Genomic DNA, 115,343 nt, shown 5'->3' with positions numbered 1-115,343 from the left:
GGAATTCCAGAGAATCCGGAGACAGACGGATGCCGAACAATCCCTTGTAAAAACAGCCCAGCATGCCGGCAATACTCCAGAGCTGGCTATCCGAACTGAGCAGCAGCCCCTCATCCAGCCCCGTTTCCAGAAGGACATTTTCCTTGTTCGTGCCGCACAACAGGGCGGCACGGACCATGCAGGCGACCGCCAGCGCCAGGGCAGATTCATTCTCCACCGCCGCCGCGGCCTGCGCATAATAGCCCTCCAGGAAAGGCCACATGGCGCGGTTATGGTAGGCGGGCACGCTATCAGGCATCTGGGGATGGATGCAGGGAATGCCATAAACGCCATGAGGAAGGGAGGCAACCATCCCGGCGGCATGGGAACCGCCAGCCTGCCCCAGAAGGACGCAAAGCAGATTGCCCAGGGAATCCACCTTCTCCGACAGTACGGGATACCCGCGTCCGTACAGGTACTGCCCGTACAGGACATGTTCCGGAATCCTGAAAAAACGCTCAATAACCGCGGCCAGGGAAACGCTCTTCTCCTCCCACTCCCGGGCCTTCTCCTCCAGCCCCAGCTCCCGGAACATCCGCGCCAGAATCTTGCGGGCCTCCGCATGCAGGAGCATGGTGGACAGGCTGCAAGAATCCCCAATATCGGCAGAAGTCATCCACGCAGGGTAGCTCTGCTCCCTCCAGTCCAGCACGGACGATTCCCCCTTCATCAAGCCGCCCGTGGCCGCAAGCACCTGTTCATCCCTCATGCATGTCTTTTCCATCACTCGGCAGGAAAGGGACAGCCAGTCGGCATCCCCCGTCAGGCAGTAAACTTCCCACGCAGCCATCCCCCACACCACACGGTCGGAAGAAATGGGCCAGGAACCGCCCGTGCCGGTATCCTGCTCCACCTCCCCGTTCCGGACCCGTGCATTCAGACTGTTCATACAGGCACGGACATTCCACAACCCCAATCCCAGATGGGTGGAATAGGAAATATCCCGGGTCCACACAGTAGGCCAGTTGGCTCCCGTCCGGAACATCCCTTCTTCATTAAGCAGGGCTCCAGCCTCATGCAACGCCAGGCCGTAAGCCTGATTAAGCACTTCAAAATTTCCCCGGTAATGCGGGGCGTTCCCGGCTTCCGGAAAGATGCGCCACTCGGAATAGCGGCCGTTTTTCATGGTTTTCACCTGACCGTCCGGCTGTACCTCCGCCCAATGCGCGGCATCCTGGCGCAAGGAATTTCCGGTCAGCGTAAAAGCCTCTCCCCTGTATAATATGCGGTCCTGATCCATAAACTAGCGGATGCTGCATCCATCGTTTTTTTTAACACGGAAGAAAACTTCTGTCCCGCAGAAAATGAGGTTTATGGAATCTTCAGGACATAAAAAACCGGGCTTCCCGAAAACGGGAAACCCGGCGCAAGAGCAAATCAACATTAATGCTTCAACAAAGAGGAAACAGCGTCACGTTCTTCCTTCAGTTCATTAACGGTAGCGTCAATTTTTTCACGGGAGAACGCATCAACCGGCAGCCCCTGCACGATTTCCCAGCCGCCATCCTTGGTGGTGCGGACCGGGAAGGAGCAGATAAGACCTTTTTCAATGCCGTAGGAACCGTCGGAGCAAACGGCCACGGAATACCAGTCGCCTTCCGGAGTCTGGGTAGCCAGGCTGCGGACGGTATCCACGGCTGCGGAAGCGGCGGAAGCGGCGGAAGAAGCGCCGCGTGCCTTGATAATGGCGGCACCGCGCTGCTGCACGGTGGTAATGAAATCGCCCTTAAGCCATTCCGTATCCTTGATGACTTCCGTCACAGGCTTTCCGCCAATCCTGGCGTTGGTGAAATCAGGGTACTGGGTGGAGGAATGATTGCCCCAGATGGCCATGTTGGTCACTTCCGTCACATGGACGCCGGCCTTTTCCGCAAGCTGGCTCTTGGCACGGTTTTCATCCAGGCGAGTCATGGCAAAAAAGCGGTCGGAGGGAACGCCGCTCGCATTGTGCATGGCAATAAGGGCATTCGTATTGCAGGGGTTGCCGACCACCAGCACACGCACATCCTTGGCGGCGCTGCGGGCAATGGCCTGCCCCTGGCCGATGAACACCTTGCCGTTGATATCCAGCAGGTCCTTGCGTTCCATACCGGCCTTGCGGGGAACGGAGCCTACCAGCAGGCACCAGTTGGCGCCGGCGAACGCTTCATCAGGATCGCTGGTCGGGACAATTTCATTAACCAGCGGGAACGCGGCGTCACGCAACTCCATCACCACCCCTTCCAGAGCATTCATGGCCGGGGGAATTTCCAGCAGGCGCAGGTTGATCGGCTGATCCGGCCCCAGCATGCTGCCGGAGGCAATACGGAACAGAAGGGAATAGGCAATTTGGCCGGCGGCTCCTGTAACGGTAACGGTGATAGGTGTTTTCATAACGTTCAAATTAAAATAAACAGATATTTTCCTGTCTGGTCACGGTTATACCACAAGGAAAGGAGGCGCTCAATCAGGAACTTTTTATTTTGACAGAAAAAATTCCCTATCCCATAATGCTCAGGGGTTGACTGCTCTTACTTTTCCATACAGTTAAGTTTTTACCAATATTTACGCTAACACTATGAATTTAACAATTATCGGCAGTGGTTACGTGGGGCTGACCACAGGCACCTGTTTTGCCGAAATGGGCCATCACGTCATTTGCGTGGATAATAATACGGAAAAAATACGTACTCTTCAATCCGGGGCCATCCCCATTTACGAGCCCAAGCTGGAAGAGCTCGTGAAAAAAAACGTAGCCGTGGGGCGGCTGGAATTTTCCCCTTCCATCGCCGCTTCCATTGCGGAAAGCGAAGTCATCTTCATCGCCGTGCCCACGCCGCCCAATACGGATGGTTCCGTGGACCTGACCTACATTGAAAAAGTGGCCAGGGAAATCGCCCAGGCGCTCCAACCAGAAATGGGATACAAGGTCATTGTGGACAAATCCACCGTACCCGTCAAAACCGGGGAAAAAGTCAGCCAGACCATCAAGCACTATGCGGGGCCGAATGTTCAGTTCGACATTGTCTCCAATCCAGAATTCCTGAGGGAAGGATGCGCCGTGGACGACCTGCTGCACCCTGACCGCATTGTCATTGGAGCCAACTCGGAACAGGCCATGAACGTCATCAAGCGCGTTTACCAGCCCATTCATGCCCCCATTCTGGAAACGGACGTCAACTCCGCGGAACTCATCAAGCACGCAGCCAACTCCTTCTTGGCTCTGAAAATTTCCTACATTAACGCTGTCGCCAAGGTCTGTGAAAAAACGGGCGCAGACGTGGAACTGGTGGCGGAAGGCATCGGCATGGACAAACGCATCTCACGCCACTTTCTCAACGCGGGGCTGGGCTACGGCGGGTCCTGCTTCCCGAAAGACGTCAAAGCCTTCATCAACATCAGCCGCACGCTGGGCATTCCCTTCACCCTGTTGGAGGAAGTGGAACACATCAATGATACCCAGCATATCCACTTCCTGGACAGAATTCGGGACCGCCTGTGGGTCCTCAAGGACAAAAAGATAGCCGTTTGGGGCCTTGCCTTCAAACAGAACACGGACGACGTCCGGGAATCCATCGCCCTGAAACTATGTGAAAAACTCTGCGGGGAAGGAGCCATTGTCACCGCTACGGACCCCAAAGCCATGCACACGGCGGCCCCCATTCTGAACCCTATGGGGGTCAAACTGGTGGAAGACATGTACGAATGCGCCCGGGATGCGGAAGTTCTGGTCATCGCCACGGAATGGAGCGAATATGCGAATGCGGATCTGCAGAAACTCGCCGGAGTCATGCGCAACCGCATCATCTTTGACGGAAGAAACATCCTCTCCCCGGCAAACCTCCGGGCCGTAGGATTTGAATACCACTCCGTGGGCAGACCCTCCGTTGAAGAAGCCTGACTGCCTCCGGGAACCGTCCCGGCTTCAAACGTCCCCATATGTAAAAGGCCTCCGGCACATTCAACGCACCGGAGGCCTTTGTCATGTATTCGCTAATCCTGTTGGCCGGTCAAAACTCAAATAGCAGCCCCGCACGCAAATAAAAACCGGGGTCATAATGGTATTTTTCCAAATCATGGCTTCCGTTGCTTGTCTTGATAGTGCCGGAATTCCCGAAGGAAAAACCGACATCCGCCACCAGCCTGGGGCGCACGCTGCCCCAGTGACCCAACCCCACATCGGCGCCTATGCCGGCGACGCCGGAAATCCATGCAAACTGGCGGACGCGGCGGTCATGGTGAATCGTCCATGTGCCGGACACCACGGAAACGAAGGGTCCCCACTTCAACCCATCGCTCACCTTGTTGATATAGGAAAGGCGGGCCCCTTCCAGCTGAAGCGTCCAATTGCGGGAAGCTTCCCATTTAAACTGGATAAGGGGCAGGAAAGGATAATCCCCAAGCTGCGGATAACAGCCGATGCCGATTCCATAGCTGAACCGGTCGTTCAAGGGGCCTGCCAGAAGAACATGGCCTCCCAAGAAAATATTATGGCTCGTCCATGTATCGAAATCCGTGGAAATCTGGGGCGTCACACCGAAAACCAGGCGCGTCTTCCCCGTGATGGCATAGGAGGCGTTCACATTCAGCCAAATCGTGTACAGCCGGTCCACATCCATCTCATCCGCTCCTTTTCCATTAAACCAGCTCAGACGCAAGGCCGCCGTAGAAGAAAAATTCCAGGAACCGCTGGACATCCTGCACAAATTCAAATCCGTCATCCAATTCTGGATATCCACGCTTCCGCGCCCGTTTCTGGAATCCATGGGGCCAAGCAATTCAAAATAGGACTGCGTGGGGAAAACAGGCTTGGAGGCGGATTCCCCCGCCGGAGCCGGAGCGCTGTCGTAGCCGCCGGAATAAGCCTCTGCATAAAAACCGGTATCGTATCCATCAGAAGAATCGGAATCCGGATAAGGCTGGGTATTCGCCTGAGCGGTCAAAACAATGCCGGACGCAAAAAAGAGACTCGATAAGAATCGAAGGAGCATGACCGGAAAGTATACATACGCGCGCACGCGGTCAATCAAAAGATATACAAATGACTAATTAACCGCCTCCATTCCCAAACAGAACCGCAACCATAATCATCACGAGGACAAGAAGCAAGTACCACCGGGCAATCTTGCTGCCCCGGAAACACGCTCCCGCACAAACAAGAGAGGCGGCAAAACAAACCGCCGCGGCCAAAAGCATCACCTGCGCCAGCAAGGGAAAATCCAGCGCCCCCGCACCCGCCGCCAGAAGTGTTCCCGTTACATACCCGCCAAACGACCACCTCAACCCCGCCAGCCAGGAAACGGAAAATGTCTTTTGTCGGACGGGCCTCATCAAGCCACTCTGCAAGCCTTCTTCCTAATCTCAAGCAAAAAATCCAGCCTTCTCGGCAATATCTGCAAAGAGAGGGCTTCCCCAGACACTCGGCTCCCCTCAAAAAAAACAACATCTTCGCAAAACGGACTACAAAACACTCCATCCCGGTTAGAAAACTCTTCTTCCGGCAAAGTTGAATAAAAACGGGATAAATTACTTAATCCGGCATTCATCAATACTCGCGGGCTCCATGAAAAGAAAATATCTTGCCCCTTCCATAGACTTTCATCATATTACGGCAAAACCGGAAAAACAGGAAACGAACGTACTCCCTTCCCTGCCCCATTGGATCAAGCATCGCACGTCACAAACCACCAGCTGAAAAAAACTTGTCATGAAAATAAATTTTTTATGGACCGCATGTTTAATTGCCATAACCGGCTGTGATTCCCCCCAAAATCATCATTCTCGAATTGAGAGCGGCGAAACAAAAACAGAAAAACAGTTGGAGAATTTAAATTTTTACGGCACTTATGAAGGAATTCTTCCTGCTGCCGATTGTGAAGGAATCAGGACGGCGTTAACATTAAACAACGATAACACTTATGTGTTGAGAAGCGAATACATAGGAGAAAAAGACGCTATTTTCGAATCAAAAGGCTCTTATCATTTCATCAATGGCCGCCTGATGGAACTGGCCCAATCCTCTTCCAATGAAAAATCTTATTATAAAATACTTGATGGAAGCAAAGTAATGCTGTCAGACAAAGAAGGCACAGTCAATCAGGGCGTCCTGGCCGAATATTATATACTAAAAAAGAAATAAAACTATTTCTATCATCTATCATTTTCTCCATTCCGCCGCACCTCCCACCCCGCGGCGGTTTTCTTTACACCGTTTTTCAGCCCGGCACATTAACAAATCTTATTCATCCGCCCCGCCGTCAGAAAAAATCCGGGCCGCCGGGACCAGGCTTTCGTCAGCACACGGGTGTTACAAGAACTTTGCATCGCCTTTCTGTCCGCGTTGTTTCGGACACAAAAGATTTCCGGCTTTTTTAACTGGCTGCAGGTTCGGCCGCCCCGCCGCAACAGGGGTGTTTTTCATCTTTCCAGGCATACCCCGCTTCCACTCCATCTATTTTACGGACAACCACCAGGGAACAGCTCAAAAAACAAAACCCGTAAATCATTTGATCCACAGGCTTTAAAATGGTCGGGAAGACAGGATTCGAACCTGCGACATCCTGCTCCCAAAGCAGGCGCTCCACCAGGCTGAGCTACTTCCCGTATAAAAAGGAGGGATTAGAAATTGGGAGAAAAAATGGTGGCTCGGGACGGGATCGAACCGCCGACACGGGGATTTTCAATCCCCTGCTCTACCGACTGAGCTACCGAGCCACTTGCCTGCACGCAGAATGTGCTTGCGGGGCAGAATCTATCATCCTCTTCCCAATATTGCAACCACAAAATATTATTTTTTCAACTTCCCTGTATTTTGCCGCGCTCCATAGCAGGAATCCGCCCAGCCAATCAGGAGGAAGCCTGCGCCAGAATACCGCTCAACAGCAATGGGAAAATCAGTGCCGCCCAGGATAGCGTGTGCAGGAGGAGGGGAGGCATGTTCATCTTCAGCCTGTCCAGCACAAACATGAATGCCCCCGCCATTGCCAGCCCATAATAAATCCACGCATCCCCGGTATATTCCCTGGCGGCGGCGGCCAGACAGAATACAACGTAAATGACTATCACCCCCATCCATACCAGGGATACCATGTCGCGGTCGGCGGAATCCTGCCCGTCCTCATCCTCTTCTTCGCTCCACCGTTTGCGGCTGAACATGCAGAGGATGACCAGCGCTACCAGATACCAGGTGGGTTCGGAAAGCTGGCCTCCCCAGCCGCCGCCTACCGTCCCGTAAAAGTAGGCCGGTATTCCGGCACCCGTAGCGAAGGAAACGGCGGCAAAAAACGCCCCCATGACGAATCCGGAAGACAGGCTCCCTTTCTGATGAGGGTTGGAAGAGAAATAGAGAAAGAGCAGACTGCAGACGCCAGGCAGAAAGGCAAATTGAAAAATAACCACACCCAATTGGAAAAACATGATCCAAAGCCCCGTCACGGCCGCCACCATAATGAGCAGGGAGATAACGAAACAATGCTTTTTGGCAAAAAGCAGGCATTCATCCGTGTAGACAGCGGAACCGCCCCGGAATATTTTCAGCACCCGGTCCAGCATATTGACGCACCAGACAGCCACAAACAGGAATTGATACAGCCAGGGGGAGGAAACTACCACCAGATGGGACTGGCTGACGGCAAAAGCCCAGGCAATGGCGGCAGAAGGGATTTCCAATCCCATCAGGGAAAACCACGCCCACCAGGGGGGCCTCTTCAACACCTGCTCCATTTTTCCGTCATATCATCTCCACAACCGTTCCTTCCGCAAGCTCCCGAACCGTCATCCACAAACTTCCTTATTTTTACGCGGGGATGCTTGACATGCAATGAAACATATTTATACTTGCGTTCCCCTTGCGTCGGAAACGCAATACATCACCATGAAGAAAGATATTCACCCCCAGTATAATCCGGTCGTTTTTGTTGACATCACCACCGGACGCCGCTTCATCACCCGTTCCACTGTTCGTTCTCCCAAGACGGAAGTTATTGACGGGGTTGAACATTTCGTGGTTTCCTGCGGTATCACCTCTGATTCCCACCCGTTCTTCACCGGCAAGAACCAGTTTGTGGACACGGAAGGCCGCATCGACAAATTCCAGAAGCGCTTCGGCACCGTCCGCCGCAGCGGAGGCAAGCCCAAGCTCAACAAGTAAGAACTGCCTTCAGCAATTTTCCAACCCCGTTTCCTTCCCGGAAAACGGGGTTTTTATTTGCAGGCTTCCTTTGATCTCTTTTTCCTGATTCACTCGCAGCAGCACCATGTTGACACCGGACCATTTTGACAGCCAGTCCGCGGAACTCCTCCGCTCCGGCCGCCCCGTCCTTGCCGGAATCAGCGGGGGGAGGGACTCCATGGCTTTGCTTTCCCTGCTGTCCGGCATGCCGGGATGCAATCTGGTTGCATGCCATGTAAATCACCAGCTGCGTCCGGAAGCGGAGGAAGAGGAAATGTTTGTGCTCCGTTACGCCGCCTCCCTGGGTATTCCCTGTGTCCGGGAACGCGTCAATGTCCGCAGTATGGCCCATACCCGCGGAATAGCCATTGAAGAAGCGGCCAGGGAAGCCAGGCAGGCCTCGTTTCTGAAATGGGCCGCCGGTTACCCGGGGGCTCTCGTGGCTCTGGCCCACCACCGGAACGACCAGCAGGAAACGGCCCTTCTTCACCTCTGCCGCGGTGCCTCCGGCATTCACGGTATGTTCCCCGTCTCCACCTGGGCCAACGGATTGACCGTCGTACGCCCCATGCTGGATTTTTCCCGGGAGGATATCACCTCCTATCTGGAGCATCGCCATATTCCATGGAGGGAAGATTCCAGCAACCAGTCTGCCGAATATACCAGGAACGCCCTGCGCCATGAGATTATTCCCAAATTGAATGCGCTGTTCCAAAGGGACACCAGCCTTCCCTTTTCACGTGCCTGCCACCTGGAAAATCAAATCCGCACGGCGCTTTCCCAGGCGCTGGACTCCATGAACCTGACAGATCCCCAGGGGCGCCTGTTCTTGCCGAAAATCAACCTGCTTCCTGCGGAGCTGAGACAATGCGCCGTGCATGATTACCTGCGCCGGCAACATATTCCGGACCTGACGGAAGACGCCGTACTCCGGGTAATGGACATCCTGAATACGGACGGCCCTTCCCGAACTTCCCTGCCCGGCGGAAAACTGGCCGTACGCAAGGAAAAGCGCCTGCTGGTCACGGACACGCCGCGCCCGGTCAATAAAGCGGAGCAACCCCCTGCGGATACAACAGGTGGAATTTAATGGCTTCATTCCCCACCACCAGCGCAGTACCGAACATCCTGTCTTCATCTGTCAGCCGCGGCAGCTGGGCAATCGGGAAGAGCAGACCGCCCAGAATAAGGCCATAGTTGTATACGGACGGCATCATGCACAACAGTTTTTTGGAGATATCCGCAGCATCCAGAGTCGGGAAGACCCAAACCTCACTTGGCTGAAGCATGGAGTTGCGGTGCACGCGCACGCTGTAGGAATCTGACGACAGAGCGGCATCAATCTGGATTTCCCCCTCTATGGAGATTTCATTGTTCAGGCAATCCTTCTGCACCATGCTCTTCGCCAGCGCCGCAGCGGCCCTGGTGCGGTCCGCAGCCAGTTCCGGAACGGAGCCCGAAGTGGACGCGCTCAGCATGGCGACGCGAACGCTTTTACCCAGCATGTGGCGGGCCATTTTGGCCGTCTCTACGGCAAAATAGGCCATATTTTCCACCGTGGGTTCAGGGTTTACCCCGGTATCCGCCAGAAAATAGACGCCGCGGCCGCCGAATTTCTTGGAAAATTCGGGAACGAGCACAATGGAAATGGCAAACAGGGGCTTGGTGGGAACGGGATCCTGCCTGTACTTGTTTACTGCGCGGAAAACGGAAGCCACCCTTTTCATGTTCCCGGCCACAATGGCGTCCGCCTGGCCGTAGAGCACCATCATGGCGGCAAAATGAACCGGTTCGGAAACAATTTCACGGGTATTCATAGGCAACCCGTTGCCGAACATCTGCTCCGCCCGTTCATAACGGTCGCAGAACATCTGAAGATCCGAGCTTTTTTCCGGTTCAATGATACGGACGAATTTCAGGGAAATTCCGTTCATTTCCGCCATTCTCGTGATGACTTCCCTCCTCCCCAGCAGGATAGGCGCGCCGGCCTGCTCTTCCACAAAGCGCTGGGACACGCGCAGCACGCGGACATCCTCCCCTTCCGGAAAAACAATGCGCTTGGGGTGGCGCTTCAGGTTATCCAGGAGCGGCCCAGTAAAATCATTCAGCGGGGAAAAGCCTTGCCAGTCACTCATATGTCACGTGTCCTATTTAACGCAACTCTAAAAAATCCTGTCCATAAAATCAACTCATAAAGTCAAAGACGGCAAATAATGAACAAAGACATCCCTCCGGGTTGAACCGTCCGCTCCGCCATGCTAGCATGGGCATTCCCCTCCATGTACTGCGATTACCATACCCATACCCCCCTGTGCCTGCACGCCTCCGGCACTCCGCAGGAATATGTGCAGGCAGCCGTCCGAGCCGGACTCCGGGAATACGGCATTTCAGACCATGCCCCGATGCCTGGGGAACCTTTTGACGACTGGCGCATGAAGCAGGCGGACATGCCGGCCTACCTGGACTGGCTCACGGAAGCCCGTGAATGCGCCGCGCTGCACGGACTGACGGTCCGTTCCGCTCTGGAATGCGACTGGTTTCCCGGCATCGAACCATGGATAGAGCACCTGCAGGGCCTGCACGCATGGGATTACCTGATCGGTTCCGTCCATTATCTGGGGGAAAAGGAGGAATTCGACAATCCCCACAGAATGGATTTCTGGCACCGGACGGATGTGGAGGACGCATGGGAACAGTATTGGGAACGCTTCCGGAACATGGCCGCCTCCGGAATGTTCCACATCATGGGGCACGCGGACCTGATTAAAAAATTCGGCTTCCGCCCTTCTGGAGACCTGCGCCGTTATTATGAACCGTCGCTGGAAGCCATGCGGGAAACCGGAGCCTGCCTGGAACTTAACACAGCCGGTTGGCACAACAAGTGCGGGGAACAATATCCGGACGGGCAATTCCTGAAAATGGCGGCGGAGGCGGGAATTCCCCTCACCATCAGTTCAGACGCCCACAGGCCGGAGGATGTAGGGCGGGATTTCAAGCGGGCCGGGGAACTGGCCCGGCAGGCAGGATTCAGGCATCTGGCCTCCTTCCAGGGGGGCCGCATGAAACTGTTCCCCCTGCCCGGAATCTGATGCTTTCCCTCCGCGGCAAAGGAATGTTCCGGCAGGCCTTGGCGGCAGCCGCACGGGCGGCCTGTTCCCCGTATTCCCATCCGTCCGTCCCTTTTTCCAGTAAACGGCACAGGCCCATGGACAGAAAAGGGAACGCTCCGGAGCATCTTTAACTTCTGTACAAACTCGGCTTTACGGGCAAAGGTATCGGACTCGGAGGCACGGGACGGGGAGGGGGCGGCTGGGGCCGGATAATGACAGGCGGCGGCGGGTAATTCCACGTCCTGATAATCGGAGGGACAATGATGCGTTCCGTTCTCGGCTGGCTGGCCACCTCCCTCACTTCCCCCTGCAATTGGGAAACCTGCTTATTCAAATCTGCAATCTTCTTCTGGGTACCGTCTTTCAAGGCCAGGTATTTCTTCTCCAAATCCTGCCAATACTGTTCTGCGGTTTCCCTTTTTTTACGGATGGCGTTTATCTGCTCCTGATAGGCTGCCGCCCTTGCGCGGAAAACGCGGGCGTCTTCCGGCAAACCCACACGGTCCGCTTCCAGGGCATTCCACTGCAGAGCCATAACCTCCGCCTCCACCTTGGTAAGTTCCCCCATCAGCAAAAACATGCGGGAAATATCCGCCCCTTCCAGATAGCGGGGATGCCGCTCCGCCTCAGACAGGGACTCCCGGATCTTCCTGGCTTCTTCATCGGCCGCCTTCCTGGCTTCTTCCGCCTTCTTTCTGCGCGCCGCTTCCTCCATCCTTCGCTGGTCCAGCCTGGCCTTCACTTCATCCGGCGTCATCCTGTAATCCCTTTGCTGGGCATCCGTCAAATCTTTATAGGAAACCTTGGCCACCCCGTCCGTGTACTGGATATTGACAAAATCATCTCCGGAAGACACCACAACGGCGTCTTTCAGCACCCTGCCGGACCGCAGGGACATATTTTCCGCCAGGGCGGCAGGAGCCAGGAGGCATAAGATCAACAAACGGGTTCCTGTTTTCATATGATTAACCTCTTCTACGTTGGTAAGAGGCGCAAGGAAAGGAATTTATTCAAAAAAATAGGACCAGAGGTTAATACTGGCGCAGCCGCCGGTTTTTAGCTAGTATATGGCGAGTCATTTACACGTATTATGAGCCGCTATTCTTCATCCTGGACACCTTTACCCGCCCTTCCCGATCCGGAAGGCTTCGCCGGCATGTACGCAGGGACCTGCGGAGAAATAATGATTTGTGCAGGAGGTACCAATTTCCCGGAAAAGCCCATGCTTGAAGGAGGAGCCAAAACGTGGACGGACCGTATCTTTACGCTCTCTCCGGGGGAAAACGAATGGAAAGAGGCCGGAACATTGCCCGTGCCTTATGCATACGGCGCCTCCGCCGGCATCAGGGAAGGCCTGCTGTGCATCGGCGGCTGCGGCAAGGAAGGGCACCGGAAAGACGTTTACCTGCTGAACCTCGCGGAGGGAACTGTCACCACGCATCCTTTCCCTTCCCTCCCTATCGCCCTGGCATATACGGCGGCTGCCGTCCTGGACGGGAAAGTCTATCTTACAGGAGGGTGCGAACGCCCCGGCGAGCAGGACTGCACCAACCGGGTCTTCATGCTGGACACACGCCGGACGGAACAGGGATGGCTGGAACAGGCCCCGCTGCCGGGCCGCGGCCGCTTCCTGCATCAGATGGCCGCAACAGACGGAGCCCTGTACGTGCTCGGCGGCATCGGCCTGCGGGAACAGGACGGCCAACAGGTCCGGGAACTGCTGAAGGAAGCCTGGAGCTATACTCCGGAACACGGATGGACGCGCCTGCCGGACATGCCTTACGCCATCGCCGCAGCCCCCACCCCGGCCCCGGTTTCCGGAAACGGCGTCATTTACCTGCTTGGGGGGGATGACGGCTCCGGAAAAAAATACACTCCCCAAACTAATCCCGGCTTCAATAACCAATCCCTGTGCCTGGACACGGCAGACATGACATGGCACGACGCAGGCCCCATCGCCGCGCCCAGGGCTGTCCTTCCGTGTTGCGCGTGGCAGGACCGTTTCGCGGCCGTGAACGGAGAGCTCAAACCCGGCAGGCGCTCTCCTGAAGTGTGGAGCATCTCCCTCCCCTGATTTGACCGGAATCCAATTAAACCTCTCAACATATGCACATGACACGCTCCCTTACCCGAATTTCCAAGGCTTGCGGCTCCGCTCTGGCAGCCCTGCTTCTCATCGCGGCTCCGGCCGCTGACGCCTCCTTTTCCGTGGATGTCCGGACGTCCGGAACTGTTCCCGACCTTCCGGACCCGGCAGGCCGCGCCGGCATGGTTGCCGGAACCGTCACGGAAGACGACGGCAGCCAGTCCGTCATCGCCGCAGGGGGCGCCAACTTCCCCCAGGCTGCGCCGGGCGCCTCAACTCCGGAGGAACGCGGCCCCAAAACCTACTACCAGGATATTTTCAAGCTTCGCAACGGCCAGTGGAGCAAGGCGGGAACATTGCCCGTCCCGCTGGGTTACGCCGCCTTTGCCAGCGTGGGCAAGGGGCTGGCTGTGGCCGGAGGCCACAATGCTCAGGGCATCCTGAAAGATGCCCTGCTGATTAAAACGGACGGCTCCGTAGAAAAGCTTCCTCCCCTTCCCGTCCCCGTAACGGAAGCCTCCTGCGCCGCCCACGGGAACAAATTGTTCGTCATCGGCGGCAGAGACCGGGAGCAGCCGGAAACCGCACTCAATACCATCTACATGCTGGACACCACGCCGGACACGGATAAAATGAAATGGGTTTCCCTTCCCCCTTTTCCCGGAGAGGGGCGCATTCTCTCCACCGCTGCCGTCTGCGACAGCACCCTGTTCATCATAGGCGGCTGTTCCCTGTCCAGGGATAACTCCGGAGAAACCTCCAGGACGTATCTTTCCGACATGATCGGCTACGACATGACGTCCAAGGACCCTTCCAAATGGGGCTCCTCCGGCAGGCAGCAGCTTGCCGGACCGGGAATGCCCGTAGCCGCCGCCGCGGGTCCCGCCCCGGTGCGGGAAAACTCCATTCTCCTGATCGGCGGAGACAAGCGCGGCAACTCGCCGGACCCGTCCAGGCCTGTGGCGCAGTCCCGGGATATCCTGGTCTATGACGTCATCGGAAACACATGGACGCGCCAGGGGGAATGGCCCGTGGGCATCGCCACGGTTCCCGCCGTTGTCAGGGGCTCTGAAATCATGACCATCAGCGGGGAAACGGCCCCGGGCGTCCGGACCCCGGCAAACGCCTCCGCCTCCGCAGGTTACCACTTTGAAATGAGCACGGTTGATTACGCCGTTCTCATTCTGACCATCATCGTCCTGGCGATCATCATCGTCTCCGCCGTGCGCAACGGCGTTAAAAATGTTGCCTCCGTCACGGACCCGAACACCAAACCGGGCCTGTGGGCCTGGGTAGCCGTCATTGTCCTGTGGTTTGTGGTCATGCTGAACTATTTTGACCGCCAGCTCCTTTCCGCCCTGCATGAACCCATCGTACGGGACATTCCGCAGACGGAAGCCCAGTTCGGCATGGTCACCTCCGTTTTCCTGCTGATTTACGCCCTGCTCAGCCCGGTGGGCGGCTTTCTGGCGGACCGCTACAGCCGCCGGCTGATGATCCTCTGCTCTCTCGTCGTCTGGTCCGTGGTCACATGGTGGACCGGCCATGCGGAAGATTACACTTCCCTGCTCATTGCGCGCGGAGCAATGGGCATCAGCGAGGCATTCTACATCCCCGCCGCCCTGGCCCTGATTACGGACTACCACCGCGGCAGCACGCGCTCCATCGCTACGGGCCTGCACATGAGCGGCATCTATGTAGGCATGGCCGTCGCCGGCTTCGGTGCCACCATGGCTTCATGGACGGGATGGCGCATGACGTTCGCCCTGTTCGGCCTCATCGGCGTGGCGTACGCCGTCATCCTCATCCTGTTCCTGAAAGATCCGGCCAAGGCCCCGGCGGATACGGCCCAGGCAAAAAAACCGTCCGTACCGGAGGAAAAAACGGTGCTGCTCAATGTGGACAATGACGAACAGGCCATCAAGGAACCCTCTTCCAAACTTTCCACCGGAGCCGTCCTTTCCAGCCTGCTGAGCGGACGCCCCATGTGGATGCTGCTGGCCGTAGTGGCCTTTGCCGGAGCCGGAAACTGGTTCCTTCTCACCTGGTATCCCACCCTGCTTCAGGACAAATACCAGCTCTCCTCCGCGGAAGCGGGCCCCGCCGCCACCCTGTGGAGCTCCGTGGCCAAATACGTCGCCGTGCTGGGAGGCGCCATCCTGGCGGATATGTGGTACAGGCGCAACGCCCGCGCCCGCGCCCTGGTGCCGGGCATCACCTTCACCATATCCGGCCCATTAGTGGTTCTGGCGCTGCTGCCCGGCATCTTCGGCTGGGACATCACCGTTCCGCTCGTGCTCATGCTGGGTCTGGTCGCCACGCAGGGGCTGGCGCAGGGATCACTGGACGCCACCCTCATGCCTGTGCTACGCTCCCATATCGACGAGCGTTATTCCGCAACCGGCTATGGCCTCCTCAACCTCACATCCGCCGGCGTGGGCGCCCTCATCTCCTTCTTTGGGGGATGGTTCAAGGATCAGGGCGTTCCGCTGACCACCACCCTGGCGGCGGCAGGATGCCTGATGCTGTTCTGCGGGCTGCTGCTCCTGATGCTGCCGCGTCCCAAACATTAAACGCAATTATGTTCATGCCTCCCGTCTTACCCCTGATGAAAAAGCCCGCACGCCTCTGCCTGGCGGCGGGAACTCTGTTCACCCTTTTCCTTACCCCCCTTGCACAGGGGCGCACCTGGACCAACCTCCAAGGGAAAAAACTGGAAGCAGAATTCATCAGGCTGGACGGCCAGAAAGCCGTGCTGAAACGTTCCGGCGGCCAAACCGTCTCCATTCCCCTCACCCAGCTCTCCCGGGAAGACAGGGATTTCATCGCGGAACAGGAAAAAGGAGGGGCACTCCCCTCCAATACGGCGGACAATTACCACCTGCCGTGGCCCAGGAGCGTCAAATGCCCGGACAATTTCAAGGTGGAAACCATCAAGGAGGAACCGGGAGAATATATTTATGAAACACCCCATTTCCGCTTCATCTGCGACGCCAAGCTGGGCACCGGCATGATCAAGCGCCTGGGCCTCCTCTTTGAGGCCACCCACTTGGCCAACAAAACCCTTCCTATAGGAAACTCCCCTGCCCATGACGATTCCGCCAAATTCCCCGCCTACCTGTATGAAAAATTCAGCACCTATCTGGAAAACGGCGGACGCGAAGGCACGGCGGGCATCTTCCTGGGGACAACGCGGCCAGGGGACCGCGGAAGAATTCTGGTTCCGTTCGATTCCCTGGGAGTCAAAACCATGGGAAGCACATACGTCATTGACCGTGACAAGGACGCTTCCACCCTCATCCATGAACTGACGCACCAGCTCATGTCTTCGCAGGCCAAGCAGGCCAGCTGGTTTTGTGAAGGCTCCGCGGAATACATGGGCATGACGCCCTATGCCGGAGGCCGCTTCAACTTTGGAGCCAACCGATCCCACATTGTCTCCCGCGTGACGGAATACGGCAAAAAAAATACGGGGGGACGGGCCCTTGGGGATGACTTTGAGGCGCCCGGCCTGGAAGCTTACATGAACATGCCCTATTCCCAGTTCACGGGAGAAAACGCCAACCTGAACTACGGCCTGGCCGCCCTGATGGCCTACTATTTTTACCACATGGACGGCAAGGGCGATGCCCGGCGCATCAAGAATTACATGAAAGCCATTCAATCCGGAACCAGTGAAAAGGAAGCTCAGAAACTCCTCCTTGACGGACGGAGCTATGAAGAACTGGCCAAAGAAATTGAACAGAAATGGCGCAAGGCCGGCGTTAAAATCCGCTTCCGTTCCTCTTCCTGAACTGTGCCGCGCGTTCCGTGGAAACAGTCCCCCGACGGAAAACGAAGGGCGGTTTGTGCCCTGAAAAACCGTTGACACGGGAGGGAAAGGCGGCACACTTCCCTCAACAGGGATTCACAGACACGCATGGCAGAAGAAGCTTCCATATCCGCCCTGATGGACAGGGTAGCCCGTACCGCCCCCTTTCACCGGGAACTGGCGAAACTGGGCACGGAGGAACAGGCGGTTTTCGACCATACTTCCCTGCCCGGGGTGCCGTTTGTAGCGGCCCTGTGTATCAGAACCCTTCCGAATACCGCCCGGGCCTGGGTGGTCGCGCCCCATTTGCGGGCTCAGGAAGCCCTTGCAGCCCAACTGGAAACCTGGGGAGTGCGCCACCTCCTCTTCATTCCGGAAAAAGAGGTGGCCCTAGGGGAGGAAATGGGGGACCCGGAGCTCGCCGCGGAACGTCTGAATATCCTTCACCGCATCTCTTCCAGCCGCACGGGCGGCCAAACCATCATTTTGACGGAAGGCAGCCTGAACGATGAGGTTCCGTCCCCCGACGGCATGCAAAACCAGGGGATCACCCTGAAAACGGGGGAGACGCACGCACCGGACGACTTGATACGGCAGTTTGGGGAAGCGGGATTTGAAGGTGTTCCACAGGTCATTTCCCGCGGGCAATGGTCCCGACGCGGCGGCATCCTGGATGTCTTTCCTCTCCAGTCCTCCCACCCCGTGCGCCTGGAGTTTTTTGACGATGAAATTGAATCCATCCGGGAATTTGATGTGGATTCCCAGATTTCCTTCCGCAAGGCGGAACACGTCAACCTCATACTGACGGAAGCCGAGGGCGCGGAAACCCTGCGGGACTGGATCAAACCGGGCGACCTGGTTATTACCGCCCCTTTCTGCAAGGAACGGGGGAACGTATGCATCCTCACCTCCCCCCCGGAAAATGCGGCGGGGGAAGAAGACTTCTCCCTTGCCATCCATGACAATCCCCTGGGCAGCTTTGAGGCGGGGGACTTCGTGATGCAGGAAATGCGCCGTGAACTGGCGGAACGCCAAATCCGGGAATGGCTGGACCGGAAATGGAATGTCAGCATGTTCTTCCCCAATGAAGGGGAGGAAGAACGCTTCCGGGACATCTGCGCCGGAACGCCCTCTCTGCTGTCCATCACCCCCCTTCGCGGAGAACTTCCGGCAGGGTTCAGCATCCCGGAAGCGAAAACGGCCGTCCTCTCTTCCTCGGAACTGTTCGGCAGGTACCAGTCCGCTACGGCGCGCCGCCGCGCCAGCCGGGAAGACAAGGCGCGCAAGGCACGCGCGCAGGCATCCCTGAAAGACATCAATCCCGGTGATCTGGTGGTGCATACCAGCTACGGCATCGGCAAATTCATCAACATTTCCGCCGCCCCTGACTCCGGAGACGAGGAAATGAACATCCTCTACCGGGACAACACGATCCTGCACGTCCCCCTCAGCCAGGCGCACCTGGTCTCACGATACATAGGCCTGGGAAGCAAAACGCCGGAACTCAACAAACTGGGGGACTCCAAATGGCAGCGCGCCAAAAAATCCGCAGAACGATCCGTGGCGGATTACGCCGCCCAGCTCCTCAACGTCCAGGCGGAACGCCAGACAGGAAAAGGCTACAGCCACCCCCCGGACAGCAAATGGATGTGGGAATTTGAAAGCTCCTTTCCCTTCCGGGAAACCCAGGACCAGCTCCGCGCCATCGCCCAGACGAAAGCGGACATGGAATCCACCCGCCCCATGGACCGCCTGATCTGCGGAGACGTGGGCTTCGGAAAAACGGAAGTTGCCATCCGCGCCGCCTTCAAATGCGTGACGGGAGGCCGCCAGGCGGCCGTGCTGGTCCCCACCACCGTATTGGCGGAACAGCATTTCCGCACGTTCAAGGAACGCATGAGCGAATACCCCGTACGTATTGAAATGCTCAGCCGCTTCAGTAGCGCGGCGAACATCCGCTCCACGCTGGAAGGGCTCAGAACGGGAGCCGTGGACATCGTCATAGGCACGCACCGGCTCATTTCCGATGACGTATCCATGAAAAATCTGGGCCTGGTAGTCATTGACGAGGAACAGCGCTTCGGCGTCAGACACAAGGAAAAATTCAAGGAACGCTTCAAGGGAATTGACGTGCTGACGCTGTCCGCCACGCCCATTCCCCGCACCCTGTACATTGCCCTGATGGGAGCACGTGACATGAGCTCCATTGAAACCCCTCCCGTCAACCGGCAGCCCGTCCAGACAAGCGTGTGCCCTTACGACGAACGCATCATGAAAAAGGCCATGGAACGCGAGCTGGAGCGCGGAGGACAGATTTTCCTGCTGCACAACCGCGTGAAAACCATCGAACTGTTCCGGGACCGCATCCAGGCCCTGGTGCCCAAGGCCCGCATCGTCATCGGCCACGGCCAAATGCCTAAAGAAGAACTGGAAAAGGTCATGCGCACCTTCGTGCAGGGAAAAGCGGACATCCTGCTGGCCACCACCATCATCGAATCCGGCATCGACATTCCGAACGCCAACACCATCATCATTGACCGCGCGGACCGCTTCGGCCTGGCGGACCTTTACCAGCTCCGCGGCCGCGTGGGCCGTGCGGGTCACCGGGCCTACGCCTACCTCATGCTCCCCAGATCCGCCACCACCACGGGAGACGCCCGCAAACGCGTCTCCGCCATCAAACAGTATACGGAACTGGGTTCCCGGCTTCAAAATTGCCATGAGGGACCTGGAAATACGCGGTGCGGGCAACCTGTTGGGAACCCAGCAGAGCGGCCACATCGCCGCCATAGGCTTTGACCTGTATTGCCAGCTTCTCCAGCAATCCATCGCCCAGATGCAGGGCAAACGCACGGCCCCCCGTCCGGATGCGGCTCTAAGAACGGACTTCATCATCAACAGCGAAACGCAGTTCGCCGCAAAATCCCGCAAGGACTATCTGGGAGCCTTCCTTCCCAGGGAATACATCAGTGACGCGGCCCTGCGCATCTCCGCCTACAAGGATCTGGCCGCCGTCCGGACCCTTAAGGAAGCGGACAATCTGCTCCGCGCCTGGGAAGACCGCTTCGGCCCCGCGCCGGAAACGGTGCGCCACCTGCTGGACTCCCACAAAATCAAAATCCTGGCATCCCATGCCAACATCTCCATGGTGGAAATCAGCGGACAGCGCCTGATGCTCACCAGAAACGGGGATTTTATCCTGTTGTCCAACAAATTCCCGCGGCTGGCAAGCGCCGCTCCCGCGGACAAACTCCGGGAAACGCTGGACATGCTGAAAAACATTTAAATCCGCTGCGGTCATCCCGTGGCTGAATTCACCCATGGGAAAACATGAAAACCCGGAAAACAGTTCTTGCCCCTTGCCATGCCGGAACGGGTTTACGGCAGGAATACGAAACCGCGTATCCGCCAGACCGCTCCGGCAGCTTTCCATCAAATCCGCTTCTCTTTATCGTTGGAAAGCTCCTTTTTTTCCATCATTTCCATGATGCCGCATGTGTTGGCCGAAGCCATGATCACTTCTATTGACCACTCGAAATTCTCCACATTCTCTGCGTAATCCTCCATATTCATGGACACCTCCAGAACGGGAGATTCCTGGGTAAGAGCCGAACGGAAAGAACGGGACATAACTTCCTGCCCGTCCCTGAACAGAATTACCTTGTCAATAAAAAGACTTCCCCCCTCTTTGGAAGTCCGCACCAGACGAACACCTGAAAATTGCTTCATCTTCCTGTCCGGAATGGAACAGCACATCCGCGTATAAGCGCCATCCTGCTGCCCCAGAAGCTCCCAATGGGCTAAAATGGGGGCGGACAAAGTGAGCCGCGACAAATCATAACCGGAACCGGCCAACAGTTTGGACAGCCTCATGACCATCTCTGCGGAATAATCCACCCCCCACCCCTGGGAATACAAAATGCCCAGCATGTACAGGGCGGAAGGATCCTGCGCCGTAAAAGACATCAACAGCAAATCAACCGCCTGGGAATAGTTCTGGGACAGGCTGACCGGACACTGAAGAATATCCGGGAAAAACTCCTTGCCGCCTACAAGAAGAAACGCCAAATCCCTCTGGGCGACAATAAAGCCGCCCATGGCCGCCTTATAAAGCCAGGCGCCACCTTCTTCCCCGTATCTTCCATCCCGTTCGAAAATAAGACGGGCTATTTTATACTGCGCGGAAGGATACCCCGCCCTGGCGAATTTCCGCAACTGAACCTTCTCCCGCTCCGTCAGCACGATGGAATCAATTTCCGTACGGTTCCTTTTCCGGGAAGCGATAAGCAGTTCCCGGAGTTTGCTGTTCTCCGGGCTGTCCAGAGAAGCTTTCACACCGGGATCATACGCCGCGCAGATGAATTTGAAATGGGGCTTCAGGACTTTCCCGCTCTCCAACGTCGTAATTTGGGAAGAAACCACCTTCAAAGGATGGGGAACATTATCCTTGGTCTCAAAACTGAATCTGTAAGGGGCATCTACTTTCAGAGCAGGAAGATCCACAAAACGGAATCCTGTAAGCACCGGACTTTCAATCAAGGTGAAGGAAAAACCGTTAAATGACCGGGAAACCAGCTTCCCCTGCTCATCACGTATGGTCAGATACAGGGGCGGGCACATCTTGTCTTCCTGAAGCACCCTTAAATGAACGCATGCAAGTGAAAAACGGTCGGGCAGCACGGACGGCAGAGCATGACGCGATAAAGACGGGCTATCCAGCCTGACGTCAAAATGATCCATGGAACTTAACAATGACACATCCCTTGAATCTGAAATAATCTGGGGAATGGGAGTGGACATCACACTGGGAAAACGCAGCCCTAACGCATCTTCATTCTCCGTTCTGTTCCCCCCGTGAATAGAATATCCCAGAAGCGCGCCTATAATTCCCAGGACAATAATCATCCCAAACGCTATCTTCCGACTCGTCCTCAAATGTTCCTGTCCTTCCGACATAAGGCGGGAAGAGGATAAGGCAAACAAATTGAAAAAACGCTTACGGGCTGATTTGAACTCCTCGGGGGAGAACTGAATGGTTGAAACGGCGCCTCCCTCAACCCTCAGATCCTTCATCCACGCTTCTGCGGAAGCATAACGGTCTTCCACACGCGGAGAAAGGGCCTTGTCGATGGTTTTCAGAAAATTTTTCGAATAATGGGAAGACAACGAAGAGGATGCGGCCAGCGGCTGTATGGTGTCGTTGATCAGCCGTTCCTCCCCTCTGGGCGGCGCAAAGCCCTTCAGCAGGGAATAAAATGTAGCACCCAGGGAATAAAGGTCGCTCCAGGGCCCCATATCTTTTCTGCCCAGCGCCTGCTCCGGAGAAGAAAAACCACGTGTCGCCAGAACGGTCTGGGTGTGGTTGCTCTCGATACGGCGCGACGCGCCGAAATCAATGAGGACGGGAGCCCCTTCCTGCGTAAGCAGGATATTTCCCGGTTTGATATCCCTGTGGCAGATGCCTTTTTTATGAAGGTAATCCAAAATCTGGAGGATGTGCACCAGCAGCCCCTTCAACTTGGCCTCGGAATAACAGTTCCCCGCAAGAAGCTGCTGCTCTCCCAGATAATCCATGGGAAGACCCTGAACGTAATCCATGGAAAAATAAGCCGTTCCGTTACACTCAAACACGGAAAGAACCCGCACGATACCGGGCGAATCCAGTTGTGCAAGAACACGGGCCTCATTTAAAAAGTTGGAAAGGGTCCACTGGAAAGACTCGGCATCGTGTTCATTGTTGGGTATCACGCACCCTGTAAACGGATCCCGGTAAGCATAAGAAGAAGGAAAGTTTTCTTTAAGAACTACTTTTCTCTTCAGCATGGTGTCCCGCACCAGGTAGGTAATGCCAAACCCTCCGCTGCCCAGCACCTTCAGGATTTTATAATGTTCCAAAGTTGCTCCCGCCGGGAGTTCCTTGGAATAAACGGAAGACTCGTTCCAGGACGGGGGAGGAAGTAATTTGGAAGAGCTGCGTACAGAAACATTATCTGAATGCTCATCCTGTTCCAAAGAAACAGGATCACTATTAAAACCGCTACGCTCCATCCTTACATTTGCAATGCGCCTTATTTTATTGCTTCCTATTATTTTGTAAAGATTATTCTTTTGCTCCCTGCCAATCCGGTATTTTCCTGCAACTATCTGCACAGGAACATAAGATATCTATTATTTCTTCTTCATAAAGAATCTCCGGCCTTCACGAAAAAAACGGTATACCTCTACAAATTCATGTGGGAAGAAAAAAAGGCTTTCCCTCTTTATTCCGGAAATTGCCCGGATGCCTCCAATGGAACGGCATTTTCCCTCCTTCGGAACATGGATGTTCCAATTTCCGCTTCGCTGTTTTGCAATAAATGAACAAAGACGGACGTATTCTGATAAAGATATGCTTGTAAAATCACTCATTATGCTCAGCAGTACGGCAGGATGCCTCCTGACCGGCGCCGGACAGGCGGAGGAAACGCACGCATCCCTGCAATCTCCGGACGGGCGGCTGTCCTGGAGGCTCCACGCGGGCAGCCAGGCCGCCCATTCTCTGAAAAAAGGCGGCAAAACGATTCTGGAACCATCCGGGCTGGGCGTCGTCGTGAATGGAAAAAACCTCGCCGGAGGCATCACGGGATGGAATGTGGAAAAAGTGAAGGATAACGTTCGCGACACCTTCGAGACGCGGGGCAAATACCCCACCTCTTCCGTCTGCTTCAATGAATACGTGGTTTCCGGGAAGAACTCCTCCCTCCGGCTCCGGGCCCGTGTCTTCAACAACGGGGTCGCCTTCCGCTATGAGTGGACGGAAGAGGTGAAGAAAGTGCCCTCGCTGAATATCAGTGAAGAAAAAACCTCCTTCGCCTTTCCGGAAAAAACCGTTCTGTGGACCCAGGACGCCTCCTCCGCCCTGGGCCCCTGCGAGGGGGTCTGGTCTCCTTCCAGAATAACGGATTTCAAAAAAGATCCCGGCAATCCCCGCAGCTGTGTCCGCACCATGCCGATTACGGCGGAACTGCCGGACGGAGGCGTCGCGCTCATACAGGAAGCAGCCAACTTCAACAGGAAATGGAGCGGCATTAAATTTTCCCTCCAGGATGGCGCATGCCATACGGTATATTTTCAGGATCCCGGCGGCTTTTCCGCCCCCTCATCCTCGGAAATGCCCTGGCGTGTCATCCTAGTGAATGACGACCTGAACGGACTGGTCCGGAATGACGTCATCCCTTCCCTGGCTCCGGAACCGGACAGGAAGCTTTTTCCGGAAGGTTCCAAAGCCTCCTGGATCAGGCCGGGCCGCTCTACCTGGACCTGGTGGGACCGCGGGAATGTCCTGGAAAACGACCAATACGCTTTTGCCGATATGGCTGCCGAATTCGGCTGGGAATACCACCTCGTTGACGAAGGGTGGAAAAAATGGGGGCCATCCCTACCAGAAAGCATGGGCAAGCTGGCCAAACTGGCCAGCTACGCCGCTGGCAAAAATGTAGGCATCTGGGTATGGGTGCGATGGTCAGACGTCAACAACCCCGCCAATGACTGGGAAAATATGCGCAGCTTTTTCGGCTCACTCTCCAAAACGGGAATCAGGGGAATCAAGATAGACTTTATGGACTCCGCCTCTCAGGAACGCTTGGCCTTCTACGACGCCGTAGCGGAAAATCTGGCGAAAAACAAGCTTATGGTCAACTTCCACGGAGCCAATACCCCCACGGGGGAGGAACGTTCCTGGCCGCACGAAATGAGCCGGGAAGGCATTTACGGCGGAGAACAGAACATCTGGGCCGCCATTGGCGGGCAGCACTACTGCGCGCTGCCTTTCACCCGCCTGATATCCGGCCACGCCGATTTCACGGGAGGCTACTTTGGCCACGGCCCCAAGCTGCGCGGCTCTTCCTGGACCCTCCAAATGGCTGCCAATATCATTTACACGTCCTCCATGCTTCACTGGGTCTCCAACCCTGCGGACATGGAAGCTGCTTTCCCGAAGGATTCCCCTGAACGGGAAGTTGTCCGGAACATCCCTTCCGTATGGGAGGAAACCATCGTCCTTCCGCCGTCTGCCATTGGGGAATGCGCTGCCTTCGCCCGGCGGTCAGGAAACCAGTGGTACATTGCTCTGATGAACGGAGACGGCAGGGAACGCACCGTTTCCATTCCTTTGAATTTCCTGGACAAAAACACGGCATACCAGGCCACCATTCTCCGGGATCTGGCGGAAAAAAATGACGGATGGAGCGTGGAAACCCGGAAAGTCACTTCCGGAAATGCCCTTTCCTTCACCATGCGCATCAAAGGCGGAGGTATCGTCCGCATGGTTCCCTCCGGAACGCGGCATCCTGCCCCCTAAAGAACGGCATCCTGCCCCAGGCAGGGAAAAAGCCCCCCCTCTTCTTCCCTCTTCAAAGGCGGAGCGGCGGAAAACCATGTTCATCCGCCGCTACACCGCCTGTCCTGGAAAAACCGGGGAAAAATTAACAAAACTCAACCCTCCCCGCGCTGCCCGTCCGCACCCTGCTCCCTGGTGCTCCACGCCGGAAGCCAGCGCACCTCCCGAAGACGGTAGCCGCGTTCCAAAAGAGCGCCGTGCAGGCCGGGAAGATGCGCCGCTCCGTAAAAGACGCCTATCCTGCGCACGCCCTTGCCGCTCCAACGGTCAAACACTTCCATGCACTTGGCGTTCCGGCCTTCCAGAATCACGGTATTCTCCAGACCATTAGGAGCATTGGCCATCATGCCCATCAGCTTATTCTTCAACCCCGTTTTATTGCCGGCCAGGAAATCCGCCATCAATCCAAATTCACCGGCCCGGTTCGTTCCGGTTTTCTCAACCAGGGAGGACAAGACGGATTTAAGCATCAGGCCGGCAATGCTTTCACCCTTTCTGGCCTGCGCCTCGCGGAATTCATCCAGCGTCATGTCCGCATGGACGAAATGGGCTGCGGAATAATCAATGCCCTGATGCTGGGTCTGGAGTCCCAGCATATTGCTCAACTCCTTGTAGGCGCCCCCCAGCAGCCCCATTAAAAAAGACTTTTCCTCCTGCCCGCATTTCTTCCTCCATTCCACTATCCGGTTCCATTCCCGCGCCTCTTCCAGAGTCAGCCCCCCCAGCGGCTTGCTGCGGTCTATCTTGCGGCGCAATTCCTCTTCCCGCCGGAGGCCCTCTCCGCCAATCATTTCAAAAAGCAGCACATCGTACCTGCGGAACAGCTTATTCAGCCGGTCGTAATATTCCGGTTCCGCCACATGAACAGCACCAATGAGAGCTACTTCCATCCCATTGTCATGGACATAGGCAGCTACGGGAGTGGACAGGCTCTGCCGGTCGGGTTGAGGAGAATCAAGAAGGATGTACCGCCCGGGATACCCGCCATATTCCGCCTTCTCCGCATCGGGAATATCCGCAGCCGGTACAGGAGAACACCACCAAAGGACAGCCAGAAAACAATGCAGCAGTTTCATCATGCTCAGACTACCGGGGAGCATATTAAGAGCAAGCCCAAAAAAAGACTGCCTTCCTTTCCGGAATGGAAAGACGGCATGAGCATGGATTCCCACCTTATTCAAAAAGCCGGAATCGCAAAACTCCCGCGCTTTTTCAACGGAAGCCGGCAAATCAAAAATCCCGCACCCGAAAACGGGTGCGGGGAATGAAAAAGCCCATTCTGAACGCCAGGCGAAAACAATCCGCCCGGCCATGAACGGTTACTTGCCGCAGCAGCACTTGTCGGTCAAGGCCCCCACACCGGGAAGAACCTTGCCTTCCAGCAGTTCCAGGGAAGCGCCGCCGCCCGTGGAACAGAAGGAAAGCTTATCCTGCACCTTGAATTTCTTGGCTGCCGTCACGGAATCACCGCCGCCTACAATGGAAATGGCGGTGGAATCCGCCAGGGCTTCCGCGACTTCCTTGGTTCCCTTGGCGAAGCAGTCCATTTCAAATACGCCCATCGGGCCGTTCCACAGAACGGTCTTGGCATCCTTGATGATGGCGGAGAACTCTTCAATGGCTTTGTCGCCGATGTCGATGGCCATGCCGCCTTCCGGCACCTTGCCGCCTTCAGCGAAAGGAGCCGTGCAGAAGGTTTCGGCACCGTCTTCAAATTTCATGGCTACGCGCACATCTGCAGGAAGCAGGAATTTCACGCCCTTGGCCTTGGCCGCCGCCAGAATTTCCCGGGCCAGATCCAGCTTGTCTCCTTCAATCTTGGAAGCGCCCAGGTCATACCCTTCAGCCGCCAGAAACGTATTGGCCATGGCGCCGCCAATCAGGAACGTATCAGCTTTCTCCATCAGTTTGGAAAGCACTTCAATCTTGTCGGACACCTTGGCGCCGCCCATAATCACCACAAAGGGTTTTTCCGGGTTTTCCAGCTTGCCTTCCAGGTATTCCAGTTCACGTTCAATCAGGAAGCCCATGGCGCTCTTTTCCGCAAAATGCGTCACGCCTTCCGTGGAAGCGTGAGCACGGTGGGCCGTGCCGAATGCGTCGTTCACGAACAGCGTGGCATTGCCCAGCAGGGACTTGGCGAACTCCGGATCGTTCTTCTTTTCACCAGGATAAAAACGGACATTTTCCAGCAGAACCACATCACCGTCCTTCATGGCGGCGCGGGCGGCTTCCGCTTCCGGGCCAATGGCGGCGGAAACGAATTTCACGTCCTTGCCGAGCAATTCGGAAAGGCGGGCGGCAACGGGTTTCAGGGAAAAAGCGGGATCGGGTTCGTTTTTGGGACGGCCCAAATGAGAGGTAAGGACGAGGCGTGCGCCCTGGTCCAGCAGGAACTTGATGGTGGGGAGAGCAGCCACAATGCGGGCGTCATTGGTAATTTCCCCATCCTTGAGAGGGACGTTGAAATCCACGCGCATGAGGACTTCCTTTCCCTTGGCGTCAAGGTCGCGAACAGTAAGTTTAGCCATATCGGTTTATATTGTCTGGTTCAATGAATAAAAAAGGGAGGGCATTTCTGCCCTCCCGGATAAATCCCCGCCCGCCCGGCAAAACCGGCCAGGAAAGCCGGAAAATTGAAACAGGCGGACGGCAAGACTTGTCGTGCAACTGAAGAGCAAGCGTTGTCCGAAAGAACTTACTTGCCGCAGGAGCATCCGCAGCCCAGGCTGTCGCCCAGCTTCTTCATGGCCTGGGCGGCGCGGTTGGAGTAACCCCATTCGTTGTCGTACCAGCCGCAGACCTTCACCAGGTTGCCGCCGACCACATACGTGAAGCCGGAGTCAAAGATGCAGGAGTGGGGGTCGGAAACGATGTCCTGAAGAACGAGCGCTTCTTCGGAGTAAGCCAGAATGCCCTTCAGCGGGCCTTCAGCGGCTTCCTTCATGGCGGCGTTTACTTCTTCCACGGTCACATCCTTCTTGAGCACGGCCACAAAGTCGGTCAGGGAACCGGTCGGAGTCGGAACGCGGAAGGAAGCGCCGTTCAGGGAACCCTTCAGGTTCGGCATTACTTCACCAATGGCCTTGGCGGCGCCGGTGGTCGTCGGAATGATGTTGATCGCGGCGGCGCGGGCACGGCGGGGATCCTTGTGCGGAAGGTCCAGAATGCGCTGGTCGTTCGTGTAGGAGTGAATCGTGCTCATCATGCCCTTTTCAACGCCGAACTTGTCGTCCAGCACCTTCACCATCGGAGCAAGGCAGTTGGTGGTGCAGGAAGCGTTGGAAACGATATCGTGCTTGGCAGGATCGTATTCGCTGTCGTTGATGCCCAGAACGAAAGTCAGGTCCGGATCCGGGGAGGGAGCGGAAATAAGAACCTTCTTGGCGCCGGCGTCAAGGTGCTTCTTGGCGGCGTCGCGCTTGGTGAACAGGCCGGTGGATTCCAGAACGACGTCCACGCCCAGATCCTTCCAGGGAAGGTTGGCGGGATCACGTTCCACGGTGATGAGGATCTTGTGACCGTCAACGACCAGATAATCACCCTCGATGGAAATTTCACCGTCAAACTTGCCCTGCGTGGAGTCATACTTGAGCAGGTGGGCGATCGTTTCGATAGGAGTCAGGTCATTGATGGCAACAACCTTGTTGCGTTCTTCCTTGGACATGGCGCGCAGTACGTTGCGACCAATGCGTCCAAAACCGTTAATAGCGTATTTGGCCATAAGATTGAGGGCTTCAGATTTGATTAATTACTAGTCCCGGACTTATTCAAGTACCATGGACGCTGCAAGTTTAAAAACGTTTCAACCAGCCGTCAACACTATTGTTCCCCCATCATGGCAGTATGTTCCCCCAGCTTCCGCAAACAGGGAACACTCCGCCAGGCGGACATGTTCCCTCATGAAAATCAAAAACTTGCAAAAACACCTTCCTTCCTCCGGAAGCTCCTTCAATTCATGGAACGCAAAGCGGCGCGTATGAGCTCGTCCACGTCTGCATCCGGATGGTCCTTCAGATGGGCGGCTATCGCCTTGCGGGATTCCACCTGCTTGAACCCGAGCGCAATCAGCGCCAATTCCGCGTCCCCGGCGGCCTGGGAAGTAGCGCCCTGGGCCTGGGCTTCCCACGTGGCGGCCAGGCCCACTTTATCCTTCAGTTCCAGGACGATGCGTTCCGCCGTCTTCTTGCCCACCCCCTTGGCCCGAGCAATGCCGGAAACATCTCCGCCCACAACCGCCTGCTTGAACTGCTCCACGGACAGGGAACCCAAAATGGCAATCGCCGTTGCCGGGCCGATTCCGGAAACACGTTCAATCAGCAGCAGGAAAATATCCCTTTCCGCATCCGTGGCAAAACCGTACAGCACCTGCATGTTCTCCCGGACATGCAGGTAGGTTTTCAGCGTCAGCTCTCTGCCGGGAAGGGGATTCAGCCTGTCAAACGTGGACAGGGGCACAATCACTTCATACCCCACCCCATGAACATCCAGGATCAACCGCTGGGGATATGATTCCGCCACCGTGCCGCGCAGAAAAGCTATCATACCCTTAACGTGACACAATCCGGCCCGCGCGCAAGCTAAAAACGCATCCTCCGGAACCGCTTCCGTCATCTTTTCTGGAGCACGTGCAGCCTGACATGTTCCAGATCCTCCCGGTGGTAAAAGCAGCGCACGCGCAGTCCACGGGCTGTTTTCATCCTGCACCTGTATTCACGCAGCAGCCCTTTTTTCACCAGCCTGTAAACATAGCTGCGCACTACTCCCAGCATGCTGACAGCCCCGGCCATATCCATATAACACGGAGGCACGCGGCGGCGCACGGGCTCCCTTCCAGCAAGAACCCGCTCCACATCCAGCCGCCGCCAGTACAGGGCCAGGGGGCCCGTACCCTTGCGGACCACCCGGAAACGGACACCGTGGCGGTGCAGATACTGGCGCGCGGCGGAAGCACTGCAGCAGAGCCGTGCCGCGACGGCGGATGTCTCCACAAATGCGCTACCCGCCTCCGTGTAAGGCTGGCCGGACCTGGGATTCGTTCCGCGGCGGCGGATTTTGACATGTTCAGGGAAACTCAATTTGGGGTTGCTGATATATTCACGCCCTCCCACGCCGATGAATGTTTTCTTAAAACGGTATATCATGATTAACGGGTTTTCACATTGGATTTACGAAGCCTCATGCAGCCGTTCCGCACGAAACTCTAACATATTTTGGAGATTCCAAAAATGCATTGAGTTTAAGAATGTTCAACATTTTTCTTTGTTTTTCTGTTTTTTACATTCATACTAAACTCATTTCTCCGCAATATATGCCCGGAGACCATGCCGGCCAATAATGTGAAAAGGGCCTACGCGCCCATCGGGAAACTTATCCCCCTTAATCTTTTCCGGATCTCAAGCCTTCCATTCCCATAAACAAGAGGGTCTGGAAACAAATTTTCCCTCTTTTCCAGGCGTTCCTTTCCGACGCCGCAAGCTTTCAGGAAACAACTTCTTTCCCTCCGCGATTCCACCATACGGCCTCCCCGAAAACATCCATTTCCGGCAAGAATCCTGAAGAAGGGAGCATGAGAAGACCTCCCGGTTTCATCAACCGCTGACGACACGCCCCTTCACTCCGCCCCCCGCTTCCCCATCCGCGTTTTTTCCGATATTTCCCCCATCATGAAAACCGGCCCAATAAAAAAACCCGGCTTCCTTGCGGAAAGCCGGGTATGGGAAAAATGCCTCAGGGAAGAAGTTTTGCCGGGCGCCCTTCAAAAATCCCGCGCTGAGGAACAAAAATGCGGTCATTGGGCTGGATGGGAATCGCCCTGTCCTTAATGGAAAAATAATCATACGTCACGGTTTTTCCACCGCGCGTCACCTGCACGTAGCGGGATCCCCAGTCCGTGATGTCGCCGGCGCCCACAATCGCCTCCAGAAGCGTCATGCCGCGCCGCCACAAAACATTCTTCTTCATAGCCACACCGCCGCTTACCAGAACGATGTGTTCCGTCAGCCGCGCATCCGAACTCTGCACCTTCACCAAAAACGTAGGGGCCGTGTACAGCTCCGCCTTCTTGTAGGCGGCCATCAGCATGTCTTCAATCTGGCGGGCCGTTTTGCCTACCACGCGCAGCACATCCTGCCCCGGAGGGAGCTGGGGCATGCGTATCGTTCCGTTCCCGTCCAACAGATACTGCCCGGAAATAGCGGTAGCGTCGTCGGCGGGAATGCCGCGCACCTGGATTTCAATGGTGCCCTGGGGCGGCACGGCATCCGGAGACTGGGCGGAGCCCAGCCCCGCCGGGCCCAGCATAAGACAAAGGATGGAACAAATATATTTTTTCATGGAGCAATGGGTTAATACAAATCTTCACTATCATGGGACTGGGTGGCTGCCAGCTCCTTGGCCTTTCCAGAACGTTCCACCTTCTTCATGGAAGAGGCATCCGCGTTCTCTCCGGAGGAAGCGCCATCCGCAGAATAATAGGAATAGTAAGTTGTGTAATACTGATATTGGTGATCGGACGTAATGTCCACATTATTCATCACCACGCCGGCCAGGTTGCCGCCCACGGACTCGATTACCTGCTTCTGCCTCAACAGGGCTTTCAGCGGCAGCTTGCGGGGCTGGACAACCATAAGAGTCATGTCCACCTCGCTTACAATGACGGCGGAGTCACTGACCCCCAGGATGGGAGGGGAATCCACCAGCACAATGTCAAAACGTTGCTTCACTTCCTGCAGCAATTCATTAAACTTGCGGGAATTCAAGGCGCCCGAAGGGTCAAAGGGAGTGGGTCCCGCAGGCATGACGTACAGGTTTTCAATGGGCGTCTGAAAAATGACTTCCTCCAGAGGATAATCTTCCAGCAGGTAGGAAGTCAGCCCTACCTCATTATCCAGCTCATAATACCGGTGAAGCTTGGAACGGCGCAGGTCGGCGTCAATCATCAGGGTGGCATAACCCCCCTGGGCACAAATATAGGCCAGATTGCACAGGGTGGTGGTCTTCCCTTCCCCGGCGCTCCCGGAAACAAAGGTCAGGGAAATTTCTTCCAGCCCTTTCTTATTGAATTCTATGTTCGTCCGCAAAATGCGGTAGGCTTCCGCATCCGGCCCCATGACATCGGAAGAATGCAGAATAGGCACATTCTTGGGAATAATGCCCAAGACGGGAACCTGAAGAGCCCGTTCCACATCTTCCATGGTCTTCACGGAGGTATCCATGAATTCCAGAAGCAAGGCCAATCCGATACCCAGCAACAGACCGGCACCCGCTCCCACCGCCAGGTTAATGGTCACATTCGGCTTGTAGGGCGCAGCAGGATAGGTCGGCAGCTGATACATTTCAATTGCCTCACGGGGTACGCGCAAACGGGCAATCTCATCTTTGTACCGGGAATCCAGTTCCTTAAGCTGGTCCAGCGCAGCGTCATAATCACGGCTGGCCTGTTCATACATGGGAACCTGCAGGACGTGCTTCTGAAGATCCTCTTCCTTTTGGGCAACGGTCGCCTCCCAGTGCTTCCGGCTTGCGGCAACCATTTCCAGCTTGCTCTTCAGGGAAGAACGCAGGCCTATCAATTCCTTGTTCAGCTTATCCCCCAGAATCCTTTCCGTTTCCAGCAGCGCCAGCATTTTGGGATGCCTGGCGCCGATATTCTGGGATTTCAGATTTTCCTTTTCCTTGAGCTTGTCGGAAAATTCAGCATAGGTCTTACGGAGAGCGTCCGCCCCTACAGTCTCCGCATTCAGCAGGTCGGAACTGATCACGTAATCCAGCAACTTGTCGTCGGGCAGACGCTGCAATTCCTGCACATAGGAAGCCAGTTCCTTTTCCCTCCTTTCAAAATCCATGGCCTGCGCTTTGGCATTCCGGAATTCCTCTTCTTCCATACCGGCCGTCAGGGTGCTGCGGTGTTCACCGTTTCTCCAGGACGTAGGCAGGTAGGAGCTCTCCGCAATCAGCTTTTTGAGAGCCATCATTTTTTCATTGACGGCATCCTCCTGTTCCCGGAGGACATCCTTCAGGCTCTTGATGGCGGTTTCCACCAGACGGTTTTCGCGCATTTCACGGTCCTGCTTGTACGCCTCAGGCACCGCCTTGGCAATATTCTGCACCAGTTTGGGGTCCGGACCGGAAACAATGACATCCACAAGGTCCGTGGCACGCACAGGGGCCACCTTAATCATGCCGGCCAGATTAGTCGCCGCCATTTCATCCGTCATCCCCCATTCCGCGGCAAGGTTCAGTTTTCTGGATACCACTTTAAGCACTTCGGCGGAAGTCAGCACGGAATACTGCATGGGAATGTAGTTGGCCGTCACGTTGGAAGTGGCAACCACGTCCCCCCCCCTGCCTATATCCATCACAGGCTTGGGCAGTTTAATCTGAAACTGGCTGGTCGCCCGGTAGGAGGGCGGCATCAAGAAAGTCACTACCACGGAAATGACCAGCACCAGAAGGAAAACAAGAAAGACTTCCTTCCAGCGATTTTTTAAAACTTGCAAATAGTCAATATTGCGTACGATGCGATCACTGTTCTGCTGATCCTGGGCACTCATGGAATATAGTAAGGCAGTAAGATAAAAACTCCTCTAATTGTGAATGAAAATTCGCAATTAGAGGAGTAAAGGCATTAATGGTCAGTCAAGACTTAGAAGCTGTAATTCACGCCGAAGGAGAACACGTTGCGGTTGTAGGAAGGCATCGGGTAGTTATAGCCGCTGTAGGAACCGTTCGTGTAGGAATATTGGGCCGTAAGGGCCAAGGCATTCGTCAGCAGAAGCTTGATACCGGCGGTAGCATTGAAAGTCAGGTTGGACGTGTCACTGTTGCTGATGGAACTCGGACGCGTATAATCGCTGGCAATCAGGTTTACTCCGCAATTCAGACTGACGCGGTGCGTCAGCTTCAGCGTGCTGTGTACCCCGAAACGCCACGTTTCATTGGAGTAATAGCTGGCGCCGTTGTAAGGGATATAGGTATTCACCGCTTCGTTGGAATAACGGACGAACGTTCCGAGCATGAACCGGTCGCTCAAGCGGTGGTTTAAGCCGAATTCCGCGGAGGGATAGGTTTTTGTTCCGTAGTTCTCGACATACTTGAACTGAGGACCTACGCGCAGCGTAGCAGAAGTATTTTCGCTCACCGCATATTCAGCGCCGGCCATGACGAAGTTGGAAAATTCGTTATTGCCGTATTCGCGATTACAGTAGGAACCCGTCCAGCCCAGGGAAACAGCCAGACGTTCCGTCCATTTGTACCGGTTGGTGAAATTCATGCCAACATAATCGCGGTTATCCGTCTTGGCGGAATCCTCCTGATAGTCGATCATGGAGAAATTGGCACCCAGCGTCGTGGAATAGCGGGAAGTCCACGCCTTGCTCACGGAACTGGAAACATACACGTAAATGTAGTCGCCGTCCCGGCGGGCATTGGCAATACCGTTGGAATAGTTGGGTTCCGGCTGCCATGCAAAGGAGACGCTGCCGTTATAACGCAAAGTCTGGTCAAAACTATGGGAAAGTTTGGCGGACAGCGTGGAATTGGAAAGGGCTTCATTCGTTCCGCCATCAAGGTCTTTCAGGTAAAAAATACCCCCCAGCTTGGCGGAGAAAGAATATTGGGTTACGGCATCGTAGTTGGCCAGGGAGCACCCTATGTCCGTACTGATGAATGCGGATTCCTGCTTGTTATAATTGGAGGCGTTGACATTGTCGTCATACCCTCCCGCCAGGTTGAAGAACCACTTGAGAGGAAGGGACTCTTCCAGACCAACCGGACCCGCCAGCGTGTACAGAGACTGCCCGTTGGCATGGACGGCAAACATGCCGGCGGCCACCAGGGAGAGATAAAAAAGACTCTTCATGCTATTTTATTAAATAAGAATCAGGTTAATTGCCAGCAGCATTGGACACGGGAGCGGGGCTGGTGGGCGTGCCGCCCACAGGAAGACCGCCCGGCAGAACCAGGGAGCCCTCGGCAACATCTTCAACAGGCTTTACCAGGCCATGTTCCTGGACAGTTACCCCTGAGAGGGGGTTATCAGGAGTCTGGGCAGCCACGGCCACAGCAATGGAAGGAACAGTACCGGCTACCGGAGAATTGCCCAAAGCTTTTTCAACCGCTTCCGAAATGGGAGCCACGGATGCATACGGATGGGGCTGGGAGGAAACAGCGGAAGCGATCACATTGCGCACCTGTTCTTCCTTCACCCCGGGCCCGTAGCTCCGGACAGCGGCGGAAGCAACGGCAGGAGCGTTGGACGGGAAAGCGCCCGCAGCCATGGATACCATCGCACCCATCACATGATCGGACACACCAGCCTTAGCGGCATCGTTCAAAACTCCGGACACCGCTTTCATATCCAGAGCACCGGCTTTCAATCCGGCCTGAACAATATCTGCCATTTTCTTCATAAAAGCCTTTTCAACAGCGGAGGCTTTAACCTGATCAACAGCCGGAGCGGCTGCCGGAGAAGCAGTTTGCTGAGCCATACCGGGAAGGGTACCCGCAAACGCAAGTGCCAGCGCACTAAGCGCCGCCTTTGTCACGAACCTGGCTTTCATAAAGGAAGTATTTAGCAGGTGAATTTAATAAAAAAATGGAGCGGGTAACGGGAATCGAACCCGTATAATCAGCTTGGAAGGCTGGAGCTTTACCATTAAGCTATACCCGCGCAACGAACGCATTATGTTCAAATCACGGGATAAGACAAGTTTTTTTTCATTACTGCGTCAAAATAACAAAAAAAGAGGATACGTTTTTTCTGTGGTCTTGACATCCGGGCCTTCTGCCGCTAAATAGGCATCCGCATTTCATGCGGGCGTCGTTCAATGGTAGGACGCGAGCTTCCCAAGCTTGAGACGTGGGTTCGATTCCCATCGCCCGTACCAATTTGTTCCGCAAGTTATTGTTTATCAAAGCTTGCGTTTTTTGTTTTCTTGAGACGGCAACATACATGGCAACGCCTGGAAACGGCCTTTCAAGACATTGTCCCACAGGCAGAAGACATGGTTTATCCGTAAAGAAGCCTTGTTCCGTGTGAATAAAAAAGACCTGGCAGCTACTCCCAATACGGGAACAGTCTGGGCAAGATGTCCGCGCCGGAAGCATTCGCCGCCGGCACGGACGTGAATTACAGGGAGAGGCTACCAGCCAAGAACAAATTTTCTCTGGATTTTAGCAAGAAGAAGTACTTTGCGGATCATTGCCCGGGTTTCATTAAGGAGGTTGAGATAGAGAAGCGCCCGTCGCATATCGGAGGCGTCTTCCGGACGCAGAATAATCTGCTGTTTGACGGCTTCCGCAAATTCCTCATCCAGGGCGTCCATGCCTGCCAGGCATTCGTCCAACCCGGTATAGTCATTGCTTTCCATCATTTCCCGGAAACGGGGGTAGAGGGAGGAAACACGGCTGTTCATTCCCCGCAGAAGCTCTATCCTTTCCAAATCCAGCCCTTCATGGTTGTTGTCTATATAGGCATGGCTGGCCGTAGTAATGTTGGAGAGGGATTCAAAGACGGAGGTAGCGTATTCCACCATCTGCACATAGCGCTTGCCTCGGTCGGCCTCTTTGTCCGGGAGTTCACGGACGACGGGCATGACTTCCATCGCCATTTTATCGCTCAGGGAACGGCGGATGCCGCGCGCTTCTTTCCGGAGTTTTTTCAGACGCTTCCTGTCCTCCACGTTCAGGGCCTCCAGATTCATTTCATAGATTTCCGCCATGCGCTTCATCAGTTCAATAATTTCCTCATTGTAGCGTGCGGCGGCAGCCGGATCCCGGTAATTGGCGGCCTGCGCCTGAGCTGCAGCCTGGGTTCTTTTACGATGGAGCCTGGAACTTTTCAGAAGCAGAAAAGCCGCCAGCGAACACATGGCGATGATGCCGAAGAGACCGCCATAAAGGATGCAGGCCGCCACAATGAAGCACATGGAAAACGCGGCAAAGGCCGTAAAAAACCACCCTGAAATCACCGTAATCACTCCGGTGATGCGATACACGGCGCTGTCCCGCCCCCAGGCCTTGTCCGCCAGGGAGGAACCCATCGCCACCATGAACGTCACATATGTGGTGGAAAGAGGAAGCCGAAGGGACGTGGCCAGAGAAATCAGCAGGGCAGCCACCGTCAAATTCACGGAAGCGCGAATGAGGTCGAAAGATGCACCGTTATCCGGCCCTTCCGGCACAGGCCGGAAGCGTTTTTCAATAAACCTCCCGACGCAGGAGGGCATGATTTTTTCCACCGCGCGGGAAGCATTCAGGGCATAGCGCACCGCCATGCGGGCCGGGGGGACGGAGCCGAACCGCTCTACTCCCCCGCCCTGCCTCGCCAGATTGACTTCCGTATCCGTAACGGTTTGCGCCTTTTTGGAGAACATGAGGGCCAGCACCATGATGACGCCCGCCCCCAGCAGGTAACGCCAATCCGCCGTGACGGGGGCCATCAGACCGCCCATGGACAGAGTGGTAAGGTCCGCCCCCTGCGCTGCGGCGGCGGCCGCAATTTCCATAGAAGACTGCCCCGCCATGAAAACTCCGATGAAGTTGACCAGGTCATTCCCGGCAAAGGAAAGGGCCAGGGCCATGGTGCCCGCGAGAACGGATACTTTCAGGATATTGACTTTGCAAAGATTCTGGAGCACGGCCATCAGGACGGTCCAGAATGCCAGGCTGCAGCAAACGTACAGCCAGATATGGGCGTCCAGGTGGCGGATCATATCCTTGGTGACCAGCGTGCTTCCCTTCAGCCCCTTGAAAATGGCGAAGTAAGTGATAGCCGTCAGGGCCACGCCGCACCAGACGGCGCCCAGGTATTTGAAGGATTTTTGATAGTTGAAGGAGAAGATGAGGCGGGAAATCCACATAACCGTTATCCCGCAAATGAAAGCGATAAAAACGGAGGAAAAAATGCCGGAGATGATCGCCAGAGCTTTGGAGGAATTGATGTAGCTGGACAATTCCTGAGCGACGCCCGGTTCCCCGGACCAAATTTTAAAGAGAGCTGCGGCCACGGCTCCGCCCAGCAGTTCAAAAACAATGGAAACCGTGGTGGAAGTGGGAAGGCCGAACGTGTTGAAAACGTCCAGCAGGATAACATCCGTCAACATGACCGCCAGAAAGATCAACATGATGTCATGGAAGGAAAACCGGGCCGGCATGAATACGCCGCTTCTGGCGATTTCCATCATGCCGCTGGAGAACAGCGAGCCGATGATGATACCCAAAGCGGCCACCAGCACAATCGTCCTGCGCGGAGCGGCCTTGGAACCAACGGCGGAGTTCAAAAAGTTGGCGGCGTCATTGGAAACTCCGACAACGAGGTCGAAGCAGGATAACACCAGTATCAGTCCTATGATAAAGTAATAGATCGGGTCCATATGCGTAATAAACGGCCCTCTATTACAGGAGGCCGCTCCCGCACGCCCGTTTTAAAACGTGAACATTCCGTCACATTTTCCCATACGCCCCTGCTTCCGGTCCTCAAAAAAGGAGGAGAGCGGATTCTTCCGCCCTCCTCCCGCTTTCATTAAATGTAAAAAACAAAAAGCCTAACGGTCCACATGAAGGATATTTCCGTCAGGGGCAATCAGCACATCATAATCGTCACGGCTGTCCGCAACTTCCACCTTGTAACGGACAAGTTCTCCTTCAGTAATTTTTTCCGCTTCCTTAATCCGGCATCCCGGATAACGCTTCAAAACGGACGCACGGACGGCTTCCGGAAGAGAGGAAGCAGCTATTTCTTCCTTAATCCTCACAATTTTCCCATCAGGAGCAATCTTCACGTCAAACTGGAATCCGTTAATTCTAAATTCGGCTTCGTAGATCCTTTCCATGCCATGCATTTCAGAGTCCCATTCAATGGGACCGGCGTTCGGATAAGCACCCTTGATACTGGAAACGGCGGCAGCCGGAACGGAAGACTCCGGGATATCGGCCAGAGCAGAAGGCATGGCCAGTACCGCCGCCGCAAACAATATGTTCTTATGCAGCTTTTTCATGTTATGATTAGACAAATATGTTCTATAATCATTCAATATTTTTCTAAATTCTGAACATCCTGTGCAGCTTTTTCCCGAAACCGGCTCCTGATGAAGCATATTAAAAAAGGCTCCCCGGTTTTTCCGGGGAGCCTTGAAGCCGATTGCCTTGGTCTCGAAGAAACGGACGGGGCTTACATCATGCCCATGCCGCCCATTCCTCCCATGCCGCCCATGTCGGAAGCTCCGGAGCCGCAGCTGCAGCTCTTCTTCTCGGGCTTGTCGGCAATGACGCATTCCGTGGTAAGCAGCAGGCCGGCGATGGAGGCCGCATTCTGCAGAGCGGAACGGGTCACCTTGGTCGGATCCACCACGCCGGCGGAAAGCAGGTCTTCATACTTGTCCGTGGCCACGTTGTAACCTTCGGCAGTATTCTTCATGCCTTTCACGTTGGCGACGATGAGGGCTCCTTCGCGGCCGGCATTGCAGGCCAGCTGGCGGAGCGGGGCTTCCACAGCGCGATAAACGATCTGGGCGCCGGTTGCTTCATCACCTTCCAGTTTGAGGGTGTCAATGGCTTTCTGGGCGCGAATCAGCGCCACGCCGCCGCCGGGAACGATGCCTTCTTCCACCGCAGCGCGGGTAGCGTGCAGGGCGTCGTCCACACGGGCCTTCTTTTCCTTCATTTCCGTTTCCGTAGCGGCACCCACATGGATGACGGCCACACCGCCGGCCAGCTTGGCCAGGCGTTCCTGGAGTTTTTCGCGGTCGTAGTCGGACGTGGTGTCCTTGATCTGGCGGCGAATCTGGGAAATGCGGGCTTCAATATCGGAAGATTTGGCGGAACCTTCCACGATAACGGTTTCATCCTTGGAAACAACCACGCGCTTGGCCTGGCCGAGGTCTTCGATGCCCACGTTTTCCAGCTTGATGCCCAGGTCTTCCGTGATGCACTTGCCGCCGGTAAGGATGGCGATGTCTTCCATCATGGCCTTGCGGCGGTCGCCGAAGCCGGGAGCCTTGACCGCGCAGATGTTCAGCACGCCGCGCAGACGGTTGACTACCAGGGTGGCGAGGGCTTCGCCTTCAATGTCTTCCGCGATTACCAGGAAGGGACGGCCGCTCTTGGCCACTTTTTCAAGCAGCGGAAGAAAGTCCTTCAGGTTGTTGATTTTCTTTTCGTGGATGAGGATGTAGGGGTTTTCCAGCACCGCTTCCATCGTTTCCGCGTTCGTCACGAAGTAGGGGGACAGGTATCCCTTGTCAAACTGCATGCCTTCCACCACGTCCAGCGTAGTTTCAATGCCCTTGGCTTCTTCCACGGTGATGGTGCCGTCCTTGCCCACCTTGTCCATGGCTTCCGCGATGATGTTGCCGATTTCAGCGTCCCAGTTGGCGGAGACGGTAGCGACCTGGGCCACTTCCTTGCTGGAGTCGACAGGCTTGCTGATCTTCTTGAGTTCTTCCACAACGGAATCCGCAGCCTTCATGATGCCCCTCTGGAGGGAGATGGGGTTGGCCCCGGCAGTAACGTTGCGCAGGCCTTCGCGGTAAATGCTTTCAGCCAGCACGGTAGCGGTAGTGGTGCCGTCGCCGGCCACGTCATTGGTTTTGGAAGATACTTCCCGGACAAGCTGGGCGCCCATGTTTTCAAACGGGTCTTCCAGTTCAATTTCCTTGGCCACGGTTACGCCGTCCTTGGTGATGAGGGGGGAACCGAATTTTTTGTCAATCACTACGTTGCGGCCGGCAGGGCCCAGCGTGCTCTTGACAGCCTTGGCAATCTGTTCCACGCCGCGGAGCAGAGCCTGGCGGGCGGTTTCGTCAAATTGGATTTGTTTAGCCATAATGTTAAATATTTAAAATGATGTTGAATGTGTGTGTGGTGCCATTTAGCCGATGATGGCCAGAATATCGTTTTCAGACAGGATAAGGTAGTCTTCCCCGTCCAGTTTGATTTCCGTGCCGCCGTACTTGGAAATAAGCACGCGGTCTCCGGGCTTCACGGTAAATTCAATCAGGGCGCCTTTTTCATCGCGGCCGCCGGTGCCTACGGAGATCACTTCGGCTTCCTGGGGTTTTTCCTTGGCGGTGTCCGGCAGGAACAGGCCGCCGGCCGTCTTGGTTTCAGCTTCAATGCGCTTGACCAGCACACGTTGTCCTAGGGGTTTGATGTTTGCCATAGTATGTTTTTTGATGTTGTTGTAGATGAGTAATACGGGATGTAATGTTCCGCCGGAGGGGGAATTGCTTCCCCCTCCGGCGGGAAGGGGGTTGCTTATTTATCGTCGTCCACGATTTCAGCGTCCACCACGCGGCCTTTCGCCTTGCGGGGACCGTCGGAAGGCTCTTCTTCGGCAGGGGCGCCCGGCATGGGGCCGGCTGCCCCGGCGGACTGCTGGGCGGCTTCCGCCGCCTTGTACAGGGCTTCCAGACGGGATTCCAGGTCTTCCTTGCCAGCCTTGATCGCCGTGACGTCCTTCTTGGAGACGGCTTCCTTGAGACGCGTTACCTTGTCTTCTATTTCACGCTTGAGGTCTGCGGGCAGCTTGTCCCCCATATCCTTAAGCTGGCGCTCCACGGAGAAGCAGAGGGAGTCAGCCTGGTTAATGGTGTCAATTTCCTCAGCGCGTTTCTTGTCTTCTTCCGCGTGGGCTTCCGCATCGCGCTTGGCACGCTCAATTTCATCCTTGGAAAGGCCGCTGGAGCCCTGGATGGAAATTTTCTGCTCCTTGCCGGTGCCCTTGTCCTTAGCGGATACATGCAGAATGCCGTTGGCGTCAATGTCAAAGGTCACTTCAATCTGCGGCACGCCGCGCGGAGCGGGGGAAATGCCGTCCAGCTTGAAGTTGCCGAGGAGCTTGTTATCCTCAAACATCTTGCGTTCGCCCTGGCAAATGCGGATATCCACGGCGGGCTGGTTATCAGCGGCGGTGGAGAACACCTGGCTCTTGCGCACCGGAATGGTCGTGTTGCGTTCGATCATCGGAGTGGCGATGCCGCCCATCGTTTCAATGGACAAGGTCAGAGGAGTCACGTCCAGCAGAAGCACGTCATTCACGTCCCCCTGAAGCACGCCGCCCTGAATAGCGGCGCCCAGGGCCACCACTTCATCCGGGTTCACGCCCTTGTGGGGTTCCTTGCCGGCCAGCGTATGGGCCATTTCCTGCACGGCGGGCATGCGGGTCATGCCGCCCACCAGCACCAGCTCGTCAATGTCCCCGGTTTTCAACCCGGACGCAGCAATGCAGTCCAGCACAGGCTTGCGGGTGCGGTCCAGAAGGTCTTCCGTGAGCTGTTCCAGCTTGGGGCGGCTCAGCGTCAGTTGGATATGCTTGGGACCGGAAGCGTCCGCCGTGATGAACGGCAGGCTGATGTCATAGCTCTGGGTGGAGGAAAGGGCGATCTTGGCCTTTTCCGCTTCTTCCTTGATGCGCTGAATGGCGTCAGGCTGGTTGGAAAGATCCATGCCGGAGTCTTTCTTGAACTCGCCTATAATCCAGTTGATGATTGCGTTGTCCCAGTCATCGCCGCCCAAGTGGGTGTCGCCGTCGGAAGCCTTCACCTCAAACACTCCGTCGCCGATTTCCAGCACGGAAATATCAAAGGTGCCGCCGCCGAGGTCATATACGGCAATGTTTTCATTGGACTTTTTGTCCAAGCCGTAGGCCAGGGCCGCCGCCGTCGGTTCATTGATAATGCGGCGCACTTTAAGGCCTGCGATTTCACCGGCGGCCTTGGTCGCGTTGCGCTGGGCGTCATTGAAATAGGCGGGGACGGTAATCACGGCCTCCGTAATCGTTTCGCCAAGTTTGGATTCCGCATCGGCTTTCAGCTTGGCCAGCACCATGGAAGCGATTTCCTGGGGGGAAAAGGTCTTCTTTTCACCGCCCACATCCACGCGGATGTAGGCATCTCCGTTGGGAGCTTCCACAATTTCGTACGGCACCTTTTTATCTTCTTCCGTCAGTTCACTGTACTTACGGCCGATGAGGCGCTTGGAGGAAAACACGGTGTTTTTCGGGTTGGTTACCGCCTGACGTTTGGCGGCCTGCCCCACGAGGCGTTCACCGCTTTTGGTGAAAGCAACAATGGAGGGAGTGGTGCGCGCACCTTCGCTGTTTTCAAGTACGGTACCCTGACCGCCTTCCATCACAGCCATGCACGAGTTGGTCGTGCCAAGGTCGATTCCTAATATTTTAGCCATATCGTTATTTTAGATTGTTTTGAATGGATTTCGTTGAGATTTGATTTCCTCATGACCTGAAGCATCATGCAGGCAAACTCATATTCTTGCCTCTTTTGTTGCAAATGGCATGCCAATCTGGCAAGGCATACTGAAAAATAAACGCAAATGTCATATTATAATCATATTACGCTGTTTTTCCTTTCATTCCTCTATTTTCCCGACAAAGGAAAACGGGACATAATGTCACACCAGAAAAGAGACAAAATGTCACACAAAGTCATTTTGTCCCACTTCCGGGGGAAACCGGATAAAGGCCGTTCCGTCATGAATCCCCCGTGCCGGGAGAAGTTTCCGCGTCCTCCATGGTTCCGCATTTGCCATATGCCAGGCGCTTCATAAAATCCTTGTAAAGCACCGTTTCCATACGGCCGTCGCCGTATTCCAGCACTGCGCTCATGGTTTCCACCCAGTCCCCGCAATTCAGATACCTCACCTTTCCCACCATGGTATCCGCCGGATGATGCACATGCCCGGCGATGATGCCGTCACACTGCCTCTTTACCGCCAGGCGTTGAAGCTGTTCCTCATATTTTCCAATAAAATTGACGGCGGATTTCACGCGGCCCTTGATGGCGCGGGAAACGGAATGATATTCCCTGCCCCGCCAGGCGCGGTATTTGTTGTAAAACCGGTTGACCATCAGCAAAACGTCATAACCCAGAGAGCCGAGCATCGCCAGCCACCGGTGATTGGTGGAAATGGCGTCAAAACCGTCCCCATGCACGCACAGGTAGCGTCTTCCATCCGCAGCCTGGTGCACGTACTCCCTGGCAATTTTCAAACCGCCCAGATGAAAAGGCAGGAATTTTTCCAGAATATCATCGTGATTTCCGCGCAGGTACAGGACTTCCACATCCTCCTGTTCCATCTTTTTCAACAAGGTGCGGACAAAGCGCGTATGCCTCCGCCGCCAGCGGCTGCCGCGGGACAAAGCCCAAGCATCCACAATATCCCCCACCAGCACAATTTTTCCAGCCCGGACATGTTTCAGAAACTTCCGGCATTCGTCCGCCTTGCAGTCTTTCGTTCCCAGATGAAGGTCCGACAAAAAAACCGTGCGGCATTCCAGCACGGCATCCCGCGGGGGACGGGCGCAGCCGGTCCCGTTTTCCTCCCGAGTCACGGAAGCCAGCAGTTCTTCAAACCTGTCATGGATGGAATCCCAAGTTCTGGAATTCACCGTCCTACGGGCCTGTTTCCCAAGCCTCCGAATCATCTCCCCGTCTTCCAGCAGACGGCGCATGGCGGAATAAAACCCCTCTTCATCCCCTTTCTCCGCCTGAAGGCCGTTGATGCCGTCCAGCACCACATCCGCGGAAGCGGCATACCGGTAGCTGACCGTAGCCAAACCGCTGGCCATGCCTTCCAGCAAAACGTTCCCGAAAGTTTCCGTCTCACTGGCGAACAGCAAAACGTCCATGGCGGCATAATGGCGCGCCAGGTCTTCCCCACGGCGCATTCCGCAAAAAACGGCATCAGGAAACTCACTGCGCAGGCTGTTCATCATGGGGCCGTCCCCTACCACCACCATTTTCATGCCGCAATCCGGAAACTCCCTCTGCAAGCGCGTGTACAGCCCCAGGGCCGTCACCAGGTTCTTTTCCCGCGCCAGACGCCCCACGACGCCAAATACCACTTCATCCCGCCAGACGCCCCATGACTGGCGCAGGGAAGCATCCCTCCTGGCGGGATCAAACAGGACGGCATCCACTCCGCGCCCCATGACGGAAAGGCGTTCAAACCCCATCCCCTCCAGCGTACGGCGCATTTCCTCCGTGGGAACCACTGTCATCCCTGCCCTGTTGTGGAGTTTGCGCAGGTAATTCACGGCGGCCGTTTCCAGTCTGGAGAAATGGTAATCCTTCATATACTGGTGGAAATTGGTATGGAATCCCATCACCACGGGAACCTCCAGCGTACGGGCGGCCTTCACGGCAGACGCTCCCATGGGGCTTTCCGTAGCCACGTATACCACATCCGGCCTTTTTTTCATCCATCTGGCGCGGAACCTGTCTGCAGAAGGCAGCCCTATCTTCACCTCATGGTACATGGGGAGGGGAAGGGACGGCATAGCCGTCTCCCCAGGGTCGAAAGAGTCGTTCCGTTCAGAAGCCCTCATCACATGCACCAGATGCCCGCGCATCCGGAGGCCGCCGACCAGACGCCCCAGCGTCAGGGCCACTCCATTTACATCAGGTTCATACGTATCCGTTACCACATCAATTCTCATGTACCGGTACCATGAGCGGAATGGCTTCCTCAAACAAGATGCGGCCGGAAACGAAACCGTCACAAACATCCGGTTATGCTCGCAGCCCCGGCAGAATCAACAGCCGCTCCGGAGCAATTCCGCCACGGCCTTCCCGTTTTTCCCGTACGGGTACGTATCATGAGCCCTCTTTTTTTATCAGGACATCTTCCAAAACTGCGTATTACTGCAAAAAAAGAAACAGCCCATTGAATATCAAACGCTCTCAATCCATGCGTATTCATCTGCGCATTTCAAATCCGCAGTCAATCAAATTTTTTGAGAAAAAAGGACTTTCATCGTATAGAGAAAGAAAAAAATCACAACGCATCCTGAAAGAAACAATCCCCAATATTGATTTTATCCATTGATAATAAAATCAATAAGGAAGCACCAATTCCTTTTTTCGCTGACATGCGGATTTGAAATCCGCCACAATGCATGCATATGGGATACACAAAACGGAAATGAATGAATATTCAGAAAGACTTTTAATAAAAATAATAACGATTCCCATGTAAAAAAAACGGAAGAATGAGGCGGGACAACAGACGCGCCTTTCCGCCTTTTTCACTTCAGAAAAACAGGATGCATATTTTTAATATGCTGATAACAAAAAGATTAACCAACATTTTTCAACCTATTTTAAACACTGCGGATTAGGAATCCGACGTCAATATCAGTTTTTCATACCAAATGCATTTCTCCAAAATCATCCATCATTTCCCCGGATACAACCATCAACAGAATAAATTTGTTGGAACAAAATATAAATTATTGATTGTAATATACTTGCTTTTCACAGAAACATCTTTGAACACTTCATTCGGATTCCTAATCCGCTATTGAAGCACCACTTCCATCCCTGCCCTATCTATCCCATGAAATTGACCAATTGCTATCGCTACATGGCTGTGCTTTATACAGCTTCCTGCGGCGCCGCCTCGCCTCTTTACGGCCCCCTGGAAACAGGTTTGCAGGAATCCCAGCTTCTGAATTCCCTGAAAACCTGCAAATCCCTGGAAGGGCCGGAAACAGACGCCTACCTGAGCCGTACAGGGCTGAACGGAGCCTACAAGACGAAAAAACCTATTGGAGGCCTTTTCTTCTCCCTGCATTTCGAGTACGGAAAGGATGGAGGTCTGAAAGCCGTTTCCTTTTACTCCACCACCAAAGCGGGTAAAGAGGAATACGATACGCGCCTGAAATCCCTGTACAAGCGCATGCTGAACGGCCTGACGGGAATTTACGGCCCCCCCATGAACCTGCCGGACTGGATTGAGAAGGAATCTCTGCCAGCAGAGCGCGTTTTGTACATGCACATGTGGCGCCTCCAGCCGGGCTGCTTTCTGATGGCCGGGCTGGCCAATATGGGCGCTTCCGGCTACATTCCCGTTTTCCGAATATCCCCGCCTTCCGGCATGCCTCCAAAATCCAGGAAAGATAGGAACAAACTTAAATCCGAATGGGCGGCTATTCCCGAATTTTACGAATTCATCAAAGCGGAACGCTTCCTGGCCAATGCGGTATTCGCCATGTCCCATAAAAAATACCCGGACGCGCTGCAGCTCTTCCAAAAAGCGGCGGATCTGGGCAGCCCCAACGGATACTGGGGACTGGCCCACCTGTACAGGCTGGGACCCGACGGAGTGGAAAAAAACATGCGCCTGGCGGATGAATACACCAGAAAATCCGCCCTGTCGGGATTTGCGAGGGCTGCCATGAAATTCGGAAAAACGTGGGACCAATTCTGCAAGAGCCAGGACTTCACGGAAGCGGAAGCCAGGGAATGGCAAAACAGGAATCTTCGCGCCGCCAGAGCCGGCTACGCCTCCGAGCAATACAACATGGGAATCATCTGCCTGTACGGATTCGGCGTGGAAAAAAACCTAGAAACTGCCCGGGAATGGCTGGAAAAGGCAGCCTCCCAGGACCATGCACAGGCCAAAGCGGCATTAAAAGCATTGCCCGATGCCGGGACAGGTAAAGACACTCCCTCCTGAACCATCTCCCAACAACCAGTTCCCCATATCAAGCCGGCTGCGCTTTCCCCCGGAAGCGCACAGAGCCGCTCCGGCACCCCTATGAAACACCGGACCGGCAGGGAAGCGGGTTCCACCGCTTCCCTGCCACAAAACGCCAATCATGCAGCACCAGGAATCAGCAGATGCGGGGAAGCTGCATTCCTGAAGGCATCGTCAACACCCGCTCCACTCCAAGAAGTCCCGTCATCAGCAGGGGCGCCGTCCCCAATTCCTCCACCCGGCCTATGACGCAGGCTCCGGCAGATACGCCGCAGCCGCGCATCAGGTTCAGGGCCTCTTCCTCATGCTCCCGTGGAAGAACAGCCAGATAACGTCCCTCACAGGCCACTTGAAGAGGGTCCAGCCCCAACAGCCCGCACGCCGCCCTGACATCCTCACGCACGGGAATGGACATTTCATTCAGCTTCACTGTCAGGCCAGCAGATTCCGCAATCTCCGAAAGAGTGGCGGTCAACCCGCCGCGGGTCACGTCACGCAGGCAATGCACGGGAATGCCGGCACGAATGACGGCGGCCACGGATTCATGCAACGGAGCGGAATCACTTTCCAGGCCGTCTCCGAAAGACAGCCCGGCGCGCAGGCTCATAATCGTCATGCCGTGCCTCCCCAAATCCCCGCTGAGCAGCACGGAATCCCCCGGACGAACGGAAGAAGGGCTGATCTCCAACCCATGGCGCACGATGCCAACCCCGGCAGTATTAATGTAAATGCCGTCCCCCTTTCCGCGCTCCACCACTTTTGTATCCCCCGTCACAATACGGACGCCCGCCGCACGGGCCGCGGCAGCCATATCTTGTGCCACGCGGGCCAGAACTTCCAGCGGAAGCCCTTCTTCCAGAATAAAGCCCGCCGTCAAATACAACGGCTCCGCGCCGCTCATGGCGAGATCATTCACCGTTCCGTGCACCGCCAGTGAACCGATGGAGCCGCCGGGAAACTCCAAAGGCTGCACCACAAAGCTGTCCGTCGTCATCGCCAGCCTCCCCGGAGGAATCTCCAATACGGCGGCGTCATTCTGCACGCCTCCGGAAGGGCACCCGAAGGCGCTCAGAAACACGGAACGGATCAGCTCATTCATCAAGCGGCCTCCGCCGCCATGAGCCATCTGGATACGGTCGGAAACAGGCTCCGGAACAGGACACTCAAACATGGCATCAACTTCTTTTATAATGATAATAAGCGGCGCAAGCCCCTTCCCCGGACACCATGGGAGCCCCCAGCGGGGCCAGCGGCGTGCAGGACGATCCGAAAAAAGGGCATTCTCCAGGACGAATCAGCCCCCTCAGCACCTGCCCGGCCAGGCATCCGGAAGCTTCATCTGCTCCCGGCCTCCCCTTTCCGCATTCAAAACGCAGAACGGCATCCATGTCATTCCACTCACGGCGCAGCCTCATGCCGCCGCCGGGAATCAGCCCCAGACCGCGCCAACGGCGGTCTTCCGGCTCAAAAACTTCATTCATTCTTTCCTGTGCCGCCCTGTTCCCTCCGGGCTTCACATAACGTCCGTACGCATTCCGCACTACATATTCCCCGGCTTCCAGCTGGCGGACGCACATCAGAATGCCGCGGAGCAGGTCCGGAGCCTCAAACCCCGTCACCACCATGGGCGTCCGGTAACGGGCGGCCAAACGCACGTAATCCATTTCCCCCGTGACGGCGCAGACATGGCCGGGAGCCAAAAAAGCGTCCGGCCTTCCCTCATCCTGGTCCATCAGCCATTCCAGAGCCGGGGGGACCAGCACATGGGCGCAGAGAACGGAAAAATTGGCATACCCCAGCATGCGGGCCTGCTGCAGGGCAAGAGCCGTAGCCGGGGCCGTCGTCTCAAAACCTACGGCGAAAAACACCACTTCCGTATCCGGATGGCTTCCGGCATAAGCGACCGCTTCCAGCGGAGAATACATCAAAAACACGTTCCCTCCCCCGGCCTTGGCGGAAAACAAATCCCCGCGGGAGCCCGGCACCCGCATCATATCCCCGTAGCTGCACAAAACCACGCCGGGCCTCAGGCTTAATTCCACGGCCTGGTCAATCAACTCCACCGCCGTAACGCAGACCGGACAGCCGGGGCCATGAATCAGGCGCAGGCCGGGAGGCAGCAACTCCTCCAGCCCCAGAGAAGCAATCGCATGCGTCTGGCCTCCGCATACCTCCATTACCGCCCACGGACGCGTCACAGCGTGGCGCAATTCTTCAATCAGCTGCCGAACTTCCTCCTGCATAAATCATTAATTGAATTCGGAAAACGCCCCTCCCTACAGCGGATCCGTATTTTCCACAATTTCTCTCATTTCCCTGCGGGTTTGAAGAGCGGTCTCCTCGTCCAGCACGCTCAGGGCCATGCCCACGTGAACGATGACGTAATCCCCCGGCACGGCTTCCGGCACACAGGCCAGGTTCACTTCACGGGTCACGCCGCCAAAATCCACCACCCCCAATCTGAACAAAGGGTCCGTCTCATTGACGCTCACAATCTTTCCGGGAACGGCCAAACACATATTCTATCCTTTCCATTGGCGTACGACCGCCGCAACCTGCCCCAGGGAAATTCCCCCGTCATTGCACGGCACCCGCTGGGGCAGAGACAACTGGCACCTTCTAGACTGGGCCATCCCCGCCAGTCCTTCAAGCAAAAAGGCATTCTGAAAACATCCGCCGCCCAGCACCAGCCTATCCAGGCAGAAACGCTCCGCCACGTCAAAAACCAGATTCACCAGGCTCTCATGAAACTTGCGGGCGATGCAGCCGCGGGAAACGCCTTCCAACAAATCTTCATCCACAGACTTCATCAGCGGCCGCCAATCCAGTTCCAGCAATCCCCCTTCTTCATGCATGACCCATTCATACGCGTCCCCCGGCATTTTTTCCCCGGAAGCTTCCGCGGCCCATGATTCCAGCATCATGGCGGCATGGCCCTCACACCCCGCCGCACCGTCAAAACCGCACCAGAAAGCCACGGCATCAAACAACCGCCCCATGGACGAGGAGGACGGACAATGGATATTCCGGGCCATCATCGCCTCCAGAACCTCGCGTTTCCGCACAGGCATCCCCCTCTCCAGACGCTTATCAAGCCCGTACGTACGCCACGGCCCCATCTGACGGGCCAGGGAACAGGCGCACCGGGAAGGTTCCCGAACCGCTTCGTCCCCACCAGGAAGAAGAAACGGCCTGAGGCGGGCCACCCTGCGCGGCTCACCCTCTTCCTCCAACACAAAAAATTCCCCTCCCCATACCGTTCCGTCCGTACCGAACCCCGTCCCGTCCCAAGCTATGCCCAAAGCGGGAAACGGCGTTTCATTTTCCACGGCGCAGGCCAGCACATGAGCCTGATGATGCTGCACAGGGACAACCGTTGCATTCCACTTCCGCGCCAGACGCCGGCCAAGGGCAAAAGTGGGGCCGTCCGGATGGGCGTCCACGGCAATTACCTGCGGAACGGCATCCAGGGTTCTGCCCAGCGCCTCCACCGTCCGCTCAAAAGCGTTCAGAGAAGCCGCACTGCTCAGGTCACCGAGATGCTGGCTCATGACAGCCACGCCCCTTTTCAGCCAGCAGATGGTATTCTTCAGTCCGGCCCCCAAGGCGAGCATGTCGGGAGCCGCCGCAGATGTGCGCCACACAGGCCGCGGGGCATATCCGCGGGCGCGGCGAACCATCATGGCCCTGCCGTCCGTAACGCGGACCACGGAATCGTCCACGGGCCGCACTACCGGACGGTCATGCACCAAAAACACATCCGCCACATGGCCCAGTTTCTCCAGCCCCTCCTCCACGGAGACGCACAGGGGCTCGCCGCTCAGGTTCCCGCTGGTCACCACCAGAGGCTTTCCCCACACATCCATCAGCAGCGCATGAAGAGGGGAAGACGGAAGCATTATCCCCACAAAACGGCTGAACATGCACACGGAAGGAGCCAGATCCACATCCTTCCCCCCCCGGGCCAGTACAATGGGGGCGGCCGGAGAAGTCAGCAGGCGCCTTTCCTCCTCCGACAGGCGGCACAGCCTCTCCGCCGCAGCCACATCCGGCACCATCACGGCAAAAGGCTTGGCGTCACGCTCCTTCAACCGCCGGAGACGCCTGACGGCAGCTTCCGAAGAAGCATCTGCCAGCAATTGAAAACCTCCTACGCCCAGCAGGGCCACAATCAAACCGTCCGCCAGCACCCATGCCACCTGTGCCGCGGGGGTATCAAACCCATGGCCGAACCCCAGTTCTGAACCATCTGAAAACAGCACCTTCACGGAAGGACCGCAGGACGGGCAGCCGATAGGCTGTGCGTGAAAACGCCTGTCCTCCACATCCTGGTACTCCCTCCGGCACTCCGGACACATTCGGAACCCCTTCATGCTGGTTCTCGCTCGGTCATACGGCATTGTCTCAATAATGGAATAGCGGGGACCGCAGTGCGTGCAGTTGGTAAACGGATAATGATACCGGCGGGAAGACGGGTCGTGCATTTCTTCCAGGCACTCTGGGCACGGAGCCAGATCCGGCAGCATCACCGGAACGCCTCCGGGGGTGGAATCGCTTTCCTCAATGCGGAATTCCTCAAAACCGGCAGGCTCGCATACGGTCCGCTCCACTCCATAAACCCGGGCATGCTCCGGCAGGCCGTCCATCAGCGCGGTCCAGAAACGCTCCGGAGCGCCGGGCTCCCCTTCCACATGAATCTCCACGCCGGACTCCGTATTGCGCACAAACCCTTTCAATCCGTGCCGTACCGCCAAACGGTACACATGGGGACGGAAGCCGACCCCCTGAACCATGCCGGCTATCTCAAATTTCAATGCCGCGGCGGCCTGTTCAATGGTGGTGATGGCCATGATGCTGAATCGTGCCTTCCCGGGCGCGGCGCGCACGTTCCACAATCTCCTCGCACCAGGCCTCCATTCCTTCGCCGGTCTTGGAAGAAACCTCAATCACGTGCGCATGGTGAGCCACCTTGTTCAGCGCGGCCAGGGCGGCGTCACGGTTAAAATCCACGGCATCCGCCAGATCGGACTTGGTCACCAGGGCAACATCCGCAGAATGGAACATGGGAGGATATTTCAACGGCTTGTCCTCACCCTCCGTCACGGAAAGCAGCACCACGCGCACGCCTTCCCCCAGGTCATAGGAAGCCGGGCAAACCAGATTGCCCACATTCTCAATAATCAAAACGTCGAGATCGTCCAGAGGCATTTTCTTCATGGCCTCCGCAATCATGCGGGCGTCCAGATGGCACATGGTGCCCGTTGTAATCTGCACCACGGGGATATCCGCTCGGCTCAGGCGTTCCGCATCATTATCCGTCGCCAAATCCCCTACGATAACCCCCATGCGCACACGGCCGCGGAGCATCTCCGCCGTCTTCTGCAACAGAGAAGTCTTTCCTGACCCCGGAGAAGAAAAAACATTGATAACCAAAAGGTTTTTTGCAGCAAAAAAACCTCTGTTGCGCTCTGCCAGCCGGTCATTGGCATCCAACACCGGAACATGGACATCCATGCCGTGGCCGTGACTTTCATGGGAGAGCTCCCCCCCGCATCCACATTCTTTACACATAATCAATACTGATATTAGATTCCCAAAGAGAAAAAAAACTCATTCGTTTCACGTCATACTCCTATGAAATCAAACAAAACTGCCCCGGTTTTCTTTTTAAAGCGGGAGGAAAATATTTTTCTATAAAGGGAAAGATGAAATGCTCCATACGCAAAAAAACTTTTGAGAACACCTTCTTATCATTTCCCCTTGCTGTTCAATATCATTGTTTGACATCCGGTTACAAATCCGCAGGCACTTAAACCTTCATTCCCCATAGCCCGCGCAAAAAATCCGGATCATTATAAAAAACACTAAAATCGCCAATAATTAATCCTTTTCCCATTTCCCTCACTTCATGTAAAACCGGAATAACCGTCCCCATCCTCCTGCATAGGGTCATTCATCTGGTTTCCACCGAAATTCCTTCATCATAAGCATGTGGACTTGCCAAGGCATAGGAATTCTGTAAACTGTTTCGTCCTCAGACAACATCCTTTTTTCCAGGTTATGCCAGACGCTCGCTTTCAACCACTTCCCGGATTCCGCGATTTTGCACCGGCGGATTGCGCCGTGCGCAACTATCTTTTCAACGCATGGAAGAAGGTGGCGCATCGTTACGGATTCCTGGAATGGGAGGGCCCGACTGTGGAAGCCACGGAGCTTTATCTTAAAAAGAGCGGAGGCGAGCTGCCCACCCAGCTCTTCCGCTTCACGGACCAGGGGGACCGGGACATCACCATCCGCCCGGAACTCACCGCCTCCCTGGGACGCATCGCAGCCGCTTATCAGCGCGAATACACCAAACCGCTCAAGTGGTTTGAAATCGGCTCATGCTTCCGTTATGAAAAACCCCAGAAAGGGCGTCTGCGCGAATTTTATCAATTCAATGCGGATATTCTGGGAGAAGCCTCCGCGTGGGCGGATTCCGAACTGATAGCCCTGGCCATCGACTGCATGAGGGAACTGGGCTTTACGCAAAACGACTTCATTGTGCGCGTCTCTGACCGGGAAGCCTGGATCAGGTTTGCTTCGGAACACGGCGTGCAGGAACAGGATATTCCCGCTTTCCTCGGCATCGTGGACAAATTTGAACGTGACCGCCCGGAAGAATGCCAGCGCAAGCTGGACGCCTTTCATATCAGCCGCGGCGATCTGGTGGCCTTCATTGAAAACCCGCCCGCCGGAGCGTCCGAACGCTATGACATCCTGATGAAAGACCTGACGGCCCGCGGGCTGGACGGCTATGTCAAGCTGGACTTATCCGTAGTGCGCGGACTGGCATACTACACCGGTCTGGTTTTTGAAATCTTTGACACACAGCGCAGCCTGCGCGCCGTAGCCGGTGGAGGACGTTACGACACGCTGGTAGGCGCCCTTTCCAACAACGCAGTGGACATGCCGGCAACCGGTTTTGCCATGGGGGATGCCGTCATCACCCACCTTATTGAACAGACGCCCCATGCCAGGGCGCTGAAAGATGCGGCGCTGGCCTCCGCAGGCTGCGACATCTTCATGGTTCAGGCATCTGAAAGCCGCCGCGCGGAAGTTCTTGCCATCGTCTCCGCCCTCCGGGACCAGGGATACAGTGTGGACCTTCCCCTCACGCTCACCAAAGTCAACGGACAGCTCCAGAAGGCCGTCAAATCCGGCGCCCGCGCGGCCTTGATCGTGGGAGATGAATTCCCGGTCATGGAACTTCGCGACCTGGGCGCGCGCACCTCATCCCCCGTCGCCATGGACGACCTGTTTGACGCCGTGGCTTCACTCACCGGAAGCAATTGACACCGTTCTTTCCCCTTCTTCCATTTTCAATAAAGATGAACTCATACCGCACTCATACCTGCAGCGAATTGCGCGCTGCGAACATCGGCAAGCCGACCACCCTCATCGGCTGGGTAGATTCCGTCCGGGACCATGGCGGCGTCATATTTATCGACTTGCGCGACCGCTCCGGCATCACGCAGGTAGTCTTTCACCCGGAAGTCAATCAGGATGTGGCGAAAGCCTCCCAGCAGCTCCGCTCCGAAGACATGATCCAGATTTCCGGCACCGTGGCCGCCCGCCTGAAAACGGATACGGTGGACACGACCAATGCGGACCTCCCCACCGGGGAAATCGAAGTCTCCGCAGACACCCTGAACGTCATCAACAAGGCTGACGTGCTCCCCTTCCAGCTGGATCGGGCCCTCTCCAACGAAGACCTGCGCCTCAAATACCGCTTTCTGGACCTGCGCCGCCCGACCATGGCCCGCAACATGCAGATCCGCCACCGCGTCACCAAATCCACGCGCGACTATCTGGACGAGCACGGCTTTCTGGAAATTGAGACGCCCATCCTCTCCAAATCCACGCCGGAAGGCGCACGGGACTTCCTGGTGCCCTCCCGCCTGGCGCCCGGCAAATTCTACGCGCTGCCCCAGGCCCCGCAGCAATACAAGCAGCTGCTCATGGTAGCCGGCATGGAACGCTATTTCCAAATTGCCCGCTGCTTCCGTGACGAAGACCTGCGCGCGGACCGCCAGCCGGAATTCACCCAGGTGGACATTGAAGCTTCCTTCATCACGCCGGAAGACATCTACAACCTGGTGGAAGGCCTGCTCAAACGCGTGTACAAGGAATCCCTGGGCGTGGACATTCCCACCCCCTTCCCCCGCATGACCTGGAAGGAAGCAATGGATCAGTACGGTTCCGACAAGCCGGAACGCCGCTTCGGCATGAAGCTAACGGACGTCTCCTCCATCTTTGAAAACAGCGGCTTCAAGGTATTCGCCTCAGCCGTAAGCAACGGCGGCGTGGTCAAGGCCATCAACGCCAAGGGATTCGGTTCCGCCTCCGTTGGCCAGATTGACGCCCTGACGAAAACTGCCGTGGAAGCCGGAGCCAAAGGCCTGGCCTACATCAAGGTGCGCGAGGAAGACTGGAGAAGCCCCATCTCCAAATTCCTTTCCGACGAAGAAAAACAAAAACTCACGGAAGCCCTGGACATCGAAACAGGAGACCTCGTTCTCTTTGCCGCCGGCCCGTGGGAACCCTCCTGCGATATCCTGGGCCGCGTGCGCCTGCAATGCGCCGAATTCATGGAACTGCTCAAGGACAACAAGGAACGCGACTTCCTGTGGGTTATTGAATTCCCGCTGGTGGGCTGGGATGAGGAAGAGCAGCGCTGGGTCGCCATCCACCACCCCTTTACCCGCCCCGTCAAGGAAGACGAACAAAAACTGCTCAGCGGGGAACTCTCCGCAGACCTTCGCGCGCAGGCCTACGATGTGGTGCTCAACGGCACGGAGCTGGGAGGCGGTTCCATCCGCATCCATGAACGCGACCTGCAGTCCGCCATGTTCAAGGCGCTCGGCATCACGGAAGAACAGGCCCGCGAACAATTCGGCCACATTCTGGACGCTTTCAGCTTCGGCGCTCCACCCCACGGAGGCCTTGCGCTGGGCCTCGACCGCCTGGTCATGATGATTTGCAACGCGGAATCCATCCGCGAAGTCATCGCATTCCCGAAAAACAACCGGGGAGCGGATCTGATGAGCGACTCCCCCGCCGCCGCGGAAGACCGTCAGCTGCGCGACATTCACATTCAGGTGAAACTGCCCGCTAAAAAATAGCCGGATCCCTTAAACAAACCCCCGGATGGCAATCATTCCATCCGGGGTTTTTTCATGCAGGAAAAACAAAACTCCCTTTCCCGGCAGGCAGCGCACCATTCCTCCCGCGCCTTCGCCTCGCCCGGAATACGGACAACCTTCCCGTCGTCAATGACGGCCAAAAAAACTCCGGGCCAGGCATGCCGGACATACAGCCGGATTTCCCAACCGGAATGTGGCGTCTTCAGAATAAAACCAGGATAAACTGGTATCTGGGACAATCCGTTTTCCTATCCTTTCAGCACACATTCATCCCGGGATGCCGCGAAAGAGCCGGCGCCGATTTCAATATTCAAAATCCGGCAGGGATGCTGGCGCTGTTCCGAGGCGCAATGCCGCATTCCCTGAATCAGCACCCTCAAATCATCCGCCCGGTCATGCTTCCTCCATCCGGAAATGAGCAGACGGAGGCACTGGACCTTCCCGTCTTCATTCGTCTGGAACCAGATGGCCATGGTCTCATCCGCAGCCATGCGGCCTCCCCTGCCGGCAAGCTTGAACATTCCGGAATCCTCCGAACACTCCATGCTGTCCCAAACCACATCCTTGATACCGCATTCGGCTGAATTCCTGACGGCAATCTTTCCGCCGGGAAACCATCCCATATGAAACAGCAGGCATCGCATCAGGTAGGCACGTCTTAGGGCGCAATCCTCCCGATGGGTGCCGAGACCGAGAGATTTCCTGGCGCCGCAGAACTTGCTTCCCCGGTCGATAGTCAGCCGGACCTTATAACTTCCGGATGTATTCTTCCGCAATTCGATTGATCTATAGATGGACATGCAAATATTCATACAATATCCAAAAACTATATATATAAAATCAACCGGGCCTAGAATAAAAATGTTAGAAAATTACACAACTTAATAGAAAACAACATTATCAACAAAATACCGGAATAAAGAAAAATCAAAATATTCCACACCACGAACACTCCTTTCATGAACGGCAATACCGGCCATTCCCAGAAAAGCTATTCCCCTTCCTGACAAAAAATAATCCTAAGGCATGAAACACCGGCGCCGCATACCCCTCTCCTTTTCAGGAACAACGCAGCTCCCTCCGGCAAAACGCTCAACCTGGGCAGGGGAACTTCATCTTCGGCACTACGAGGAATTTGGCATGGAATTCATTCAATAAAAACTCAACATCATTCCGTCCCCCCCCACCAGGCGCCAGCCCCGTTACAGGGAATAAACAGGAGGCAGAAGAACTTCCCAGGCCCTGCTTCAAAACTTCCGCCGTGTCATTTACCGGGGACAGGGGATGCCGGTTCCCCCCTTGCGGCATGCTACGCGGGAGAACTATTTTCCTTTTCCCGGCTTCCCGCCCTTCTCCGCCAGCACCATGCCAAATAAACCGCGGCAGCCCCTCCATTGAGCAGTCCTGCCATAAACAAGACCGGAGCTCCTCGGTTCCATCCCCAGGCAGCGCGTATATCCCCACGGGCCATTTCCGCATACCCTCGCGTCATGCCGCACAACGGGCATTCACGATGCGGCACGGCAACAGAAACCGCCAGAGAATTCATCCTGTCAGGGCTAATTGCCAGAGCCATGAGGGAGGGCGCCAGCAACAGGCAGGACAGAACAGCCCATACAGGCAGCCATACTTTCCTGACTACCCAGCTATCACGGCATGAACGCCATGAAGAGCGCCCGCCATTCATCGCCGATCTTCCTAAAAAGGTTCAGGAACTACAAATCCTGGGAGCCTGTTCCATCCGCAGGGGACATTCCATCCGCCTCCCCGAACCGCCTCAATGACTCCCTGTTTTCCTGCTCCATCTGCCGAAGCTCCTTTTGAATTTCCAGAGCCTTCTTTTCCACATAATCCTGGTGCTGTTCCATGTAAGTCACGGTAGCGCTGGCCATCCATGCCTGGACAATTCCCGCAACGGCGGACAGGGCCAACGCGATAATGGCAACAACAAGAGCCCCTTTGGGCGAACCTTTACTGACAGCCACAATGCTCATGATCAGTGCAATAATGGCAAGCAGCCCCGCAGGAATCAGAGTAATCCAGCCCAGGCACGGGAAAAAACCGATCAATGCCAATACCAGGGCGATAATGCCGAGAACAAGAGCGGCCGTGCAGGAAGGAGAACCGCTGCAGCAGGACGAAGGGGAAGAAGAATCAGAAGTATTCATCATGACGTTATTTTATAGGGTTCAGTGAAAATTCCTTTGGGAACCTTCATTCTTTCCCCTTACTGGAAGAAAACTTCCCTGTCAAGATGCAAGCTCTGCTATTCAGGACATCCGGATGTCATTCCGTTCCGCCAGGCATCAGATATCCTTCTTCCTTTTTTATGGCGGCATCAATGAGGATAATCCCATTTCCGGCAGGCCCCGCATAAAAACAGGAACCGGCTCCAATGCGGAGAACCAAAAACAACGCCTGCGTTACTTCCCATGCAGCAGCTCCTTCAACGCCGTCCCCAGCCGCGTGACCTGCCCGGATTCATGCGCAGCCGTTACCGTAATGCGCAACCGGGCCGTTCCGCGGGGAACCGTAGGATAACGGATGGCGGGAGCCAGAAAGCCCTGTTCCAGCAGGGCATCCGCCGCAGCCAGGGCAGCATCGTTTTCTCCCACCACAACAGGGAAAATGGAAGAAAGAGGCCTTCCCGGCATCCCCAGTGCGGCGGACAAACTGTTTGCCAGCACGGAAACACGGCGGCGCAATTCCTTTCCCTCCCCGCTGCGGATCACTTCCACCGCGGCCAGGGCGGCGGCGGCCAAAGCGGGAGGCGGAGCCGTGGAATAAATCAGGGACCGGGCGGAATTAACCATTACATCCGCCCAGGCGCGGGAACAGGCCACATATCCACCACTTACCCCGGCAGCCTTGCTCAAAGTCCCCATTTGAAAATCTATCCGGGAGGAAACACCCAGCTCTTCCGCCAGTCCGGCCCCGTGTTCTCCCAGCACACCGAATCCGTGAGCTTCATCCACCAGCAGCAACGCGCCGAATTCATCCTTCAGACGCACAATTTCCCGAAGGGGGGCACGGTCTCCATCCATGCTGAAAACGGATTCGGTCACTACCAGAATCCCGCCGGAAGGATTCGCGTCCCGCAAATGCTGCAGTTTTTTCCTTAATGACTCCATATCGTTATGCAGGAACGTAGACAAACGCGCCCCGGACAAACGCGCCCCGTCAATCAGGCTGGCATGGGACAACTTATCCATCAGCACCGTATCCTCCCGGTCCGCAATAGAAGCAATCACTCCCAGGGAGGTAGCATAACCGGAGGAAAAACTGACCGCCGCTTCAGTCCCCTTCAAAGCGGCCAGGGCCTCTTCCAGACAGGAATGTTCCCGCCGCGTCCCCGTCACCAGGCGGGATGCCATGGCTCCGACCCCTTCATCCCGCACCGCACGGGAAAAAGCCTCCGCCAGGGACGGATGGTGGGCCAGCCCCAGATAATCGTTGCTTGCCAGATTGACCGCTTCCCGGCCATCCGCCAGACGGGCCATTCCTCCGGGCAGGCATTCCACATCCCGCAGGACGCGCAGCAGCCCCGCAGACTTCAACTCTGACAAAAACTGTTCAGGATTCTTCATAAGCGTTCACTATTCAACAATATTCAACCGTCCACAGCCAGACTCAGCACCACATTATGGCCGCCCATGGAAGCGGCGGATTTGACCAGCATCCGCCCCCCGGCCAACGGCAACTCCTCCGCAGAACAGGCGCCGCCTTCCGGGAAGGTGGCCCAGGGAGGATTGGGAGGCAATACCCCCTCCCTGGCAAAGACCAGCATCAGGGCCAGTTCCAAAATTCCGCTGCCTCCAATGGCATGCCCCGTCCACGGCTTCATCATCCTCAAATCCGGCAGTCCGTCTTTAAAAACCCTTTTCAAAGCAGCCCGTTCGGACACGCTATTCCCCGCCGTGCCGCTGGCATGGGGACAAACGGTCAGAGGAACCGCTCCATCCCGACTTTTCAAAGCAGCCTCCAGCAGGGCGGCTATGCTCTTTCCGTCCTCCGGCATGCCCAGCGGGCTATAGGCATCGGAATTCACCAGATAATCCTTCACATAAATACCTGGAGCAGAAGACAATTCCAGGGCTATGGCCGCCCCTCCCTCGGAAATGCACATGCCGTCGGCCAGAGGGCCGTAGGGATCATTCAAACCATTGCGGGAAAGCATGCCGGAGGCCCAGTACGTCCCCAGCAGCTCCCGGCACAAAGGCAAATCCAGACCGATAGCCAGCGCTCTCTTAACAACTCCCTGCCGCATCAGCATGGCGGCCATGCCTACGGCATCCAGGCCGGCGGCACAGCCGCTCGCCAGCACGTGATAAGGCCCGCAAATTCCCAATTCGATGCTGACGCAGGAAGCAAGTTCGCTATGCAGGGAATTGGGAACGGCCAAAATTTTCATGGGCCGCCGTCCCGGCCACGGGCTCAGCCATCCGGAAGCATTCCCGCGGGAACTGCCCACAATCAGGGCGGCATCCCTCAATTCCTTCCTTCCCCATCCGGCATCCTCCACGGCCTGGCGCGCCAACAGCAGCGCCAGCTGGGAAGCAGGGCCGTTCCTGCGGCTGCATAACAATTCCCTGTCTGGAATCCATCCGCTCAATACATCGCCCCAGGGATTACCTTCGCCCCACAATTCGCTCAACGGCTTCAACACTCTGCGCCCTTCCCTTACCCCGGCAAGATGGACTGCCGCCCCCATGCCGAAGCCGGAAGCCAGGCCCAGGCCGCATACCCGCGGTTCCGGGCTTCCAGGACTCTTACCCCCCGCCATCATGACGGCGGCCAGACTACCGCCCTGCCCGGAAAAACTCAAGCTTCCGATGCGTCAGGAACAACCTGAAAAGACCACCGCTGCAACCTTGCAATGGAAGCTTCTTTTATGGCAATCTGGCTTCATGACTATTCAGCCCGCCGTTTTTTTCTCTCTTCTATTGGCATCCCTTTCTCTTCCCTCCTTCTCCCTTACCCCGCCCAGTGAAAAATTCCGGGCGGCAGACTGGGCGGTGCTTCATTCATCCCGGAGCGACCAGCGGCATGTTTCCTCCCGGGGCATCGTCCAGACCATGCTGGAAAAACTGCGTCCGGCATGCGAATTTTCCCCGGATATGGCTCCGAAGGATTTCCCCGCCTGGCGGGAAAAAGTCCGGAAAGCCATGCAACAACTGATGAAATTCCCCCCCCAGGCGGATATCCCCGCCCCCGTTCTGGTAAAAACCGTGCCAAGAGAACACTACCGGGTGGAAAAATGGGAAGCCTATCCCTTCCCGGGAGCCGCCGTACCGTTCCTGGTGCTCCTGCCGGACAACGCTTCAGACAAAAATCCGGTTCCCGTGCTATTCTGCATTCCCGGGTCAGACCAGACCAAGGAAGAGCTGGCGGGGGAAACATCACCGGATCTGGACCAGCCTTCCGTACAGCAGCCGGGCAACAACGCCATGGCTTTCCATTATGTCAGGCAGGGATGGGCGGCCATTGTGGTGGACAATGCCGGAACGGGTGAAGAAGGAGACGCGGAACACGCCGCAGGCCGTTCTTCACACGATTATGAAAACCTGGCCCGCTTCCTGCTGGAAATGGACTGGAGCTGGCTGGGCTACACCTCCTACGCGGACCAATGTATTCTGGATTGGGTGAAAACACGACCCTGGGCGCAAAAAAACCATATTATCCTCAGCGGCTTCTCCCTGGGAACGGAACCCATGATGGTTCTGGGCAGCCTGAACCCGGATATCTTTGCCTTCGTATATAACGACTTTCTGTGCCGCACGCTGGAACGCGCCAAAACCATGACCATGCCCAACGGCAGGGGCGTGCGTTCCGCTCCCAACTCCATCCGCCACCTCATTCCGGGCTTCTGGAAACAATTCGACTTCCCGGACATCGTGGCGGCTCTCGCTCCGCGCCCTGTCATTTGCACGGAAGGCGGCCTGGACAGGGACTTCCAGCTCATCTCCGCAGCCTACCGTATGGCCGGGGCGCCGGATCATTTCCAGTACCATCACCAGCCCCGGTTTGCGGACCCTGCCCAACGCTGGCACGGCAGCCAATTGCCCGCAGGTCTGGACAGGGACGCCTTTTTCCGTTTCGCCAATGTGGACCCGCGCAACCATTTCTTCAAAAAAGACCTGGTCATTCCCTGGCTTAAAACCCTCCTGGATAAAAGCGATAATAAAAACTAGCCCAGCTCCAGACAAAAACCGCCCGGAACCGCCGGAACAGGGCATTCCCTCATCCTTAGGGATGCGAATCTATCCGGCGGCACATCTTCCGGAACGCATGCCCCAGCTTTCCGCAAAAGCCCGTCACCGCCCGGGCGCCCCTTTCCACGTTCATGAGCTTAAATAAATAACGCCGCACGGAGTCCACCAAGGCGCATCCGGCATAAACCACGGCGGCTATTGCCAACACGTTCACAACCATCAGGGCTGAGGAAGAAGACGCTGTCCACTCAAAGACATCCCACAAAAACCATTTTCCTATCAAAGCATTACAATGCAGCACATAAACGCTGAACGACGCTGCCGCCAGCCATGAAATACAGGAGACAGCCCTTCGGGATGAAAAATGCATCCGGGAAAAAATCAGCAACAGGGCAACCGCCGGCCCTACAATAAAAGGAGAATTATAGCGAATAAACATTCCACCGCCCTTGATCTGCCCAATCAGGTATGGAGACACCACATTCAGAACCATCTTGAAAACCCAGGCAAAACATACGCATCCGGCATAAAACATCCATAACGGACGCGTTTTCATTCCCGTCAGCAAGCCATGCTTTTTAACATACATCCCCAGCATGTAAAGGATGCCCAGCCACCAGATGCTATACCCTTCTTCCACCGGGAACACATCCGTGTGAAGCAGGGTGGGAATAATGGAAAACAGCATGAAAACGGTAACCAGAAGATACTGGAACTGTAATTTGGTCAGCCTGTTCCCCAGGGCGTTAAGAAACGGAATGAAGAAAAACAGCCCCACATACGCCGTCACATACCAATATTGGCCGGATAAAACCGGAAAAAGGGAATGCAGAATATTACTCAACTGAACCTCCTGGGGGAAAAACAACAGAGCCAGCAGCAAACTGCCCCATGTATAAAAAACAACCTGAAACCATAAGGAAACCACACGTTCATACCTGAACGTTCCGTCGCAGCACACATATCCTGTAATTAACGCATAACAATTCACACCGCAATAAGCGGCAATCTCCAGCAGCCACCCGACATTATAGGAAGCGGACCCATGGTTCTCCAAAGACAAAACATCAATGGAAGCCAAAAGATGAAGAATTAAAACCATCATCATGGCGACAATGCGCAAGGCATCTATTCCATAATTCCGGGACGGGGAAATATATTCCGGACAACCACAGGAAAAACGCTTTCCTTTCTCTTCATCATCAGCCAGCGGCAAACTCATGGAGAAACATTTCTACGGATTTATTATCCGCGTTCAAGCCTTAATATTGAAGAAGAATAATTTAAGAAAAAATTTGATACACGAGGGACATCCGGTTCCCGTTGAAAACATGGAATTCCAAACACGGAAAGAGGAATCTGTCCATGTTTTCCTGCTTCCCAAAAGACAGGAAAAACCTTGTTTCTCAAGATTTCCTGCTTTCAGCACCATCGCAGGCAATCATTTTTATTAAAAAAATGATTTTTTGGAAAATATAGCATCAACAGAGGAGAACGCGGATAATAAATCCGCTGTCCATTATTAAACAATCCTGCTGTCCAGATCGAACACCTGGCCGGAAGCCGCCGTAAGAACATCCTGTAAAAACAGGATAAACGCCGCAGCCTGTTCCGGCGTATTCAACCGGCTCAAAACATGCCGGGACAAAGCCGCCTCTTTCACGCTATCCCGCAGCACGGCCGTCATCTCCGTCAGCATGAACCCCGGCAACACCAGATTCACGCGAATCCCATCCTTTCCCCATTCCCGCGCCAGGCTTTTCACCAGGCCCGCCAGAGCAGCCTTGGAAGCGGCATAAGCCGCCTGGGACGAAGCCGGACGGAGCGCCGCATAAGAACCGATCATCACCACCTGCCCCTCCCTCTTCTCCCGCACCATGGCGGCGGCGGCGCATCGGCCGCACCAGGCGGCTCCCGTCACATTCACATTCATTACCTCGTCCCACTCCTCCTCCGTCTGCTTCAGGAACGGCCTGTCCCTGGTAATTCCGGCGGCGCAAACCGCCAAATCATACGCGGCATGGCAATCAAACCAGCGGCGTACGGCGGAACGGTCTCCCACATCCAGTACGGCATGGCTCGGGGCATCCGTCTCCCATCCCGCAGCGGAAAAACATTCCACGATGGCCCGCGCCAAACCGCCGTGACCGCCGCTGATGAACACTCTCCGCATCAAAAAAGTTCCCTCAACGTTAAAACCTCACTTGGGGTCCACCCACCGCCCATACTCCTTGATCAGATCCACCAGCCGTTCCACAGCCTCCTCCTGGGGAATATTGAACTTCACAGGCGTATGCTTCACATACAGGTTGATCTTGTTCGGCGCGCCGCCCACATAACCGAAATCCGCATCCGCCATCTCGCCGGGGCCATTCACAATACATCCCATCACGGCAATCTTCACCCCTTTCAGATGTTCCGTGGCTTTCCGGATGCGGGCCGTCGCCTCCTGGATATTGTACAGGGTACGCCCGCAGGACGGGCAGGAAACGTAATCCGCCCGCGTCAGCCTCGTTCCCGTAGCCTGCAAAATATTGAATCCCAGGAAAGAAGCCAAACGGGGGTCCGACTCGCCCTGAATCAGCACGGCGTCTCCAATCCCGTCGCACAGCAGGGAGCCGATATTGCGGGCAGCCGTCAGCGGCACGTCTTCCCCGGAAACGGAACCGGGCACCAGCGTATCCTTCAGCAGGATCAGATGCCTGTCCTCAATACGGGCAGCCAGAAGGCGGAACGCATATACAGGCTCCATAGCCAGCCCGTTCTTCACAGTAACAATAGACGGTTCCGCCAGCTCCTTCAACGGCTCCAGATCGGCATCGCACCGGGGATCCACCTCAATGGCATCCAGCTGCCCCAGGGATAATTCAGGCATCATGTCCCCCATCGCCTCCCGTTCTGTCTGCAGGGCGTAAAACCCGGCGTCAGGAACCGCCACGCGCACAGGCTGTTCCCAGCCCAGGCGTACGCCATAATACATCGCCAGCCCACCCTGCCTTTTGGAAAACTTCAGGGGATCATAGCTCAACTCCGGTTCAGGGAAGGAAACCGGGTCATCGGAACGCTCCGACGGCTGGAAAGGATTGGACAGGCGGTAAGCCACGGGCACCTCCCTCACAGCGTCCTCCGTCAGGGAAACGCGCAGGGTATCACCAATGCCGTCCGTCAGCAGGGAGCCGATGCCCACGGCGCTCTTGATGCGGCCGTCCTCTCCGCCCCCGGCTTCCGTCACCCCCAGATGAATGGGATAATTCCAATCCGGCCCCAGGGCGTTCATGCGCTCCACCAGCAATCGGTAAGCGGCCACCATCACCTTGACGTTGGAAGCCTTCATGGAAAACACCAGGGAATGGTAATCCAGGTCGCGGGCAATCTGGGCAAACTCAATCGCGCTCTCCACCATCCCCTCCGGCGTATCGCCAAAGCGGTTCAGAATGCGGTCGGACAGGGAGCCATGGTTGGAACCGATGCGCATCGCGCGGCCATGCTCCCGGCAAAACAGAACCAGGGGCGTAAATTCTTCCTTCAGGCGGTCCAGCTCCTCGCGGTATTCGGCGTCGGAATACTCCCGCACTTCAAACTTCTTCTTATCAACGAAATTGCCCGGATTAATACGAATCTTCTCCACCCATTTGGCAGCCTCCATCGCGGCATCCGGCTTGAAGTGGATATCGGCCACCAGAGGCACATGGCAGCCGGCAGCGCGCAATTCCCGGGCAATATTCTCCAAATTGGCGGCATACGCCTTGGTCTGGGCGGTCAGGCGGATAATCTCGCACCCTGCCTCCGCCAGCTCCAAAGCCTCCTTCACGCAGGCATCCGTATCCCGCGTATCGGACGTCAGCATGGACTGGATCCGGATGGGATTGGATCCGCCCACCCCCACATTCCCCACCATGACTTCACGGGTTACGCGGCGCGTATATCGATAAGGACTCGGACAATAGGAAGACTGCATGAAACCACTCTACCGCGCCAGATTCCCCTGTCAACAATCCTTCAAAACGGAAAGCCTTTTCCCGCCAATCCGGTAACCGGAAAAACGGGAGCGGTACCGCCCCGCGGATATTGTTCCACGCCAGCATCCCCCCGCACGCAGTCCCTGGCCTATTTCCCCGCCTTCCGGGGATTCCTTCACAACACGGACTGCACGATAAACAACACGATTGACCCCATATAAACAGCCGCCAGCACCACGGCGGCGCAGCACTGAAACAGCCTGTATCCGCAGGCCAGAACAATCCTCCTGAGCGTGGATTCCGGATGCCGCCGCGCCCACCATGCATACAGCAGGAAGACGGCGGCCGCGCCGGAGGAAAACAGCAGGGACCCTTTCAATAAAGGCGGATAATAATCAAACACCACCCGGTTTTGCCCTTTCAGAAGGCGCACCGCCATCAATTCCCCCACCTTTTCCACAGGCGCCTCCATCCCGTTCCGCCGGGCTCTCCATCCCCGGTCATACACGACCGGCACCATGAGAGCCTCCCCTTCCCCGGCATTCAGCGCCACCTCCACATGGCCACCGCTTCCTTTCGCCTCCATCCCGTACTTATCCTGCTCTTTCCCCAGAACCGGAACATCCTGCTCCGGCGTACGCGCCGCAGCCGCCAGAAGGGGCGTCTCCACGGTCCGCAGCATCCTCCCCTCCACCACAGTTTCCCCGGCAACGGCCGCACGCTTCAATTCCAAAACCCCGTTATAGGTGCGGCTCGTTCCTCCGGATGTCTTCTGCGCCTCCGCCATGACGGGCACCGCACATCCATTGATACGGAGTTCCGCCGTATCCGTCTGCGGGAACCCGTACACCGCACCGGGATATTCCGGAATGCCCGCCCGGTAAAAGGGGCCGCTCATCTCCGTCCTCACTATTACGGCCTCATAAAGGGGGCCTTCCGCCGATGGGCAGAGCGCGGCGTGCAGGGCATTAAGATTGCTGAACACATCAGCGTTCCCATCCAGACGCAGCCCCAGCGCGCCCTGGGGAACCACCAGCCCCCAGCGGGCGCCCGGAAGCCTGTATAAATACATGCCTTCCCGGGAAAGCACGCACTCCATTCCCTCCATGGGCCGGGACGCCAGCACAAAACCGTGGCCCAGCAGCAAATCGGAAAACAGAGTGCCTCCCTGGCTGTACGTGCGCGTGAATTCATCCCGGTACCCCAGGTTTTTCAGAAAACGGAAATGACCGATGCTCGTCGTATGCCGGAAATTGCCAATGCCCGGGACAGGCCCCAGGCAATCCGCGTTTTCCACCATCAGGCGATCCCTGTCCTTCACGCGCAGCAAGCCTGAATACCCCTTCATGCCGCGCGCCAGCCATTCCGCATTGAGCGCCTGGACGGAGGCTTTCTCCTCCTCCCCCTGCCTCCAGAACGCGGCAGCCCCTATGGGCAGCCCCAGCATCATCACGGAAGCGATGGACCACGCCAGCCTTTTGCCCTCCACATGCCTCCAGCACAGCCATGCGCATGCAAAAAACAGCAAAGGCAGAAGACGCACCGCAAGATCCGCAGCCGTCATCTTCAGGACAAACAGGGAAAAGAAAAAAGCCGCTATGGGAAACCCCAGGCTCCATCCCCACCCCCATGGCCGTCCTGCCGGCCCCGGAAGCCTGCCGCCGGACAAAATCCAGGCGCAGAACGACATTACCGCCAGATTGGGAATAAAACCGAACCGGACGGGAAAATCCACGTAGCTCCATAAATGGGCGGCGCGGTGGATGGGTTCGACAAACGCGGGCAAAACGGACGCCGCCAGAAGAAGGATAAACAGGCGCCTCCCTCTGTCCGGCGCCGGGGACGCCTTCTTCCCGCAAGCCAGATAAACCGCCGCCAGAGCGGCAAATGACATCCCCGGCAAACAGGCGTAAAGGCGTTCCAGGAATTTGGGAGGGTCAAACGGCCATGACAATTCAAAAAACGTGGGCGGCGTCATAAACAGGGAACGCATGGAATCCCGGCTCATTTCCGCCATCGGCAGCCAGTAATAACAAGTGGCCAGCGTTACCGCCGCCGTGTACCAGAACACGCGGGCCAGGCGCACGCGGCGTTCCCGCGTCCCCTTCAGGGGCAGCGTAAAGGCCCACGCGAACAGCCAGCCGGTGACGACGGCCATGAAAGCGCTGTACAGGGAGGTAGCCAGCAGGAAGAGGCCGGCGGCATACAGCCAGCCCCTTCCCCCGTTCACCAGCCGGTAAAGGCCCAGGGCAAACAGGGGGAACATGGCGGCATGGTCCAGGAACTGCATGAACCCGTACTTGGTTTGGAAAAAGCCCCCCACGGCATAACCCGCCGTCAGCAGCACGGTCCAGCATACGGGCAGGGAGGGAAACACGCGTCTCAGGAACCAGGAAGCCGTCACGCAGATGCAGGCCACATCCGCCAGCATCACCCAGACCATGTCCTTCAACAGGAAGGAATCCCCCATCGCCACGGCAATCCAGGTGGAGGGGATCAGCAGCTGATGCGGCAGCGTAGGGCTCACCCGGATTCCCGCGCCTCCATTGACATCATAAAAAAAAGCTCCGTCAAACGCTCCGGACATCAGGGCGGAGGCATAATACTTCAAGGTAGGATAAACCAGCTGCCCGTTATCCATATACTCCAGGAAGCGGCCTCCGAAAGGCCAGATCCCCCGTACCGCCAGAAAAAGGAACACCACCGCCAGGGAAAATGCAATGGACGCCAGGGACGTCAATACCGGACGGGAAGAAGCGGATTCCATGGCTCAATCAGCGGACAAACGGTTCAGCGGCCCGGATCAGCCGGAGGGCGCGGGCGCATTCCGCCACGTCATGGACACGGTGAATCTGCGCGCCGTGCAAATGCCCCCACACCGTCATCACGGCGGTGCTCAGCGGCGCGCGTCCCTGCTCCGCATCCCCCAGGACGGCGCCCAGCATGCGCTTGCGGGAAAGGCCCAGCAGCACCGGGCGGCCTGCCACCTGAAGCTTGTCCATGTTGGACAGCAGGGCCAGATTGTGTTCCGCCGTTTTGCCAAAGCCGATGCCGGGATCCCAGCAGATCTGCTCCGGTTCCAGCCCCCGCCCCAGCAGAAAATCATAACGTTCCTCAAAATAGCCGCGCACTTCCCGCACCACATCCCCATAAGAAGGAGCGTCCTGCATGGTTTCAGGCCGTCCCTGCATGTGCATCGCCACCACGCCGCAGCGCGCCGCAGCGCACAATTCCGCCATCCCCGCCTCCCGCAATCCGGAAATATCATTAATGACGTCCGCACCCGCTTCCAGCACAGCCGCCGCTACGGCGGCATGGCGCGTGTCCACGGAAATCACGGCATCCGTGCATGAACGGAGTTCCCGCACCACGGGCAGCACCCTGTCCAATTCCTCCTCCGCGGAAACCTCCGCGGCCCCCGGCCTGGTGGACTCCCCCCCAATGTCCAGAATAAGGGCGCCCTGCCGTTCAAGCTCTTTTGCATGGGAGACAGCGCGTTCCGTCGCATAAAAACGCCCTCCGTCGGAAAAGGAATCCGGAGTAACGTTCACAATTCCCATCAGCACGCCTCCGCGCGCCACCTCCAATACGTCTCTCCTTACAAGCCAGTTCATCTAATTACGTTCTTGTCAAAGCCACTATACATCACTTTAATAAGTCAGAAACTCTTTTTTCACCATGAAAACAACGCCCCTGCTTCTCTTCATCCCCCTGCTCATGACGTCCGGAGCCCTGGCCGCCGGCCAGGACGATTTCAATGTCCAGACAGCTTCTTCCCGCATGGTCAAACATGAAGACGGTTCCCGCAGCTACTTTGAAAAAACAGGGGACGGCAAAGGGATGAAAAAAACCACTTACAACATCCGCAATGTCCTCGTTTCCGTAACCCTGTACAAAAGAGGGCCTTTTGGAGAGCTGCGCTCCTGCCTGATCTTTGACGGGCAGAAAAACGAACTCTTTTTCGTGCGTTACGGCTACGACGGCAACGCCAACCTGAGAGAAGAGCAAATGTTCGATTCCCGCACCAAGGAACTCGTGCGCCGCTTCCTTTACACTTATGACGCCATGGGCAACCGCAGCAAGCCCGTATGCATCACGCTGGTCAAGAGCACCAAGGATATTGAAACGCACGCCGTGCCCACCGCCCCGGAAAAAGACCCCTTTGCGGACGATTTTAAAAAGAAAAACAAATAAGCTCCGGTCCTTCGGCACGATTCCCCCCCTTCCCTCCTTCTCCGTCTTTCCTCCGGACGCCAAATCTTTATCCCCCGTCCGGTCCGGCGCACGCTCCGCGCAGGAAAATTGCGGACGGTCCTGAAAGGGAGGGCTGCGTTCCCGCCCTTAAAAAAGCCGGACCCAGGGACATTCCCGGAACCGGGCTGCGGAGACACCGCCGCCCGGCACCAATCCGGCGCAGCATGGTCTGTTCAAAGAAGAGGCAGGAACAGTTTTCTGAAAGTCTTCCTATTCTCCATCACGGGCTTCCAGCCTGTTCCGCCAGCGGCGGGCCACCCAGGGCCGCACCAGCCCGTAAAGCAGATAAATGGAAAAAATGACTGCGGGCATCACCCACGGGAATTTGAAAATGCAGATGACCGCCAGCACGATGAACACAATCGCGTACATCGTCCCCCGCGTGCGCATGTTGATATGCTTGAAGCTGGGATAGACCACCCGGCTCATCATCAGAATGGAGACTCCCGCCATTGCCAGCGCAATCACGTATTTGAAGACGCCCAGGTCCATGGCCCCGTCCGGAACCCTGCCTGCCAGATACATCACCAGGTACATGGTGGAGACCACGGCTCCCGCCGCCATCGGAACGGGCAGACCCACAAAATCGCTGCTCTGGCCTTCCTTCCGGGGAGCGGCCGCCATGCAATTAAACCGCGCCAGGCGCAGCGCGGCGCACAGCAGATACAGGATGCCGATGCCCCAACCCACCTCCGGAGGGGACAGCTGGAACAGGACGGCCTTGGCTACCAGCAGCGCCGGGGCAATGCCGAAGGAGACAATATCCGCCAGAGAATCGAATTCCCGCCCGAACGGGCCGTCCTGCCCGCGCATGCGGGCAATACGGCCGTCAAACAAGTCAAACAAACATGCCGCGAAGATTAAAAAAGTGGCATTCTGATAATAGGAAAAAGCAGCCACAGCGTCGCTGTCCGCCTGGTTGATTCCCTCAAAAATCGTCAGAATGGCGAAAAAACCGCACACCAGGTTCCCTGCCGTAAACAAATTAGGCAAAATGGGAATCTCAGGTTCGTCCGGGAAAATCTTCTTATCCATGATTGGTGTCCGATAGGGCCCAGGTAAGGGGTTTATCCGTTAATAATATTGCGGGCGGCGGCAGCCAGGGCCTGAGGATCGGCATCCTGCGGAGCGGAACCGCGGGCCTGATCCGCACGGCCGCCTCCCTTGCCTCCGGCAAGAGCGGCAACCTCGCGGATCATATCTCCGGCGGACAATCCGTCCGCAATGGCATCTTTGCCACAATAAGCGCCCAGGAGCAAGGAAGAACTGTCCACGCACAGCAGGAAGGCGGCGCCCGCATACTGGCGCTTTTTCAACCCGTTCAGCAGTTCCTGAAGCAATTCCCCGGCGCCCTCCGCCACCTGGATCAGGGAAGAAGGCGCATCGGAAAGCCACTCATTCAGCAGGGCGTCTGCCTTGGCGGCGGACTGCCCGGCGCGGGCTTTTTTAAGCTTCTTCTCCGCATCCAGAGCCGTCTGTTTGAAATGCTCCACGGAGGCGTCGAAACGCGCCAGGGAATCATTTACCGTCCGGATATCGGAAGCCCCCAGGGCCGTCAGCCCCGGCTTGCCTTCAATCGTGGGGACAGGCACCTGTTCCAGCCCCATGTCCGCCAACTCGTAATTAACTTCCTTGATCTTCTCCACCGCCTTGGCGATTTCCAGGCTCTTGGCAACAACATGCTGCCGTATCATTTCCAGAGCAGCGTCCCCAGTCATCGCCTCAATGCGGCGCACGCCGGAAGCGATGGCACCCTCGCTCTTAATCTTGAACAGGCCGATATTCTTCGTATTGGCAATATGAGTTCCGCCGCAGAATTCCATGGAAACCCCGTCCAGCCCATCCCTGCATCCGCCCACCTGAACCACGCGCACCACATCCCCGTACTTGTCGCCGAAGAACTGGGCAATCGCGGCATTGCCCTTCACGTCCGCATAAGCGCGTTCCGTGCAGTGCACGGGAAGAGACTCCTCAATCCAGCCGTTCACCTTCTCTTCAATCAGGCGGAGCTGGTCCGGAGAAACGGCGCTGCTGTTAAAGTCAAAGCGCAGCCGGTCTTCCGAAACAAAGGACCCCTGCTGGGCCGCATCCGGGCTGACCACCTGATGCAGAGCGCAGTGAAGAAGATGCGTGGCGGTGTGATGCGCCTCAATGCGGCGGCGGCGTTCCGCGTCAATGCTCAAATGCACGCGGTCGCCGGGCTTCACCTCCAGCCCGGGACGGGCCTCCACCACATGGGCTCGGGCATTCCCTATCTGCTGGACGGCCATCACATGGTAGCTTTCCCCGCCGATTTCAATCAACCCGGCATCGGACACCTGCCCGCCCATTTCCGCGTAAAACGGAGTCTTGTCCGTGATGATGAACAGGGAATCCCCCTGGCGGCTCACTTCCAGCACCGTAGCGGCGCATTCGTCCACATCGTACCCCGTAAACTCCGTCACGGCGTCCGTCTTCAAATCCAGGGCGCGCACCACCTCGCTCTTGCGGGCGGCCCGGGCGCGTTCCCGCTGTTCCTCCATCAGCCTGTTGAACCGCTCCATATCAATATCCAGGCCGCGTTCCTCCGCCAGCAGGGCGGTCAGGTCAATGGGGAACCCGTACGTATCATACAGCTTGAAGGCGAACTCGCCGCTCACCTTTCCGGCGGAAGCCGTTTCCGCGTCAAACAATTCCAGGCCGCGGTCCAGCGTCTCATTAAAACTGGCCTCTTCACGGTTCAAAACCTCCTTCACGGTAGTGGCGCGGGCGGCCAGTTCCGGGAACACCTGTCCGAAGGACTCCACCAGCGTATCCACCAGTTCCGCCAAAAACGGCTGGGTAAAGCCCAGGCGGCGCCCATAGCGCACGGCACGGCGCAGAATGCGGCGCAGCACGTAATTACGGCCATTGTTGCCCGGCAGAATGCCGTCCGCAATGGAAAAACTGAGCGTGCGCAGATGATCGGCAATCACGCGGAAGGCAATCGCCTCCTGAAGGGTCCCGTCCTCCGCATCCACCCTTTTGGAACCGGGCGCCGGATACACGTCCGCGTACTTCCGTCCGCTCAAAACTTCCAGGCGGTCAAACAGGGGGCGGAATACATCCGTGGCGTAATTGGACGGTTTGCGGGAAAAATCCTTGAATCCGTTCGTGCACTGCATGATGGAGCACGCGCGCTCAAACCCCATGCCGGTATCCACATGACATGCCGGAAGATTGCGCATGGAGCCGTCGCTCTCCGCATTGTACTGGATAAACACCAGGTTCCATATCTCTATGCACTGGTCGGAATCCTTGTTTACCAGGCTTCCCTTCGTATTCCCCTCCGGGGTCAGGTCCACGTGCAGCTCGGAACAGGGGCCGCAGGGGCCGGTTTCCCCCATCATCCAGAAATTATCCTTCACATTCCCGTGCACGATATGCACGTCCGGGTCCAGCCCTCGGGAACGGAACAGCTCAGCCCAGAAATCCCAAGCTTCCCGGTCAAACTCTCCGGGGTCGCCCTTGCTCTTGTCCGGCGCGTACACGGTGGCGTACAGGCGTTCCGCCGGGAATCCCCACCGCTCCACGACCAGCTCCCAGGCCCAGCGGATAGCTTCCCTCTTGAAATAATCCCCGAAGGACCAGTTCCCCAGCATTTCAAAAAACGTGTGGTGGTAGGAGTCATACCCCACATCCTCCAGGTCATTGTGCTTGCCGCCTGCGCGGATGCACTTCTGGGTATCCGTAGCGCGGGCGGGCGTCCACGGGGGAGTCCATACGCCCAGGAAATACGGGACAAACTGATTCATGCCGGCATTTGTAAACAACAAACCGGGGCTCTGGGGCATCAAAGAAGCGGAAGGCACGACCGTGTGCTGTTTTTCGCGGAAAAAGTCCAGAAAGCTTTGGCGTATCTCGGTGGCGGTCATCATAACAGATAATGGGAAAAGTAAAAGACGCCGGATTATGCCTGTTCTCCCTCCGTTAGTAAATCGCTAATTCCTTCTCCGTCATGCGGGCTCCATTTTTACTTGCAATAAATTATACACACGTATAAATAAAACTATGAAAAAGCTGGTTATCCTCCTGGTTCTCCTTGCGGCGGCAGGAACGGCCGCCTGGCTCATCTACCGGAAAACTCCGTCCGGGCCCGAGGACAAAGCCGTTCTTTACGGCAATGTGGACCTGCGCCAGGTGGATCTGGCTTTCCTCATCTCCGAACGTATTGACTCCGTGCTGGTGGACGAAGGGGACACGGTTGTTCCCGGCCAGAAGCTCGCCACGCTGGAAACGGTGCGGCTCCGGCAGGCCGCGGACGAAGCCCGGCAGATAGCGGAAGCCGCCCGCCAAAACTACCTGCGCGTTAAAAACGGCCCGCGCGCGGAAGAAATAGCCCAGGCGAGGGCGAACGTGCAGGCCGCGGAAGCTACGCTGAACAACGCCGGAATGCGCAGCAAAAGGCTGGAGGCGCTGGCTGAAACAAAATCCATCTCCCGCCAGGAGGCGGACGACGCCGTCGCCTCCCGGCAAGTGGCCGCCGCCAATCTGGACGTAGCCAGAAAACAGCTGGAACTGCTGCTGGCCGGTTCCCGTGAGGAAGACGTAGCCCAGGCGCTGGCCCAGTACAACCAGGCCAAAGCCAGCCTGACCATCAGGGAGCAGAACCTGAAAGACGCCGTGCTCTATGCCCCCGGCAACGGCGTGGTGCGCAACCGCATTCTGGAAAAGGGGGACATGGCCTCCCCGCAGAAACCCGTTTACAACATCTCCCTGAACCATACCAAATGGGTGCGGGCCTACCTCACGGAATCCCAGCTCGGCAAAGTAAAGCCCGGCTTTTCCGCCACCGTGCGCAATGACAGCTTCCCGGACACCGGCTTCAAAGGGACGGTGGGGTTTATCTCCTCCGTAGCGGAATTCACCCCTAAAAACGTGGAAACGCCGGATCTCAGAACGGCACTGGTCTATGAAGTGCGCATCATTGTGGACGATCCGGACAACCGGCTGCGCCTGGGAGCCCCCGCCACCGTCACCATCCCCCTGGACCAGAACGCCGGAACACAGCCCCCGGAACAGCCCAGGCCATGACCACGGAATCCCAGCCCCTGATTGACTGCCGGAACATCCGGAAAATATTTCCGGACTCCGCCGGCGTCCCCTTTGCGGCGGTGGACGACGTCTCCTTCCGCCTGTCCGCCGGGGAAATCGTAGGGTTGCTGGGGCCGGACGGAGCGGGAAAAACCACTCTGATCCGCCTCATCACGGGATTGATGAAACCGCATGGCGGGTCTATCTCCGTCCTGAATCTGGACTCCGTGAAAAAAAGCCGGTCCATCCAGGCCTCCATAGGCTACATGCCGCAGAAATTCGGGCTTTATGAAGACCTTACCGTCCGAGAAAACATGGAGCTTTACGCCCGCATGCACGGCGTTTACGGCCAGGACAGGGAAAAGCGCTTCCGCAGCCTGCTCGCCATGACCAGCCTGGAACGCTTCACCACGCGGCTTGCGGGAAAGCTCTCCGGCGGCATGAAGCAGAAGCTGGGCCTGTGCTGTTCCCTGGTCTCCTCCCCGCCCCTCATCCTGCTGGATGAACCCACCGTGGGCGTGGATCCGCTCTCCCGGCGGGAACTGTGGAGCATCCTGAAACAATTCTCCGGAGAGGAAGGCGTGGGGGTACTGGTCAGCACCTCCTACATGGACGAATCGGCCTACTGCAACAGAACCCTCATCATGTATGAAGGGCGCCTGCTTATGGACGCCCCTCCCGCCGACGTCATCGCCCGGGCGGAAGGAATGTGCGTGACGGTGCGCACGCCGGAGGGGCTGCATGCGCGCCAATTCCAGAGCAGGCTGGCCGCCGTGCCCGGCATCATCAACGCCACCCCGCAGGGGAACACCGTCCGCATCATCGTTCCCCACGGCCACCCCGCACGGAAAAAGCTGGAGGAATACCACCCCGCCCCCGCGCAGCCGGACTTCTCCGACGGCTTCATGACCCTGCTTGCCGACCAAGTGGACCTCGCCCCGCAGGACATCCCCGCCCCTGCCGGAACGCCGGAACCGGAGCGGACGGAAAACGGCGGCACCGTCATCCGGGTAACGGACCTTGTCAGGAAATTCGGCAGTTTCATTGCCGTCAACCACGTCAGCTTCTCCGTCCGCAAAGGGCAGGTCTTCGGCCTTCTGGGCCCCAACGGAGCGGGGAAAAGCACCACTTTCCGCATGCTCTGCGGGCTGCTGCCCGCCAGCGGCGGCACGCTCAATGTGGCCGGGGCGGATCTGCGGACCGCCGCCGCCAGGGCGCGCAGGAAAGTGGGATACGTGGCCCAGAAATTTTCCATGTACGGCATGCTGACCACGCGTCAAAACCTGGAATTCTTCGCCGGAGCCTACGGCATGTCCGGAAAGGAGCGGCAGGAAGCCATCCGCTCCATGGAAGAAGAATTCCACCTGACTCCGTACATGAACGCCCCCGCCGCGCACCTGCCCGGCGGCTACAAGCAGCGCCTCAGCATGGCGTGCGCCCTGCTCCACTCCCCAGACATCCTTTTTCTGGACGAACCCACTTCCGGAGCGGACCCCCTGGCCCGGCGCGACTTCTGGCTGCGCATCAACGCCCTGGCGGAAAAAGGCGTCACCATCATCATCACGACGCACTTCCTGGGAGAAGCGGAATTTTGCGATAACATGCTCATCATGATGGATGGAACCACGCTGGCGGAAGGTTCCCCGGACGATATCCGCAAACACGCTCCCCCGCGTGAAGACGGAGCCCCCGCTTCTCTGGAAGACGCCTTCCTGGCCATCACGGAAGAACACATGAAAAAAGGAGGAGGAGAAACATGACCGCCTCCCTCAAAAGAATAGGAGCCCTCATCGTCAAGGAACTCCACCAGGTGGTCCGGGACCCCGGCAATGTGGGCATTGCGGTCATCCTTCCGGCCGTGCTCCTGCTCCTCTTCGGCTACGGCATGAGCATGGACATCAAAAACGTGCGCATCGCGTACCTGGCCGTCCCCGCCTCCAGCCAGTCCACGGACCTGGAAACAAGGCTTACCCTTTCCAGATATTTCCAGACCACGCGCGTCTTCTCCACCCGGGAGGCTGAAGAAAAACTGCGCACCCATGAAGCGGACGCCTTCATCGCCCTGCAAAGCAACGCGCCGGACACGCTCCACAATGGAACCACGAAAGTCCAGATTGTCGTCAACGGAGTCAACGCCAACCAGGCCACCCTCATCCGCAACTACCTTCAGGCCGTCGTCGGCTCCTGGGCGTCTTCCCTGGGCGGGCGGACAGCCCCCGTGCTGGACATGCAGACGCGCACCCGCTTCAATGAAGCCAACGACAGCCACTACTACCTGGTTCCCGGCGTCATCGTCACCATCATGACCATGATCGGGGCGCTCCTCACCTCCCTGGTCATGGCGCGGGAATATGAACGCGGCACGCTGGAAAGCCTCTTCGTCACGCCCGTGGGCAGCGGAGAAATCCTGGCGGCCAAGGCCGCCACCAACTTCCTGCTGGGCATGGTCAGCCTGGCTATCTCCATGCTCTTCGCCGCCTTCGTCTTCGGCATCCCCATCCGCGGCTCCCTCACTCTGCTGCTGGCGGTTTCCGCCCTGTTCCTGATTGTGGCCCTGGGGTTGGGGCTGGTCATCTCCACCGCCACCAAAAACCAGTTCCTGGCCTGCCAATTCGCCATTATGGGCACCTTCATGCCGGCCCTCATGCTGTCCGGCTTCCTGTATGACATCCTGAACATGCCACCCGCCGTCCGGGCCATCACCTACCTCATCCCGGCCCGCTACTACGTCACCCTGCTCCAGACCCTCTTCCTGGCCGGGGACATCCCTTCCGTCATCATTCCCTGCTGCATCACGCTGGGCGTCTTTGCCGTGGTGCTCATGGGAATCGCCAGGATGAAAGCACCCAAATCCCTCGAATAGCGCCATGGACTTCCTGATCAGAATAGCCTCCCTCGTCAGAAAAGAACTGCTGGCCGTGCTCAGGGACAAAAAAAGCCGGCTGGCCCTCATCATCCCTCCCATCATCCAGATAGCCATCTTCGGCTATGCCGCCACCATGAACGTCACCCGCGTGCCATACGCCGTGCTGGACAAAGACGGCGGAGAAGCGGCCGCCCAGTACATCGCGGACCTGGAAGGCACGGGAATCTTCCGGCGCCAGGCCGCCGCGGCCACGGAAAAAGACATTGACCGCATGATAGACAACCGGGAAATCGTCGTGGGGCTCACCATTCCGCCGGATTTCTCCCGCAACATTCAGACGGGGAGGCCCGCATCTCTCCAGCTCATTGCGGACGGGCGCAACACGAATACGGCGGCCATCGCCCTCAGCTACGGCCAGCAAATCGCTGCCGCCTACGGGGCGGAACTGCTCTCCAAAAACGGCGGCTCCTCCCCGGTGGAAACGGAATCCCGCGCCTGGTTCAACCCCAACCTCATCACACGCTGGTTCATCGTTCCCGGCCTCATCGCCGTGCTCGTGCTCATCAACTCCATCCTCTCCGGCGCGCTCTCCATCGCCCGCGAGCGGGAGGAAGGCACCTTCGACCAGCTTCTCGTCGCCCCATACACCCCGGGGGAAATCCTGCTCGGCAAGGGAACAGCCTCCGTCGTCACCGGAATCATGCAGGCCGTCTTCGTGGTGCTGGTTGCCATGTTCTGGTTCCGCATCCCCTTCCAGGGCTCCGTCTGGCTGCTCTCCGCCGCCCTGCTGCTCTTCATCGTCACGGCGGCGGCCATCGGGCTGTGCATTTCCTCCTTCGCCCAATCCCTTCAGCAGGCTATTGTGGGAACTTTCCTGCTGCTGGTGCCCATGGTCATGCTCTCCGGCTTTGCCACGCCCATCTCCAGCATGCCGGAAATCTTCCAGGACCTCACGCTGCTCAACCCCATGAGATACGGCCTGGAACTCATCCAGCGCATCTTTCTGGAAGGAGCCGGATTCCTGGATCTCTGGCCGCTTTTCGCGGCCATCATGGCCGTTACCGTGGCGGCCGTCCTGGCAGCCATCTTCTCTTTTCATCATAAAATATCCTGATGCCCCCTTCCTTCTTCCCGGAATATCCGGAAACCTCCCTGCCCTTAACATCCCCGTTTCACATTTTCATCATGCCAATCCCGTCACCGGCATAAAAATACTTGCATCCGGCCCGTTTTTTCTATTCTATTTCTCTCGTTCCTTGGGAACATGGGCTCGTCGTTCAATGGATAGGACATCGGTTTCCGGTACCGACGATGTAGGTTCGATTCCTACCGGGCCTACCAGTTTCAAGAAAAAGGCTGTCTCTCCGGAGACGGCCTTTTTGATTTTATTCCACTCTAAACAAAGCTCTTACGAAATTTCAGAAAACACAAAAACATCTTGAAACATGGTGATACAACTTGCAAAAAGAGCACACTATTGATACCACTAAATCATGGCCTCCATCTATAAAAAGCCGAACAGCCCTTACTGGTACGCACAATACCGCGTGAGAACCGCTACAGGCTGGAAACTGGTCCGGCTGTCAACCAAAATCAAGCATACCCCCGCCACGGTAACAAGGGAAGTAAAAGAAGCCGCAGAGTCCATGGGGAAGCAGCTGAACGTCCTGACCAGGGAACAGGCTATGACCAAGGCACAACGCCTGGCGGACGCCCTTGAATCAACGGCGCGGGCAAACCTGCCGGCCTATCAATTACGCCGGGCCATTTCCGCATTGTCCACGGAATTGACCGGAGAATCTATGGAAATGCCCTCTGTCAAATTATGGCTTGATGACCACATGCGGCGCATTACGCGCAATGGGCTTAAACCCGCATCCATAGCGAACTACAAACAAGCCTTTGACAAATTTCGCGCCTCAATGGGAGAACGTATCAACCTGCCTCTGGATCGCATTACTCCTCTGATGCTGGACGATTTCAAAAACCATCTTCTTTCCCGTGTCTCACCATCTACCGCCAATATTGCTCTTACGCTGGTTTCCGCGGCGTTCCAGGCGGCAGTTGATTATAAAATTATTGAAACCAACCCCTTTACGGCGATTACCAAGCCTCACAAGGGGAAAGCCGTCAAACGGCGGAAATTCGAATTGGAAGAGCTTGAAAAGGTAATGGCCGCATGCAATCCGGAATGGCGCTCCATGGTGAAAACGTGCCTCTATACGGGCGGTCAAAGATTGGGAGACGTGGCAACGCTCCGGTGGTCCCAGGTTGACGAGAAACGAGGCGTTATCCGGATGACCACGCAGAAAAAGGGAAAGCCTCTGATGATTCCGATTTTTCCGGCGCTGAAAAAACACCTGCAGCAACGGAAGAAAGAAGCTCCTGGGGACTTCCTGCATCCTGAATGCGCGAATATTTTTGAAAGCAAGGGATCCGGACGCCTGTCAAATATCTTTAGCCACATCCTGTACCAGTGTGGCCTTATTGCCAAAGACCCTCTGGCTGCAGGCAAAAAATACAAAAAGCAGGAAGGAAACGGCACAGAGACGCGGCGCCACGTCAATGAATTGTCCTTCCACAGCCTCCGCTATACGGCAACAACCATGTTACATGACGCCGGTGTTCCCCCTGCTCTTGTGCAAGCCATTGTGGGGCACGATTCCCGGGAAGTCCATGAAGGATACATCGACTTTGGAGCCAAGGAGTTTACACAAGCCCTTGAAAAGCTTCCCAAATTGTAGCACTACCTTAAATAGTGATATCATGTTTTAAACCTCCCTGTAAGTCGTGGCGGCAGCGTCCCATTTCAGGTCAATGTAACCAATCTCCCCGAAGCGGTTCTTGCCGACGATGATTTTCGCCTCTGCCGGATCTGCGTTTTTGTCCATGACGTAAGGCCTGTAGAGCAACAATATCTGATCAGCGTCCTGTTCGATAGACCCTGAATCCCTCAAATCGGACACACGGGGAACCCCGGCTTCCTTCCCGGCGCGTTTCTCCGCTTCCCGGTTCAACTGGGCCAACACGATCACCGGAATATTCAGTTCCTTGGCCAGGGCTTTGAGGCCGGCGGAAATCTCCGACACCTCCCGTTCCCGGGACGCCTGGCGTCCGGTAGGATTGGCAAGCTGCAGGTAATCCACGCCGATGCACCTCACGCCGTGGTCCGCCACCATGCGCCGGGCGGTCGCCTGGATCTGGTCAATCCTCAAGGCGCCCCGGTCGTCCACGAAGAAAGGCAGGCTCCTTACCTTGCGAACCGCGTTGGTGAAAGCATCCTGCTGCCACTTGGTCAGCTTGATGCCTCGGCGCAGATTGGCCGCATTGATTTTGGACATGCCAAAAAGCGTGCGTTCAAGCAACTGCTCCTTGGACATTTCCAGGGAGAACATGCCTACTGGCACCCCTTCGGCGGCCAGATTGTACAGAATGTTGGTCATGAAGGAAGTCTTCCCCACGGCCGGCCGGGCTCCGATGACCACCATAGCCGTGTTCTGTAAGCCGTCCAGCATCCTGTCCAGGGAGGGGTAGCCGGTAGGAAGCCCCTTGGTCTGTCCTGGATTCTTGATGCGAAACTCCAACCCTTCCACCACCTTCTGTGTGCCATCAGCCATACGCGCCACTTGGGCCACTCCGTAACTTTCCCGTAAGGAGGACATCACCTTTTCGGCTTCCGCCAGCACTTCGTCTTTGCTCAGGGTTGGGTTTTGAAGATTTTCCAGCCCGGAAATGAACAGGGATTCCACATCCCGCTTCTTCTTGGCTTCCACCAGAATCTTCACGGAGGGCTCGAACTGGAAATGGTAGGCAAAGCTGGTTGAAAGCTCGACAAGCCCGGCGTGACCTCCTACGGATTCAAGCTCGCCGGCGGCTTCCAGGTGCTGGATCAGGTCGGTGATATTGACCTTTTCTGGAGTCTTGGCCAGAGTCTCAAAGGCGCTCCAGACCTTCTGATGGGCCAGAAGGACAAAATGAGCCTTCGTGAAACCTTGCTCGATCAGGGCGGCTACCTTGTCGGCGCCGTCAATGCAGTTGCCAAGAACGGTCTTTTCGGCGTTGAGTTGTGTTTCTGTAAAATGCATGATGGTTTCTCTTTTTGAGGGTTAAATATTTTTTCTAAATTTTGGATCGAAGGGGTCGCTTTCCTCTCCGGGTAGTTGCCCTTTGGCATCAAGATTTCTTGCCCAGCGCAGGGCGTAGCCCAGGGCATTGGCTTTCCAATCGGCAATGGGGCAGGAGAACTTGTCCACCCAGCCGGAGCCGCCCCGGTCCGCCCAGTATTGCAGGGCGCATTCCGAAACGTCCCTGGGGAGCAGCTTCAAGCGGCATCTGGCTACCTCGTTTTTCAGGTAGGCTTCCACCTCTTCCGGTGAGGAAGGAAGAGGAAGTGAAGAACGAGAAGGAGCCGCAAGCGAGCCGTCAGGCGCAGCTTCCTTCGTCTCCGTCTCCGTCTCCGTCTCCGTTTCCGATTTCGTATACGTATTCGTATTCGACTCCGTCTCCGTATAGGCGAGCGGATGACGGTCACGTGACTGACATATGTCTGACACATGTCCGTCATTTGACTGACAAGCGTCAGTTTTTTCTTCATCAGGGGCAGGAAACTTACTCTTCTTCGCCCTGGTCCTTTGGTCGAACTGCAAGACCTCCAGATAACGCTTCCCTTCGACACCGTACACCCTTACAAGACCCGCGGTCACACAAGCGGTGAGCCACTTTTCTATGTCCTGGTTACTGACATTGCCTATTTTGCGAGGCATTATCTTTCCGATCAGTAGAGGAGGGTCGGCGTGATACCGTCCATAGTCATCTACAGCAAGTAAAAGACGATGATAGAAGCACTCTTCCACCCAACTCAGCTTATCGACCTTGTCGGATGTCAGAAACCCTTCCCTGATGATTCTATTAGGCATGTTCTATGGTTCAATCAAACGTAGTTCATCACACCTCTTGCGGACGTAATCCAGCACCGTGCCGGCGTCCTGGTGTTTGATGCAGATCAGAAAGCCCGGCTTGCCGAACTCTTCTACCCAAAACTCTATTTCCGGGCCTGTAAGGTCAAAATACACGCCGTAGCGGCCTGTACGCCCCAATTCCCCCTTAATGCGGCAAAGCTCCTGAATGCAGCGGCGTTCTTCCTGTTCTGGTGTTTCCATAGGAAAGCAAACTGCCTCATTTTCAACTCCAGCACGGACGCCGCGGCCTGATTGGTCAATATAAAGGTGCTTCATCGCCCCCCTCCTTTCCATGAAGTTTTGCATTAAGCCACCTTTGCGTAACCAAACCGTAAGTATCAGCACGTAAACGTTTCAGTCTCCGCATGATGGACATTATCCGGTCTCGTTCAATAAGGCCTCCCGAATGATTTTCCAGAAGCTTAACCAGATTGCTTTCTTGTAAGAAAAGACTTTCGTAAACCTTCAGAAGAACGTCTGTTCCCTCTTCAGAAGTCATACAGTCCTCCTTTCTTCCCCGGCAAGTTCCTCGGGATAGACGTTGTTAACCATCTCGTCCAAATAGTCGTCCAAGTGCGGTTGCACGTCTTCAAAAAGATCAGAGAAAATTCCTTTGAGCGCAATGCGGGCCAGGAACTCTTCTTCGCTTCTCGCCACCCCTTCTTCCACCGCAAATTTGGCGGTATCATAAATAGATTGTGAGATGGGAATCTTCAGGGTAACAACCTTCATCACCTGTGCCCTCCTTTCATGGAAGCAAGCGTTGCGGCAAGGGCGGGGTTTGATGTTGAGTCTTCGGCAAGGTAGAAGGACTTCTTGGCGCTTTCCAATGCGCGGTTAAGCAGAAGAGTTGCCATTTCGCAACGTGTCGCCTTCACGTAAACACTTCCTTCATCCCACTGGATAAAACCGGAATTGATAGCAGTAATCGCGGCAAGAACATCGCTGTCTTTTTCATCTATTTCCGTCAGGGCAAAAAAAGTCTTCCGCCTCTTGTCCAAAACCTTGAAAGGAATCTTCTCTTCAAACGCATTCGCTGCATTTTGCAGAAGAATGGCGGCCTCATCGAAGGCTCCCTTCACGCCATTGACAACCTCTTCCTGGTTGTCATCGGCATAGAACAAGGCATGGAACATGTCCAAAATGGCTTCTGCAGCGCCCCGGAGCATGAAAGCATTCTCTCCGAAGGCTATCAAATCCTCTTCATCGTACCGCTTCTTCCTGGGGGCGGCAGGCTTCTTGGCCGTTCTGGCAGCCTTTGCCGGTTGACAGGGCTTCCCGTCTGTCGTACTTACTGGCTTGTGAGCAATGATAGGATTAGCCGTCTTGCCATTATTCACAACATCCGCCCCTTTCCCGTTGCCGCGGGAGAGGGGTTCTGCGTTTACCAGTAGTGCTGTAGTCGTATTCATAGCGATCATAATCTTATTTATTATCAATTAACTATTATTATTTAATCAGGTTCAATCGACGCGCCCCGGACAGAGGCGTGAAGAAATCGTTAGTCTTCGTCGCACAAGGAGAAGCCTTCGTCATTCAACTCAAAGACGCCCAGCCAGGGAGCCTTGATAAAGGCGACGTAGAAATTGCTCTCGTCCTTGCGCCGCACCACGACAAATTCATCTTCCGGAGAAAAACGATAAGTCCTTCCACGGTTAGGCATGGTGATAATTAACTGGGAATTTAACATTACCCTGTCGCCTGTATCAAAAGGCTTTGCCTGAACAGGTTTAGATGCAGTATCAATATTGCTTGTAATCATTGTATTATGTATTTTCTAATGGTTATTGTTTCCTCATGCCGTGAGGGCGGGACGGTTTTGATAAACCGTCAAAAGAAAGGATTTTTGCGGTATTCTCTTTCATGGCCTTGGAAATACGTTCCACGCACCAGAGGGTGGCGCCCCGCTTTTGATGCGGCAGACAGTCCTTTTTCATGATATCCGGTGACGTCTTCGCCAGTTCATAGAGCCATACGCGGCCCTTGCGATGCCGGAACTGGGGCAGTTTGAGAAGCTCTTCCGCACGCAGCCAGGTTTCACCGCTTGTTTCAGGGCAGTATTTCCCTTCCATGATCGCAACCAGGCGGTCAATGCGGGCAAACAACCCTTCTATCAAACGTTGATCATTGGCGTCCATTATCCTAAGACGATTTTTGTTATTGTGTAAGAGGCGCAGACGATGAAGGCCGCCACAGCCACACAGGCAAAAGCGATTACCAGCCAAAAGAGCAGATGCGTCACGGCCTGGTGCCGGCGTGCCCTGTCTCTATTCTTGCGGGCTTGCAGGAGGCGAAGTTCCTTCCGGGGATCAAGGGACTGATAGGGGCTCTTCCCTGCCCTGTCCGGAATACCATTGATGTGTTCACGGGCACAGGAAGCGCACAGGAAATCAAGGCTATGCAATGCTCCATGACTGTCCGTAACAACGGAGTAGTAAGTGTTACCCCTTTCGGAGGGGTAACTGCACCAACAGCACCGGACCGCGAATTTACAATTTTTATTTGTAATTGTTTCCACCATCCCGGCATATGGGCCGTGACTGATTGTCCGGTGGAACATTTCATGTGAATTCATTGTCACAGTGCAGATTAAAGTTCGTGCCAGCCGAGCCGGATAAATTCGTCAATCAGGGCTTCTTCCATTAGGCTGCGGGCTTTTTGGGTTCAACGTTCTTCTTCGAGGTGAGCACTCTTTGAGCTTTCGCTATTGCCAAGGCTCTCATGCGTTCTCCTATCGTTATTCCCAATCCCCGGGCGATTCCCTCCTCTAAGAGGAGGACCGATGCGGGAAGGGAAATCCGTTCTTCGTGTTTTTCTGTCGCGTTCATATTTCCATATTGAGGATTTTTCATCACTAGTCAATCTATTTTTGCGGAAAGACATCAAATATTTTACTTGCATAATGAGGATTTTTCCTCATACTCTCCTCATGGAGAATGAAAAGGAACTCATCAAATCTTGGCTAAAGAAAAATAAAAAAAGCCGTGAATGGTTGGCTCAGAAATGCTTTGTTAAAAAGGCGTCCGTGGATGATTGGTTTCGATCTAAAGGCATAATTCCTCCGGCCAAGCTTGAGCTAATCCGGAAAGAAATAAATAGGCAAGGAGAAGAAGCGGCCAAGACAGCATCCTCTGTCCCTATATTGAATGGTGTTGCAGCGGTAGCGGTTCCTCTTTCGGAAGATGATTTAAAACTCATTTCCAAGGCCGCACAAATCAGCGGGCAAACTATTGAGGAGTTCATCCGTAGTGCTGCGCTGGAAGACGCGGGAGAATAATCCTCATTGAGGATTCTGTGGTGATGTAGGGTTGTTGTCTTCATAACTTGGATTTAGATTGAGGCAGCAGAACTCAGGTCAAGTCCCCGTTTCCAAAAGGAAACGGGGAAATTTTTGCTGGTTGAGCCAAATTCGAATACACGCACCAGATGTAAAATCTTAGGCAGCAGGTATATTCTCAATGGTTAATCCCAAACGCTTCATCAACCATATTTGACCGCGGGGTGTCAAATACGGTGTCGGTTTGGACTGCTGTGAACCGTCGGAACGCTGAATAACCCGGTAAGTGAGACGGAAATACCCAGCTTCAATATACTCTTGGGCTGGAACATTGTGACGATTGCCGTGCCTCCCCATAATGCCTTCATTGCGTAGATACTCAAACAAACGGTTTTGTCCTGTCTCCATTCCATTCTGAGCGAGAATCTTGGCAAATTCTCCAATCAGGATGCAGCCCTCGGAAACTTCCACGCATCGTCCGAAATATGCATAGGGAGCATCTTCCGCAGCTTTTGCTTCAAGAGCTTTTCTCTTCTCCCGTTCAGCTTTCAATGCCTGAAGCGTCAGAATCATGGTATCCGGGTCGGCAAGCATTTCTTCCAGCTTCTCTCCGGTGGCGTACACACCATGCTTCCGGATGGAGGGAAGGACCTCAGCGGTCACCCACTTCTTGAACTTCTTCGCCTCCGGCTTGCGGGAGCGGAGAATTAGAGAGTAAAGTCCGGATTCATTGATGATGAGAGGTGCGCGACCTCCGTTTTGAGCAATATCATTAGTAATGATGTTGCTCTTTTCATCTTCATCCAAGTAGCTGACGGCTTGGGATACATTACCAATTTCCAGCGCATCGCAAACATCCTTTGCGACAAACCAGGGTTCCCCGTCCTTCACCACGGCGCGGACCGTGCAGTTCAGGGTTTCGTTCTGGAACGGTACAACACCGTTCTGCGGCATCAAGGCATTTTCGCCTTGCGTTTTGTGGTTGATGATATTATTAATCATTTACTTACGTTAGTTGGGCTCACGCCCGTTATTAAAGGTCACCTGTTGGCGCAGGTGGCCTTCGTTGTTTTCGACATGGGCCGCATGTCGGACGAGAGGCTTACTCAAGCCACGGAAGTTCTTTTCTTGCTCCGTTCTTCCAGCCAGGCTTTCACCTTTTCCAGATCGTAACGAGGGCGAGCTCCGCGGCGAGGTTCCGTGACTCTGCCAATGTAGATGCAGGGCATCCCCATGCGAGCCCACATAGAAACGGTGTTTTTATGTACTCGGAGTGACTGTGCTAGTTCCGTAGCAGTAAGATTGCTGATGTTGCTCATATGTGTGATGTGATATCATATAATCTCACATAAAGTCCACCAAAATATTTTAGCATGTGAAAAAATTACTCGCACATGGCTTGACATATCACATATAATCACACTATATAAATCTATGGATGAAGAAAAAGATCCTCAAGCCATCTATAAGCAGAATGTCAGAGCTTGGCTTCGAGACCGAGGTCTTTCTATGAAGTGGCTAGCTAGCTGGTTGGGGAAGTCAGAAGGAACAGTTAAAAATTGGTTTTACGGAGGGAATCCTATTATTGAAGAGAATGTTGATAGTATTGATGCACTTCAGGTAAATTATCATAAAGACAATCGCTATCATTTTATAAATCCGGATTTCGATCCATCTCCAAAGGCGTATAATATTCCCAAGAAACAATTTTATATTGCGGTGGTTGATGAAGCTGATGCCTCATTGATGGCATATGCATTAAATGCTGAAATAGAGAATGTTTTTTATAATCCACAATCAGAGATTACTATTAATAGAAGTCACATATCAATAATTACTAATATACTTACAAGCAAAACTCGTGAACTACTGCTTCAAGAGAAGGAAAAATGTAAAAAGAAAAATATCAAATTTAACATTCTTACAATGGAGCAAGCTGAAGCCTCAATGGTTGCCTTATCTGACATTCCAACAGATGAATATTGGGGAGTTGTAGTAAGTGATAATTTCCCACTTCTGTATGCGAGGGTAGCTGCCAAAATAGATGGTTTTTCAAATTTCAGCGAATGGGTTGCAAGCGTGTTGAGAAAATGGGCAGAAGAACGTATTAATAAAGACTTAGATAATTTTTTAAAAAAAGAAGAAGGCTCTCTCTTCCCATGGGACAATATGGATGACGAAATCCCATTCTAAAATTCCCCTGTCAACCAAGCTTAACAACTGCTGGACTTTTTGATCCATTTCCAGAAGCCTTCTCTCTTGTTTTCTCTTTTTTGGTATGATATTTTTAACGAATACACTCGAAGAGTTACATCAAGAAGTGGCTTCAAAGAGACGGGAAAACCTGAACAGGTGGAAGAAGGCTTGACCTCCTTGAACCCTGTGTCCAAGAACTGTCTCCATCTGATCCCTCCTTGGCCTCCAGGTCATGAGGCTTTTTTGTTGTATCTTGATCAAAAGATAATAAAATGCCAACTATGCCGAATTATTTTATATCTCTGAATGGAGAAGTGTCAGGGCCTTATCCTGTTGAATATCTGAAGGCGTTAAAATCCCAAGAAACAATTGATAACCAGACTCCTGTTTGCCCGGAAGGGGCTCCCGCATGGGTCACTTATGGCGCTCTTTTTTCCACTCCGGTAGAAGTAGCGCCTCAACTGTATCAGAGAAAAAAGAATGTTGATACTTCAATCTCAGCGACTATATGGACAGGAGTTGGCACTATCTTTATGATTATCTCACTTCCTCTTATAGCCACACCTTGTTTTAGGAAATACGGAGAACCATCTACTGTTATCTTGTCTCTTTTCCCTGCCATTCTGGGATACCTATTTATTGCTTATTGGGCTCATGTAGTAGGAGACCGCACTATTTGTCGTTACATAGGAGGTATTTTTTGTCTGGTAGTTAGCGGACTATGCTTCTTCAGCACATCAAGACTTTCGGGGTTTGGACATTTGGGCATCGTATTTCTAATTTTTTCGATACTTTTTGCGATGCCTATTATCCGTTTATTCATCAAAAAACGCAAAAAATAATCTTTATTAAATAAAAATGAATGTGAAAATATAGTAAGAGAAAGCAAATAGAAAAAGTTCTTAATTTTATATTTATTCATTGAACTAGCAAATATTTATTATGAATTTCCATCTATCCTTTACAACGGGAAATAACCCCGAACAAGCCCCAAAGCAACAAATAGATGAAACTGAAAAAATTCGCTGTGATTTTGAAAATACTCTTACTATAGAAAACTATAAAATACAACAACAAGAAAGGCTTCGTGCGTTGGAAGTTTCATCACGAGCGCAAGCCAATTGGGACAAAACAACTATAACAATTTCATCCTCCGCCATTGGTCTAATATATCTGCTAAAAGGAGAAAATATAATACTTTCTACCATACATTTTCGTATATCACTGATTTTGTGGGCAGCAGTTGTTTCTTGTGTAATGATTTCATTCCTTGCTGGCGCAACGCTTCATCGTGAGTACGCTAACAAAATAGCTCATCAACAAAATGGAGATGAAAAACAAGCTGCCAAAAGTGATGAAGAAGCAAATAAAATGGATAAAATAGTAAAATATTGCAACAACGCAGCATTTCTTTTATTCTTGTTCGCATTAGCAAGTACTGTATATCTTTCCTTTGAAGCCATATCAAACAGCCATGCCAGAACAGCCAATCAACAACAGACAAACGAGAAAGTCGAACAAGGAATTAATCACACATAGTGACAGAAAACCAGTATATCTCCGTCCTATTTCCATGGATAAAATGAAACTCCCATCTTCCCTTTGTCCCAAGGAATTGTCTAAAGACAAGCCAAGACAAGAGAAATAAGAATATTTTTCTTGGGTATCCTAAGAAAGACAATAGTTCTGCCTCAGCAAAAAATGACACAATGTGAAAACAATCCTTGCTATTTTCACATTGTGCAACTATATTGTAGGCATGCCTCCTAAGATACGACAACTAGTTGCCGATCTTCGCAAGGCGGGCTTTGACAATACGGGCCGCGGCAAAGGTTCCCACCGTCAGTATGAGCATCGGGCCTCCGGTACGGTAGCGACCATCTGCGGGCATGATGGAGACGATGCCAAGCCCTATCTGGTCAAGCACGTCAGGGAGAAGATAGAAGAGGCAAAAAGCAAGGGAGCGTAAGCTCCCTTGCAACCCCAAGAAAAACAACTATGAAAATGACTGAACAGGACATGAAGGCGCTTGCCGGGAAATACAGCCGTTTCATCCGGTGGAGCGATGAAGATAATTGCTACATCGGTTCCCTGCCTGATTTTGAAAAGGACTGCACCCACGGGGAAACCCTGGAAGAAGTCAACCGCAACCTTCAGGAAGTGGCGGAAATGTATATTGAACGTTATCTGGAAAAGGGAATGGAACTCCCCCAGCCCCGGTCCATAGCTATTTCTCCGTCACCTTTCCGCGAAACAGGCAATGAAAAAAGCATTGCGCGGTTAAGGAAAAGCCAGGGAATGAGTCAGAAAGATTTTGCCGCCGTGCTGGGAGTCAGTCCTTCCACGCTGGTCAAATGGGAACACGGCTTGCGGCGCCCCTGCGGCCCTTCCGCAAAATTGCTTGACCTTATTGAAAAGCATCCTGAATTGATCAATTCCTGACGTTATTTTGCCCAGGCAACAAAAAAAGCCCCCTCAAATAGGGGGCGTGGATAGAAACAAATAACCCTAAACAAGCTCCTGGGCCACGCTGAACGCATCGTCGCAGCGGTTCAACCAGCCACGCCCGAAGGTCGGGAACTGCTTGCACGAACGGTAAAACGCCTGACGCTTCTCCTGCAGAGCGATAAGGAACACCGCTTCACCCGTGGCGGCCAGCTGGTCCTGTAGTTCCTGCCGGGTCTTGGGGCCGACAATCCCGTCCACCGTGAGCCCGGCACCGTGAATATTCAGCGCACGTTGCAGGATCTTCCCGGTATTCCTGCTCCCGGAATTGAAAAAATGGTCCCGCAGGATGAATTCAACGCCAGGAAAAGCGTCAGAACCCAGCCAGGAACGCACGGCGGCGGTATTATCCAGGACGTACTGAAGACAACCTTCCCAGGCGTCTTCACGTCTTCCGGCATCCAGCAGGGCCTTCAACCTGTTAAACACGTCCGGTTCAATACCGTTGCAAATGCCGCAAATCTCCCACTTGCCGCCCTTGTCGGCGGCGGGAAGGCGGGAAACGCGCAGGGAATCAGGCCCGGTGACGCGGCTGTCTTCAAACCGGAGGATGGCCGCAGCCATCTTTCTTTCTGTAGGATTCATAGTTATCAATTATTTCTGTTAGAACTGGTTAGAACTTGTAAGAAAAACTTTACAGTTGAAACTAGTCCCTGTTGTCCAGGAATTCTTCATGCGCCTTGCGCGTGAACTCGCAGCCGGAACATTTATTTTCCGCATCAATGCGTTTTTTGCGTTCCTCGTCATAGAGCCGCTCATAACGTTCCGCCCGTTTCATTTCCCGCCACAGAAAAATTCCCATGACCGCGGCCACGCTGGCCCCGTTTTGAATGTACTCCAAAAAGGGGTTGCCTGACGTGACGGACGCAATCACGGACAGGGCATTAGCCCCCAGCAGGCCCGCGTTGACAACAGATCCGGTCATGGCTTCACTTTTTCAGAGGTTGAACAACGGGCGGAACGTCCGTTTCCGGCTGGGCCTGGGAATAGGAGATATGTCCCTGCTCAATGACGAGGCAGGAGCCGTCTTTGCATACCTCGGCGCGGCCCGGCGTTACGTCCACGGAATGACCGCAGCCGGAGAGGGACATTCCCAAGCCGCCAAGGATGGCGCCAGCGATAACCGCTCCGGCTGCATATAGGGCCTTTTTCCACCAAGTGGACGCGCCGGAAGCCTTGAGGCCGAGATAGGCCCGAACATCTTCCAGCGCATGCTTACCGATGATCGGGAGGGCAGTATTTGCTACGGCAATCCATCCTTGTTGATCGTTTTCCGTCAGGTCTGCCCAGTGAGGGATTGGAGTGTTGGACTCATTGTGTGCCTGGGCTGCATAGTACATGTGCATTTCTCTGGCGATAGCCTCGGCATGATTGCATTGATTATTAGTAGTCATATGATTATGTTGTTATTGGTAGAGGTAGTGAAGTGCTTGAAAAAACTCCACGGCGGCGGGGTCGGTCAGGATAAAAGCCGGGTAGTCCGAGACTGTAAAAATCCTGCGGCCTTTGGTCTCCGCATGGACGGCCTCAACGGTCAAAGATACCGCATCAATCATTGTATAGGCACCATCCTCCGCAAGGGTCAGGACATCTTTTCCCAGCCGTGCCCACACCTGCACCGCCTGCCAGTCCTCACCCATGCCCACCAGAGAGGCAACGACGGCCTGCATGGCCGGGGTCTGTTCCGCTGGTATCTCGTCCTGCGTATAGCGCGCCGGAGGTCTATAACCGCCCTTGTCCTGATAAATGGCCGTCAGGGTGAATTCTCCCCACTCGCCGGGCCGGGGAAACTGTATCTGTATCTCTGAATTATTCATGCTCAATCTTCGGTAGTCGTTTCTTCCGTCGTTTCTTATTCGGCTTCCGGGTCAACAAAATCCTCCACCGCCTCGGAGACAATGATATTGCTCTCCATGGAGGAAAACCCGTAATACGCCGGATTGACATTATTGCAATGCAAGTGCATCGTCGCCGGAAGGAACGCTCCGGCCAACGCCCAGCTGTTGGCATTCTCCATATCAAGATAATATCCGGAAAAGGGATAAATATTCTCAAAGCAATGGACTCCCCTCACCGTGGCGATCTTGACGCAGCCGCGGGTGGAATTCCCGCCATGCAGCAGCCACAACGCTCCCCTGTCTTCGGTATCATATCCTCCGTCCTGGTATTGCTCGTAAACCACCGCGTACACGCAGACGGGATAACCGGAATTGGAAGACGTCTCCGGCGCGAGGGCCTGCGTCGTCTTCATCTTCCATTTCTGCTCGGCATTGGAATAATAAATCTCCCGGACACGAATGTGATACCCCCCTGCGGCCGCGTCCCGGACATGATCAAACGTAATATCGATAATCTCCCCAATCCTGTAGCCGCCCGCCGCCTGATCCGGCACCAGCGTAAATGCGTCCCTGTCCCTTCCCATGCGCACGACCGTTGTCATCTGTCCGAACCTGGCCGTGAATTTAGCGCTGACAGCCGGAAGGCGCACCGGAGCCACCCACCCCCGGATGCTGGAATAATTGTGCATGGGCCTCGCGTTGGTCACGAGGCCGCATTTCACGGTAAAGGCGGAATTAGCCGGGACGTTGAAATAAAGGGAATTGGGTTCCTTGTCTGTTTTGAAAACCGTCCCGTTGGAAGACGAGCAATTCGCCGGGAGCGGATAACACCTGACGGAAAAAGCATCAGTTACGGCAGCCAGCCCGGCGGCGTAAAGGCGGTTGACCGCTGACATATCGGTCAGCGCCCCCGCGGCAAGCGGGATGTTGATACCTCCATTGGCGTTGACGGCCCCGTCAAACGTGCCTCCCGCCGCGGTGATATTGCCGTCCAGCGTCATGTTGCCGGATGCGTCCACCTGCGGAATGGCCTCAAGGGCCTGTTGGGCCGCCGTGGCGGATGTCGCGGCACTTTCTGCTGATTTTTCCGCTTCTTTTTTGGCATTCTGAGCATCGTTCCTGGCATTTGAGGCTTCTTGAGCAGCGGATTCAGCCCGTTCAGCAGCATCCACGGAAGGATCGATAATTTTCACCTCTCCTTCCGCGGCGTCAGGGATCATGATTTTCACGTCTCCAATTGTAACCACATCTTCACTGCCCGGCGGCGTAACACGGGAAGCGGCCTGGATTTCCCCTTTAATCAAGGGGCGCTCCGCCCCATCAGGAGAGGTCATGAAAAGGTCATAAGCATGCGTTCCGGCCTTGAGAGGGCTCCACGACAAAAGAGCCGTATTGGCGTCTACAGGCTCGCATTTGATGGCGGCGGCGCCAGGGCCGCGGACAGCACAACGGAACTCATGGCCGGAAATATCTTTTGCGGCGCCGGCACCGTCCACAAAACGAAGCGTCACCGATTGGGCAATGCCGCTGGTAGTGGCCATGTCAAACGGGGCTGCCTGACTCAGAATCATCATATACTAGTGCGCGCCCGTTGCGCTTAAATCATCCGGTGAATCATGGCAAAAATCACCGCCATGCAGGAACAGTCCCACATGTGGGAATTATTACCGGACGCAAGCCATTTGAGAGAAACCCTCCCCGTGCGCTTGTCTATGGACTCCTGTTTGCTTTCAGCCTGCATCTGCTTGATGTACTCGGCAGAAACATCATGGGGAACCTTGAAATGCCCCGATTTAATCCGCGCGGCAAGAACGTCCTTCGCCCGCTGGGAAGAAAAGTTGAAATGAAGGCATTGAATCCCCTCCACCATGTGCCGCTCAAGAGGCGCATAAATCAATTTAATCCCCCGCCCCCTGATTTTATGCACGTATTCTTCCTTGACCGTCCCATTCATGGAAAACCAGTGATGAAGCCCGCATATCTTCCGCACGGCATCCGTATCAAAAGCGCAGTCCAAAGCAACGCAATGATCAGGCACGTTAAACTCCGCCTGTTTACGTTCAATATCCTCCAACGTTTCAAGACGCCCCTCTGAAAGTAAATGGAAAGCCCCTCCGGCATCCACGCCGTAAACAGTATGCCAAAAGTGCCCTTTCTGGACATCTACCGTTAAGAAGCGCGCCCGTTCGTTTTCCACGGCGTACCCCTCCATGCTTTCCGCCGTGAGCGGGATTTTCAACACGTCGTCTTTCTCGCCCAAATCCACAATGTTTTGAGCAAGCCGCTTCTGGATAAACTTTTTCAGCGGTTCTATATCCCCGTTCCTCTTCTTTTTATTGGCCAGGATCCATTCCACGGCCAAATCCGCCCATGATACCCAGTAACAGGCCAAAGCATTAAAATTGTAGCTTACGATCTCCGGCAAGGCGCTCGTATTGCCGGAAAACACGTACTTGCCGCCGCCGGCCAGATGGCGCCGGTTGTGAACAGTATCCTCTATTTCGTGCAAACACCGGGGACAAACCATTTTGACGGATTCCTTAAAACGTTCCCAATCAATATTTTCTTCTTTGCTGTAAATGACATCCCGCCAGTCATAGGCATTCCATCCCTGGCAGCCGGGGCATTGCCAATGGTAATGGTGGATGCGGCCCTTTCCGTACTCGTCAACCCAGTCCGTCCCCTTGTCCCCTCCCTGGGAAACCATCAGGATTTTACGGTTGAACCGATCATGGTGGCGGGCCAGGAACTCCCGGACCATTCCCTTTTCCCACGCCCACATTTCATCACCAATCAAATACCGGCAGGACTTCGACTGCAACTGCCCCTTGGTAGCGGAGACCATCCACAAGTTCATGTGCGGAAAAAGAATCTCCGTTTTCCTGGCCGCATGCCTTTTCTTCGGCAGCAAGTTTTTTAAAGCCTTATTATCCCGGAATGTGGGAAAAAGCCTCGTTTCCGCGAAATCAGAGGTTTCCTGTTCATTCTGGAAAGCGACCAAGGTATTCCCCGCATCATTGGCAATGAGGTAATTAAGCAAGCCGACGAACAATGTCGACTTTCCGGAACCGGTGGGAGCCATCAGGTTAATGTGCCTGACCGTGCCGTCATTCAGGAATTTGTCAATGGGTTCCAGCAGAAACGGGCTCAACGTAAAATCAATATGGGTAGACCGCGCCGATTGCTGGTCTACCACGTTTTCACGTATCCATTCTATCGGCTCCACGTCCATTCCAGCGGATACGTTATCCGCGAAAAGATTCAGAAATCCGGCAGCCTTTTCAACGTCTCTCATTGTTCCGCCCGGCTGATTATCTTGATCTGGGCCCTGGATTCTTCCGCAATGGAATACAGAGCGGCCTTGATTTCCTCCCGCAGCATGGGAACCATTTCCGCAGCCGTCAATCCTTCCATCTTCCCCGGCAGTTTATTTTCAAATGCCTGGAGAACGCCTTTGGTAATACTGGCCAGATGTACGACAAGCTCATTCACATCTTCCATGTCCACCAGCCGGGCCTTATCCTTTTCAAGCTTCACGCGGGCCTGTTCAGCCTGCAAATTCTTGTAGGTAATTTCCGCAGCAAGTTTCCTTTTTCTCAGTTCCGCTACCCCTTCCTCCGGAGCGTTTTTCCCAATTTCTGGAGAAGCAGGTTCAGCAATTGGATTTTCCTTCCTCCTGGCTTCAATCAGCTCCCGGATTTGCGCATGCGTCAGACCACGCTTCACGTGGTACGTGATCGTGCTTTTATTGACGCCCAATTGCCGGGCAAGTTCCGCCTGTGAAATCCCTGCCATTATTCCCTTCTTTACATATTATTATATCATGATATATTGATATGTAAATACACCAAGCATGGAACCGCAACAGTCATACTACACAGCACATACGGATTTTGAGTATCCGGAAGAAGGGCAGGAGCAGGAAAACGAATTTCGGGAACGCGCCCTTGAAATGATCCGGATCATGTCCCTGGCCCTGTATCACGTCATTAACAGCCGCACTCCCAATGTCACCGCATTCGGCGTGGCATACGCTCTGGGGTTGACGTCTGTGCTCGGAAATGAACGCATGGCCCAGAGGGCGCGGAAACTGGGCGTGCATAAAGCGGCCATTTCCCGCGCTGCTTCCAAATTCCTTGCTGAGAGCGGACTCCCGCCCTCCCTGATGATGCAGCAGACGGAACATGCGGCCATGAAGCGCCGCCCTGTCAAAAAGCTGGAGGCACCGCGGAAAAAGACGCCGGAACAAATCATGAAAGCATACGGCACGGGAAAGAAACGTTTTGAGGAAAACCAGATGATTCTGGATCTGTTCAAAGCCTGAATCCTTCCGGTTCACCCGGGTGAAGGATTTCCCACATGATACGGGCGCAAGCTTCCCGGATGGTACAGCCTGATTGCTGGATGATCGGCTCATAAAAATCCTGCTGTCCGCAGTGAACGGCAGACACGCGGCGGGCCAGTTTCGCCAGCTTTGATAACTGGCCAGAATCACATGTTCTGATGCCGATCAGGTACTTGCCTCCCTGGAACTCAATGACATCAACCCCCTTGCGGCCGTACAGGTACAGAGCCAGCCTGGAAACGGTCACGTCCTCCGGATAATCCTGATTGCGTGTCGGGAATTCACGCGTTACCAGGATATCAAGAGCATCACTGATGAATTTCCGCGTTACCCAATAACATACTCCGGACCAGGCGAATGGAAAGGCGCACTGATATCCCCCTGCCAGTTTCCTGCGCTCAAACAGTGATTTCCGTATTTCTTCAAGGGACATCAGCAGTGTATCAGCGTCTATTTTGATGATGGGCTCCCGGCCCGGGATATCACGCATGCAGGACAACATGCCGCGGATACATTCGAGGCCATTCAAGTTCCTGTTGCGTTCAAAATAGGTCTTTTTGTAAATGATGTCCCTTCCCCTTGGGATGTCTTTTCTTGCGAGAGGGGCTTTTCCGTCGTCAAACAGGTAAATCGTACAATCAGGATCAACCCGGCGGATTTGACCAACGCACAATTCAAGGCATTTATAATCTTCTCTATAACAGAATATTGCGTAATTCATTTTTATTAATTTATTGGTGAATAAATTTTGGAAGTCACAATCCATTCCCCCTGCTGGATATAGATTTTCCCGTTTTCGTCCCGGTGCAGGCGTAAGGCGTGGTCAGTGTCGCAGGCCAACGCTGTCCAGGAATCGCTGATCAGGGCTCCGTCCCCGCCGCCGGTCGTGTTGGACGTATCGACCTCAAGATCAAGCTGTCCATTCCGGTCATACAAGGCAATAGTCGTGCCGTCCGGCAGGGTGTGAGGATCCTTGACATAATCAAGCACAACATACTTCCCATTTTTCCGCAAAGGGGCGCGAAAACTCAATTCTTCCGCGTCGCCTCCAGGAGTGACCGCAAGAGACAATACTCCCCTGGTGGCCCTGGACAGCTTGATTTTCCACCCTCCCCATAAATCATGCTCCGTATCATCAATTGTCAAATCCACCTCGCCTTTCAATCCCTCCTGCGACACACTCAGGTCAACGGGGATTCTTCCCTCTTGCCCCGTTGAAGAAGAAACCGTGGAATCAATCCTGACCTGCAGGATTTCCGTCTGGATGTTATGGCCATCCGCCCCTTTTTCCGTTTTCCATTCAAGGCCGTCTCCCGGCTGCACCTGCTGAAAACTCCGTGAATCTTTGATTCTCACGCCAAGCCTGACCGGCCCATCTTCTGCCCCGCCCTCCCCTTTCCCCTTTTTCTGCACCAGCCATACCTTCAAATTGCTGTCGGCACCCAAATCTTCTTCTTCTTCACTGGAAGATTCAATATTCAGAGTCAGTTCCTTTTCGGTCTCTTCTTCCTTTTCGTTCTTTTCTTCCTTGAGTTCCAGCGCGCACAAAGGATCCGTCTTGAGCTTGAATTTCTCAAATTCCCATTTGATTGCATCCCAGTTGATACAGGTAATTCCTTTGTGCCTGTAGATAATGGATTGGTCGCGTTCCTCAAACTCGCCAACAATAATGTAGGCCTCACCCTCTTCTGCCCCCGGCGGTTCTTTCCCTTTTTCCAGGATTGCAACATAAGCCTCCCATGTGTCCGGATCATAGGTCACATGAACCCACACCTTATCGCCTGATTGGAAGGTTGCTTCATATTCGCTGATTTCCATGCATTCCGTTTTCAGCGATATTTTTTCTTCCTGTTCCTCTTTGTATGCGGACAACAGCACACCCCCGGAGATCTTGCCGGAAAGGCTACCTTCCTCATCATCCGTGATTTCCACCAAATCAAAGGCCAGGGGGCGGGAACCGCGCTGATAAGGGGAAATGAAAACGTTCTGCCCGCCGCCACCGCGCAAGGCTGTTTTGCCATGCGCGGCCGCATTGACGGCATTTGTAAGAGCATTGGCCCAATCCGCCTTAATTGGGTCACCCTTGGTGATATTATCCATTTTTGTACAGGTCCGCAGACCAGCCTCCGGGGTTGGATTGGGTGTATTCTTCCGTAATTTCGTATTCCCGATTGCCTACTTTGTGGACGGAATACCGGGTAAAGAGGTAATCAAGCTTATACTCTTGCACGTTCGTTGCGCCTCCAAACTCGCCGCCCTGGACAATCTTACCCACGCGTTCCACCTTGGACGGTTCCACACGGCGCGCCGTGTAGGTTTTCGTGATGACCGTATTGTTCTGTGATATTTTTTTATACCCGAGCGTGATATACGGCGTGATGGGCGTAACGGGCAATTGAATATGTCCCGGCGTTTCGTCTTTTTCGCATTTCAGCCGGTACTGTCCATTGCTGCACATGACAAGGCCGCCGGACAAATAAACGGCCAGAATCAGCATATCCCCCTCCGGATATTTGCTGCTTCCGTCCGGATTCCGCAGCTTGTAATAGCTCAGCAAGGGTTCAAGAGTCATATTTGAACGGTCGCTGATCTTGACTTTGTATTTCTCGCTCGCCTCACCTCCGCCTTCCGGATCATCCGGGGATGGGTTGCCCTCCTCATCCTCTTTGACACCTTCGGATGGATAGGAGTACGTTACGGTGACCTTGTAAGCTGTCGGAGAATGCAGGGAGATTTTATAACCCGTCGCCACCATGCCGGGAGCATTGGGATTGGTTGACGCGGCCGCCCATTTGGGACGCCGGAACCCGGCAATGGGAACAATTTCCGATTGCGAGACGGTACGGTTCACTCTGTATGTCCCGTAGGCCTGGTGACTACCGGCATCCGGCGTAATGTCCGTGTTAATCCGTAAATCGTTTGTCCAGATCATGAGCCAATAATCAAAATTCCTTCTTCTAAAATCTGGGAGAAGGATTGCGTGGTTTCCATGTTCCGCCCATAGGTATTCTTGTCTTCCCCCATCTTTACGAAATTGCCGCCTCCCGCAGAAATCAATGATTGAAGGGCGGCATCAGGCCCCTTTCCTTCCGTGGTCGTGATGGAATAGGAGCAGGATCTTGTGTAATAGTCAGTGATTCCCTTATTAATGATCTTGTTGAACAAGTCAGAAAGTTCCTGGGAGTATTTAACACCCCCCAGGCCGAAATCATACGGATCTTTCCTCTTCAGCCTGGAATCAATCTTCAATGATTCAATATCCACGCGGCCCGACATAATTGCTTCATAAGCTTTCTTCAGATCCGGATTATCCTGAAACATGGATTTGAAATCCGGATGGTCAAAGATGCTCTTGCTCGCCACGCCGGCCGTAAATTCCCAGGTGGTTTTCGTGTCTTTGGGGTCAAAGTCCCATGTGTCCGGATCTCCGGGTTCCGGATCGTCAGGCTCTTCATCCTCCTGCGGAGCGTCTTTTTTAAAGGTACAGGACGTTTTCCACAAATCCGCCATCCGTGAATGCTGGTAACCGGACAGGGTCAAATCCGTGAAGCCCGGAACATGGCAATGCAGAGAGTAAGAAGGAGTGAATTTCTCCCCGGGGGGCGCCACGTAAGAAACGCTTGCCGACCAGGAGCCATCATCAGACATGGATGCTTCAAAGTCTCCCTGCCATCCGTACCCGCCTGTGTGTTTAATATCCTTGTTCATGTCAGCTAAAGAGGGCAACACCGCCTTTCTCGGCCTTTTCCGCAATCGTCCTGAGGTATCCGTTGGAAGTCTGCACTTCCTTTGTGAGGGAGTCCACGGCAGCGGAAAGGCCGGCATCCCCCTTTCCCACCAGGCTAAAGAGGGAACCGAAACCAGACCCCACACGGGATACGCTTGAAAGCGTCTGCTGTACTGCGTCAAACCGCGTTTTAAACGCATCGGATATTTCCTGCGCCCGCGCCCTGGAATCCTCTTTTTCCTTTTTCTCCCTTTCCCTTTTGTCCTCAATCTTGTATGTCAGGGAAACCTTCTGTTCCGCCAGCCCCAGGGCGTCATGCTCATTCATGCCGCTTTTCACGAGGGATTGCATTTCCTTCCGCACATCCCGCTGCTTTTCCAGTTCGCGCCGCTTTTCCTTTTCGCCGTCAAGTTCGGCCTGCATGATGGCAATTTCTTCCTGCGCATCCTGTCTCACATCATTAACGGCTCTGTTCTTTTTATTTAATTGAGCGTTAATTTCCCGGATGGAGTCAGCCACGGATAACAGCTTTTCATATCTCGTGGCTGCATTAAAATCTAAAGCTCCTGCTTGGAATTCTTTTTCAAGTAATTTCAATTCCTCTTCCAAATCATCCAAGGAAATATGTTGAACAGCGGCTAATTCGTCTTCAAGCTGTTTCTTTAGACCATCGACTGATAAATCATCCTGTTTCTTTTTAGGCTTTTGCTTATTTGCTTTATCTCTTGTTTCATTAAGCTTCTCCATTGCATCGTTCAAATCAGCGGCAGCCCTCGCTTCCTTCTGATTGTTTTCTACGATCTCTTTAATTGATTGCTTCTCATTCTCCCTCCACAAAACTCCTTCTTCTATTTCCTCAAGAAGTTCTTGACGGGCGGCAATCATCCTGTCAATAGCCTCAATTTCCGCCTTTGCTTCTGCACTGTTTACGCCATCGTTTGCAATATAATTCTGACGGATGCCGCGTTGTTTAATAAGATCATCCCATTCTTTACCTAGCCGCTCTTGAACAAGCTCAATTTCATCATTGCTTTTGGCCTTGGATATTTCTTCCCTGATTTTATCAGATGAACCGTAATCAATCAGATTTTTCCTTTGGTCATACGTCCCCTCTTGATATGGATTTTCCCACTTTCCATTCACAAAAATCCCTGTAAGACCAGCAAAACCAGCCTGAACTCTAGATAACATGATCTCAAAAAGAGATAAATTCTCTTGATTCATGGCGTAAAAATGAAAACCAACCTCGGAGGCCTCTTCTATTCGAGATGTCAGGTACTGAAAAAGCCCGGCCGTTTTTGAGACATTATCACTCACCAGATCCCCCATAGTATTTTCAAAAGTAGCCTTGAGCGTTTCCCATGAACCGATGGTCGTATTAGACAATGCGGAATTCTTCCCGGAAAATTCCGCGTCACGCATTTTCTTCATGGCGTTCACGTACTGGTCAGCGGAAATTTCCCGCTTCTTGGCGAGCTCAACAACCTGTCTTTCCGCCACGCCCATTTCTTCCGCCAAAGCCTTGATAATGGGAATGCCCTGATTCTGCAGCTGGTTAATGGCCCGTGAATCGGCAAATCCGTTTGCCATCACCTTCGCCCATGAATTGGAAAGCTGCTCTGCGGAAATCTTTCCGGACGCGGCAATATCTGCAAAAACTTTCGACCAGCTCATGATAGCCGTATTATTTGTCCGAAAATGCATGGCCAGGTTTTGAGCGGCTTTCCCTAAATCGTCCAGGCTAACAACGCCATTTGCCGCCAGATGATCAAGCTGGGACTGCAAATCCCTGGCCGACTCAATATTTTTTGTATAGGAAGATAACTGTACCGCCATGTATTCATCATCCATCGCGTCATTGATTCCTGTTTTGACAGCGCTCCATGCCGCCCCAAATCCTGCCGCGGCAGCGCCGGCAGCCGTAATTGCAGGCAATAACTTCTTGAAAGACGCCCCCAATCCCTCTACGTCAGCCTTACCGCCCTTAGCAACACGCATATTTGCCGCCTGCCCCGAGGTCTCGCGGATCTTTTCCTTAATGTTCTCCAGTTCTTTGAGCAATTCCGAAGAATCTCCGGAGAATTTAAATTTTACGGCACTCATTCTTCAACATCAACAGGCTTGTTAAACAGAGCGTCCAAACGCTCCAAATCAGCATGATCCACCTTCCGGGCATGGGTGTAATAACAGCTTACGCCATTTGCAACACACTCGCTCATCAGGAACTGCAGGATCATGCTGTAGGGAATATCATATTTAATGTAATTTAAGGGATAGCCCGTTTTCGACGCAATCGCCCAAACCACCTGGATAAAATAATCCGGCCTGTCCCCTCCCGTTTTTTTTTGGAGTCCTCAACAGTAAAAGCGGCTTCATCCACCTGCTGCGCCTGCAGGCCTACCAGGGAGGAAATACGCTGCATTTCATCAGGGCTTAATTCATATTTGAATCTTCGGACGGCTTCCTTAAACGCTTCAAGGCTCATGGACTCAAGCGTTTCAATATCCTCCGTATGAATATAAATATATTCCACAATGCAGCCCAGATTCATGCTCCCGTCCATGAATCCACAGTTAAACCGCTGCATCAGCTCCATGCTCCCAATAGACAGGGGACGGAGCTTCAAGGCTTTTTCCTCATCTTTCATCATATTCCAACACTCAAGAGTTCAAACGCCCCATGATTTCCATTTTATCCTCTTCCGGACAATTCTCCGGAATTAAGGCGACCTTCTCCCCATCCCTGGAACGGATGCAGGCTATTTTCCGGAATCGGGAAAGGCCAGACAGAATGCCGCGGCGGCAATCAAAGGCCGCCTTGACCAGGGCAAACGGATCTTCCGGATTGTTCTTCACAAAATCAGGATCCTTCCACTTCCTGATCATTTCCCGCGTCTCCAGGGTATCCGTAAAATAAAAAACCTTCCGTTCTCCCCGGTCTGTAATGATTATCTCCGCCCGCTTGGCGATAGGGGCTGTAGCAGCGAGCAAAGCGCTGGCGAGATTAATATCTTCAATATTGATTATATTATTCATGTTCTGTCTATTATATTATTTTTTGTTTGAGGGGAGGGGAGGCGTGAAGCTCACCCCCCTTAAATTTGTCATTCGGAAGCAATATCCGGATTCAGAGCAACGATATTAGGACCATAAGTAGCTTTAACCGTGAAACTCCTATAATTCTGCGTCTCCATCTTCACATCCACGCTCTTGCAAATGGCCTTAGTCACCTTTGCCGGAATTTCTTCACCGGAATTCTTGATGCAGAGATTCAAGACATCAGCATGCACATCAACAATATCGCCAATGTGGGGCACTTCCGTGCCAGTCTTTCTCATATAGGCTTCCCAGGTAATTTCACAGCGGGAATCATAAAGCGTGTTCCCCTCCATCAATCCCTTGTCCCCAGTAAGTTCTACATCACCTTTGGCCGACCATGAATAACTAACGGAAGAAATGATTGCTCCGAATTCCTGTTCACCGGAATAATTGAGCCCGAAAATACCTTCTCCGTGCTGGATAAAATCAGATGCTTTTGCCATACAAATGGCCGTGCGTTGCGCTTCCGCCCCCCCCCCAAAAAACAGGAGAATGAACCTCCTCCACAAAAAAGCCCCGCTCATATTTCATGAACGGGGATGATTCAAATAAAATCGAAGCGTAGAGAGAAAACCGGATTACTCGCCGGATTCCGGCTGGAAGCGGGCCGCCTCCGATTCTTCAGTAATTTTGGCCGGTTCGATACGGAGGAGCTTTTTCATGGCGCGGCCTGAGTTACTCTCCGTCATCGGGAAAAAACTGACGTCATTTCCCAAATTGTAGGAAGCCAGTCCATAAATGCTGTCAGCCGGAATAAAATCTTCCGGCGTACCCAGCAGTTTTTCTACCTCCTTTGAAGTCGCAAGGACATAACTCAGATTACAACTCGAATACAGTTCTGTTTTAGGAGAGCCGCCCACAGGGAGATTATTCGCCGCCCCTCTCCACTGAACCAGGGCTTCTACAGGAATGTCTCCCCGGAGGGACTGAATGACGCGGGCGTAGAATATCGTCTCCTGGGTAGTTTCCACCGTCTTATAAATGACAACCGCTAAGACAATATCGCTTTTCTGCAGGAGTCTGGCTATACCACGGAGAGAAATATCCCCGGACACTTCAGCCTGCGTGGCAACAGGAGACGTAGCACTAACCGATAACGCCATCAGACCGGAAAGCAAACAGCAAAAGAGAGATGTTTTATCCATAAAAGTATATATTATTTTTTCCCCATTATGTTCAAAAAACGGGGCGAACGCTCTAACAGCATTCGCCCCGTGAAAGAGAAGTTTATGAATTATTCAGCGTCTTTCAATGTGGACCGATTGATTAACCAAATAGGGCCAGTCAGAAAACTGCCAATGAATATGTTGTCTCCCGGACACATTCCTACATGGCCATTTCCTGCAAACACAATGATGTCGCCCGGCTGCGGGCTGCAATAACCTTTATCCTGGGCGTCGGGATAATCAGGGTCGCCCAAGAGTTTTTGCACATAAGCAGCCATATCCCGTGCACGGGTGATGACATGGGTTTTACCTCCTATTGTATCAGCGTTCGCCTTGTCTCCTATGAGCTCCGCTCCTGCTTCACCCTTCAAATCCTTTCCGAAGGAACTTAGAGCAATACTCATTCGCAAGGCACAACTGTTATAATAATTGCGCGATTGTTCCGGAACATTGTCCTTAATTTCCTTTAAGTGAGCCTGGTAGAGCCACCCCCCAATATAAGCCCAAACCTGTCCAGGATCAGGCATAGTGACATAATCCACCACATTGTAACATTTCAGCAGTTTTTGGGCATCCTCCATCTTCCAGAGATTCGTGGGAGCATCAATTTCCCAAAGTTCCAGGTCAACACCATCCATTTGAGGAACGAATTCTTCCGCATTGGGATAGGGAGCAATTGCATCCGGAACCTTCAAATTTTCATGATGGAGCTTGACATAATGGTAACCTTGCTTGAGCTCCTTCTTACCCTCCGCTTTCTTGGATGAGTTGCTACCGTTGAGTTCCACCACTTTCTGGTTGTCGATTTCCAAGTAACCGTTGTCGTCCATCTGAATGGTAAAGGCACATTCCTTATCGAAGGGAATACGAATGTATCCTTCCCAATCATGCGCCCCGGTTTCTTCCGTCTCATGCCAGACGATCTTGGGTGCGTCCTTTTTCTTCACTTTATAACGAGGATTATTCTCGGCGTCGAGCGGGTGGAATGGTATTGTTGATATAGCCATAATGTTATGCTTTCTAATCGTTTATTGTTGAATGAACTGAATATTCAGTTCATGAAAACTTTGAAAAATTTCTCGCTCCCCATCAACACGTTTAACGCGTAGTTCAACCCACATTCAGAACGTGAGTAAAAAGACTAAAACGGCACGATAACCAAGCCGGAAATAAAGGATATGAAGGGGTACAAGAAGTACAACCATTGATTATCAAAATAGTATAAAACTATCTTTCAATATAACGCAATGTCCAGGTAGTTACCCAGTCATCATCATCCAGCGTAGCCGAATAATCCGTAATATTGAAAAAATCACACTGTTCACCACAATCCAGCCGGAATAACGTCTCCACAAGGGTTCTTTCCATTTCCGAATCAGACCGGTTATTGATCAGAATCATGGAAAGCGTATATTCCCTGGCGGGCAAAGGCGTCCAAGGCTGAGTATACCCGACCATGCCTATGACGACGCAGGGCTTCCGTTCTATGTCGCTGTTATTCCCGGCTTTGTAGACAGTAAACCCGGAATTCCTCAAATGACTGATGACACGATCCATAATCATACCCTGTTTCTCCTTTGCCACTCATGGTGCAATTTCAAGTTCGTGGCCTGCAATGCCTTGGTTTGGACAAACGGTACAAGCGCCTTAAGCATAGCCTCCGAGGCATAAGACAGATTATTTTCTATTTCGACACTTCCATCAGGCAACTTCTTGATTGTCCCGTTTTTCCCATGCCGCGCAATCCATTGAGGCGCACGAGCAGCCCATCCATAAGAAGTATTAATCAGCCACCCTGATTTTGCCTTCCCGATATGCTTGAATACCTTATTCTTATAGTTCTCCGTACTCTTTCTATTGAGCACGACATTCCCAGTAAAGGAGGACACACGACCATTCTTCCGGGCAGAAGTATGAAATTCCGGGCTGTAACTCTGATAAAAGCGCACAACCTGCCCAAAAACATCCGTCGCCACTTCGGCAGCCTTTTGAGGATCTGCCTTTAAAGAAAGCATGCCGGCAACCTGTCTTGCCCTTTTTATGTCTCTTTCCTTTAGTTGGTTGATAAACGATCCAACACCGCGCCCGGCGCGGGAAACGTCCCGGCTGACAGACCCTTCCCCGGATTTTCTTCCGGAAACCTTTGATTTGCGATTTTTTCCCAGCGGAAGAGTGGCGTTAAAGCACATCCCGCTAGCGGTATTGTAGGCAAGCAACGTAGTATATAAATTTCCGAAACGCTCAATATTCGTTTTCACCTTTTTCAAGGCGCTATCCATTCCTTTCACATCTATCCGGACTTCCATGCTACTCATATAAATCGGCTGATAAAGTTAATACCTTGTAAACACAATTACTTGTGACGGCGGTAATCTTGAATTTCATCCCTTCGCACCCCACACGCCCCCCAATCTGAAAAGCGTCCCCTGTCTGGATGTGAATGATGCGGTCACGCTGGTTGCAATACCCTCCTTCCTGGCGTTCAATGGTTATGTCCCGGGAATTCATGTACCCCCGGTACGTCTGGCCATTGTAGACAATTTTTGTCTGTGGTAATACCCGGTTAATACTCCGGTGAGCAACGTTGGCAGCCTCTGTGAATCTCATACAAATGGCGGTGCGTTGCACAAAAAACCGCCCCGGACAAATCCGGGACGGTAAACACCAGCATGAATACAAAGAAAATCAGCCTTCATCTGACGCAACAGCAGCGGCAACGTATCCTTTCACCTTGTCAGCCTCGAGAATCTTTGCCCCGAACATCAGGCCCAGAGAAGCCCATTCCGCGCGAGTTTTCAAATCAAGCCAAGTGCAAAACAGGATAGAAAGACCAGCAAGACCTTCCACCTGAATGACCTCGGAATGGATATCATCCTTGAAAGCCTCGTCGATCTCCGGAAGGGCGGAACCAACAGCAACCGCACCTCCATCATAGGAAATACCGACTACGTTATCAGCAAAGACGGAGGTCTTGACCTTATGGATGGAATCAAATCCGTAAGCGCCTCCATCAAGCCGGAATTCCGTCGTATTTTCCGGAAGAATAGCTCGGTAATAATCAGGCGCCAGCAAAAGGCGAGGTTCGTCGGATTCTACGTCTCCGCTGAGGTTGATGCACTTACGCTTTGTGAAAGCGTCAGCCGTACCGATAACCTTGGCTCCATCCGCTGTAACAAGGGAAAGTATGCGCTTGTTCAAGTTATTGGCAAACGCCGTAGCGTTCGTTTTTGCCAAATCCGCCAATTTCCACCCATTCCGCTTTTCGGCGGGCGTAATGCGCCAGGGTTGATGGAGTTCAGTAAGTGACAGGGGGATTAAATCCCCTTCATTTTCTTTATCCGTCTGGTAATCAGAAGGGTTTTCAGTAATATTTCCGGCGGCTTTTACATTCTTGAATTTAATCTCAGAAGCATACTCCATTCGGAAATCCTTCTTAAAGTATTCCAGCGGAGCCAGAGCTTTACGCAAAGAAGAAATGACTTCACTGTGAATAACTATCTTGTGAGCATCTGAAAGAGCCATAATTCTAAAAAATGGTTTTAATCGTTAATATTGTTATTGATTACTTGCAAAGTTTTGCCAACTCATCCTTATGAGCAGCATAAAACTTCCTCTGTTCCTCTCCGGAAAGAGCTGAGTACTGCTCCAGGATAGAGGAGTTTTCTTCGCCGTCTTCCGGCTTATCCACTACGGCTTTATGTCCCATACCAGCCACCATTTCAGCGGCCTTCTGGCTCGCCTTCGTATCGGCTTCTTCCTCAAGCTGGTTTTTCTTGAGGGCAACGGATGCGTGGAGCTTGACATTCTCCTTTTCCAGGGCTTCGACACGCTCACAAAGATCTTTAATAGAGGATTGGATTTCTTTAATCCCATTCTTCATTTCTGCCCCAAAAGGGGCAAGCTCTTGTTTGAGCGCATCAACGATATTTTGATCAGACTTGAATAGTGCCATACTTATGACAAAACCGTTGCGTTTTCATACCACTCCAGGAAAATCGACCCAGGGTATTACATCATCAATCAGGCCCAGGGAAACAGCATCTTCCGCCACAAAAACCTTGCCGGAAAACGCATCCGCAGATAAACCGGGACGTCCTGAAGCCACAAATTCCTGAAACCGCCCGGCGATCTTGTTGCACAAATCCCTGTAATAGGCGATTGCCTCCGTATTCATCGGGGTTTCCGGATGCTTGAAAACAGCATCATCATTCGTGATGGTCAATATTTCCTCACTCTTGGCATTCCACAGGCTGATGACCGTCCCGATACTGCCAACCAGCGCCGTTTCCGTCACGACCACTTGATCACAAGCGGAAGCCAAATAATAGGCGGCAGAGCAGCACATGCCTTTGACATAAGCCACTGTTTCCACTGGCAGAGATTTAATCAATTCTGCTGTTTCATGACAGCCTTGCACGTCACCTCCCGGAGAGTCAAAAATGAAAACAACTTCATCAATGTTCCCGGCAGCACCCTTTATTTCCTTCACGATGGACTGATAATTCGTGCCGCCCAGGACTTCATTCAACGGCACGCCGTCACCGTATAGAGGCCCAATCACGTCAATCACCAAGGATGACCCAATTACCCGCGCTTTTTGGCGTGTCTGGATGAAAAATGAGAAGTCAAAATCCGGATTCCCTGCGGCTTTCAGTTCCAGGCTCTTCCGCTGGCGAATCTTCGCCAGCCATGCAGTTTCTTCACAATATAACGGTTTCATCACATTAAAACTTCCTGATATAATCCGGAGAGATTTCTACTCCAAATTCTGCTTCAGCTTCACGGCGCAACTTCTCCGCAATGGCGGCTTCCCTGGCACGTATTCTCAAATGGTCCTCAACCTGCGTTCCGTTTTCCTCACAGATTTCTGTGAGGTTTTTAATACCGGCATTGTACTCTTTCAACTGGCTGTTGGAGTCGCGGCCCATGTCTACGCTTGGACGCTTGGCGCGGCTGAACATCATGTTCCACCAGCCTTCCGCGTGCGGGATGTCCTCCCGCTGGATACCTACGGCCAAGATATACTGTACAAGCAGTCTGGCAGCATCTTCAAGCAGCGTGGCCCGATCTCGCGTGGTATTGTCAAATTTGGACAGAGACATTCTGTTCCCAACGCCGCTTGAGTCCGGATTGACCACGATATCATAGGGCACGCCCACCCCGGATAAAACGCCCTTCAGAAGCCGTTCTGAAAAACTCATGTAGTTCGGAGAGGGGCGCTCAATCTTCAGGGAGTCAAGGGAATCTTCAGACTTCAAAAATACAATTTGCTTATCACCAGTATTCCGGATGAGCACCTCCCCATTATTGGACGGTTTGTCATAAGCCTGCGTTATGTCAACTTCTCCCGTTTCGTTCTTTTTTACCAGGGCAATTTGTGACGCAATCTTCATGGCCCCAAGTTCGGCTGTATTGATATCATCAATGTATCGGAATTCCTTGAGGCCATGAGAGAAGAGAGGCTCGCCCCGGCAGGTGGAAAGAAAGTCGTCATCCACGATATGAAGTATTGAGGATGCCGGGATGATTTCACCTCCCCCTGGTTCGTCGCCGTCCAGCCAATAAGCGATTTCACGTCCCATGCGATTGGTTATGACGCCGTGCAGCACGTTCAATCCCTTATATTTTCCGGAGTCAATAAGGCCATTTTTAGGAGAGCAAACACGGTTTGCCCGGATAAATTGCAGTTGAGGAAACCCCGTCTTGCTTTCCGTCAACATTACAAAGCAATCCCCATCAATGTCGATGGCGGTGGAGATCAGATACAGGAGCGAGTGAAAATTCTTTCCGTTCACGCATGCAACTTTGTAAAACGCCTTGATGTACTCGTCATACTTCGCCGCAACTTCCGGATTCTTGCACAGAGATTTGAACAGAAACGCTTTCCCGATAGAGTATTCAGCCTTCATGTTCACGGCGCCTTTTACAACGCCATTATTTTTGTACAACAGACGGGATGCGGAAATAAGGTTCTTCCGGGTAAGGTTCCCGGAAAGCTGTTCCGGTTCTTTGAGATAATTCGGAAGCCGCTGCAGCCCGTCATCATAACTGCCGCTCTTGTAAATGGGGCGGCTTGAAAACGGCCGGCCGAACTGATCCAAAATCTGGACATTTCCTGCTTTCATCGAAACACTATCCTTGCAACGTTATTCCCTCCTTCAAACCGGCCATGCTCAAGAGAACGAATAGCAATCCCCAAAGCTTCCACCCATAAATCAATAGTCATGGAACCTGGCGCGAACTGGAATGAACTGTCCCCCACGTTCCCTTGAGTGATTTCCTTTCCCTGGTTTTCAATGATATCTTCAACAGCCTTATCCAAAGCTTCTTTCAAACGGGGTATGCGTTCATCAGCGTCCACCGCCCCCCAAGCATAAAGAGCTTTTGCAATCCGTAACATACAAATGCGGCCCCGTTGCGTTTCCTCTACGGCAGACACGCAGGCTTTTACTTGAACCTATACTTTTCCCGTTGCATTGTTGGAATAGTTGCATGAAATTTTTCAACTCCATGCATGCAAAAACACAGATGACCCATGACCCAGTTCGAGCCTCTACGCTCAAGGAGACTCCCTTTTTCGGCCTATTTCAGACTATTTTTCATCCTTCCGTGTGCTCAACATTATCACAATAATGAACACATTTTATAATATATTATTCTAAATAAACATATTAATTCCTACCGGGCCTACCACTTTTTTTGAAAGAAAGTGGTTACTCCCGGCAATAACAGGCCCCTTTCCTCTCTTGCAGCGTTGCAGAACAATAGCCGGGGCTAATCCGGTTACGGCATCCTCCGGGGAAGAATAGGCCCATGCATGCGCACTCTCCCGGCTTCTCTCTCCCGTTCCGCCCGGATATCTTCCGGAAATACGCCGCCTTTCCGGGAAATAATAAAAAACTCCCTTCCGTTAACCGCGGAAGGGAGCTGAATGGAAACAGGAATCCAAGTTTGCCGTTACTTGCGGCGGCGGCGCATCGCCAGACCAGCCAGGCCCAGCAGGCTCAGGGAAGCCGCTGCGGGTTCGGGAACCACATAGGAAACGCTGTACCCGTTCTCATTCTTGGTAACCATATAAGAACCTACTTCGGCATTAGTCAAATCGTCCACAGCAGTAAGGGTATCAATGCCTGCAATGCCGCTGAGCATTTCCAGGGAAGTGTTCGTGCCGTCAAAAGACATATTGCTTCCCAGGGTAACCAGGTTCCTGGTCAGGATTTGATGACCGCTGGCAGTTACTCCGCTGGCGGTGCCTCCGTCAAGAGTCAGCGTAGCAGTCAGACTTGCTATCTTGGCATTGTATGAATTACCGTTGGAGGAAGTAAGGTTCATGATGCCCGTGGCTCCCAAATTGGCGTAAAATCCTTCCCCGCCCTGGCTCTTGGTATAAGCCAGGTTAAACGTGCCGTAGTTGTTCAACGTCGTGCGCCCACCATCGTTGCCGCCGTTATAACTGTTGAAGGTCAGCGTAGATGATTGATCAATATCAATAGAACAGCCGCCCTGGAATTTTTTTACGTTCCCTACAGTCAAATCCGCACCGTTTTGCAGGGCAAGCTTCAATGTCCAGCCTTCCAGCTGGGAAATGCTGCCGCTCGCACCGGAAACGGAAATAAGAGACCATGCGTTGGAATTGGGCGTGCCGGGACCGGTTCCTGCCGACGGCCAGGAATCTGAACCGGTGATGGACCAGCTGGATTCTGTCTGCCAAAGCTCCTGGGTAATGCTCTCACCGCCGTTCCATACAAAATCGGCATGAGCCATTCCCGCCAGAGCAATGAGCGTAATGAGTGTCTTCTTCATTATCAGAGGAATATATAACAATAGTAATGACGGAATCATCTAACGGAAAGATGACCAGCATACTTGCCTCACAGAGGCTTGGGCTTCAATAACGGATTTTCAACCCGGAATCAATACTAAATATTGTGGAAAAATAATTTAAGTATCATTGCAACCCTGTTTTCAGGATGATTTTTCCTCCAAAAAAACTCCCTGCCGTGGCGGGCATTTCCTGTTGTTTTTTTGGAAACAATTTTGACACTAATATCACATTTTAACAAAATGTAATATTTTTAATATAAAAAAGTTACTTTAAAAATAAAGATTAATTTCTCCATGCCGCAAGACATCTGCCACATGCAACCCTCCATCCACTCCGGCACATGAAACGGATTGAAAATCCGCATGTTGCCGCCGCAGAGGGAAACCGCCGTCAAATAAAGAACATTCCAGAAATTATTCATCGCCGGAGAAAAACATCTGTCTTGCCTCCCGCCGCTTCCGCCATCAAGGGCATCACGCAATCCCTTGCCTGCAACTATCCCTCAACGGAAGGCCTGGCACTTATTCCTCCACAGAACACGGCTTTGCCACGCTTTTTCAAAACGCGCCAGATTCCCCAGCATCCCAGCAGTTCACCTCTGACGGCGGCAGCCGCCTGAAAAGAGGCATCACCAGGAATTGCCGCATCTGGCGGGCCGTATCCGGACAAAACGGAAAATTCCCCGCCATAAGGATCATTTCTTTCCCTGTACTCCGGCCATTTTCCGGAACCTGTCCGCAAGCAGGAATCCGGTGGCCGCCCAAAGAAAGGAAATGGCGGCTCCGGCCAGCATGGCCCACGGGGAATG

At 54.4% G+C, this 115,343-nt stretch carries 107 protein-coding genes and 5 tRNA genes (2 of these 112 running past the window's edge); 31 read left to right on the top strand and 81 right to left on the bottom strand.

Annotated elements, in window-relative coordinates; genetic code table 11:
* Positions 1-1,279 carry the 5' portion of a hypothetical protein gene (locus AMUC_RS07695; RefSeq protein ID WP_012420474.1) on the bottom strand. 872 nt of this gene lie to the left of the window's left edge, so only the first 1,279 of its 2,151 coding nucleotides appear in the window; the start codon lies at positions 1,277-1,279; its stop codon lies beyond the left edge, outside the window.
* A gap of 143 nt (positions 1,280-1,422) precedes the next feature.
* Positions 1,423-2,412, bottom strand: a complete 990-nt coding sequence (locus tag AMUC_RS07690) for a malate dehydrogenase (protein WP_012420473.1) — start codon at positions 2,410-2,412, stop codon at positions 1,423-1,425.
* 184 nt (positions 2,413-2,596) lie between these two features.
* Here AMUC_RS07690 and AMUC_RS07685 point away from each other — a divergent pair, with 184 nt between their 5' ends.
* Positions 2,597-3,919: a UDP-glucose dehydrogenase family protein gene (locus AMUC_RS07685; RefSeq protein ID WP_012420472.1), complete on the top strand. Its 1,323-nt coding sequence runs from the start codon at positions 2,597-2,599 to the stop codon at positions 3,917-3,919.
* A gap of 109 nt (positions 3,920-4,028) precedes the next feature.
* On the opposite strand, the gene AMUC_RS07680 is transcribed toward AMUC_RS07685, so the two are convergent.
* Positions 4,029-5,009, bottom strand: a complete 981-nt coding sequence (locus AMUC_RS07680) for an Amuc_1434 family mucin 2-degrading aspartic protease (RefSeq protein ID WP_012420471.1) — start codon at positions 5,007-5,009, stop codon at positions 4,029-4,031.
* A gap of 58 nt (positions 5,010-5,067) precedes the next feature.
* Positions 5,068-5,352, bottom strand: a complete 285-nt coding sequence (locus AMUC_RS07675; RefSeq protein ID WP_128153877.1) for a hypothetical protein — start codon at positions 5,350-5,352, stop codon at positions 5,068-5,070.
* A gap of 373 nt (positions 5,353-5,725) precedes the next feature.
* Between AMUC_RS07675 and AMUC_RS07670 the strand changes: the two genes are divergently transcribed.
* On the top strand, positions 5,726-6,157 hold the full coding sequence (locus AMUC_RS07670; RefSeq protein ID WP_012420469.1) for a copper resistance protein NlpE: 432 nt from the start codon (positions 5,726-5,728) through the stop codon (positions 6,155-6,157).
* Positions 6,158-6,544: 387 nt separating this feature from the next.
* Here AMUC_RS07670 and AMUC_RS07665 read toward each other — a convergent pair.
* The 3 genes from AMUC_RS07665 to AMUC_RS07655 form a co-directional block, all read right to left on the bottom strand.
* Positions 6,545-6,621 (bottom strand) — tRNA-Pro (locus AMUC_RS07665).
* Positions 6,622-6,656: 35 nt separating this feature from the next.
* Positions 6,657-6,732 (bottom strand) — tRNA-Phe (locus AMUC_RS07660).
* Between the two features lie 132 nt (positions 6,733-6,864).
* Positions 6,865-7,740 (bottom strand): hypothetical protein, encoded by an 876-nt coding sequence (locus AMUC_RS07655; RefSeq protein WP_012420468.1) that lies wholly within the window; start codon positions 7,738-7,740, stop codon positions 6,865-6,867.
* Between the two features lie 151 nt (positions 7,741-7,891).
* On the opposite strand from AMUC_RS07655, the gene AMUC_RS07650 reads away from it, so the two are divergent.
* Positions 7,892-8,167, top strand: coding sequence for a type B 50S ribosomal protein L31 (locus tag AMUC_RS07650; protein ID WP_035196558.1), 276 nt, complete (start codon positions 7,892-7,894; stop codon positions 8,165-8,167).
* Between the two features lie 106 nt (positions 8,168-8,273).
* The gene (gene tilS, locus AMUC_RS12065; protein WP_012420466.1) at positions 8,274-9,278 is read left to right on the top strand and encodes a tRNA lysidine(34) synthetase TilS; all 1,005 of its coding nucleotides are present in this window, start codon (positions 8,274-8,276) and stop codon (positions 9,276-9,278) included.
* Here tilS and AMUC_RS07640 read toward each other — a convergent pair.
* A complete protein-coding gene (locus AMUC_RS07640) occupies positions 9,232-10,323 on the bottom strand; it encodes a phosphate acyltransferase (protein ID WP_012420465.1) in 1,092 nt (363 codons plus the stop codon). The genes tilS and AMUC_RS07640 overlap by 47 nt on opposite strands.
* Positions 10,324-10,443: 120 nt before the next feature.
* Here AMUC_RS07640 and AMUC_RS07635 point away from each other — a divergent pair, with 120 nt between their 5' ends.
* A complete protein-coding gene (locus AMUC_RS07635; RefSeq protein WP_022197570.1) occupies positions 10,444-11,277 on the top strand; it encodes a histidinol-phosphatase in 834 nt (277 codons plus the stop codon).
* Positions 11,278-11,425: 148 nt separating this feature from the next.
* Here the strand turns inward: AMUC_RS07635 and AMUC_RS07630 are convergent, their stop codons facing one another.
* On the bottom strand, positions 11,426-12,259 hold the full coding sequence (locus AMUC_RS07630) for a hypothetical protein (RefSeq protein WP_012420463.1): 834 nt from the start codon (positions 12,257-12,259) through the stop codon (positions 11,426-11,428).
* 129 nt (positions 12,260-12,388) lie between these two features.
* Between AMUC_RS07630 and AMUC_RS07625 the strand changes: the two genes are divergently transcribed.
* From AMUC_RS07625 to AMUC_RS12060, 5 genes are all read left to right on the top strand, one after another.
* Entirely contained in the window at positions 12,389-13,372 is a 984-nt protein-coding gene (locus AMUC_RS07625; RefSeq protein WP_012420462.1) for a Kelch repeat-containing protein, read from the top strand.
* A gap of 38 nt (positions 13,373-13,410) precedes the next feature.
* Positions 13,411-15,957, top strand: a complete 2,547-nt coding sequence (locus AMUC_RS12405) for an MFS transporter (protein ID WP_167525143.1) — start codon at positions 13,411-13,413, stop codon at positions 15,955-15,957.
* 14 nt (positions 15,958-15,971) lie between these two features.
* Positions 15,972-17,177, top strand: a complete 1,206-nt coding sequence (locus AMUC_RS07615) for an SHD1 domain-containing protein (RefSeq protein WP_157738263.1) — start codon at positions 15,972-15,974, stop codon at positions 17,175-17,177.
* Positions 17,178-17,303: 126 nt separating this feature from the next.
* Positions 17,304-19,994 (top strand): DEAD/DEAH box helicase, encoded by a 2,691-nt coding sequence (locus AMUC_RS07610; protein WP_052294467.1) that lies wholly within the window; start codon positions 17,304-17,306, stop codon positions 19,992-19,994.
* The gene (locus tag AMUC_RS12060) at positions 19,915-20,481 is read left to right on the top strand and encodes a TRCF domain-containing protein (protein WP_081429160.1); all 567 of its coding nucleotides are present in this window, start codon (positions 19,915-19,917) and stop codon (positions 20,479-20,481) included. The genes AMUC_RS07610 and AMUC_RS12060 overlap by 80 nt, the downstream gene beginning before the upstream one ends.
* Before the next feature lie 146 nt (positions 20,482-20,627).
* On the opposite strand, the gene AMUC_RS12055 is transcribed toward AMUC_RS12060, so the two are convergent.
* Positions 20,628-23,090: a protein kinase domain-containing protein gene (locus AMUC_RS12055; protein ID WP_157738262.1), complete on the bottom strand. Its 2,463-nt coding sequence runs from the start codon at positions 23,088-23,090 to the stop codon at positions 20,628-20,630.
* Positions 23,091-23,583: 493 nt separating this feature from the next.
* Here AMUC_RS12055 and AMUC_RS07595 point away from each other — a divergent pair, with 493 nt between their 5' ends.
* Positions 23,584-25,533 carry a glycoside hydrolase family 97 protein gene (locus tag AMUC_RS07595; RefSeq protein ID WP_012420458.1) on the top strand — a complete coding sequence of 650 codons (1,950 nt, stop codon included), beginning with the start codon at positions 23,584-23,586 and terminating at the stop codon, positions 25,531-25,533.
* Positions 25,534-25,667: 134 nt separating this feature from the next.
* On the opposite strand, the gene AMUC_RS07590 is transcribed toward AMUC_RS07595, so the two are convergent.
* The 10 genes from AMUC_RS07590 to AMUC_RS07540 form a co-directional block, all read right to left on the bottom strand.
* Complete coding sequence (locus AMUC_RS07590; RefSeq protein ID WP_042448074.1) at positions 25,668-26,651, bottom strand: TraB/GumN family protein; 984 nt, start codon at positions 26,649-26,651, stop codon at positions 25,668-25,670.
* 240 nt (positions 26,652-26,891) lie between these two features.
* Positions 26,892-28,103, bottom strand: coding sequence for a phosphoglycerate kinase (locus tag AMUC_RS07580; RefSeq protein ID WP_012420456.1), 1,212 nt, complete (start codon positions 28,101-28,103; stop codon positions 26,892-26,894).
* 167 nt (positions 28,104-28,270) lie between these two features.
* Complete coding sequence (gene gap / locus AMUC_RS07575; RefSeq protein ID WP_012420455.1) at positions 28,271-29,296, bottom strand: type I glyceraldehyde-3-phosphate dehydrogenase; 1,026 nt, start codon at positions 29,294-29,296, stop codon at positions 28,271-28,273.
* A gap of 227 nt (positions 29,297-29,523) precedes the next feature.
* Positions 29,524-30,117 carry a Holliday junction branch migration protein RuvA gene (gene ruvA, locus AMUC_RS07570; protein ID WP_042449043.1) on the bottom strand — a complete coding sequence of 198 codons (594 nt, stop codon included), beginning with the start codon at positions 30,115-30,117 and terminating at the stop codon, positions 29,524-29,526.
* Between the two features lie 65 nt (positions 30,118-30,182).
* Entirely contained in the window at positions 30,183-30,716 is a 534-nt protein-coding gene (locus AMUC_RS07565) for a hypothetical protein (RefSeq protein WP_012420453.1), read from the bottom strand.
* A gap of 586 nt (positions 30,717-31,302) precedes the next feature.
* The gene (locus AMUC_RS07560) at positions 31,303-31,908 is read right to left on the bottom strand and encodes a polysaccharide biosynthesis/export family protein (protein WP_012420452.1); all 606 of its coding nucleotides are present in this window, start codon (positions 31,906-31,908) and stop codon (positions 31,303-31,305) included.
* 11 nt (positions 31,909-31,919) lie between these two features.
* A complete protein-coding gene (locus tag AMUC_RS07555; protein ID WP_012420451.1) occupies positions 31,920-34,127 on the bottom strand; it encodes a polysaccharide biosynthesis tyrosine autokinase in 2,208 nt (735 codons plus the stop codon).
* A gap of 92 nt (positions 34,128-34,219) precedes the next feature.
* Positions 34,220-35,434, bottom strand: coding sequence for a hypothetical protein (locus AMUC_RS07550; RefSeq protein WP_012420450.1), 1,215 nt, complete (start codon positions 35,432-35,434; stop codon positions 34,220-34,222).
* Positions 35,435-35,459: 25 nt separating this feature from the next.
* Entirely contained in the window at positions 35,460-36,062 is a 603-nt protein-coding gene (locus tag AMUC_RS07545; RefSeq protein WP_094137907.1) for a hypothetical protein, read from the bottom strand.
* Positions 36,063-36,170: 108 nt separating this feature from the next.
* A tRNA-Gly gene (locus AMUC_RS07540) sits at positions 36,171-36,244 on the bottom strand.
* A gap of 143 nt (positions 36,245-36,387) precedes the next feature.
* On the opposite strand from AMUC_RS07540, the gene AMUC_RS07535 reads away from it, so the two are divergent.
* Positions 36,388-36,461: transfer RNA gene (locus AMUC_RS07535), tRNA-Gly, on the top strand.
* A 255-nt stretch (positions 36,462-36,716) separates the two neighbouring features.
* Here the strand turns inward: AMUC_RS07535 and AMUC_RS07530 are convergent.
* The 6 genes from AMUC_RS07530 to AMUC_RS12660 all read right to left on the bottom strand — a co-directional run bounded on the left by AMUC_RS07530 (position 36,717) and on the right by AMUC_RS12660 (position 46,030).
* Complete coding sequence (locus tag AMUC_RS07530) at positions 36,717-38,948, bottom strand: inorganic phosphate transporter (RefSeq protein WP_012420448.1); 2,232 nt, start codon at positions 38,946-38,948, stop codon at positions 36,717-36,719.
* Positions 38,949-39,119: 171 nt separating this feature from the next.
* Positions 39,120-39,572 (bottom strand): PepSY-like domain-containing protein, encoded by a 453-nt coding sequence (locus tag AMUC_RS07525; protein ID WP_012420447.1) that lies wholly within the window; start codon positions 39,570-39,572, stop codon positions 39,120-39,122.
* Positions 39,573-39,745: 173 nt separating this feature from the next.
* On the bottom strand, positions 39,746-41,401 hold the full coding sequence (groL, locus tag AMUC_RS07520) for a chaperonin GroEL (RefSeq protein ID WP_042448069.1): 1,656 nt from the start codon (positions 41,399-41,401) through the stop codon (positions 39,746-39,748).
* Positions 41,402-41,443: 42 nt separating this feature from the next.
* The gene (gene groES, locus AMUC_RS07515; RefSeq protein ID WP_012420445.1) at positions 41,444-41,734 is read right to left on the bottom strand and encodes a co-chaperone GroES; all 291 of its coding nucleotides are present in this window, start codon (positions 41,732-41,734) and stop codon (positions 41,444-41,446) included.
* Positions 41,735-41,829: 95 nt separating this feature from the next.
* A complete protein-coding gene (gene dnaK / locus AMUC_RS07510; protein ID WP_012420444.1) occupies positions 41,830-43,758 on the bottom strand; it encodes a molecular chaperone DnaK in 1,929 nt (642 codons plus the stop codon).
* Between the two features lie 304 nt (positions 43,759-44,062).
* Positions 44,063-46,030, bottom strand: coding sequence for a glycosyltransferase (locus tag AMUC_RS12660; protein ID WP_012420443.1), 1,968 nt, complete (start codon positions 46,028-46,030; stop codon positions 44,063-44,065).
* A gap of 11 nt (positions 46,031-46,041) precedes the next feature.
* On the opposite strand from AMUC_RS12660, the gene AMUC_RS07495 reads away from it, so the two are divergent.
* On the top strand, positions 46,042-46,419 hold the full coding sequence (locus AMUC_RS07495) for a hypothetical protein (RefSeq protein WP_123038882.1): 378 nt from the start codon (positions 46,042-46,044) through the stop codon (positions 46,417-46,419).
* 510 nt (positions 46,420-46,929) lie between these two features.
* Positions 46,930-48,051 carry a tetratricopeptide repeat protein gene (locus AMUC_RS07485; protein ID WP_012420442.1) on the top strand — a complete coding sequence of 374 codons (1,122 nt, stop codon included), beginning with the start codon at positions 46,930-46,932 and terminating at the stop codon, positions 48,049-48,051.
* A gap of 157 nt (positions 48,052-48,208) precedes the next feature.
* Here the strand turns inward: AMUC_RS07485 and hypE are convergent, their stop codons facing one another.
* Genes hypE through hypB form a run of 5 tightly spaced genes read right to left on the bottom strand, consistent with a single transcriptional unit; the run spans position 48,209 to position 53,586 of the window.
* Positions 48,209-49,243, bottom strand: a complete 1,035-nt coding sequence (gene hypE, locus AMUC_RS07480) for a hydrogenase expression/formation protein HypE (protein WP_012420441.1) — start codon at positions 49,241-49,243, stop codon at positions 48,209-48,211.
* Between the two features lie 4 nt (positions 49,244-49,247).
* A complete protein-coding gene (hypD, locus tag AMUC_RS07475) occupies positions 49,248-50,315 on the bottom strand; it encodes a hydrogenase formation protein HypD (protein WP_012420440.1) in 1,068 nt (355 codons plus the stop codon).
* A gap of 33 nt (positions 50,316-50,348) precedes the next feature.
* Entirely contained in the window at positions 50,349-50,591 is a 243-nt protein-coding gene (locus AMUC_RS07470; protein ID WP_012420439.1) for a HypC/HybG/HupF family hydrogenase formation chaperone, read from the bottom strand.
* A gap of 3 nt (positions 50,592-50,594) precedes the next feature.
* A complete protein-coding gene (hypF, locus tag AMUC_RS07465) occupies positions 50,595-52,922 on the bottom strand; it encodes a carbamoyltransferase HypF (protein ID WP_012420438.1) in 2,328 nt (775 codons plus the stop codon).
* Complete coding sequence (gene hypB, locus AMUC_RS07460; protein WP_233420546.1) at positions 52,903-53,586, bottom strand: hydrogenase nickel incorporation protein HypB; 684 nt, start codon at positions 53,584-53,586, stop codon at positions 52,903-52,905. The genes hypF and hypB overlap by 20 nt, the downstream gene beginning before the upstream one ends.
* A 546-nt stretch (positions 53,587-54,132) precedes the next feature.
* Here hypB and hisS point away from each other — a divergent pair.
* Complete coding sequence (hisS, locus tag AMUC_RS07455; protein ID WP_012420436.1) at positions 54,133-55,407, top strand: histidine--tRNA ligase; 1,275 nt, start codon at positions 54,133-54,135, stop codon at positions 55,405-55,407.
* 35 nt (positions 55,408-55,442) lie between these two features.
* A complete protein-coding gene (aspS, locus tag AMUC_RS07450; protein WP_012420435.1) occupies positions 55,443-57,236 on the top strand; it encodes an aspartate--tRNA ligase in 1,794 nt (597 codons plus the stop codon).
* Between the two features lie 269 nt (positions 57,237-57,505).
* Here aspS and AMUC_RS07440 read toward each other — a convergent pair whose 3' ends face one another.
* From AMUC_RS07440 to AMUC_RS07415, 5 genes are all read right to left on the bottom strand, one after another.
* Positions 57,506-58,057, bottom strand: coding sequence for a hypothetical protein (locus tag AMUC_RS07440; RefSeq protein WP_143245877.1), 552 nt, complete (start codon positions 58,055-58,057; stop codon positions 57,506-57,508).
* Between the two features lie 509 nt (positions 58,058-58,566).
* Positions 58,567-58,806 (bottom strand): DUF2752 domain-containing protein, encoded by a 240-nt coding sequence (locus tag AMUC_RS13180; protein ID WP_180973983.1) that lies wholly within the window; start codon positions 58,804-58,806, stop codon positions 58,567-58,569.
* 166 nt (positions 58,807-58,972) lie between these two features.
* Complete coding sequence (locus AMUC_RS07425) at positions 58,973-59,428, bottom strand: hypothetical protein (protein WP_012420433.1); 456 nt, start codon at positions 59,426-59,428, stop codon at positions 58,973-58,975.
* 252 nt (positions 59,429-59,680) lie between these two features.
* Positions 59,681-60,844: an aminotransferase class I/II-fold pyridoxal phosphate-dependent enzyme gene (locus AMUC_RS07420; RefSeq protein ID WP_012420432.1), complete on the bottom strand. Its 1,164-nt coding sequence runs from the start codon at positions 60,842-60,844 to the stop codon at positions 59,681-59,683.
* Between the two features lie 23 nt (positions 60,845-60,867).
* Positions 60,868-62,082 (bottom strand): beta-ketoacyl synthase N-terminal-like domain-containing protein, encoded by a 1,215-nt coding sequence (locus AMUC_RS07415; protein ID WP_094137966.1) that lies wholly within the window; start codon positions 62,080-62,082, stop codon positions 60,868-60,870.
* 82 nt (positions 62,083-62,164) lie between these two features.
* Here AMUC_RS07415 and AMUC_RS07410 point away from each other — a divergent pair, with 82 nt between their 5' ends.
* The gene (locus AMUC_RS07410; RefSeq protein WP_012420430.1) at positions 62,165-63,448 is read left to right on the top strand and encodes an alpha/beta hydrolase family protein; all 1,284 of its coding nucleotides are present in this window, start codon (positions 62,165-62,167) and stop codon (positions 63,446-63,448) included.
* A gap of 55 nt (positions 63,449-63,503) precedes the next feature.
* Here the strand turns inward: AMUC_RS07410 and AMUC_RS07405 are convergent, their stop codons facing one another.
* The 5 genes from AMUC_RS07405 to folP form a co-directional block, all read right to left on the bottom strand.
* Positions 63,504-64,691, bottom strand: coding sequence for an acyltransferase (locus tag AMUC_RS07405; RefSeq protein ID WP_012420429.1), 1,188 nt, complete (start codon positions 64,689-64,691; stop codon positions 63,504-63,506).
* Positions 64,692-64,991: 300 nt separating this feature from the next.
* On the bottom strand, positions 64,992-65,642 hold the full coding sequence (locus AMUC_RS07395; RefSeq protein WP_012420428.1) for an SDR family NAD(P)-dependent oxidoreductase: 651 nt from the start codon (positions 65,640-65,642) through the stop codon (positions 64,992-64,994).
* A gap of 27 nt (positions 65,643-65,669) precedes the next feature.
* A complete protein-coding gene (gene ispG, locus AMUC_RS07390; RefSeq protein WP_012420427.1) occupies positions 65,670-67,427 on the bottom strand; it encodes a (E)-4-hydroxy-3-methylbut-2-enyl-diphosphate synthase in 1,758 nt (585 codons plus the stop codon).
* A gap of 176 nt (positions 67,428-67,603) precedes the next feature.
* Positions 67,604-70,195: a YfhO family protein gene (locus tag AMUC_RS07385; protein WP_012420426.1), complete on the bottom strand. Its 2,592-nt coding sequence runs from the start codon at positions 70,193-70,195 to the stop codon at positions 67,604-67,606.
* A gap of 7 nt (positions 70,196-70,202) precedes the next feature.
* On the bottom strand, positions 70,203-71,042 hold the full coding sequence (gene folP / locus AMUC_RS07380) for a dihydropteroate synthase (protein WP_012420425.1): 840 nt from the start codon (positions 71,040-71,042) through the stop codon (positions 70,203-70,205).
* A gap of 64 nt (positions 71,043-71,106) precedes the next feature.
* Here folP and AMUC_RS07375 point away from each other — a divergent pair, with 64 nt between their 5' ends.
* Complete coding sequence (locus AMUC_RS07375) at positions 71,107-71,622, top strand: hypothetical protein (protein ID WP_012420424.1); 516 nt, start codon at positions 71,107-71,109, stop codon at positions 71,620-71,622.
* A 270-nt stretch (positions 71,623-71,892) separates the two neighbouring features.
* On the opposite strand, the gene pssA is transcribed toward AMUC_RS07375, so the two are convergent.
* Positions 71,893-72,717, bottom strand: coding sequence for a CDP-diacylglycerol--serine O-phosphatidyltransferase (gene pssA / locus AMUC_RS07370; RefSeq protein WP_012420423.1), 825 nt, complete (start codon positions 72,715-72,717; stop codon positions 71,893-71,895).
* A 32-nt stretch (positions 72,718-72,749) separates the two neighbouring features.
* Positions 72,750-75,578 carry an alanine--tRNA ligase gene (gene alaS, locus AMUC_RS07365; RefSeq protein WP_012420422.1) on the bottom strand — a complete coding sequence of 943 codons (2,829 nt, stop codon included), beginning with the start codon at positions 75,576-75,578 and terminating at the stop codon, positions 72,750-72,752.
* A gap of 133 nt (positions 75,579-75,711) precedes the next feature.
* Here alaS and AMUC_RS07360 point away from each other — a divergent pair, with 133 nt between their 5' ends.
* The 6 genes from AMUC_RS07360 (at position 75,712) to AMUC_RS07335 (ending at position 82,344) form a co-directional block, all read left to right on the top strand.
* A complete protein-coding gene (locus AMUC_RS07360; RefSeq protein ID WP_012420421.1) occupies positions 75,712-76,734 on the top strand; it encodes an HlyD family secretion protein in 1,023 nt (340 codons plus the stop codon).
* Positions 76,731-78,494, top strand: a complete 1,764-nt coding sequence (locus AMUC_RS07355; protein WP_012420420.1) for an ATP-binding cassette domain-containing protein — start codon at positions 76,731-76,733, stop codon at positions 78,492-78,494. Before AMUC_RS07360 ends, AMUC_RS07355 begins: the two co-directional genes overlap by 4 nt.
* Complete coding sequence (locus tag AMUC_RS07350) at positions 78,491-79,597, top strand: ABC transporter permease (protein ID WP_012420419.1); 1,107 nt, start codon at positions 78,491-78,493, stop codon at positions 79,595-79,597. The genes AMUC_RS07355 and AMUC_RS07350 overlap by 4 nt, the downstream gene beginning before the upstream one ends.
* A gap of 4 nt (positions 79,598-79,601) precedes the next feature.
* Positions 79,602-80,714, top strand: a complete 1,113-nt coding sequence (locus tag AMUC_RS07345) for an ABC transporter permease (protein ID WP_012420418.1) — start codon at positions 79,602-79,604, stop codon at positions 80,712-80,714.
* Between the two features lie 152 nt (positions 80,715-80,866).
* Positions 80,867-80,941 (top strand) — tRNA-Arg (locus AMUC_RS07340).
* A 152-nt stretch (positions 80,942-81,093) separates the two neighbouring features.
* Complete coding sequence (locus AMUC_RS07335) at positions 81,094-82,344, top strand: tyrosine-type recombinase/integrase (protein WP_012420417.1); 1,251 nt, start codon at positions 81,094-81,096, stop codon at positions 82,342-82,344.
* 27 nt (positions 82,345-82,371) lie between these two features.
* Here AMUC_RS07335 and AMUC_RS12045 read toward each other — a convergent pair whose 3' ends face one another.
* The 8 genes from AMUC_RS12045 to AMUC_RS12650 form a co-directional block, all read right to left on the bottom strand.
* The gene (locus AMUC_RS12045) at positions 82,372-83,685 is read right to left on the bottom strand and encodes a replicative DNA helicase (RefSeq protein ID WP_012420416.1); all 1,314 of its coding nucleotides are present in this window, start codon (positions 83,683-83,685) and stop codon (positions 82,372-82,374) included.
* A 21-nt stretch (positions 83,686-83,706) separates the two neighbouring features.
* Positions 83,707-84,153: a hypothetical protein gene (locus tag AMUC_RS12655; protein ID WP_143245876.1), complete on the bottom strand. Its 447-nt coding sequence runs from the start codon at positions 84,151-84,153 to the stop codon at positions 83,707-83,709.
* A 366-nt stretch (positions 84,154-84,519) separates the two neighbouring features.
* A complete protein-coding gene (locus AMUC_RS07320) occupies positions 84,520-84,759 on the bottom strand; it encodes a hypothetical protein (protein ID WP_012420414.1) in 240 nt (79 codons plus the stop codon).
* Between the two features lie 294 nt (positions 84,760-85,053).
* Positions 85,054-85,290 carry a hypothetical protein gene (locus AMUC_RS07310; RefSeq protein ID WP_012420412.1) on the bottom strand — a complete coding sequence of 79 codons (237 nt, stop codon included), beginning with the start codon at positions 85,288-85,290 and terminating at the stop codon, positions 85,054-85,056.
* Entirely contained in the window at positions 85,290-85,970 is a 681-nt protein-coding gene (locus tag AMUC_RS07305; protein ID WP_094137904.1) for a hypothetical protein, read from the bottom strand. The genes AMUC_RS07310 and AMUC_RS07305 overlap by 1 nt, the downstream gene beginning before the upstream one ends.
* A gap of 89 nt (positions 85,971-86,059) precedes the next feature.
* Positions 86,060-86,221, bottom strand: coding sequence for a hypothetical protein (locus AMUC_RS07300; protein ID WP_155844533.1), 162 nt, complete (start codon positions 86,219-86,221; stop codon positions 86,060-86,062).
* A 121-nt stretch (positions 86,222-86,342) separates the two neighbouring features.
* On the bottom strand, positions 86,343-86,696 hold the full coding sequence (locus tag AMUC_RS07295) for a hypothetical protein (protein ID WP_012420409.1): 354 nt from the start codon (positions 86,694-86,696) through the stop codon (positions 86,343-86,345).
* Complete coding sequence (locus AMUC_RS12650; protein ID WP_046436940.1) at positions 86,696-86,962, bottom strand: hypothetical protein; 267 nt, start codon at positions 86,960-86,962, stop codon at positions 86,696-86,698. The genes AMUC_RS07295 and AMUC_RS12650 overlap by 1 nt, the downstream gene beginning before the upstream one ends.
* 525 nt (positions 86,963-87,487) lie before the next feature.
* On the opposite strand from AMUC_RS12650, the gene AMUC_RS07280 reads away from it, so the two are divergent.
* Complete coding sequence (locus AMUC_RS07280) at positions 87,488-87,835, top strand: type II toxin -antitoxin system TacA 1-like antitoxin (protein ID WP_012420407.1); 348 nt, start codon at positions 87,488-87,490, stop codon at positions 87,833-87,835.
* A 159-nt stretch (positions 87,836-87,994) separates the two neighbouring features.
* Here the strand turns inward: AMUC_RS07280 and AMUC_RS07275 are convergent, their stop codons facing one another.
* Entirely contained in the window at positions 87,995-88,837 is an 843-nt protein-coding gene (locus AMUC_RS07275) for a phage antirepressor (RefSeq protein WP_167525142.1), read from the bottom strand.
* 432 nt (positions 88,838-89,269) lie between these two features.
* On the opposite strand from AMUC_RS07275, the gene AMUC_RS07270 reads away from it, so the two are divergent.
* The 5 genes from AMUC_RS07270 to AMUC_RS12390 all read left to right on the top strand — a co-directional run bounded on the left by AMUC_RS07270 (position 89,270) and on the right by AMUC_RS12390 (position 92,473).
* Complete coding sequence (locus tag AMUC_RS07270; RefSeq protein ID WP_012420404.1) at positions 89,270-90,028, top strand: hypothetical protein; 759 nt, start codon at positions 89,270-89,272, stop codon at positions 90,026-90,028.
* A 284-nt stretch (positions 90,029-90,312) separates the two neighbouring features.
* Complete coding sequence (locus AMUC_RS12645) at positions 90,313-90,873, top strand: DUF4339 domain-containing protein (RefSeq protein ID WP_157738260.1); 561 nt, start codon at positions 90,313-90,315, stop codon at positions 90,871-90,873.
* Between the two features lie 100 nt (positions 90,874-90,973).
* Entirely contained in the window at positions 90,974-91,570 is a 597-nt protein-coding gene (locus tag AMUC_RS07265) for a hypothetical protein (RefSeq protein WP_012420402.1), read from the top strand.
* A gap of 172 nt (positions 91,571-91,742) precedes the next feature.
* The gene (locus AMUC_RS12395; protein WP_208012742.1) at positions 91,743-92,000 is read left to right on the top strand and encodes a type II toxin-antitoxin system HicA family toxin; all 258 of its coding nucleotides are present in this window, start codon (positions 91,743-91,745) and stop codon (positions 91,998-92,000) included.
* A gap of 29 nt (positions 92,001-92,029) precedes the next feature.
* Entirely contained in the window at positions 92,030-92,473 is a 444-nt protein-coding gene (locus AMUC_RS12390) for a helix-turn-helix domain-containing protein (RefSeq protein WP_012420400.1), read from the top strand.
* A gap of 66 nt (positions 92,474-92,539) precedes the next feature.
* Here AMUC_RS12390 and AMUC_RS07245 read toward each other — a convergent pair whose 3' ends face one another.
* From AMUC_RS07245 to AMUC_RS07215, 7 genes are all read right to left on the bottom strand, one after another.
* On the bottom strand, positions 92,540-93,121 hold the full coding sequence (locus AMUC_RS07245) for a putative peptidoglycan-binding domain-containing protein (RefSeq protein WP_233420545.1): 582 nt from the start codon (positions 93,119-93,121) through the stop codon (positions 92,540-92,542).
* Between the two features lie 61 nt (positions 93,122-93,182).
* Positions 93,183-93,461, bottom strand: a complete 279-nt coding sequence (locus AMUC_RS07240) for a hypothetical protein (RefSeq protein ID WP_012420398.1) — start codon at positions 93,459-93,461, stop codon at positions 93,183-93,185.
* A gap of 4 nt (positions 93,462-93,465) precedes the next feature.
* Positions 93,466-93,930 (bottom strand): hypothetical protein, encoded by a 465-nt coding sequence (locus tag AMUC_RS07235; RefSeq protein WP_012420397.1) that lies wholly within the window; start codon positions 93,928-93,930, stop codon positions 93,466-93,468.
* A 12-nt stretch (positions 93,931-93,942) separates the two neighbouring features.
* Complete coding sequence (locus AMUC_RS07230; protein ID WP_012420396.1) at positions 93,943-94,353, bottom strand: hypothetical protein; 411 nt, start codon at positions 94,351-94,353, stop codon at positions 93,943-93,945.
* Between the two features lie 35 nt (positions 94,354-94,388).
* Entirely contained in the window at positions 94,389-95,948 is a 1,560-nt protein-coding gene (locus tag AMUC_RS12035) for a hypothetical protein (protein WP_012420395.1), read from the bottom strand.
* Between the two features lie 23 nt (positions 95,949-95,971).
* Positions 95,972-97,669, bottom strand: coding sequence for a terminase gpA endonuclease subunit (locus AMUC_RS07220; protein WP_012420394.1), 1,698 nt, complete (start codon positions 97,667-97,669; stop codon positions 95,972-95,974).
* The gene (locus AMUC_RS07215; RefSeq protein WP_012420393.1) at positions 97,666-98,169 is read right to left on the bottom strand and encodes a winged helix-turn-helix domain-containing protein; all 504 of its coding nucleotides are present in this window, start codon (positions 98,167-98,169) and stop codon (positions 97,666-97,668) included. Before AMUC_RS07215 ends, AMUC_RS07220 begins: the two co-directional genes overlap by 4 nt.
* A gap of 58 nt (positions 98,170-98,227) precedes the next feature.
* Between AMUC_RS07215 and AMUC_RS07210 the strand changes: the two genes are divergently transcribed.
* Positions 98,228-98,698, top strand: coding sequence for a hypothetical protein (locus AMUC_RS07210; protein WP_012420392.1), 471 nt, complete (start codon positions 98,228-98,230; stop codon positions 98,696-98,698).
* Here AMUC_RS07210 and AMUC_RS07205 read toward each other — a convergent pair.
* The 22 genes from AMUC_RS07205 to AMUC_RS07110 form a co-directional block, all read right to left on the bottom strand.
* Positions 98,688-99,209, bottom strand: a complete 522-nt coding sequence (locus AMUC_RS07205; RefSeq protein ID WP_143245875.1) for a hypothetical protein — start codon at positions 99,207-99,209, stop codon at positions 98,688-98,690. The genes AMUC_RS07210 and AMUC_RS07205 overlap by 11 nt on opposite strands.
* 236 nt (positions 99,210-99,445) lie before the next feature.
* Positions 99,446-100,819 carry a hypothetical protein gene (locus AMUC_RS07200; protein ID WP_012420390.1) on the bottom strand — a complete coding sequence of 458 codons (1,374 nt, stop codon included), beginning with the start codon at positions 100,817-100,819 and terminating at the stop codon, positions 99,446-99,448.
* On the bottom strand, positions 100,812-101,651 hold the full coding sequence (locus tag AMUC_RS07195; RefSeq protein ID WP_012420389.1) for a hypothetical protein: 840 nt from the start codon (positions 101,649-101,651) through the stop codon (positions 100,812-100,814). Before AMUC_RS07195 ends, AMUC_RS07200 begins: the two co-directional genes overlap by 8 nt.
* The gene (locus AMUC_RS07190; protein ID WP_012420388.1) at positions 101,648-102,427 is read right to left on the bottom strand and encodes a hypothetical protein; all 780 of its coding nucleotides are present in this window, start codon (positions 102,425-102,427) and stop codon (positions 101,648-101,650) included. Before AMUC_RS07190 ends, AMUC_RS07195 begins: the two co-directional genes overlap by 4 nt.
* A 1-nt stretch (position 102,428) precedes the next feature.
* Positions 102,429-104,549, bottom strand: a complete 2,121-nt coding sequence (locus AMUC_RS07185; protein WP_012420387.1) for a tape measure protein — start codon at positions 104,547-104,549, stop codon at positions 102,429-102,431.
* Entirely contained in the window at positions 104,546-104,683 is a 138-nt protein-coding gene (locus AMUC_RS12640) for a hypothetical protein (RefSeq protein ID WP_012420386.1), read from the bottom strand. The genes AMUC_RS07185 and AMUC_RS12640 overlap by 4 nt, the downstream gene beginning before the upstream one ends.
* A gap of 29 nt (positions 104,684-104,712) precedes the next feature.
* Positions 104,713-105,096, bottom strand: a complete 384-nt coding sequence (locus AMUC_RS07180; RefSeq protein WP_012420385.1) for a hypothetical protein — start codon at positions 105,094-105,096, stop codon at positions 104,713-104,715.
* Positions 105,097-105,106: 10 nt separating this feature from the next.
* Positions 105,107-105,481 (bottom strand): hypothetical protein, encoded by a 375-nt coding sequence (locus tag AMUC_RS07175; RefSeq protein ID WP_012420384.1) that lies wholly within the window; start codon positions 105,479-105,481, stop codon positions 105,107-105,109.
* Positions 105,482-105,549: 68 nt separating this feature from the next.
* Positions 105,550-106,068 (bottom strand): hypothetical protein, encoded by a 519-nt coding sequence (locus tag AMUC_RS07170; RefSeq protein ID WP_012420383.1) that lies wholly within the window; start codon positions 106,066-106,068, stop codon positions 105,550-105,552.
* A 54-nt stretch (positions 106,069-106,122) separates the two neighbouring features.
* Positions 106,123-106,689 carry a hypothetical protein gene (locus AMUC_RS07165; RefSeq protein WP_012420382.1) on the bottom strand — a complete coding sequence of 189 codons (567 nt, stop codon included), beginning with the start codon at positions 106,687-106,689 and terminating at the stop codon, positions 106,123-106,125.
* Positions 106,690-106,778: 89 nt separating this feature from the next.
* Positions 106,779-107,717, bottom strand: a complete 939-nt coding sequence (locus AMUC_RS07160) for a T6SS effector amidase Tae4 family protein (RefSeq protein ID WP_012420381.1) — start codon at positions 107,715-107,717, stop codon at positions 106,779-106,781.
* Positions 107,718-107,937: 220 nt separating this feature from the next.
* Positions 107,938-108,273 carry a hypothetical protein gene (locus AMUC_RS07155; RefSeq protein WP_012420380.1) on the bottom strand — a complete coding sequence of 112 codons (336 nt, stop codon included), beginning with the start codon at positions 108,271-108,273 and terminating at the stop codon, positions 107,938-107,940.
* On the bottom strand, positions 108,270-109,025 hold the full coding sequence (locus AMUC_RS07150) for a hypothetical protein (RefSeq protein ID WP_143245874.1): 756 nt from the start codon (positions 109,023-109,025) through the stop codon (positions 108,270-108,272). The genes AMUC_RS07155 and AMUC_RS07150 overlap by 4 nt, the downstream gene beginning before the upstream one ends.
* Positions 109,018-109,218: a hypothetical protein gene (locus AMUC_RS07145; RefSeq protein WP_143245506.1), complete on the bottom strand. Its 201-nt coding sequence runs from the start codon at positions 109,216-109,218 to the stop codon at positions 109,018-109,020. Before AMUC_RS07145 ends, AMUC_RS07150 begins: the two co-directional genes overlap by 8 nt.
* A 177-nt stretch (positions 109,219-109,395) precedes the next feature.
* Positions 109,396-110,232 (bottom strand): hypothetical protein, encoded by an 837-nt coding sequence (locus AMUC_RS07140; RefSeq protein ID WP_012420377.1) that lies wholly within the window; start codon positions 110,230-110,232, stop codon positions 109,396-109,398.
* 40 nt (positions 110,233-110,272) lie between these two features.
* Positions 110,273-110,662 carry a hypothetical protein gene (locus tag AMUC_RS07135; protein WP_012420376.1) on the bottom strand — a complete coding sequence of 130 codons (390 nt, stop codon included), beginning with the start codon at positions 110,660-110,662 and terminating at the stop codon, positions 110,273-110,275.
* A 24-nt stretch (positions 110,663-110,686) separates the two neighbouring features.
* The gene (locus AMUC_RS07130) at positions 110,687-111,430 is read right to left on the bottom strand and encodes a S49 family peptidase (protein ID WP_012420375.1); all 744 of its coding nucleotides are present in this window, start codon (positions 111,428-111,430) and stop codon (positions 110,687-110,689) included.
* Positions 111,431-111,434: 4 nt separating this feature from the next.
* Positions 111,435-112,835: a phage portal protein gene (locus AMUC_RS07125; RefSeq protein WP_012420374.1), complete on the bottom strand. Its 1,401-nt coding sequence runs from the start codon at positions 112,833-112,835 to the stop codon at positions 111,435-111,437.
* Entirely contained in the window at positions 112,832-113,149 is a 318-nt protein-coding gene (locus AMUC_RS07120; RefSeq protein ID WP_148721761.1) for a hypothetical protein, read from the bottom strand. Before AMUC_RS07120 ends, AMUC_RS07125 begins: the two co-directional genes overlap by 4 nt.
* A 518-nt stretch (positions 113,150-113,667) precedes the next feature.
* On the bottom strand, positions 113,668-114,513 hold the full coding sequence (locus AMUC_RS07115) for a PEP-CTERM sorting domain-containing protein (protein WP_012420372.1): 846 nt from the start codon (positions 114,511-114,513) through the stop codon (positions 113,668-113,670).
* Between the two features lie 272 nt (positions 114,514-114,785).
* Positions 114,786-115,016, bottom strand: coding sequence for a hypothetical protein (locus tag AMUC_RS12635; RefSeq protein ID WP_143245873.1), 231 nt, complete (start codon positions 115,014-115,016; stop codon positions 114,786-114,788).
* Between the two features lie 213 nt (positions 115,017-115,229).
* Positions 115,230-115,343: the 3' end of an NTP/NDP exchange transporter gene (locus AMUC_RS07110; RefSeq protein ID WP_012420370.1), read on the bottom strand. Its footprint extends 1,206 nt past the window's final position; only the last 114 of its 1,320 coding nucleotides appear in the window; its start codon lies off the right edge, out of view; its stop codon occupies positions 115,230-115,232.

The sequence above is a fragment of the Akkermansia muciniphila ATCC BAA-835 genome, from assembly GCF_000020225.1.
Taxonomy (GTDB): domain Bacteria; phylum Verrucomicrobiota; class Verrucomicrobiia; order Verrucomicrobiales; family Akkermansiaceae; genus Akkermansia; species Akkermansia muciniphila.
The sequence above is the reverse complement of the archived record's forward strand: the minus strand, read 5'-3'. Positions and strand labels throughout refer to the sequence as shown.

Bases quoted from the DNA above. Each gene is read 5' to 3' on its own strand.
- AMUC_RS07235 (WP_012420397.1), bottom strand. From the start codon at position 93,930: ATGACTACTAATAATCAATGCAATCATGCCGAGGCTATCGCCAGAGAA.
- AMUC_RS07395 (WP_012420428.1), bottom strand. From the start codon at position 65,642: ATGCGGAGAGTGTTCATCAGCGGCGGTCACGGCGGTTTGGCGCGGGCC.
- AMUC_RS07545 (WP_094137907.1), bottom strand. From the start codon at position 36,062: ATGGCTCAGCAAACTGCTTCTCCGGCAGCCGCTCCGGCTGTTGATCAG.
- AMUC_RS12045 (WP_012420416.1), bottom strand. From the start codon at position 83,685: ATGCATTTTACAGAAACACAACTCAACGCCGAAAAGACCGTTCTTGGC.
- alaS (WP_012420422.1), bottom strand. From the start codon at position 75,578: ATGATGACCGCCACCGAGATACGCCAAAGCTTTCTGGACTTTTTCCGC.
- AMUC_RS07440 (WP_143245877.1), bottom strand. From the start codon at position 58,057: ATGTCCATCTATAGATCAATCGAATTGCGGAAGAATACATCCGGAAGT.
- AMUC_RS07640 (WP_012420465.1), bottom strand. From the start codon at position 10,323: ATGAGTGACTGGCAAGGCTTTTCCCCGCTGAATGATTTTACTGGGCCG.
- AMUC_RS07410 (WP_012420430.1), top strand. From the start codon at position 62,165: ATGACTATTCAGCCCGCCGTTTTTTTCTCTCTTCTATTGGCATCCCTT.
- AMUC_RS07635 (WP_022197570.1), top strand. From the start codon at position 10,444: ATGCTAGCATGGGCATTCCCCTCCATGTACTGCGATTACCATACCCAT.
- AMUC_RS07555 (WP_012420451.1), bottom strand. From the start codon at position 34,127: ATGAGTGCCCAGGATCAGCAGAACAGTGATCGCATCGTACGCAATATT.
- gap (WP_012420455.1), bottom strand. From the start codon at position 29,296: ATGGCCAAATACGCTATTAACGGTTTTGGACGCATTGGTCGCAACGTA.
- AMUC_RS07610 (WP_052294467.1), top strand. From the start codon at position 17,304: ATGGCAGAAGAAGCTTCCATATCCGCCCTGATGGACAGGGTAGCCCGT.
- AMUC_RS07560 (WP_012420452.1), bottom strand. From the start codon at position 31,908: ATGAAAAAATATATTTGTTCCATCCTTTGTCTTATGCTGGGCCCGGCG.
- AMUC_RS12660 (WP_012420443.1), bottom strand. From the start codon at position 46,030: ATGAGAATTGATGTGGTAACGGATACGTATGAACCTGATGTAAATGGA.
- AMUC_RS07550 (WP_012420450.1), bottom strand. From the start codon at position 35,434: ATGAAGAGTCTTTTTTATCTCTCCCTGGTGGCCGCCGGCATGTTTGCC.
- AMUC_RS07280 (WP_012420407.1), top strand. From the start codon at position 87,488: ATGGAGAATGAAAAGGAACTCATCAAATCTTGGCTAAAGAAAAATAAA.
- AMUC_RS07205 (WP_143245875.1), bottom strand. From the start codon at position 99,209: ATGCGTGATATCCCGGGCCGGGAGCCCATCATCAAAATAGACGCTGAT.
- aspS (WP_012420435.1), top strand. From the start codon at position 55,443: ATGAACTCATACCGCACTCATACCTGCAGCGAATTGCGCGCTGCGAAC.
- AMUC_RS07265 (WP_012420402.1), top strand. From the start codon at position 90,974: ATGAATTTCCATCTATCCTTTACAACGGGAAATAACCCCGAACAAGCC.
- AMUC_RS07240 (WP_012420398.1), bottom strand. From the start codon at position 93,461: ATGACCGGATCTGTTGTCAACGCGGGCCTGCTGGGGGCTAATGCCCTG.
- AMUC_RS07690 (WP_012420473.1), bottom strand. From the start codon at position 2,412: ATGAAAACACCTATCACCGTTACCGTTACAGGAGCCGCCGGCCAAATT.
- AMUC_RS07295 (WP_012420409.1), bottom strand. From the start codon at position 86,696: ATGGACGCCAATGATCAACGTTTGATAGAAGGGTTGTTTGCCCGCATT.
- AMUC_RS07580 (WP_012420456.1), bottom strand. From the start codon at position 28,103: ATGGCTAAACTTACTGTTCGCGACCTTGACGCCAAGGGAAAGGAAGTC.
- AMUC_RS07185 (WP_012420387.1), bottom strand. From the start codon at position 104,549: ATGAGTGCCGTAAAATTTAAATTCTCCGGAGATTCTTCGGAATTGCTC.
- AMUC_RS12060 (WP_081429160.1), top strand. From the start codon at position 19,915: ATGAGGGACCTGGAAATACGCGGTGCGGGCAACCTGTTGGGAACCCAG.
- AMUC_RS07115 (WP_012420372.1), bottom strand. From the start codon at position 114,513: ATGAAGAAGACACTCATTACGCTCATTGCTCTGGCGGGAATGGCTCAT.
- AMUC_RS07190 (WP_012420388.1), bottom strand. From the start codon at position 102,427: ATGAACAAGGATATTAAACACACAGGCGGGTACGGATGGCAGGGAGAC.
- AMUC_RS07350 (WP_012420419.1), top strand. From the start codon at position 78,491: ATGACCGCCTCCCTCAAAAGAATAGGAGCCCTCATCGTCAAGGAACTC.
- AMUC_RS07425 (WP_012420433.1), bottom strand. From the start codon at position 59,428: ATGATGAATACTTCTGATTCTTCTTCCCCTTCGTCCTGCTGCAGCGGT.
- AMUC_RS07530 (WP_012420448.1), bottom strand. From the start codon at position 38,948: ATGGACCCGATCTATTACTTTATCATAGGACTGATACTGGTGTTATCC.
- tilS (WP_012420466.1), top strand. From the start codon at position 8,274: ATGTTGACACCGGACCATTTTGACAGCCAGTCCGCGGAACTCCTCCGC.
- AMUC_RS07230 (WP_012420396.1), bottom strand. From the start codon at position 94,353: ATGAATAATTCAGAGATACAGATACAGTTTCCCCGGCCCGGCGAGTGG.
- AMUC_RS07175 (WP_012420384.1), bottom strand. From the start codon at position 105,481: ATGAATAATATAATCAATATTGAAGATATTAATCTCGCCAGCGCTTTG.
- AMUC_RS07170 (WP_012420383.1), bottom strand. From the start codon at position 106,068: ATGAGCGGGGCTTTTTTGTGGAGGAGGTTCATTCTCCTGTTTTTTGGG.
- AMUC_RS07630 (WP_012420463.1), bottom strand. From the start codon at position 12,259: ATGAAAACAGGAACCCGTTTGTTGATCTTATGCCTCCTGGCTCCTGCC.
- hypD (WP_012420440.1), bottom strand. From the start codon at position 50,315: ATGCAGGAGGAAGTTCGGCAGCTGATTGAAGAATTGCGCCACGCTGTG.
- AMUC_RS07615 (WP_157738263.1), top strand. From the start codon at position 15,972: ATGCCTCCCGTCTTACCCCTGATGAAAAAGCCCGCACGCCTCTGCCTG.
- AMUC_RS12640 (WP_012420386.1), bottom strand. From the start codon at position 104,683: ATGATCCTGCAGTTCCTGATGAGCGAGTGTGTTGCAAATGGCGTAAGC.
- folP (WP_012420425.1), bottom strand. From the start codon at position 71,042: ATGAACTGGCTTGTAAGGAGAGACGTATTGGAGGTGGCGCGCGGAGGC.
- AMUC_RS07355 (WP_012420420.1), top strand. From the start codon at position 76,731: ATGACCACGGAATCCCAGCCCCTGATTGACTGCCGGAACATCCGGAAA.
- ruvA (WP_042449043.1), bottom strand. From the start codon at position 30,117: ATGATAGCTTTTCTGCGCGGCACGGTGGCGGAATCATATCCCCAGCGG.
- hypF (WP_012420438.1), bottom strand. From the start codon at position 52,922: ATGGCCATCACCACCATTGAACAGGCCGCCGCGGCATTGAAATTTGAG.
- AMUC_RS07210 (WP_012420392.1), top strand. From the start codon at position 98,228: ATGGAACCGCAACAGTCATACTACACAGCACATACGGATTTTGAGTAT.
- AMUC_RS07625 (WP_012420462.1), top strand. From the start codon at position 12,389: ATGAGCCGCTATTCTTCATCCTGGACACCTTTACCCGCCCTTCCCGAT.
- AMUC_RS07150 (WP_143245874.1), bottom strand. From the start codon at position 109,025: ATGAGTAGCATGGAAGTCCGGATAGATGTGAAAGGAATGGATAGCGCC.
- AMUC_RS07215 (WP_012420393.1), bottom strand. From the start codon at position 98,169: ATGGCAGGGATTTCACAGGCGGAACTTGCCCGGCAATTGGGCGTCAAT.
- AMUC_RS07685 (WP_012420472.1), top strand. From the start codon at position 2,597: ATGAATTTAACAATTATCGGCAGTGGTTACGTGGGGCTGACCACAGGC.
- hisS (WP_012420436.1), top strand. From the start codon at position 54,133: ATGCCAGACGCTCGCTTTCAACCACTTCCCGGATTCCGCGATTTTGCA.
- AMUC_RS07595 (WP_012420458.1), top strand. From the start codon at position 23,584: ATGCTTGTAAAATCACTCATTATGCTCAGCAGTACGGCAGGATGCCTC.
- AMUC_RS13180 (WP_180973983.1), bottom strand. From the start codon at position 58,806: ATGAATTCTCTGGCGGTTTCTGTTGCCGTGCCGCATCGTGAATGCCCG.
- AMUC_RS07160 (WP_012420381.1), bottom strand. From the start codon at position 107,717: ATGGCTATATCAACAATACCATTCCACCCGCTCGACGCCGAGAATAAT.
- AMUC_RS07375 (WP_012420424.1), top strand. From the start codon at position 71,107: ATGAAAACAACGCCCCTGCTTCTCTTCATCCCCCTGCTCATGACGTCC.
- hypB (WP_233420546.1), bottom strand. From the start codon at position 53,586: ATGGATGTCCATGTTCCGGTGTTGGATGCCAATGACCGGCTGGCAGAG.
- AMUC_RS07470 (WP_012420439.1), bottom strand. From the start codon at position 50,591: ATGTGTTTGGCCGTTCCCGGAAAGATTGTGAGCGTCAATGAGACGGAC.
- AMUC_RS07270 (WP_012420404.1), top strand. From the start codon at position 89,270: ATGGATGAAGAAAAAGATCCTCAAGCCATCTATAAGCAGAATGTCAGA.
- AMUC_RS07525 (WP_012420447.1), bottom strand. From the start codon at position 39,572: ATGAAAAAGCTGCATAAGAACATATTGTTTGCGGCGGCGGTACTGGCC.
- AMUC_RS12035 (WP_012420395.1), bottom strand. From the start codon at position 95,948: ATGATGATTCTGAGTCAGGCAGCCCCGTTTGACATGGCCACTACCAGC.
- AMUC_RS07655 (WP_012420468.1), bottom strand. From the start codon at position 7,740: ATGGAGCAGGTGTTGAAGAGGCCCCCCTGGTGGGCGTGGTTTTCCCTG.
- AMUC_RS07420 (WP_012420432.1), bottom strand. From the start codon at position 60,844: ATGAAGAATCCTGAACAGTTTTTGTCAGAGTTGAAGTCTGCGGGGCTG.
- AMUC_RS07300 (WP_155844533.1), bottom strand. From the start codon at position 86,221: ATGCCTAACCGTGGAAGGACTTATCGTTTTTCTCCGGAAGATGAATTT.
- AMUC_RS07245 (WP_233420545.1), bottom strand. From the start codon at position 93,121: ATGAATCCTACAGAAAGAAAGATGGCTGCGGCCATCCTCCGGTTTGAA.
- hypE (WP_012420441.1), bottom strand. From the start codon at position 49,243: ATGTTTGAGTGTCCTGTTCCGGAGCCTGTTTCCGACCGTATCCAGATG.
- AMUC_RS07565 (WP_012420453.1), bottom strand. From the start codon at position 30,716: ATGATATACCGTTTTAAGAAAACATTCATCGGCGTGGGAGGGCGTGAA.
- AMUC_RS07495 (WP_123038882.1), top strand. From the start codon at position 46,042: ATGAGCGGAATGGCTTCCTCAAACAAGATGCGGCCGGAAACGAAACCG.
- AMUC_RS07275 (WP_167525142.1), bottom strand. From the start codon at position 88,837: ATGATTAATAATATCATCAACCACAAAACGCAAGGCGAAAATGCCTTG.
- AMUC_RS07195 (WP_012420389.1), bottom strand. From the start codon at position 101,651: ATGATCTGGACAAACGATTTACGGATTAACACGGACATTACGCCGGAT.
- AMUC_RS07135 (WP_012420376.1), bottom strand. From the start codon at position 110,662: ATGGCACTATTCAAGTCTGATCAAAATATCGTTGATGCGCTCAAACAA.
- AMUC_RS07145 (WP_143245506.1), bottom strand. From the start codon at position 109,218: ATGAATTCCCGGGACATAACCATTGAACGCCAGGAAGGAGGGTATTGC.
- AMUC_RS07165 (WP_012420382.1), bottom strand. From the start codon at position 106,689: ATGGATAAAACATCTCTCTTTTGCTGTTTGCTTTCCGGTCTGATGGCG.
- AMUC_RS07320 (WP_012420414.1), bottom strand. From the start codon at position 84,759: ATGGAAACACCAGAACAGGAAGAACGCCGCTGCATTCAGGAGCTTTGC.
- AMUC_RS07180 (WP_012420385.1), bottom strand. From the start codon at position 105,096: ATGATGAAAGATGAGGAAAAAGCCTTGAAGCTCCGTCCCCTGTCTATT.
- AMUC_RS07125 (WP_012420374.1), bottom strand. From the start codon at position 112,835: ATGAAAGCAGGAAATGTCCAGATTTTGGATCAGTTCGGCCGGCCGTTT.
- AMUC_RS07130 (WP_012420375.1), bottom strand. From the start codon at position 111,430: ATGAAACCGTTATATTGTGAAGAAACTGCATGGCTGGCGAAGATTCGC.
- AMUC_RS07485 (WP_012420442.1), top strand. From the start codon at position 46,930: ATGAAATTGACCAATTGCTATCGCTACATGGCTGTGCTTTATACAGCT.
- AMUC_RS07140 (WP_012420377.1), bottom strand. From the start codon at position 110,232: ATGGCTCTTTCAGATGCTCACAAGATAGTTATTCACAGTGAAGTCATT.
- groES (WP_012420445.1), bottom strand. From the start codon at position 41,734: ATGGCAAACATCAAACCCCTAGGACAACGTGTGCTGGTCAAGCGCATT.
- AMUC_RS07155 (WP_012420380.1), bottom strand. From the start codon at position 108,273: ATGATTATGGATCGTGTCATCAGTCATTTGAGGAATTCCGGGTTTACT.
- AMUC_RS12390 (WP_012420400.1), top strand. From the start codon at position 92,030: ATGAAAATGACTGAACAGGACATGAAGGCGCTTGCCGGGAAATACAGC.
- AMUC_RS07650 (WP_035196558.1), top strand. From the start codon at position 7,892: ATGAAGAAAGATATTCACCCCCAGTATAATCCGGTCGTTTTTGTTGAC.
- AMUC_RS07680 (WP_012420471.1), bottom strand. From the start codon at position 5,009: ATGCTCCTTCGATTCTTATCGAGTCTCTTTTTTGCGTCCGGCATTGTT.
- AMUC_RS07335 (WP_012420417.1), top strand. From the start codon at position 81,094: ATGGCCTCCATCTATAAAAAGCCGAACAGCCCTTACTGGTACGCACAA.
- AMUC_RS07590 (WP_042448074.1), bottom strand. From the start codon at position 26,651: ATGATGAAACTGCTGCATTGTTTTCTGGCTGTCCTTTGGTGGTGTTCT.
- AMUC_RS07345 (WP_012420418.1), top strand. From the start codon at position 79,602: ATGGACTTCCTGATCAGAATAGCCTCCCTCGTCAGAAAAGAACTGCTG.
- AMUC_RS07385 (WP_012420426.1), bottom strand. From the start codon at position 70,195: ATGGAATCCGCTTCTTCCCGTCCGGTATTGACGTCCCTGGCGTCCATT.
- AMUC_RS07200 (WP_012420390.1), bottom strand. From the start codon at position 100,819: ATGGATAATATCACCAAGGGTGACCCAATTAAGGCGGATTGGGCCAAT.
- dnaK (WP_012420444.1), bottom strand. From the start codon at position 43,758: ATGGCTAAAATATTAGGAATCGACCTTGGCACGACCAACTCGTGCATG.
- AMUC_RS07360 (WP_012420421.1), top strand. From the start codon at position 75,712: ATGAAAAAGCTGGTTATCCTCCTGGTTCTCCTTGCGGCGGCAGGAACG.
- AMUC_RS12405 (WP_167525143.1), top strand. From the start codon at position 13,411: ATGACACGCTCCCTTACCCGAATTTCCAAGGCTTGCGGCTCCGCTCTG.
- ispG (WP_012420427.1), bottom strand. From the start codon at position 67,427: ATGCAGTCTTCCTATTGTCCGAGTCCTTATCGATATACGCGCCGCGTA.
- AMUC_RS07220 (WP_012420394.1), bottom strand. From the start codon at position 97,669: ATGAGAGACGTTGAAAAGGCTGCCGGATTTCTGAATCTTTTCGCGGAT.
- AMUC_RS07305 (WP_094137904.1), bottom strand. From the start codon at position 85,970: ATGAATACGACTACAGCACTACTGGTAAACGCAGAACCCCTCTCCCGC.
- pssA (WP_012420423.1), bottom strand. From the start codon at position 72,717: ATGGATAAGAAGATTTTCCCGGACGAACCTGAGATTCCCATTTTGCCT.
- AMUC_RS12645 (WP_157738260.1), top strand. From the start codon at position 90,313: ATGCCGAATTATTTTATATCTCTGAATGGAGAAGTGTCAGGGCCTTAT.
- AMUC_RS07670 (WP_012420469.1), top strand. From the start codon at position 5,726: ATGAAAATAAATTTTTTATGGACCGCATGTTTAATTGCCATAACCGGC.
- AMUC_RS07310 (WP_012420412.1), bottom strand. From the start codon at position 85,290: ATGAAGGTTGTTACCCTGAAGATTCCCATCTCACAATCTATTTATGAT.
- AMUC_RS07405 (WP_012420429.1), bottom strand. From the start codon at position 64,691: ATGAGTTTGCCGCTGGCTGATGATGAAGAGAAAGGAAAGCGTTTTTCC.